Genomic DNA, 114973 nt, shown 5'->3' with positions numbered 1-114973 from the left:
TACTACGAGCAGCGCGTTGATCACGCGTCAAGAAATGACCTCAATCCATTGCGAAACAAGCTCGAACCGGCTATCCTTATACCTGTAGGAGTTCGCAATGCGGATCGTTAAGTTCGACCTCAATACCTACAATCTCACCAAGGATCTTCCTGGCGGTGCGACCTACGGCGTCGTCGAGGAGGAAGTCCCTGAAATCGAGATGATCACCGATGAAAACGGCAACCCGACGCGCGGCGGTCTCATCGGCTATGCCCTTGCCTATGCTTTGTTGGCAGGCTTCGTCGGAGCAATGTTCTACTTCCTCTGATCCTATTCCCGAAGCTTGGGATCCTGGAAGAAGCCGCGGCCATGATCGCGGTTCACTTCCTGCTCAAGATCGGCGGCCCCCTGAACCCGCTGACCCCGCATTGTCTGCGCCGCCGCACGATCCCCTCCCATTTCGGCTTTGCCGGCCTCGATGATAGCGGCAGCGCCCACATCCTCGCGACGACCAGGTCCGGCGGGCAAACGTCCGGGTCCATGTGGCCGGTAGGATGCCCTCACATCCGCCACATTCGAGACACCCGGTCGGCTCACATCGACAAGATCTGGGTCGTGCAGCCGACCGGCGATCTCCGCCCGGATGCCATCCTGCTTATCGTGTACCCAGCGCGTGATCATTTCCTGCCGGACAATCCGCTGCTGGTCGGTGAGGTCAGTCGCCCAAAGCTCGGGTGCATCGAGGCCGGGATTCTCGACCTGCTGGCGGCGATACCATTGGGCGAGGTCCTGGCTCAGATTCTCGCTGAGCTGCATGCCATGCGTCTCTGCATAGCTGGCATCGCGAGATAGCTGCTGGGAGAGCTCCTCGAGGCGACGGGCGGTTTCCGAATAGGACTTCGCCAGCGCCAGCGAGTCTTCCGTGCTCGACGACGCGGAGGACGTGGCAGACGCCCGGCTGAAACTTCCGCTGCGCGAATAGGTCCCGTCGGACATCGACGCACCCGTGCCGCTGGCGTGCTCATCCCGCACACCGCTCGACGACGTGTTGGCGCTGTCGCTTCCTCGAGTTTCGTCCGTCCCATGGCGAAGCGAGTCGATCTGACTGCCGGTCTTCGAGACGCTGCCGCCGATGGTCGGGAGCCGACCCAAAGGTCCGCTGCGACCACCCGTCCGAGCTGCACCCTGACGTCCACCCGTGCCTGCCGTGACAGATCCGGAAATCTGATCGTTGGTCTGCGCCTGACGGTCGTGACCCTGAGATATGCGCTGCCCTTGTGAAACCGTGTTTCGCTCTTCCAATCCCTGCGAGCTGCTCCCGGTCCGTCTGTCAAACTGCTCGACGGATGTGTTGGCCTGACTGCCACTGCTCGAATCCCAGCCCGACGACCGCTCGGTCGAAGTGCCGAAAGCGCTTCGGTTTGCGTGCGTCGCGGTCAGGATTTCATTGGCGGCATTCTCATAGGCCTGCGACTGCCGGTGCGCCTCACTCGCCATCTCGCGCCATTCCGCGACGGAGCCCGTCGTCATCGTCGGCGTGAATCCGAGCCGCGAAATCGCAGCCGATGTGTCAAAAACCTCCTGTCCGTTGCCGAAACCCGTCACCATCGCGCCGTTATCCTGGCGCCAGCCAAAGCTCGCCCCGCCGCCCATATAGGTCGGCGCCGTGGACCATTGGTCCGCCTGCCGCATGTTGCCGGTCGAATTCGCCCAGCTCACATTGCCGTAGGAATAGTTGCCCGTTGTCTGTTCCAGCGCGGCGGCTTCGGCGGCGTTCTGTGCCGGCGCCAACATCGACATGGAATGCCCTGCGATCGACATCGCGCCGCGCGCGAGGCCGGCAGCGAGAAACGGCACGCTCATCAGCATGAAGCCTGCGATCGTCGCGGTCTCCCCGTTGACGGCGCCGATCCCCGCATAGCTTGCGAGCGTAACACCACCACCGGCGACCCCAGTCGCCGCCGAGGTCGCGCGCGTCATGCAGATCATGTGGAGGATGACGTAGAGCGGACCCCATGCGGCAAGATAGAAGAACCCCATCGTATAGCCCTTGAGCGAGCTCAAACCCGTCTGCGGCATAAGGAAGAGCGGGAAGATGACCGGGAACATCGCGAAGAAGACCACGGTCAGGACGATGTTGAGGATCGGCACCCAGGCCATCGCCTGCTGCGCGATCGAATTGTAGGTGTTGCGCGCCTGCATGTCCGCGCGGGTCTGCGCGAAGGTATCGATCGCGGCCGCGCCGGTGCCGCCCGCCATGCTGTTCCTCGCCTGCATGAAAGCGTTGATCGCAGTATTCTGTCGCATCACTTCCGCATAGCTGCTGCTCGCACCCGTGAACGCCGCACTGATGATCGGCACGTCGTGCTTGAGCTTGTCGCCTGCGAGTGCGTTGCTCAGCTTGGGATAGGCCTCCTTCCCCCAGAGCGGCGTGCTGGCCTCGATCATCGGTCCCCATTGCGCATCAAGCGCCTGATAGGCCTGGCGGCAGGTAATGATGTAGCTGTTGACCGTCCCGTCGCCCTGGCGCTCGAGCCACTCCTGCGATCGAGCCTCCGCGCCCGGCCCGATCGCTGCCCACAGATCGGTCGCCTTGGCGAGGTTGGTGAGCGACTTTTGATAAAGCATGACGTCGCCGAACAGGCAGTTCTTGAAATGGTTTTCCAGGTTCGTCGAGAACTCGGCGTCACGAATGATGAAATTGCGTGTGGCATCGAACAGGCGCGCGCCATAAACCATGCCGTTGGTCGAATAGTTGAGTTCGCTCGGCATGACGAAAACGGTCTCGGCGGTCCGCGTCAGCCAGTCGCCGACCTGTGTCGTGAAGCTCGCGAGAATGCCGAGGCCCATCGGCACATTGTCAACCGTCGCGGGCGCGAGGTTCGGATTCAGCCGATCGGTGACCTTGATGTCGACCGTAGGTACCATCAGGCAAAGGTAGATCGCAGTCGCCTGCAGGAACCAGTTCATCCACGCCTTGTAGTTGAGCGTGAAGGCCACCACGAGCAGCGAGTAGATGAGGCCCATCACCATGACGACGCGGATGAGCGAACGATAGCCTCCGCCGCCGGACCAGGCCGCCACCGCGTTGAAGATGTTTACGAGATACTCGCCGCCGCCAACCGTAAAGACCTCAAGCATCGGTCTGCCCCCGTGCCTAGTTCAGCCCCTGAGCGTTGAGACCGCGCGAGAAATTAAGCGCGGCGGCCATGCCCGGCGTCATCGAGTTCTGCAGCGTCGATTCCAGCATCATGCTGCGATTGATGACCTGCATGATCGTCTGCAGCTTGTTCTTCAGCTGCACGTCGCGCTGGCCGAATTTCGCGCGGGTCGCGGTAATCTGCTGCCGCCACTGCGTCGCCGTTTCCTGGTCGAAGGTCTGGTAGTGGACCTTTGCCTGCTCGACCCGGTCCAGCATGTTCTCGATCATGGCAGCCAGCAGATCGACGGCGACGATCTCGGCCAGCGATTGGATTTCGCCCTGCGTCAGAGAATAGTGGGCAAAGGCATGGACGGCGAGGATCTTGTAGATCGGCACTGTCGCCAGATTGAGCAGTTGCTTCTCGGCCGCATTGAGCGGCGTATCCGAGCGGATCTTGTCGCTCATCGACTGAATCATAGTCTCGATCCGCGGCCGCAGCGCCGCCGAGGCCGGCACCGAGAGCGTCTGCTCGCCGATGTCGTAGCAGTTCTCGTCGTTGCAGCGCAGGATCCTCACTGGCGGCGCATCGGCCGTGCCGTCGAGCAGCGCGGTGACCACCGCATCCTCGGCCGGTCCGTACATGACGACCTTGCCGCCGACGGTGGGATCGGTCGAGGGCGTCGTCACGACGGTCCCTACGAGCGTCATGATATATTCCGAGAAGTTCTGGTCGAACGCGCCGAATTTCGCCGACTTCCTGAGCGCTTCCCAGGTGTAGTTGTGGGGCTCTCCGACGAGCTGGTCCTTCATCGACGCATCAGTATTCCCCGCGATCGTCGAATCCCGGCGGTTGCCGTTGTTGCAGCCCTGCCGCGCCGCCGCCCAATCCGAGAAGACGCCCTGGCTGTTGCCGACCGCTTCGCAGATGGTCGCACGCGTCGTTTCCATCTGCGGCCAGATTCCGCCGACGAGCGCCTGGGCGGTCTCACAGCTAGAGATGTTCATCTGGTTGAGCAACTGCGCCTTCTGGCTGAACTCGTCCATGACCTTGCCGATCTCCGGCGAGACGGAATCGATCGCGAGCTTGAACGCGAAGCCCAAGGCATTGTTGGCCGTCGCCTTCAGCATCGCGATGATCTCGGAGGCGTTGATGAACGAGAAGCTGCCGCTGAACAGATCGATGCCGCCACAACCGGCACGCGCGCTCGGTAGCTGAAGGTTGAACGGCTGCACGCTCTTCTGCGGAAAGCGCGTCCAGATATTGCCGAGCGAGTAGTAGCCCGCAGACTGACCCTGGAAGGCCGATGGACCCGTCACGTTGGCCGCGCCGCCGGCGTCCGAAAAGAAATTGTTCATCTCGGAGGCGACGTCGGCGTTCGCCGTGCTGGTGACGGCGAGGTTGGCGACGGCGAGCATAGCGACCCACCCTGCCGTGCCGCGGAGGAGCCGGCGCCATGCGCCCGTTCGACGAAGCTGTCCCATCAGTAGTCGCTCCCCACCTTGGTGTTGGTGAGCGCGAAGATCCGATCCATGATCTCATCCGCGCTCAGAATGCCGTAGCCGACCGGAATCGTGCGCTTCGTCGCGGTATCGAACAGCACGAGCGCCGGCGTCTCGTTGCCGGGAATTCCCATGCGCGCGCGCTGTCCCGCGTCGACCATATAGTTCGGGAAGTCACGGCTCGGTCCGCCATCCATCGACACGGCCATCACCGCCATGCGGTGGCTGTCCGCAACGGACCGCAGGATCGGCGAAAACAGCTCGCAGGCGCCGCAGCTCTGGGCGAAGAAGTAGAACAGGCCGTAGCGCTGGCCTAGATTGGTCAGGACCGCATCGCGGTCCGCTTTGCGGTTGTCGAGCCAGGCGCGCTTGCCAACCGTGGAGACCGGTCGCTGCAGCGTGTAATCGAGATCCGGGTTCTGCCACAAAGCCCGCTGCCATGTATCCGAGAAGGTCGAAGCGCGGTCGAGCTGTTCGCGCTGGAAGCGGACATAGGCGATCACGTTCTCTTCGCTCGGATCGAGGATCGCACGCGCCTTCAGCTCATCGAGCTGCCGGGTGATCACGCTCATGCGCTCGACGGCCGATTTCTGAGGCGGTGCTGGCTGCGCTCCGCTCTCCTTTGGTCTGGGCTTCGCGCAATAGAACCACTGCCCGAGCTTGCGTTCCCCGCAGTAGAAATCGTCGGTGCCGCCGGACCGTTCGACCCCATCATCAGCGGGGCCGACCGACTGCGCAGCGACGGGTGTTCCAACTCCAGCCAGGGTCAGGATCGCAGCGAACAGCAATGCAAAGCGAGCCATGATAGAACCACCTTTCCGCAGGTCTTTCCGCGGCTCGGAGGAGAAGCGCGGAAGGGAATGGGAGGGATGAGGCGGCGCGCTCGAGGCTGCGCCGAGCGTGCTGGGAAGGCCGCGAGGATTGACCGGCGAATTGTCGCTCTGGCGCCAGCTCGCGCGAGGATCATTTGCCGTGAAGGTCATAGTAGTCCTGAATCTTCTGTTGGATCTGGGCGATCGTTTCGACCTCGTCGGGCAGGCGCGCGGCGTCCACGAACTCCGCGTAGACCTCGGTGAAATCCATGAGCGACAGGTCGAGCCGGGCGAACTCGTCTATGGTGAAGCCTTGGCACTGCTCGCGCTTGGGCGCTCCCCAGGGCTTGCCGAGCTGGATGCGGCCCTGTTCCTGAAGGATGCGGCTGAGCTTACTCTCGAAGCAGCAATAGGCCGTGCGCTTGGTCTTGCAGATGCCGAGGAAGCTCGACGAGCAATAGGTCCCGACCTTGTGGCAGAATCCCATGCGGTCCCGGATGTCGAGCTTCATCTCGTTCTGCGAGCAGGCGAAGAGCGCGAGGAACGGCGTTGCGAGCGCCGCGATCGCGGCGGGACCACCCGCCAGGGCTGCCGCGCCGGCACCGACTGTCAGAACCCCCGAAACCTTGCCCGCGCAGCAGTTGATGAGGCCGAAGACGGGCTTGTGGCACGTCTCCCTGTCCCCGCTGAACACGGTGAAATTGGACTCGTCGAACTCCTTGCCCGCCTGGTCGATCGAATGGAGCGCGACGAGTGCATCCTTGAACTCGGTCGACGCCTCACGGACGATCGGCTCGCAGTCACCGTTGATACAGTAGACATCGTTGCCGCAGATATATTGAGAGGCTTCGGCCACCGTTCCGCCTGGCGTCCGGCAGCGATAGATGCGCTCTTCGACCAGGCAGGAACCACCGGGATCGTCGTCGAGGCATTCGGTCCGCGTGTAGGTGCAGCTGCCGTTGGCCTCGAGGGTCCCGCAGTCGTTGTGGCCGGTCGAGATCCGGTTGCACTCGTAGCTGCGCTCCCACGCCCAGCATGGCTGGGTGACGGGCACGCCGTCGACGATCCGCGTCACGGGATCGCTCGACGTGCAGACCTCACTCGTGAGCGTGCACATCGAATCCCCGGCGAGCGGCGCGCAAAGCCCTTCGTTGCGCGAAACGGTGGTGACCGTGGGCTCGTCGACCCGAGACAGCCAATATTGCCCGGTCGCGAGCACATAGCCCGGATGATAAGCGCCCGGCGTAATCCCCAGGGCTTCGGCCGTACATTTGACCTCGACGGCGGTGTGACCAAGGCTCTTGCAAGTATCCGCCGCCGTGTAGCCGTAGGCGCTCATGTTGTCGCAATAGTCGATCGGGCGGCTTTCCCAGCAAACGCCGGACGCGATCTCGTCGTCAAAAGCAGCACGGGCGGGATAAGGGCCGCCATCCTCCGGCATGATGCTGAGCCGGCCAGCGTAATAGGTGTAGATCGTTCGCGTCTCGGCACGCACATCGAGACTGACAGAACAGGTGCGGTTCTCGGTCGTGACCTTGCTACCGGTGTTGCAGCTGGTCTCGTAGTAGCCGTCGCTGCCGGCCGGCGGGGGCAACGGCGTACAGGTGCCGGACGTGCCGCTCATCTCCTCCCCCGCGAGGAAGGTCGATGGATCGTTCTCGACCGACGTCGCGCGCGATGTCGTTGCGAGGATCTCGGCGTTGCTGAAGGTCGGCCGGCTCCCGTCGGCGTCGGTGGTGATCCGATACTGCTCGTTCGCCGATTTGGCAGCCTGCCCGGCAGCCTCGAGCCGTTCCGGATCGCCAAAATAGGCGCCCTCGGGAAGCGAGGTTCCCGCATATCCGGGAACGGCTTCAGCGCGGGCATTGTCGGTGGGCACCAGGGTACTATCCTGCCGCTTTTCGTTGCCCATTGCCCTTCCCGCCTCGCGCGCTTCTTCGACGGTCATCTGAGCCGCCGCCGGCGCGGCCAGCGCGAACAGCGCAAGAACCGCAGCAAGGGCAGCCAGCAGCTTCACCGCGCTGGCTTCCGGAGATTGGCAAGACCGACGGCCGCGACCCGCGCGCCCGGCCCATTACCATCCGCGAAAGAGCTGAGCGCATATTCGACGGTGACGTTGCCGATCATTCGATCATGCGGCGGAACCTTGGTGCGGCACGAAAAGCCCGCGCACAGGTCGAAATCCGAGGAGACGGCAACGTAGGTGGGGACCACCTGGACGTCGAACGCGCGAAAAAGGCGCGGGTCGATACCGATGTTGGCGAAGTCGTCCTGGCGTTCGACGATCTTGCCCAGAGCTTGCGAAAACTCCTTCATCGAATTGTTCGGGAAGCCGCGAAAGACCACCACACCGCCCGCGCGTGCCGTATCCTGGATGAGCTGCCGCAGCGCCTTGGGTGGCATGGACAGGCTGGCGAAAGCGATGAGTTGTGGCGCCTCCCCGCCACCGGCGGTCGCGTTGGACGCAGCGCCCTGCACGATCTCATCGAAATCGATCGGGCCCGCCGGACCCTTGGGAAGGTCCGTGGTCGCGACCCGCTGCATGTTCTCCATGCCATGCTCGCGAACGGTGCTCGCATCTTCGCGCAAGGCGTCGCCGCGATCCTTCACCTGGTCGACAAATGCTTGGGCTTCCGCCTGCAGATCGGCGGAGCGCTGCTTGATCGCCTGCACATCCAGTCCGTCGATCGTCTGGGCGAGGAGAACCGATACGCTGGCGAGGGCGATGATGCCGGCCGAGCTCCAGGCGAGAAGTCGCATCCCAGCTCTCCTAAAGCACGCAGCAGTTGCGCTTGCGCCAGACGAGGTAGCCCATATCCTCGCCGCCGGCGGGATAGGCGCGGCCCGCGTCGGGCGGCATGGTCGAGGCCCCGATCGCCGAGCAGGCAAAGCGCCCGTTCACCGTCGGGATCGGGTTGGTCATCTGAAACCGATATTGCTGCTTGCGCATGATCGGCATCAGGTACTTCTTGCACAGACCGGCCGAGCCCATCGTGCCCCAGGCAAGCGCCTGGCGATGCATCTTGTAGGCGAAGCGCGACAGCGCGAGCCGCGAGGACTGGACATGCCCGATCGAGGACGGGATGTTGCCGTTAAGCGGATACATGCTGCCCTGGCAGCCCGCGCACCAGAACAGCGGATCGAGGGGAAGGTGGACCGTGCCGGCGATGCAGTCGCCGGCGCAGGCGACCTGCGCGATCGGATTGGCGAAGACGATCGCCTCGGGGTTGATCAGCGCCGCGAGGGAATCGTCCTGCCACAGCGGGTCGACCTCGGTCATATAGGCGATGTCGAACGAGGCCTGCTCGAAGCAGACGAAATCGGTGAGGATCTCCATCCAGTACAGGAGCGGATAAACGTACCAGTGCACGTGCCATTTCGCGGTGCTCTGGGACCGACCGCCCACCATCGATGGGCCTGCGAGGTAGCCCTGGCCGATGTCGAAGCCGGGAGCGATGCGCATGCCGCCGAGGTTAGGGAAACACCACGGCTTCATCGTCACGTCGGCCAGACGTGCGGGTTCCCAGAAACCGACCGAGATGCCGATGCGCGGCAGGGGATCCGCGCACGCACAGATCGGAGATGCCGGGTTATTGGTGTCGGGGCGCCCGCTCGGCCAGATCTTGAGGCCCCCCACCGATAGCGGGAAGAGACAAGACCAGCAGACGTCCGTGATCGGATTGACGAACTTGCCGTTGCAGGTCGGGCCTGCCGCCTGGGCGGCCTGCGGCACAACGAGAGTGCCGAGAGCCAGCAGCAAGGCAGCCACGATCGAGCGGAATAGAGGCATCACCGACCCTCCCCCAATGTCGCCAGATAGACCGTATCGGCATGGTGCTTTCGCCGAAGGTAGATGAGCGTCGCGAGCAGGGTCGTGACGAGCAGGATCGCAATGATGCAGGGCGCCGCGCGGCCGAGGATCACGCGCAAGGGGCCAAGGCCGGCAATGCTCGCCGCAAGCGTGAGACAGAGACCCTGCCAGATGAAGCGCAGGCGCCTCAGGCCTACGGTCTCCGGCGCCGCCATTGGTGTGCGCAGCATGTCGAGCCAGAGCGGCATCATCCCGGACTCCCCGGCTTGATCACCATCTCTGAGACCCGCATCACCTTGCCGGCCTGGCTGACGACAGCGGGCGTGTGCTCGATGCCGAAGGTCCCGGTAAGCTTGCCTTCCTGGTCGAAGTAGAAGCGGCGCTTCTTCGCGGTCATCTGCTCGATCGGCGATCCATTGACGAAGATGATCTTGGCCTTGAGATCGGTGTAGCGGGCGGTGGCCCAGGCGAGCTGCGCCGCGTTGTCGCCGTCGATGAAGACGAGGTCCTGCCTCACCGCCACGAAATCGAGCGGATTGATCTTCTGACCCGCCGCCGCGATCAGATTGCCCTTCTGGTCGCGGATATCGCGTTCGATCGCGACCGTCGGGTCGTAATCCCAACTCCTGGCCGTCCGTGCCGGCGTGATGCCTTCGACGGGCTGGGGCCGGCGTACCTTCGCCTCGACCCGCTTGGCGAACACGTCGTTCATGCGCGCGAGCTCACCGCTCGCCTCCGCACGGCGCAGGCGGGCCTCGATGGTCGAGAGAAGGTCGGGCTCGATGATCGGAAACGTTTGGCCTGACTGGCCGTAGTCCTTCGCCTCGCTGCGCATGGGGCCGACCAGCAGCACGGCCGCGGCGACCCCCAGGAGGGCGATGCCTCCGCCCAGGACGGCCCTCACAGCACCGGCTCCCCGGTGCCGACGATCTGCCGGGCGCAGACGAAGCCGATCTCGGCATAGCGGCTGTCGAAGCCATCCTTGTGCGGCGTGCCCGCGAAGAAGCAGCCCGGCGGTACCCGCCCCGTCGCGCCGGGCGTCAGGGGCTCGCCCGCCCTCGTGGAGGACTTCATTCGCGCCACCCGCGCGCCGTTGATCGTGACGTCCGGCCCCGAGTGACCGACGACGTCTCCGGGCAGGCCATAGACGATCTTGCCGAACATCTTCGGCTGCTCGCCGAAATGGCGGCGCAGCAGCGCGCTGGGCGGAGGGTCGAAGAAGACATAATCGCCCTTCGCCGGCATCTGACCACGGCGAATGAGGAACGCCCAGTTCGGAAGCGAGTCGGAGGTGTTGATCAGGAAGAGATGATCATTCCGCCAATCGCTGATCGCTCCCAGCGTCACGCAGCCCGCGACGAACGCGCCGAACAAAAGCCAGAGCCGTCCGTTGGGTCGCCACCCGCGCGCCAACGCGTCATTGACCGCCGCTGCCATCGCCGCCTCCGAATGTTGAGACCGACGCGGCCGGCGGAGCATATTGCGGGGCGGCGGCAGGTCCCATGGCGGGCTCCATCGGACCCGCCGCCATCGGATCGGCATAACCCATCGGAGCCGCGGGCTGTGCCGGCGGAGCGACTTGCGGCTGCGCCGCCATCATCGCCTGCTGTTCGAGTTGCTGCAGCTGGACGGCGGACGCCTGTTTGGGATGCGCCACGCCCGATGCGTAGACCGCTTGCCTGAGCTTGTCGGTGATGTCGGGCACGTTCTTCGTCAGCACAGCTTCGCCGACGAGGACGATCTGTCCACTGGCGCTGCGGCGCTGCAGCTCGGTGTCGAGCGACGCCATGAACCTGCGCATCTCGGCCTCGACTTGCGCCGGCGGGGACGCGGAGCGGGCCTGAGCTTGCACATATTCGCCGACGATCGACGAAAGGCGCGCCGAGACGATGCGATCCTGCCTGGGCGCAACGAGTGCCTTGGTCACCCACATGCCCCAGATGAGCGCGGCGAGCACGAGCATCCCGATGAGGATCTGCGGCCGCGTGAAGCCGGCGAAGATTGCGCGCCGTCGCCGGGGCGTCGGGGGCACGGCAGGCGCCGGCAGATCGAGTTCGGGCTGTTCAGCCATGGTCTTCACTCCTCCTCGAAAGTGCCGAAGGCACGATCCTGTGGCGGCGAAGGACGATCAGGCCCGCGACCAGGATGAGATGCGCGGCGACGAAGATGCGCTTGAACGAGGCGACCCGCTCGGGGCTCGCGGCGATATACCTGCTGGTTAGATTGCCCAGCTGGTGCATGAGCCCGTCGAACGAGAAACCACCGAGGGCCAGGAAGAAGAGCGCGAAAAGACCCCATGCCAGCAGTAGCGTCGTCGCGGTGAAGCCGGCGAGGTGCAGGTAGAAATGGAGGATCGCGCGCGCCTGCGGCAGCGGCGGGCGGGTGCTAGGCGGCCTATCGATCGATGAAGGGATGCTCACCATGGCTCACTCCGCCGCTTCGGCGAGGTCGGCATCGGGATGCGCCGTCCATTTTTCGGGATTGTCGGGAAAGGCGATCCGCTCGATCGCCTCGTCCATGCTGAGGCCCTGCGCCACCAGGCCTTCGATAGCGGCGTAGACCGCCGGGCTCGACGAATAGACCGCGGCGGAGAAGGGATCGAGCACGAGGCGGCCGACCGCCAGCGTTTCCGGACCCTTGATGAGAATGTCCGAATATTCCCGGCCGTTGATCTTCAGCGAGCGAAGCAAGGCGTCGGTGTGATCGTCCATCTCGAAGCGATCGTGCTTCTTGAAATCCGCGATGGTCTCGGGCTTCTGCTGGAGGATGACGAACCAGTCGGAGTTCTCGAGCGCGGCGATCGAGCCGGCCGACTTGTAATAGTCGTTGAGCGACTGGGTCGCGGTCACCAGCGAGGCGCCATATTTGCGGCAGGTCCGCGCATAGGTCTCGATGAAATCGGCCATCGCGCCGCCGCGCAGCATTTGCCAGGCTTCGTCCAGAAGCAGCGCCTTGGGGATCGCGCGGTCGACCTTGCGCATCATCTGTTGCGACATGAACATGATCGCGGTGAGGACGACGCTTCTGAGTTCCTCGCGCGATGACAGATCCGAAAGCTCGAACACGGTGAGCTGGGCCGAGAGCTCGAAAGACACTTCGCCCTGGAAGAAGCGGCCGTAGGTGCCGCCGGCCGAGAAGGGCCGCATGGCGATCCCGAGATCCATAGCCAGGTTGTTGCCCGTCGCGTCGAGCGCCGCGATCACGTCATCGATCGAGCCATGGCGGCCCTTTTCCGCCCAGACACTGTTGACCGCACCGTCGATGAGACCGCGCTCGGTGTCGTTGAGCCGGTCGATGTGGCGCGACATCTGGTTCACGATGGCCTTGAGCATCGCCATGCAGTCGAGCAGGTAATCCTCGTCCGTGGCCGCAAGCTCTTCGTCGATCATGCTGAACGGGTTCAGACAGAAGCCGGAAGACATCGTGAACTCGACGAACGCGCCACCCTGGAGCTTCGCGGAGTGCTCGAACGAACGGCCGTCGTCGATCACGACCACTCGCGCCCCGGCGCCGCACAGCGAAGCGCAAAGCTCCTGCAGCGTCACCGACTTGCCCGAGCCGGACTTGCCGAAGACCGCCACATTGTGGTTGCCGGCGGCATTTTCGAACGGCGACCAGAAGAACGGCTGTCCGCGCCGCCCGATCAGCATGAGATGCGGCACGTGGCCGCCCAGGAACTCGCCCTGGATCGGTGCGAGATTGGCGGCGGTCGTCGTCAGCAGCGTGCGCATGCGCTTCATGCGGTCGAGATCCCGCGACAGACCATTGGCCATCGTCATGGGCATCGCGCAGAGGAGACCCATGACCTGAAGATACCGGTCATCGAGAAGGTCCCAGCCCGCCGCGCGGTAAACCGATTTCAGGACCCGCTCATTGGCGTCGCCCTTTCCCTTGGGCGAGAACGAGGTCACGCTGAAGAATACGCGGACGAGCTTGCGTCCCTGACGAAGCTCATCGTTCACGTAGCGCCATTCCTGGCTCTGCTCGCGGAGCTGGGGCAGGAAGCGTGCCGACTTGGAATCGGCCAGGCTCGTCGTGCGCATGAACTTGAAGCCGGCCTTGTTCGTCGACGCCTGCAGATCGGGAAATTCGACACACAGGTTGGTCGCGACCGGACAAGGCATTCTCAGCTTGTCGGTGAACATGTCGCCGATCAGCCGCGCGACGTCCCACGGTGCCCATCGGGTCGGCAGGTTCCGGACCGAAAACGAGCGAACGTCGAAGACATCCGGCAGAATCTCGCCGATCTCCGGTGCATCATCCACGGTATGGCCGGTCGGCCGGAAGCGCTCGGTTCTGAGCAGCATCCGGTCGGGTTCGATGTGCAGCTCGACGTCGCGACGAATGGCCTGATCGGCGATCGGGTCGAGCGGGTTGTAGTTCACCACGTCTTCGCCGGCCGCCGTTGTCGGCGAGGTGATATCGTCGATCCAGGCGATGAGGTCGGTCGGGTCCATCTTGCGGGCCGAGACGTTGATCGAGGCCAGCGCCGAGATGAGCCCGTCCATCACCGCGGTGATCTCCTCGACAGAAACGCTCGAGGCTTCAGGGGTCGAATAGGAGATCGCCACGCGGTGGTTGCGCAGCGAGAAGGGTGCGTCTGCGGACAGCGACCGCCACACGCCATCGGTCAGAAAATCGACGCGGTGCTTCGCCATGCGTTCGTAAACGCCGCGAGCCGAGTAGCGCGGAAGGTACCATTTGGACAGGCGCTCGCCCACGCGTGGGCTCATCCATTGATGGAACTGCAGGCAGCCCGGAGCCGGGATCGCTTCCGAAAGGAACTGGGTGAGGATCTCGCCCGTGCGTTCGTCAGCGCCAATCATCGGCGCAGCCTCGACGACGAAGCCGCGCGACGCGCTGTTGTAGAATATCCCCGTCTTGGCGTCGTAGCTGCGATAGGGCAGCCAATGCGCAAGCATCGGCACGCCCAGCTCGGGCCGACCGGCATCGGGACGCTTGGCGTCGCCAAGAATGCCCGACATCAGGGTCTCGATGAAACCGCGCCCGCCCGCCACGTCAGTTGTCCTCGGAAACGGCGGCGGGGAAGCTCGCCGCTTTGACGGTGCCGCCCTTCGCGGGGGCGGGCTCTGCGCCGGTTTGGGCCGCGGCCTCGCGCGCGCCCTTGGCAACGCTGCCGGCGACACCTTGATAGGCCGGATCGGCCTTGACCCGGTCGACCGCCGTGGCGCCCGCTGCGGAGACCGGTCCCTGCATCTGCGCAGGCACTTCCTTGACCGGTGCGCCGCCGCTTGCGGGCACCGGCGGCGCCGCGCTCGATTCCGCAAGGGCAGAGCTGGGCGGCGGCACAGAAGCCGTGCTGCCCATCGCTGGCGCCGAGGCGGTCCGTTGCTTGGGTGCCAGGCGTGCCGCGACGTCGGCCTTGATTGCGCCGACCGGATCCGCACCGCGCGCGCGGGCCGCGGCGACGGCCGCAGGGTCGGGAAGACCGAGATCGATCGCGGCCAGACCGCCGGGAGGGTCGGCGCGATCGACGGCGTCGGCGAGGGATTCGCTACGATCGAACTGCGCCGCGCTCGACCGACCCGCCATCGGCACGGACTGGAGAATGGCCTGCTGCCATTCGCCGCTCGCGACGACGGCATGAACGGCGCTGGCCTCATGGAGCCGCCCCCGTTCGTCGATGTAGGGCTGGAAGACGATGCGAAGCACCTTCTCGCGCGTGCGGGCCGGATCGCTTGCGGCGAGGCGGGCGGGTTGTCCCGCCGAGGCGCGATGGCCCCGTCCCGATGACCTCTGGTCGAAGCCGCCGGCCGGCAGGGCATCGCCCTCGGATGCATCGCCGGAGATCATCGCCAGAGCGCGGTCGTCGATATTCGAGCTGGGGGCGCAGATTCCATCCGGTGCAGCACAGGAGAAGCTGCCCTTCACGTTCCCGCCGAAGCTTGCGCAGCCCGCGAGGCTCGCGAGGCTCGCCATGCCGACGGATGCCGTGAGCCAGCGGCGGCGAATGTCCCGCGCGCTCACGACTGGGTCTCCCGGAGCCACTGCTCGAGGAACGCGCGCGGTCGGTAGCCTTCGATGACGGCGCCGTCGCTGCGCACGATGACCGGCGTGCCGTTGAGGCCGTGGCGATGCGCGAACGCCTCATTGGCGTCGAGGCCGGACGTGTTGCAGGCGGGACCCGCTTTCAACGGTTCACCCGCATAGGCCGCATGAAGCGCCGCTTCACGGTTTTTCGCGCAATAGACGCGGTCGGCGACCTCGCGGCTGCCCAGCACGGAAATCGGCCGCTCGATGACCCGGAGGTTCATGTCCTTGAGGACGGCGGTGAGCGCCCGGCAATAGCCGCAGCGGAAGTCGGTGAAGACGGTTACCGTCTGTCCCGAGGGATTGCCCCAGACAATCGCTCCATCCTGGGGAAGGCCCGACAAGGACAGCTTGCGCGCCTTGGCGGGAGCCGTCGGCGTCTGCCGGGTGGGAGCCGCCGCGAGCCGCTGCGGCGCGTCCTCTTCGGCGCCTGCCGCGGCAGCATTCGCCTTGGCGGCGGAGCCGACGAGCATGTCGGGGTTCATTTCCAGGAGCCGCGCCGCGGTGATGTCCTGCCGTGTCTGCATATCGTAGACACGGCCGACCACGAGATAGCGGGCGCCGGTGTCGACATAGAAGAGATTGTCGCCCGCCGTGATCTCGCAGAGCCCGCCGATCTTGCCGCAATCGATCGCACTGATGGCGGTCTTGGGCAGCCGGGTCTTGAGCAGCGCGCGGACCCGGTCCTCGGGAGAACTGGTATCGGCCGCGAGCGCGATGCCAGCGACACTGAGACCAAGCACGGTCGCGGCCATGAGCCGCGATGGGCGCGCGAGGAGGCGCAAACGATCAATTGCGGACATATACACCCTCCAGGAAGACGATTTCGACATCCACGCCGGTCGGCATCTCGATGACCGGCTGATATTGCTCGGCGCGCTCGATCAGATATTTCGAGACCATGTCGCCGGTCTGGGCGACGCCCTCGCCGAACCCGCCCTCGAGGATCTCGCCGGTCGACAACTTGTCGCGCTGCCCGTTGGTCGTGATGTTGGTGCCCTGAAAGACGCTGTTCGCATTGGCCGAAAAGCCGCGCCCGAACCCGCCGGCGAGGCCCGCGAGGAACGCCTGGGTCACGAGCGATCCCTCGCGCGAGACCACCCTGCCCCTGACGCCGGTCTTGCCGCCAAACGCGATGAAGCCCTTGACCTCGGACACGGCATAGCGGCCGCCCGGCTGCGGGCAGGTCATCTTCTGCAGTTTCACGTAGACCTTCTCGCTCGAGAGGTCTCCGCGCGCCGCGCCGTTGACGAGACAACCCTCGATCTTGGTCGTGAGGAGCCTGCCGTTCTGATAGACCGAGCGCGCCGGGCCCGTTACGCGCAGCACGACCGGTAGCGGATCGGTCTGGCTGTTGACCCCGGCGCTGGCATCGACGCCGACGATGACCTTCGCGCGAGCGAAGCTGTTCGGCGGTAAGTAGTTGACGCTGTCGGTATAGACCGTGCTGCCCTTGGCCACCCGCGTCGCATTGCCGGTGTCGGCCGTCGAGAAATTGACGAGCTTGACCTCGCTTGCCGAGCGCATCGGTCCCGCGGCGGCTCCGCCGCCCGCACCATCGGGCCGCTGATAGGCCTGAGGTCCATTGGGGCCATAGAGGGCGGCCGGACCGGGCACGGGCGCGGCCGGCGCCCGCCGCTCGTTCACCTGGCGCCGCAGCTGCTCGTTCTCTGCCTGGTAGGCGGACAGCACGCGCTGGCCGTCGGCCTGCATCGCCTGGTTCTGCCCTTTCAGCGTTTCGACCTGCGCCGTCAGCATCTCGAGGCGGCGGTTCTGCCCGCCGATCGACTTGAGCTGGTTTTCGGTGGACTGGAAGCGGTTCTCCGAGAGCGCCATCCACTCCTGCTGGGATAGGTTGCGATTGACGAGATCCTTGGTCGAAACCGTGACCTCGGCCACGCCATCCTCGCCGGCCTTCTCGCTGGCCCCATCGCCGCCGAAGATCCAGAACGAGGACAGGATCAGCCCGGCACCCGCCACGCCGGCCAAGAGCAGCCGCTGCTTGCGGCGCACGGCCTCATTGCCGGCCAGGTCGCCGGCAAGCGGCGACACGCCTTCATCGGATCCTCCATCGAGAGGCGGTCGCTTGCGATTCAGGAAGTCGGAAAGGGCCATGTCCTCACCTTTGTGTCTGGGCCTATTGGCCGTTCTGGGAGACGAGGTAGGCCGTCGTGACCCTGCCCGGGGCGAGCTTGTTTTCCGCGACCGAAACCGCCAGCGCGCTCGCCGGCGCAACCATCGCCTCGGTGAGCTCGACGAGCTGGTCGCCCTTGTTCTCGATGCGCAGCACCTTGCCGGTGAGATCCTGACCTCGATATTCGGCGATCATCTGCACCTTGAGCGTGCCGACATAGACTGGCCGCAAGGCGCGCTGACGCATCTCGTAGCCGTCGGCGACGGCGTTCGAGTACATCGCCTGGACGAGCTCGACGGCCGCGTCCCGCGGGGCGAGCTTCTGCGCCGGCCCGTTCTCGGCCGCCTTCTCGTTGGCGATCGCCGGGTTCGAGACGAAGACCTGTGCGGCCTGCTCGCCGTTGATCCGACACACGAACTTGTAGACGTAGCCGCGCTTGCTCGTGGCGAAGAAGGACAGCGCCGGCCGCACGAAGCCGTCGGGGACGGACAGATAGATGTCGCCGCGTACCGGCTCGTTGACGACGGAGAAGTCGTCCATCGGATTTCCGGTCGAGATCTTCGAGACCGACGCAAACTCGTCTTCGACCAGGCTTATGCGGGTCAGATCCTTGGCCGAGGCCATGCAATCGACCTGGGCGCTGTCCGAAGCCATCACGGTCTGATCCGCCCAGGCGGGTCCCGCCACCAGCAACATCGCGACCGCCACGAGGCCGGCGCCGATGCCGCGGCTCACAGGGCAATCGCTGCGCGACAGGAAAGCTGTACCGGCAGCGATGCCGCCGATGGCGTAGACCGACATCATTTGTCCTTCCCTGCTTGCTCGCTGGAGGGAGCCGTCACCATTCCAAAGCCGATCAGCTTCAGCGACAGACCCGAATATTCCCAGTCGTACCGGAAGGTCCGGCGCTCGTTGGAAATCACCTTGTTTCCGACGATGGTGTGCAGACTGCCCGAGACTTCCGAACGGAGATTCCGGGTATCGAGCTCCATCCTTTCGATCGTGAAGAACTGGGAGATCGATGACCCCCGCTGTTCGTTGACGATCTTCAAGAGGTCAGCCTTGATCTTGCCCTGGGCCGATGGCGCCGTGATATCGAGCACCGAATTCATCCAGTATTCGAGATTCTGAGGGCTGCGATTGAGCGTGAGCACCACGGTGTCGCGCGTGATCATTTCGAGATATTCGCGGCTGACACCTGCTGAACTCACCGTGACGGGAGATCGCAGGATGGGCTGCAGCACAACTTCCCGGTCCCGCGACACCGTGAAGATCAAAAGCAGTATCGTCAGCGCGCAGAGCGCGGCCGCAACGATCGCCAGGATATTCCGCTGCCGCAGGACGCGCTGGCTGTGCGAATGGCTGTAGGAAAGTTCCATGTCACCCCGCCATCAATCGAAGGTACGAGGGTGGCGTGGCTCTGAGGCCGGTGAACCCGGCCGGTAGATACCAGTAGGCCAAATGGAGAAGCCACGATGTCGCCCGGCCTGCCTTAGCTTTTCTGAGACCCCACCAGCCCGCACTCGAAAGCGCTATGCCGATGAGGATGTGCTGAGACAGGATCCCCCATGCGAACGGTATGACCATCGCCAGGAACTCATCCAGGGTCCACAGCCCGATCAGCTCGGGATCGTCCAGATGCGTTGGGATGACGTACTTGTCCGTGGCCATTGCACCACCCTCTCCTTGGATCGGTCGAGGCTGCTACCTCGCCCGATCGCGGGACTCAGATCGTCGCTGTGACGGTCGACGTGACGATCGGGATACCGGTGCCGGCGCCAACGCCCACGCCGACGGGGATGGCGATCTGCCCCATCGAGAAGCGACCCGAAGCGAGGGCGACGATGCCGCCGGCGAGGCTGAGCACGGTGATGATCTTGCCGCCCGACCCCTCGAGGAAATCGGTGAACTTGGTGAGCGCGGTATCGAAGGTCGTGTCGGCGCCGGCGAACGCCGGACCCACGAACCAGAGACAAGCGAACAGGAGCACGGCAAGAGCGAAAATCGCCAGTTCCGCGCGTCCGCCCATTTTGACGACTGACTGCATGGTGGAGTTTCCTTCACATGGAGACGCGACGGGTCCGCGCCCAAGCAAAGGGTGGCCAGACGACACCCGCGCTCGCAACGGAGAGCCGGGCTAGACCCGTCGCGGCGATCGTCTTTTTTTGCGATTCTTCAATTCCGGTCGCGTGTTCGGGGCGCGATGCCCCGCTATCGGGGGCACGCTGCCCACGTTCGACGGGCAATGCGGCCGTGATGACAGGGCACACTGCCCCGCAATTGCGGACACACCCCAATCACGGTAGAGTCGCGCGTAAAAATGCCAAATGTTAACCATTATCGGTTCATAACCGCTGCGGTAAGGCCGACATTCAGATCGGGCCACTTATGGACTGCAAATTCAGGACGTGGGGACAATGGTCGCAGACTCACGAGATTTTACCCTCGATATCTCCGAGCCCCTTTTTCGGCTGACGACCGAGGGTATTCGTCTCCATTCAAACGAAACCCTGCATTATCAGACGCTTTCGAACCTAGTCGATCACCAGACATCTCGCGCAGATAGAATAGGTGATCACGACACGAGTACGCTCAAGGAGCACCTTGTTTCTATTCCGTCCGATGGAAGCATCAGATTAAATCTGAATATATCCAGGACGAGCGTCAAAAATCTGGATGAAGTGAAGAAATTGCTCAGTCGCCAGCTCGGTTCGGAGCTAACCGTGGCGGACACCTTGTCGATCCTCCTGTTTGACTATGTCGTCGAACAGAAGACGGCGTGCATCATGGAAAAGCTGGATCTCCACGGTCTCGAACGGTCCGAGCGGAGCGATTTCGCCAACGGCGGATCAAGTTAAGAAGCTTCCTCTACAACGAGTTAGCCAGGCGATCATCCTCGCTTGTGGTTCAAACCGGGGTTGCATTGCCGATTCGCCTATGATTGTCTCCCCTGATCCGATCGGCTTTGGGAGATTGAAATGTCGTCTCTTGCCTGGGTGGGGGCGTGAGCCGTGGAGGTCGTCGAGGGCGACGAGCCTCAGCGGGATTATATACCCCTGATCTTGCATACCATGGCTGCGCAGGACACCGCGCAGCGCCGACTAGCGATCCTGACCGGAATCAGCAAATCCCGCCTTGGCCTCCTCCTCCATAGCGACCCGGACAAGCGATCGGTCATGACCCAACCCGAACTCGAGAAGATTCTCCACGCGCTCGGAACCAACGTCCTGCAAGCCTATATCTGTATAGAGACCTTCAAGGGCTTCGAACCGCTCGACAAGGATCGTTACGCCACGGTCATTTCCATGCTTTGCGAAATGTTCGTCGGCCTGCCCCGCAAGATCATCGAGGCGCTCGACGATATCAACGGCATCGACGGCTCCGAAGTGAAACGGGATTGGGGCGGCCCGCTTCAGAAGGCGGTCGTGAAACGCGTGGCGGAGGAAGTCATCAAGATTCGCGAGCGGCGCGCGCGGCTAACAGATGGCGATGATTTCCAGATCTAACGGGCGTGCGGTCTTGCGCGCCCTGTCATTGAGCGGTCATGCAGGACTAGAACGCCGATATCGTCGCAGTGCGTCCCGCTGTCCGCGCAGGTGCCGGAGGATAGGCCGTGGTCGCAGGCACGACCATCGCCCGGCGTTGGTAGCCATTCAATCGCGACCAGTCGAACAGGACATTGTCCACATAATCGCGCGTCTCCCGGATCTGGGGCACATAACCGCTGCGAACGCGCCCGGGACCCGCGTTATAGGCCGCCAACGCAAGGTGATACTGACCGAAGCGATCGAGCTGCCGGCGCAGATACTTGGCCCCGCCGCGCAGATTTCCTTCGACATGATAGCGGTTCACACCGAGCTCGGCTGCGGTGCCCGGCATCAACTGGGTCAGCCCGTACGCGTTCTTCGCAGAATAGATGTTCGGCCGATAGCGGCTTTCGCGAATGATCATCGCGTCGAACAGACCGACCGGAATGCCGTGTTCGCACGCGATACTGCTCATCAGGTCATAGAAACCGGCCCGGCGAAATTCCGCATCGGGCCTGAGAAACCCCGTCGGTCGATAAGGTATAGCCGAGCACTGCGGCACATAGCGCGATGCCGCGAACCCGACGGCAGGTCCTGTGCGCATCCACAAGGGTACGGTGATCGCTGCTGCCGGAGGCACCACGACACCGATCGGCGCAGGCAATGGTTGCGCGACGCCGACTTTGGCGAACGGATCGCTGTCATCGAAGACATCGGCCCCGTCCGGCGTATTGAAGCTGTCGGCCATCTGATGCTCCACCCAGCGCCGGCTGAGATCATGGACGCGGAAGGCCTGGGAAGGAGGTGGCTCCGTCGTCTCGGGCGTTGGCATCGGGCCTTGCTCCGCCGTCCCTCCCATCGAGATCAGCTGAGCGCTTCGTACCGAGCGGGACGACGCGGCGGCCGCCTCGCCAATGTTGTTCCAAAGGCTCGCCATCGCCGCGGCGCCGATCAAACATGTCCTCATGAGAACCTCGCTAATCCGCAATGGTGCAAGTGGAGGACATGGGATGAAGTTCTGTCAATCCGGTCCCCCGGCCGCGGGTATGGCGCGGCGCCCATTCCGGAACTCGATAAATGTGGCTGATCGCTCGCCACACCAATGGCCAGGGACCCGGCCGCATCGCACTGCCCGCCCCGGTTCGGGAGGCGCTGATCCGTTGGTACGCCGGTACTGGATCACGCTGGGACGAAGAGGCGGGCATCACGCTCGTCCAGCAGGCGCGTATCGGCGAGAAGTGGATCGCCTGCGATTGTCTTTCGCCCGAACACCCCCCGCCCATCCTCACCCCGGCTTTCCTCTCCGAGGCAGAAACCTATTATCTGCGGCGCCTCACGAGCCTGGGTCGCCCCGAGCACCATCCCGACTGCCCCTTCTTTCGCGAGCAGGCCACCAACCGTCTGAGCGAGGTTCGGACACACGAAAATCCCGCCGAACCACCAACGGGCTACTTCGAGGTCTTGCGCCCGGCACCGGAAAAACTCGCGCAAAAGCCCGACGAGACTGCCAGCGACGACCGAACCCGCCAGGGCTCGGTTCCGCGGCTCGCTCGCCTGCTGTGGCGCCTCCTTCACATTTCCGGTCTCAACCGCTGCCCGCCGGCTTGCGAGGACCACATCGACCGCTCGATCAGCGATGAGTTCCGGACTCTCGCAGCCGCAGCGGCAAAGATCGAGATCGCGCCGGGCATCGAGCTCGGACGGGCCTTCTGGACCCATGCTCAGGCCCTGCACAGCAAGCGCGTCTATGCCAGTCTCCGCGAGATCGCCCGCCGCTGGCCAAACGGCCATGCGCCTCAGGCCTTCCTCGCTCTGTTCGCACAGACATTCCGCGGATCAACGATCCAGGTATCGGGATCGGATCCAGTGGTGATCGCCAACCGCGTGCAATCTCCTTCGGTACGCGGCAATCCGATCAAGGGTCCTTATCTGGTCCTCATCGTGGCGGGACAATATCCCGAGGCTCATGGCTACGCACCGCTCAGAGCATATGCCCAACCCATTCTGTCAGGCCGGCGGTTCATTCCTGTCGACTCCGAGTTCGAGCGCTCGGCGCTCCGCGAACTGATCAAGCTGCGCTCGACGTTCGAGCGCTACGGTATCGAGCTGATGATCGAAAAGCCCGTCTTCGATACGCTGACCCCGATTGGACCTTGCCGGCCGGATTTCCTCCTCGAGGCGCGTTCGCGCACCACCGGAGAAATTCGGCAGATCGTCGTCGAAGCCATGGGATCGACTGACGAGGCCTATCTCGCTGCGAAAGCGATCACGCATGCACGCACGAAACAAATCGCACCCCTCTTGTGCATCTCGCCGACCGATGTCGAGCAGAACAGGGTTGGGAGTCTCGTTGGGAGGGCCCTGGGTCTATGACGAAGCCGAAGCTCAACTCCAATGCGGGGAAGCTGCGAACATGGCAACGACCCCTAGCGTCACGGGCATGGAGGTCAGCTGGAGTCTCTGCCAACGCCACCAAGTTCGCGGAAGGGAAAAGGATCGCTGATTTGACACGCCGGATAGCATCCCATCGCCATTTTTCGATGGATAAGTTTGTCTGCGATGCGGAATCAGCGTGGTCCGCTGCGCCAGGTCATTTGTGGCCGACGCTGAGCTTGAATTCCTGGCCAGCCGTGCCACAGATCACGCTTTTCTGTTCATCCGACGAGCATCGCGATGAACCTTCAGCGGAATAGACAGACTGAGCTTGACGCCGAACAGGCCTCGATCCTTCCTGCCCCGATCCCATCCGCCGACCACCTTCGCCTTGCATGTCACCGGCAGGTTCTCGGTATTGAGCGCATGCAGCGCCGCCCGAAACTCAGCTGCTCGCTCCCAGGGGATCCAGCCGACCGCGCGCGCATCGATCATCACGCCAATGGCATTCGGATCGCGCGAATTAGTGTCGTCGAACACCAACTGGGCAGGCATCTGACAGTTGTGGCCTTCCTCGCAGCGGCCTCCGACGAGCGCCGATATCGTGTCTTGCCACTGCAGCTCGCCGACGACAGGAAGATTGAAGCCTCTGCCAGCAGCAAGCGGCAATACGCCATCCTCAGCCCACCAGCAGCCAGAGCCGTCATAGTTGGTCGGGAAATGCGGCTCTCCCGGCCGCCTGTGCGGCTTCCCGAAAAATCGTTGAAAGCGCTTCATGTGCGTCTCCACCGCTTAACACTGACCCCCTATCGCGCAGTGCTCGGAAGACGACACTACGCATTTGCCGCATTGCCAAGAGTGAGCATACCAAGAACAAGATATGGCGATGCGGACTTCAGCGTGGAATTCTGGAAGGGCAACACGATCACAAGGGACCTTCGATCAAGAGACCAGCCGCATACCCCCAACGGCTTCAAGGGGCCATTCATACGCATAGGTTTCCATCGCGGATGCCTTGGCGCCATCCTCCGGCGCAATCGGTCTTCTGATATTTTCGGAGATCGGATGCACTGCCTGCAAGAATACGGATGCACTGGGCGGATTAGGCCTCTAGCTCCAGCGCATCGACGCTGCGAACATGATGACGATCACCAGAGTGACAGGCATGGACGTCAGATAGAGCTTCTGCCAGCGCCACCAGGTCCGAGGCACGAACAACAGCGCGGACCGCAAGGAGGTGATAGCGGTCCAACTGTGCTCGCGGTATACCGCGCACATCACCATCCCGCACGACAGTGCGAATGCCATGGCGCAACAAATGCCCGTTGCGACGTATAACGCCATCCAGTTAGCCGCTTCGATTTCGGTAAGCTGTCCCATCATGCTCCGCAGTCCAGGGGTCGTGCTTCAAGGAAAGGCTAACGCAGGCCATCGCGACAGGCAATTCACGCGCTTCATGGGCCGTGGCAGAGTCTGGCCGAAACAGCGCACCAGTCAGATTGAGCGGCCATAGAGATATAATGGAAGAAATATAATACATGTATTAGTAATGATCTCACATTGCCGACAAGCTAGTCATTGTTAATGACTTAAGATTTTTATCGCCATTTTGGATGTATTTATCGACTGAGCATTTCGCTAATTCGAAAACTACCGAATTCAAGATTGGGAATAATACTTATTGAGTGCAAATATGCGCAGAATCTACCAGATGAGATGATCTGCTCACACCATATCAATGCTGCCGACGGGACGCTCACATGCACGCAACAGTTCTCGTCATCCTCTCGCAGGGGCAAGAGGTTGTTGCGGTCTATGACACTGCTTCCGCTGCCTGGGATGCCTTGCTCCAGTTTGTAGACCAGCACTGGCAGACTCGCTTTGGCCACACCCCTCGCCCAGAAGACAATGACACGCGTGTCCAGGACTTCTTCGAAGGCGAGGATGCCTACCTGCTCGCTTCGACCGACGTTACCGATCTCGAACTCGTTCCGGACCATCTGCACCAAACCGTTCCGCCGCCGATGCGATGACAGCTGAGATTGGTCGCTCGCGAACCGTCATACCCCTCCCCGGCGGGCCAAAGGTTCCACATCGCTCGGCGCGAAAGGAGAAGGCGCGCCGTGCATCAAGACTTCAGCGCCAAGCCCGGAGCGAGCGCCTCGAACGGATCCATCGCACGACTTCGGATATCTCCACAATGGAACTATTGAAACGCTTCCTGCGCGGCTGCCCGAAGGCCCGGGTGCAAGGCATCGGATACCCAGACTGCTTGTAAGCGACCCGCCTGCTGCGGCAGACTTGCTGAGCAGCCCACGCACCAATGGGAAGTCAGTCGATGTTCGAATGCCTCATTTTCGGCGACAGCATCGGGCTCGGGACGGCTCGAGCCGTCAACGAACGTTATCCATCGCAATGCGAGGTACGCGCCGCCGAACGCGCCACCGCGCATCAGATGGTCTCCTGGATCATCCCACCAAGGATCTTCGGCACGAGCGTTCTGGCGATCGGATCCAACGACGCGCCAACGCCTGGCCTATCGGTAAAGCTTACCCGGATTCGCGCGCGCATCCCCTCGCGCCGCGTCATCTGGCTTCTACCTTATGACCGGCAGCGCGCCGCACTCGTCAGCCTCGTGGCCGCCCGCTACAATGACGAAACCCTGGACCTCGACCGCTTCCCGACCCGCGACCGGATTCATCCGGCCAGCTATCGCCAGGTCGCAAACGTCCTCCTCAAGCCGCGACCCTGATCTTCAGCGCTATGCATCGGCCCAAACGCACCAGGTCCGGAACGAACCCCGCGCAATGGCGGCCACTCGGTAACGTCTTGGTGCCCGTCGCATAGCCAAGGCTTGCCCCCCAGTCTGCATGTGACCATCATGATCCGATGCGAATTCTCCCCATATCCGTCGGCACCCTCGCGGCTGCCCTGCTCGGTTCACCACTCGTCGCCCAGACACGGTCGCCGATCCCGGCAGTCGTCCTCACCCACATGCACTCCCTCGACACTCGCTGTAAGGCCGCTGGAGGCAGGGAAGGTACCAGACGCTATGTCATCGCCCAGGATTTTAATGGCGACGGCCTGCTCGACTATCTTCTATCCGAGGGCGACTATGAGTGCATCGGCCGCCCCGTGCTGTTTCGCCAGAATGGTCAGGCCCGGGTCGATATCTTCGTCACCGACCGCGCGAACAATGCTCGCCGGGTCTATTCCGATACGCTGGTCGGCTATCGCGTTCTCGCTGGAGCGCCGCCCAAGGTCCAGATCGCCCGAAAGGGCGGGCTGTGCGGCGCAGGCTCATCCCCGACCACGCAATGTGCGGCGCAACTCGCCTGGAACGGTCAGGGGTTCGGCGAGGCTGTCTCGGTAAACAATGCCAAGCCTGGCGCGATGGTCCCGCCGGGAACCCCAGGTCCCTCGTCTCTCCCGAATCCATCCCCCTCCCAAGGCAGCGAAGTCGTCTGGAAAGTCAAGTGCCGCAGCGATCTCGTCCGCCGCGACGCCAGCGCCGCTCGCTGGGCCGACGATGAGTGCAAGACCCGATGGGAGCATGTCGTCGCCAGCAGTCCGGCGGCAGATTTCCTCATGAGCACTCTTCCAGCCGCCTCCGGCGCGCGGGTCACGCTCGACGAACTCAAGCGGCATGCCCCATCCGTGCGGTGGGCAGCCCGCCCCACCGCCCCGACAATCGCCAACGGCCGACTGGGCAATCTGGATGTCGCGGTCGCAGGACCCGGCCAGCCGGGATCGGTCTCCCTTGGCTGGAGCGAGGTCGGCGCCGAGATCCCCCATGACATCGTCGAAGCCATGCGCCTCAAAGGCGCGTCCCTCACGCAGCGCTCCTGCGAGAAGACAGGTGCGGGCGCCGGCACCCGCACTTTCGCGGGAAATGCGCCGGGTCGAGCCCCGTTCACCATGGTCGTCGAACAGCAGACCGCCCCTCTGGGACACATGCAAAGTTACTACACCGTCGAAGTCAGACTCGATGGCCGCACACCCCCTCAAGGTCCTACGTCCGGATGTGATTTCTAGTACGCTTGTCCACCCACATCATCGCTTCAACTTTCGATGTTTGTGGTCGCATCGACGTCAGCGATTGATCCATAAGCCTTGATGACGCAACATGCCGGCGCAACGGCAAGAGGACGCTCCGGATGGCGCAACCCCACGCACGATCAGGCGAGGTTATCGATCTGAGACCGCTCGGCAAGAACCTGCCGAACACGCCATCAACCGCAATCGTGAAGGGGAAGGGCTTTGAAGCGATCCGCCTCGTCATCCCTTCGGGCAAGGCAATACCGGCACACGAAGTGGCCGGCGACATCATGCTCCATTGCCTGGAAGGGCGCGTAGCGCTGGGGCTTTCCGGCGTGGAGCGCGAACTGGCTGCTGGCGACTGGATCTTTCTTGAAGGGGGCGCAAGGCACCGCCTGATGGGCATCGAGGACTCCTCCTTGCTCCTGACGATCCTGTTCGATCATTGATCCCAATCGGACGGGATCGGGAGAAGGAGCGCGATGTTGATGGGCACGGAAGCCAAAGCGGTCGAGAATCTGTCGCCGCGCTGGCGCTGGGCGGTGATCCTCACCATGGTGCTGGGCTTCAGCGTGCTCGGGCTGCTGATGGTGAAGACCTATACCAACGCGCCGCCAGTTCCCGAGCAGGTGATCGACACGGCAGGCAGGCCCCTGTTCAGCGGGAACGATATCCGCGCAGGCCAACAGATATTCCTGAAATACGGCCTCATGAACAACGGCTCCATTTGGGGCCATGGCGGGTATCTCGGACCTGACTTCAGCGCATCCTATCTGCATGCCTGGGCGGTCACCACCGCGCAGGAGCGGGCACGCGCCCGGTTCGGCATGGCCCATGATGCGCTGGCCCCGGCGGACCGTGCCGCCGTCGATGGCGAGGTGCCTCCCCTGCTGCGTTACAACCGCTACGACCCGGCGGCGGCCACCCTGACCCTGCCGTCCGCTGGCGCCGAGACGTTTCACGCGCAGCAAAAGCGCTGGGCCGATTATTTCGCGCACCCCGAAGGCAATGGCGGCCTCGCGCCGGGCCTGATAACCGACAAGGGCGAACTACGACAGCTCACCGCCTTCTTTGCCTGGGCGGCCTGGGCATCGGTCGCCGAACGACCCGGGACCAGCCACTCCTACACCAACAACTTTCCCCATGACCCTCTCGCGGGCAACCGGCCGACCAGCGCAGCGCTCATCTGGAGCGCGATCAGTTTCATCGCCTTGCTTGGCGGCACGGCCCTGGCGCTGCTCGCCTTCGGCCGCTTCAACTATCTGGGATGGCATGGGGCCCCGGAGCCGATGGGAAAATGGGCCATCAGCGACGCTCAGCGCGCCACGCTCAAATATATGGGCGTGGCCGTCCTCCTACTTCTCGGCCAGGTCTTCTTCGGCGCGGCGATTGCCCATTACCGGGCCGATCCAGGCGATTTCTATGGTTTTGATCTCGCGTCCTGGTTTCCCAGCAATCTGATGCGAACCTGGCATTTGCAAGCGGCGATCTTCTGGATCGCCACGAGCTTCGTCGCAGGCGCGCTATTTGTCAGCGAATTACTGGGTGGGGAAACGCCGCCCCGGCAGCGCCTAGCCATCCACCTGCTGTTCGGCGCCTTCGCGATCGTCATCGTGGGCAGCATGCTGGGGGAATGGGCGGGGATCCTGCAGTGGCTGCCGCGCTCATGGTTCTGGTTCGGCAACCAGGGCTGGGAATATCTCGAGCTCGGCCGTTTCTGGCAAATCCTGCTAGTCGTCGGCCTGTGCCTCTGGTTCGCTCTCCTGTGGCGGGCGGTGGCGCCCGCCCTGCGCCACCCCGGGCACAGGGCCTTCGCCCGCTTCTTCCTGCTGGCCGGCGTGGCGATTCCGATGTTCTATCTGCCGGCGCTCTTCTTCGGGTCCGACACCAATTTCACGATCGTCGATGCCTGGCGCTTCTGGATCATTCACCTGTGGGTGGAAGGGTTTTTCGAGTTCTTCGTCACCGTCATCGTCTCAATCCTGTTCTACAAGATGGCGCTCGTCCACCGTCTGACCGCGCTACGGACCATCTATCTGGACGCCATCCTCTATTTCGGAGGCGGGCTGATCGGAACCGGCCATCATTGGTACTGGACTGGCCAGACCGAAGCCAACATGGCGCTTTCAGCGGTCTTCTCGGCGCTCGAGGTGGTCCCGCTGACGATGATCACGCTCGATGCCTGGTCGTTCGTGCGAACGACGCGAGGCAATGACTCCATCGTCGAGCGCCACCGCTGGACCTTCTATTTCATCATGGCCGTGGGCTTCTGGAATTTTCTCGGCGCCGGCGTGTTCGGTTTTCTCATCAATACGCCGATCGTCAGCTATTATGAGGTCGGCACGATCCTGACGCCCAATCATGGCCACGCCGCGCTGATGGGCGTGTTCGGCATGCTGGGCATCGGGCTCATGGTGTTCGTATTGCGCGAGTCGGTACAGAACACCGTCTGGCGCAGGATATCACCGCTGATCGCCATTGCCTTCTGGGGGCTGAATACCGGTCTCGCGCTGATGATCCTGCTCAGCCTTCTCCCCGGAGGGCTGCTGCAGTTGCACGCCGTGATCGAGAACGGCTATTGGTATGCGCGCGAATTGTCCTTCACCGGCGCGCGATTGCCGCGTCTCCTGGAATGGCTGCGGATGCCGGGCGACCTCGTCTTCATGTTCGCAGGCGTTCTGCCCCTGGCGGTTGCGATAGCCTGGGGCTATGTCAGCCTCTGGCGCCGGCCCGTGCCCCAAAGGGCAGCATCGCCCGCGTGAATCAAGACGCACTTATGCTTGCATCCCGCTTCGCTTTACGGGAACCTCGCAGTCGATCGGCCGTCTCCCCCCATCCCTGACGGCCGATCAACCGACCGGGTCGGCGTCCTCGAGCCGGGCGCCCGGCCTTGCTCGGGACATCGCCGGTCCCTTACCGGACATCTGTCTTCCCCGGAACGTCCGGCCCGGCGGACCAACCTCCGCCAAGCGCCAGAAACAGGGCAATCTGATCCTCGTTGATCATGGCCTGGCCCTCCATCGCCGCCTGCTCGGCAAGCAAGAGATCACGCTCCGCGTCGAGCGCCGGCAGTTCGGCGATCTTTCCGCCGCGTCGCAGCTGTCTGGTATGCCGCGCGACCCGCGCCGCCTCGTCCCGGGCCCGATCGAGGCTCTCCTGCTGCTCGAGCCCCCCAGCGTAGGAATTGAGCGCCGTTTCCGCTTCCCGCAGCGCCTTCAGGACCATGCCGTCAAAAGACGCGAGTTCCGCCCGTCCTTGCGCCTCGGCAGCGGCGATCTGCGCCCGCGCGGCATGCCTGTTCAATGACCAGCTGATAAGCGGGCCCAGTCCGAACCGGTTCGTCAACGGCGACAGGAAATCGGCCGCAGCACCGGTCGAACCCAAGGTCGCGCCAAAATGGATGTCCGGATAGAGCGCCGCGGTTGCGACGCCGATCCGCGCGGTGGCGGCGGCCAGCCGGCGCTCCGCCATCCGGATGTCCGGTCGGCGCTTCAGCAAGGCCTGGCCATCTCCTACCGGCACCGGATCGCCAAGAATCAACGGATGCCGACAGGCGAGAAGCGAAAAGTCGGCCTGCCGGGGCGTGCGCCCCAGCAAGGCGGCAAGGCGAAACAAGGCACCTCGCTGCCTTGCCGCGACACGCGGCAGACGTGCCTTGGTCGCATCGAGCACGGCCTGTCGGCGATCCCGCTCGTAGGGCACCGCGCGGCCGTTGCGCACAAGCACATCTGTGAGCGATGCCCCCTTCTCCTGCAACGAAACCTGCCTGCCAAGGATGTCGAGTTGATAGCCGGCATTGCAGATGTCCGCATAGGCACGCGCGGTTTCCGCCGCCACGTTGACCCGGACGAGGTCGCGCGCCGCGACCGCCGCTTCCATGTCGGCGCTCGCAGCCTCGATACCCCGGCGCAGTCCGCCGAACAGGTCGAGATCATAGCTTGCCGACACGCCGCCATTATAGATCTGGCGGACCGGCGGCTTCACATGCTGCAGTTCCGCCTCCGCCGAGCGCTGCGCATAGCTCGTCTCGGCATTGAAGCTCGCCTGCGGCTCCCTGCTCGCGCCCCGCGCATCGAGAAGCGCGAGACTGCGCTCGAGATTGGCCTCGGCGACACGAAGGTCCGTGTTGGCGGCAAGCGCCTCCTCGACCAGACCATCAAGCACGGGGTCGTTGTAGAGCCGCCACCAATGGTCCGGCAGCGGGTCGTTCCTGACGTGGGAGCCGGCCGACAGGAACGACCCCTGCGCGTCGGGGGCCGCGACGGCCGCGTCCTTCGGCAGCCGATAATCCGGACCGACGACCGCACACCCCCCCAGGGCCAGGAGCATGATAGGCAGGACGATGCGCCTCACCAGGGCAGGCTCCTGTGCACGCTTCGACCATCCGCCCTGGGATGAACGATCACGGTAGCGGTCTGTCCCGGAATCATCCGGACATTGGCGGGCACCTTGTCGACCGCGATGCGAACCGGAATGCGCTGCGCCAGACGAACCCAGGTGAAGGACGGGTTCACATTGGCAAGCTGCCCGTCACCCCCGCCCCGTTCGCGATCCTCGACGCCGCCTGCGATGCTCTGGACATGTCCTTCGATCTCATCGGCCACGCCCATCAGATAGACGCTTGCGCGGTCGCCAACGCGAATGGCCGGCAGTTTGGTCTCCTCGAAATATCCCTCCACGCGCAGCGAACGATCGTAGACCAGGGCCAATGCCGCCTTGCCCGCGGTCAGATAGACCCCGGGCTGCAGCGACATGTTCGACACCGTCCCGTCGATGGGCGCCCGCACAACCGTACGCTCGAGATTGAAGCGCGCCAGATCGCGTGCCGCGACGGCCTGGCCGATCGACGCGCGAAGTCCATCCACCCGCGCCCGGCCCTGCTCGATCGCCTCCGCCGCAATCACGTCCGGCATCGCGCGGTTGCGCCGATCCTCGCGGATCGCCTGCGCCAGCGACGTCTGCTGGCCGACGAGACTGGCCTCGGCCTGCGCAAGGGCGAGCCGATAGCGCGGCCTGTCGATGATGAACAGAACGTCTCCGCGTTTCACGACCTGGTTGTCGCTGACCCGGACCTCGGTGACGAGACCGCTCACGTCCGCGGCGATCGGCACGAGATCGGCCCGAACCTTACCGTCGCGGGTGACAGGTTCCACCTGGTAGCGCAGCCACAAGGCATAAACGCCGCCGAGGATCACCAGAATGACGAGCAGTGTCACGCCCGAACGCAGCAGATTTTGTCGATGCAACATGATCAGGAAACGAACCATCGATAGAGAAATGCGTCGGCGAGAGCGCTGAGCCCCCACCACAGCAGGACGAACAGCGCGAGTTCGAGCAGGCTCGGGTGCCAGAGCAGACGATAAGCAGGCAGACGCTGGATCGGTGCGCGCAGCAGATAGACGAAGATCGCTGCGAGCACGCCCCACGCAAGTGCCGCCGGCACGTAGACGCCAAGGACATGGATCTCCTCGATCATGCCGCGCCCTCCCAGGCCGGTGCCCCGGCCTGTGGAAACAGGTTGCAACGCATGCCGATGAGCGCCCGCAGCGCCCCGCGGCGCGGTTCGTCCAGCGCCAACTTCAGCAATCCTTCGAGAGCCTGATCGATCTGAGCCAGAAGCGCGGCCGGGGGAGCCAAAGCACGACCCTCGCTCCAGCGCGCGGAATAGAAGGCGGAGAGGGAGGATAGGACCACGCCCAGATGACGGCGCTCGTCATGGGGGACGTGGGGCAGCGAACGGCGAAGGGGGATGATATTGCGGCCGATGCGCAGGTCCGCCAGCCCGTCAGCCGCATGCAGGTCGTCTCCGGGCGTCGCGACCGCCATGCGCGCCGCCACCTGCCCCAGCCGGTCGACGGCCATCGCCGTCCACCGCTGCGGGAGAAACGGACGCCGGATGTCGGCAAGCTGGGTCAGTTCGCCCCAGTTGGATCGCAATATCCGTCTCGCTGTCCAGAGCACATTGGCCGATCGGAACAGCTTGGTGACCGCAAGCGTCGCTACGATGCCCCCGAGCTGCGCCAGCCCCGTGTTGAGAAACAGCGCGAAATCCGCCTGAAAGCGCGCGAGGAAGCCCATCGCAACGATAAAGCAGGAAAACATCGGCAGAGCCTCGGGCGACCGCTTCGGATCGGCCTGAATGTACCCCATCCACAGCAGCGCCGGCGCGAGGGTGATGATCAGCATTTCGAAGCCGTCGACACGCGGCAGGATGACGAACAGGTAAAGCGCGGCGAGCGGGAAGGTCTTGAGCGTCGCAAGCAAATACCGCCCGATCACCGGCGCAGGATCGTCCTGGGTCGCAAAGGAGCAGGTGATCAATGCCGCAAAGGCCGCAGTCGCCGAACCATTGGGCCAGGCGAGCAGGATCCAGACCGCGCAATAGAGCATGATCGCGGTCATCGTCGCCAGACCCGCCAGCGCCGCGACCCCATGATCGCGGGCCAGTGCGAACCGCTCCGCCGGCACGGCCTTGAAGTTGGGCCGGCCGGGAGAACCGATCCTGTCGGCCAGCCTGCGGCTCGCCGCCAGCGCCGAGAGAAACTCGGCCATGCGCACACAGGCGCTTGCCGCCAATAGCGAGCCCCAGTCACGCTGTGCCTCGCATGCGGTCGCCAGGCGCTCGCACCGCCGGACCAGCGGCCCCACCTCGTCAAGCCGGCTGTCCTCCCCGACCAGCCAGGCCACGATGTCATCGAGCAGGAGCTCCAGATCGGGCGGCATGCCCGCGTCGCGCAGCAGGTCCAGACGATTGGCGGCCGCCGACGCGAGCGGCAGGATGCCCGCCAACTGTTGCTGCAGCGCCATCACCCGCCGCTGGGTCGCCAGGGCCCAGCGCTGATCGAACGGCAGATGGATGGCAAGCATCCCAAGTTCCGTCACGTCGGCGGCGAGCATCCGGCGATGGTCGTTCTCGAGCCGGGTATGCTGGCTGCCAAGCGCCTCAGCGGCCCAGCGCCGGGCATGACCGAGAAAGGATTGCGCCCGCGCGCGGATCACCGGTGTGGCGCTCCACGGCTGCAACAGGGCATGGGTGGCCGTCACGCACAGGATCGCCAGCGTCATTTCCTGCACGCGGGCGACCGTCGTCTCGAAAATATTCGCCGGATCATCGAGATAGGGAAAGCTGATGACCGCGCTACTGAATGCCGCCATCTGGAACAGGAAAGCCCGCGGCGTGCGGTCAAGGACCGCGAGATAGATGCAAAAACCCGTCCAGGCGGCGAGACACAGGACGAGGAGCTCGGGCGAATTCTGAAGGTTGGGTACGAGCAGGATCGTCACCAGCGCGCCGGTGGCTATTCCTCCCAGACGGTAGAGCACCTTGGGCCGGAAGGCGCCGGCCATTGGCTGCGCGGTGACATAGACGGTCAACAAGGCCCACCAGGGCCGCGGCAGGCTAGCCGAAAAAGCGATGGCCAGCGTCGCGATCGCCGCGATCAGCGTGCTGAGCGAGAACAGCAGCTTCTGCGGATCGACATGCAAGGAAGGCAAAGGCCGCCGCGCGCGGCCTGTCAGCGTGACGATCATCTCTGGCAACCGTGACAAATGAATGTGGGAATTTGTCACGACCCACAGCGATCGTGGTCATCACCTCCCTTGGACTTGGCAGGTGATAGACGAACCGAAGGCGCGAACCGTAAATCAAAATATTGATGGATAAGCGCAAAAATATTGCGCTATGCGGCACTGTGTCCGTCTTCACATCGGGAAGCGGACCCGTCCCACCGGTGCAGTTCGTCGGCAAGCGCCGGAGCGCCCTACCCGTCTCGCTTGTCCTTCCCGGCCCTGCCCTCCTCGCCGCGATCGGCGCGAACCTGGCCAGCCCCCGACAAGGCGAAAGCCGCAATGGGCACCGCTAGAAAGATGAGCAGCATGATCTGCTCTTCACTGAGAATATGATAGTCCTGAAGGCAATAGAGGCCATACATGAGGACCGCCATAATGACCGTCCACATAGCGCGCGGCCACGTGAAAGAGGCATCGGGCGGAGAACGTTCTGGCGCCTGCCCCTTCATGAGGCATCCTCTCCTCGTTGGGCCAGACCTTGAACCAGGTGTCACTATGACGGCCTAATGCCGGGACCGTGCGAGATTTAATGCAATACGGCAAATGAATGTTTTTGCTGGATAGCGACAAATTCTTGCACACAAGGCCGCTTGCATTGCGATCAGCGCCGATAGCGCCCAGGCCGAACGGCGCTTAGTTGGGCACCGGCTTTTCCGCCGATTTCCTGGTCCCGCGCCCGGGCTTGGCCGGCACGACCGGGGACGGCGCCGACTTCGGCTTGCGCCCCAGCCCGATCTGCTTTGCAAGTGTGCGGCGCTGCTCGGCATAGTTTGGCGCCACCATCGGATAGTCGAGCGGCAGGTTCCATTTCGTGCGGTACTGCTCGGGCGTCATCTGATAGTGCGTCATCAGGTGGCGCTTGAGCATCTTGAGCTTTTTGCCGTCCTCGAGACATATGATGAAGTCGGGTTTGATCGACGAGCGGATCGAGACGGCGGGCTCCGGCTTGACCGCCTCGGGCGCGCGCGGCTTCCCGCAGTCCTGCAGCGCCGCATGAACATTTTCGATCAGCGTGGGCAGATCGGCGACGGAGACAGCGTTGTTCGCGACATGCGCCGAGACGATGTCCGCGGTCAGCTCGATGAGCATGTCTTCCTGGCCAGAATTCTCCGTCATGTCTCCATATTCTCCGGTGCATGCTGGGGTTATGCTCTCGCTATAGGCCGAATGCCATCTTGTGAAGTCTCGGCATGCTTTCCGGTACTGTCCGCCATCAGGATGCGGCGCCCAGCCATTTGGCGACGACATCACCAAATCCCCAGGCGAGCGTTCCGACAACACTCGAGACCGTCAGGTACACCTTCTCCTTCCGGCTCCAATCCAGCATCGCCGCGACCGCCCCGCGGACACGGGCAAGATCCTGCTCGAGATCGGCGAGGGGATCGCCAGCCGGCGGCAGCGATGCCTCGAGTGCGGTCTCAGCCGTTCCGCGCCCCATGAAGAGAATGAAAAATGTGAGGCCCACCGCGATAGCACCGCCCCTGCCGCCATCGGCCGCCACGCCGAACCAGATGGCATAGGCAATGCCGGCGACCGACAGAATGATCGCCGCGGCCATCGCCATGCCAAGCTTCGCAGTGCCTTGGGGCAATCTCTCGGTGCTGCCGTCATTCACTGGCTGGATCCTTGCGATAGGCCGCAGCGATCTCCGCCAACCGCCCTTCCAAGGCATGCGGAGCCCGCGAGAACACGATGCCGGCGACATGCGCTCCATCCCGGCTGACCAGAAAAACGCCCCGCCAAGGACCGACAGTCAGGGCATGAAAGCCCTCGAACCGCTCCCGTCCGCGCCTGAAACCGGGAAGGTCCTGAAACCCGCGAGAGGCGATCAACTTCCCGACGCTGGCGGCAAAGACGTCGAGAGCCTGCAAATCGGCCAGCACGGCACTGAGCCGTGCTTCCGCGCCCTTGACCTTGCGCGAGGCATCCTTGAACGCCGCGACGCTATCCACGACTGCCTGCACGCGCGGCCCCGTGAAGGACAGTTCGTCCTCGACATAATAGGCCTCACCCCCGGTCATGCCCGCCCCCTGTTCAGCGATGCAGCGTGCGTCGCCTATTTCGCACCGTGCGAGGCGATCAGCCGCCGCGCCTCGGCCAGCTCCTGGTCGGTTTTCGACTTCCAGTCGCTCGCGCTCATCGGCGCCGAAAGCTTGAGCTGGCCCTTCTCGAACTGATCCTTCTTGAGCCGGAGAAAACTTGCGGTCACTTCGTCGATCTCGTCGGCACCATCCTCGTCGAGTTCGATCTCGAACCGATTGCGACCCGTCTGGCGCACCCTGACCTCGCCCGCCGCAGGGGCGTCGGTGGCTGCGCCGGCGAGAAGCACGATAGCCTGGCCATTGGCGAACTGAAGGGCCGCGCCCGACAAATGATTGCCCATTCGCCCGAGCCGGTCGCGCAACACCTTCTTCAAGGTCGCCGTCGCCGACCCGCCCTTGCTGTTGACGGTCACATCGGCCGCCGCGGCAATGTCACCCGTGATCACGGGTAGCGCTGCTGTATCCGCCATGTCTTTCGCGTCCTTGAAGCTGCTCCAACGACGCGATAACATAATATTCCAGAAAGTTCCAGATGTATGCCGCGCGCCAAGCAACGCCCATGGCAGACCCCGGCACCGTTACTCGCGATCGCCGAGGAAGCTCAGCAGGAACTGGAACATGTTGATGAAGTCCAGGTACAGCGTCAGAGCGCCCAGCACGACGGCCTTGCCGGCGAATTCGGTGCCGGCGAGCATGTCGTATTCGTCCCTCAGCCGCTGCGTGTCCCAGGCCGTGAGGCCAGCGAAGATCAGCACACCGAGAACCGAGATGGCAAACTGCAAACCGGTGGACTGCAGAAACAGGTTCACCACCATCGCGATGAGGATACCGATCAGGCCCATCACCATGAACGAACCCATCGCCGACAGGTTCTTCTTCGTCGTGTAGCCGAAAAGACTCAGACCCGCGAAGGCACCGGCCGTGGCGAAGAAGGTCGTCGCGATCGAAGCACCGGTGAAGACGAGGAAGATCGTCGACATCGACAGCCCCATGACCAAACAGAAGCCCCAGAACAGGGCCTGGAGGGTCGCGGTCTTCATTTTGTGCGCGCCCAGGCTCATGCCGAACACGAAGCCGAGCGGCGCCAGGACGATCAGCCACTTGAGCGGCGTCGCCATGATCTGCGCGGCCATGCCCGAGCGGGCAAAGAGCAACGCGACCACGCCCGAGAGCAGCACGCCGGAAGCCATGTAGTTGTAGATGGAGAGCATGTGGCGGCGCAGCCCCTGATTATAGGCGCCTGCCCTGCCGATCAGGTCTCCGTTCAGGCTCGGAGACGCGCCGAAGCCACCCTGTCGGGTCGACTGGGGATCGTTCCAATCTGCCATGCTACTCAAACTCCTTTCACCAGCCCACAAGAGGCGGCCACTTTGCCGACACTATCGGATTTGCGCCAGATAGCCACCTTGGTATTTGTCCGCATTGACCGAACCCAAGCCATCCCAGCTCGACCAATGCAAGCAGGCCGCAGGCGGTATAGAGTGTGACTACGACGAGCCACGCTTCGACGAGCGGCTTGGGAGGCTGGTCAAGCACATGCCCACGGAGAAACCGGAGTGACCAACCTTGCGCGCAATAAGGCCAACGTGATTGCCTTCTACGAACTGATGTTCAACGACTGTCGCCCACGGCAGGCCGTCGAGCGCTTCGTCGGCGAGGATTACATCCAGCACAACCCGCATGTTGCGAGCGGCAAACAGGGCTTCATAGACTATTTCGAGCGGATGGCTTTGGAGTGGCCCGGGAAGCGGGTCGTCGTGAAGCGCGCTCTTGCAGAGGGCAACTATGTTGTCCTTCACTGCCATCAGCACTGGCCGGGCGATCAGGATTACGCGGGCATTGATATCTTCCGGCTGGACGATGCGGGGAAGATCTTGGAACACTGGGACGCCCTGCAAACCATTCCCGAGCAATCGGCCAATTCAAACGGCATGTTTTGACCGATAACCCGCAGGACTTGTAAACGCTGCAATCGCCAACGCCCCTGCGCCTGCGCGGCTCACGGCCCTGAAGCGAGCCCGAAGAGCGCGGTCCGAGGCAATGATACCGCCCGCTTCGAGAGGGCAATCTGGCGAACTTCGGCGGTGAACGTGAGCCTGACGCCGACGCCTGGCGCAAGAGAGTAGGGAGAAGGAACCGGAGAAGGCTGACGACATGATCGAGCCGAACGCGATTGCCACAACCGCATCGAAAGCCGTGGCCTTGGTAAGGAACCGCTTGCTGCCCAACCGGACGGGCATTACCACCGCCGGGTAGGCGATGAAGGCGCGAAGGACCATCTAACCAGGGTTGATTTTGTCCGCCGCGAATGATTGTTCAAACACGTCGGATAATCAGGAAGGTGACCAGTCCTGCATGTCGGCATCTCCTCTGGCGTCCGCATTCTCGCTTTTGCGCTCACGCCGCATCATGAAAAACAGTCGAGGCATCGACCGTGCGGCCCTGTCTGACGACCGAGCGGCTCCTGCGTTGTGCGCAGGCCGCACGTGCAGGCAGGGATGAAGGGCTTTGATCCATGAAAACAGATAGTCTCGCCCGTCTTGCCGGGATCGGCACGATCGTGCTGGCCGGTGCCGCATTTCTACTGCCGCTTGTTCCATTCTGGCCGGGCGAAAAGGTCGTGGGCTGGCTTTTGATATCAGCCGGCATTCTGGAAGTTGCCGCTGCTCTGGCGCGATCTTCCGGTGACCGCACCCCAGCACTGCTTATAGGCCTAGCGACGATGCTTTCGGGCTTGCTTTTCATTCTCAATGTTGCGGTAGGATTTCTTGCGGCCGTCCACATCGTCATGGGCTGGTTGTTCGCGCGTGTGGCGCTCATTTTGTACCGCGGGTACCGAGCGGCCGGCTCCGCGCGTGTCGTGCTGTGGGCTGGGGCGTCGGCCGATCTGTTGCTCGCTTTGGTCCTCCTGCTCGGCCTGCACATATCGACGCTCGTGGTCGTCATATTCGGGCCAACATCGGAACTGGTCGCGAGTTTCGCGCTGGTATTTGCCGCTAGCTTCTTCGTCTCCGGCGTCATGATCCTGATGTTGGCCCGGGACCGGGACGACCGATCGGTTCAGGTCGCAAACAGCTGAAGGACCAGCGAGTTCTCCCATTTTGGGAAGCTGAGGATCATGCGCGCCCACCTGCCTGGTGCACATATAGGGCGACAGGACGATAAGCGCTGGCGCTTACGACCAACTCGCCGCCATCTCGCAGGTCCGTTCCTTATCCCGCTCCGTCAGTTCGATTGCCGCCAGATCGTGGGGAACACGAGCTTTGTCGGCGCTTTCACCATGCCGATTTGGATATCGCACTCATGGCGCGCACGCCAACTGGACGCACTATCTCGAGCGGGGTCATCCGCAGAACATTCTGGCGGCAGCGCTCACCCGACGGCCCGAAACGGTAGGGCTGGCTCGAATGCGATATCCCGGTTGGAACTCAATGCCTCCCGATCTCTTCCTTGGCACGGAGCTTTTGCTTCTTGAGTTGCTGGATCACCATATCGTCAGGCATGGGACGGCTCATTTCCTCCCGGATCCGACGTTCGAGGCCCGCATGCTTCTCCTGCAGTGCGCTCGCATGTGATGTATCCATGTCTACTTTCTCCTCTTGCTGGCGCGGATGGAGATCGCGCTTCTGAATATGAAATGCTCGCAGCAAGCCTGCCGCCGCGACATTGGGAAGACTACGTACACACATATCCCACCTCGCCGACGTGGCCAGTGTCGCCCTTGGTCGTGAAGCGCGGGAACCGGCCGTCACTTCATCGGTTGCTCCACGCAGGCTCAATGCCGCCCGGACGCAGCTTCACGCATCTGGACAAAAAGAGGGGAACTCAAGGATGAATGGGCTCGCATTCCTTTCGCTCGCGGCGGCAACTCTGCTCGGCGGGTGCGCGACTACCGGCAGCTATGGCGACGACGGCTGGGGATATTATGACCGCGGCTATTCGCAGCGCTACGGCAATTATGACTGGGATCGCCCAGATCCCCGAGCGGGCGGGTATTACGCGGATAACTATTACCGCAACGACCAGCGCTATCGCGAGCGGCGTCTATCGGACAACGAGCGCATCTATCGCGGGCGGGACGGACGGTACTATTGCCGCCGTTCTGACGGGACGACCGGACTGATCGTCGGCGGCGTCGCGGGCGGCGTGCTCGGCAACGTTATCGCGCCGGGCGGTTCGAAAACCATCGGTACCGTCCTGGGCGCGATCGGCGGAGCAGCCGCCGGCGCGGCCATCGACAGCGGCGGCCGTAACGACGTCCGCTGCCGCTGACGGGAGACCCTCTCGCCAGGATCGCGAAGTTGGGCTGCAGTGATCGAAAGGTATCTCCTGCCAGCCGAGCCTGGAGCCTGCTGGCAATCCCATATGCGACACAAAAGCTATCGTGCTCCAGATGCGGTCGACGTATTGGGCGAAGACACGCTATGTCCGGCGCGCGTGCAGTCCATTGCGACGGGCATGCATATACGGCTTGCCGCCGAAATGGCATGCTACGTCTGACCAATTCTATCCGGAGGGCTCCATGTACAAGCATATACTCATTGCCACCGATGGTTCCGATGTCGGCGAGAAGGGGGTCGAGCACGGCCTCGCGCTCGCAAAGTCTCTCGGCGCGCGCGCGACGCTCGTCACCGTGACCGAGCCATTTCCGATCACGGGAGGGGAATTTGCCTATGTCCCCAGCCAGGAGACGGTGGAAAGCTTCGAAACCGGTCAAAGGGAACGGGCAAATGCGCGACTGGCGGCCGTCAAGGCGGCAGCCGACCAAGCCGGCGTGCAAATCGAAACATTGCACGTGGCGGACGCCCAACCGGCCGAAGCCATACTTGCCGCGGCGAAATCGCATGATTGCGATCTCATCGTCATGGGTTCGCACGGACGGCGCGGCATCGGACGGTTGATGCTGGGCAGCAAGACATACGAAGTCGTATCGCACGGCCACATTCCGGTGCTCGTCGTGCGATAGGCCGCGGGCTCCAGGGGGTCACTGCGCCCTCGCGCTTTGGCTTCACGGCAAACGATCATCCCCGCCGCCATCGAACTTCACCGGCACGCTCACCGGAGGCGACGAATTTCGATAGAGACGGGACGTAATTGCCGCCGCCGCCGACGCGGGGATGAGACTCCAGCACGCCGCAGCAGGACTGCGATATCTCCCTTTCATTTCCGCTCTACAGCGGCATCGGCGTGCAGATTGCCTCACGCTGCCGGCCGATTATTTGATTTGCTGGCCCGATCCCCCATATACTCTTTATGTTCGTGTCTTCTCATCCTTCCTTGCGGGAGCCGCAGCGCCTGATGTTCGGCAACTAGCCGGACGCTCGCCTCGCCCGCGTCAGCGTCCGGCGACACGGCATCTGGAGCGCCGGCTGTCTGACGGCAGCACCTCTCCTTCTCGATGCCAGGCGCACTCCCATCATCAAAGGCGAACGCCCGCCCAGCGCGAGCGATCCGCCGGTTGGAAAGGATGCACTACCATGGCAACGGCCTATCATCGGTTGAGACCGCGCTCGGATATCGCATTGCAGGTTGAGGCTCTGCTCGACCGATATCCGCGCCTGAACGAACAGGAGCTTGCCAGGCTCATCGACCTGATGCCTTATCTGCCCCTCCTGGACCAGGCCCTGATCACGGCGGACGATCGGCTGGCGGCAAAGCTAGGCGATTTCCTGCGCGATCATCGCACCAGGCTCCGGGCTCCGCCGGGAAAGCGTCTTGCGCTTCTCCTGATCGGCGCGGTTCTGGCCGCACTCGGGCTCTCGTTGATCCTGACATGATGGCGTTCGGTTCGCCCATCGGTGTGCGAGGTCGTCGCCCGCCGATGGGCGACGTTCAACCGCCCGCCCCTCCTCGGGTCGCTCAGCACTCGGCTGGCTTTGCCCGTGCAGGACGATTAACCTCCCATATGGACGCAATAGAGGAGCACGCCCTTGACTGAGCCTACATTCATCCAACCGCGCAAGATCCTCGTTGCGACCGATCTGACACCGCGCTGCGACCGCGCGGTGGATCGCGCCGTCCAGTTGGCCGAAGAATTCGGCGCCGAACTTATTGCGGCCCATATCATGGATCCCACGGAAACGCCGCAATACTACATCGATCGAAGCCGCCGGTCATGGCGCCGGTTGCCCGATCCGGTGGAACGCATGCGCTGGCGGTTGAAACGCGATCTCGCAGGTGCGTCCGAGAAAATCCGCGTGATCGTCGAGGAGGGCAATCCTGCCGAGAAACTCGTCGACCTCGCAATCCGCGAGCAATGCGATCTCATCGTGACCGGCGATGCCGGTCCGGAATCCCTGAGCCGCATGATCTTCGGCAGCACGGTCAACCGGATCGTCCGAGGCTCGACCGCCCCCGTTCTCATGGTGCATGACAGGCCCACACGGCGCTACCGTGACATTGTGATCGCCACCGATTTCTCCGAGGCCTCGCTCCAGGCGCTACGGTCGGTCGCGGCCTTCTTCCCCAAAAGCGACCTTACCTTGTTCCACGGCTACGATATTCCCTACGCCGGCTTCATCGTCGACCGCGACATCGAGAGCGAGTTGCGCTCGATCGAGAAGGAAATCACGGCGAAGTTCATGAGCGACCCCCGCATCGAGCCCAAAATGAAGAGCCGGACCGCGGTCGTCATCCAACACGGCTCGCCCGAGGCCCTGCTGGGTGATTTCATCGACGATCGCAGCATCGATCTCACCGTGATCGGCAGCCACGGACGCGGCGCGATTTTCGATGCTCTGATCGGAAGCAATGCCAAACGGCTGGTAGAGAGGCTCGAAGGAGACTTGCTCATCGTCCGGTATGTCGAGGATGCATAGCGTCAGATCCGCTACCGGCGCGCACCGGGCTAGACTATCGCGTCGGTAGGGATCAGACCGAATTCAACATGGCGCTGGAAACCACGGCGACGTCGCCGAGTTGGAGGTTTACCGTCGCCGACACCGTAGTGATCGATCCGACCAAGGAGACAATCAATGGCTATCAATATCGGGCTCTCGCAGGAGGAACGCGAGCAGATCACCTCCGGCCTCTCACGGCTGCTGGCGGACAGCTATACCCTCTATCTGATGACCCACAACTTCCACTGGAACGTCACGGGTCCCATGTTCAACACCCTGCATACGATGTTCATGCAGCAATACACCGAGCAGTGGACGGCGCTCGACCTGATCGCCGAGCGCATCCGCGCACTCGGCTTCCCAGCGCCCGGCACCTACAAGGAATTTGCAGCGCTGGCTTCGGTCAAGGAAGTCGACGGCGTGCCCAAGGCGATGGACATGGTCCGCCACCTGGTCAACGCGCAGGAAGCCACCGCCCGCACGGCGCGCCAACTCTTTCCGACCGTGAACGCCGCGAACGATCAACCGACCGCGGATTTGCTGACCCAGAGGCTCGACGTTCATGAGAAAACGGCCTGGATGCTGCGCAGCCTGCTGGAAGAATAAAAGGCCAAAATCGGGCCTCGCGATCACGAGCGAGGTCCGCTCCGCTTCTTTACAGGCTGTCTCACATGTCCACAGAACCCTTCGATTTTCCAGGTGAGAGCGGACAGACGCTGTCCGGCCGCCTCGATCTGCCCGAGGAGCCCGCCTCCGCATTCGTCCTTTTCGCCCATTGCTTCACCTGCACCAAAAGCTCCCTGGCCGCGGCGCATCTAGCGCGCTCGCTCACTCGCCTGGGCTTTGGCGTGCTCCGCTTCGATTTCACTGGCCTGGGGCAAAGCGGCGGTGATTTTGCCGACAGCACCTTCAGCGGCAGCGTTCGCGACATCGTGGCCGCCGCCGCCGCCATGCGCGCTGCCGGCAGGGCGCCCTCCCTCCTCATCGGCCATAGTCTCGGCGGCGCGGCGGTGTTGGCCGCGGCCGGCGATGTGCTCGAAGCACGGGCGGTGGCGACGATCGCCGCTCCGTTCGATGTCGCGCACGCCGAAAGGCTCTTTTCCAATCTCGACGAACTGATGACGCAGGGCGAAGCCGAGGTCCAAATCGGCGGCCGGCCCTTCCGGATACGCCGCAGCTTCATCGAGGACCTTCGCGCGCACGATCAGGCGGAACGGATCCGCCAACTCAGGAAACCGCTGCTCATCATGCATGCCCCGGAGGATTCGACGGTCGGGATCGAGAATGCCGGCGCGATATTCCAGGCGGCCCGTCACCCGAAGAGTTTCGTCTCGCTGGCGGGCGCCGACCATCTCCTGACACGCAAGGAAGACGCCGATTTCGTCGCAGCGATCGTGTCGGCCTGGGCGCGGCGTTATCTCCCCGGCACACCGCCGCGCACCGCCGCACAATCCGGGCTGGTGACGGTCACGGAGACCGGCGAGGGCGACTTCCAGATGGAGGTGTCGGCCGGCGGCGTGAGCTTCCTTGCGGACGAACCGCCCGAGGTTGGCGGCCTTGGTTCCGGTCCCACCCCCTACGATCTGCTTGCGGCCGGATTGGGGGCCTGCACCGCCATGACGGTTCGCCTCTATGCGCGCCACAAGAAGCTGCCTCTCGAACGCGTATCAGTGGAAGTCGGCCACAGCCGGCGCGCTGACACCCAACCTGCGGACCTGTTCGTGCGCCGCCTTCATCTGCAGGGTTCGCTGAGCGACGACGACCGACAGAAACTGACCGAAATCGCGGAAAAATGCCCCGTCCACCGGACACTCCACGCGGGCGCCGCGATCGAGACCGTCGAGGGCGACAGCGCGGCCGAGGTTCGGGTCGAGCGGCCAGGCACCGACGCGCAGGGCCGAGCAAAAATCGTGGGAACCTCCTAGCCGGAGCCTGGCCAAGCCGAGACGGGTGTCATGACCGGTTGGCGTCCTGCGCGGACGCCCTCGGCTGGCTCGATTGACCCGCTATTCGATCGCCCTGCCCAGTTCGCGGTTCAGCCAGAGCGCGACAACGGTGCAAATGGCTCCCGACAGCAGATAGGCACCGGCCGACAGCAATCCGAACCGGCTCGACAGCAGCAGTGCGGCGAGCGGCGCGAAGCCGGCGCCGAACAGCCAGGCAAAGTCCGAGGTCAATGCCGAACCGGTGTAGCGGTGACGCGGCGAAAAGCGCGAGGACAAGGCTCCCGACGATTGGCCGAAGGACAGGCCGAGAAGCACGAAGCCCGTGAGCATGAATATCGCTTCTCCGATTTCCCCGGCACCGAGCAGTTGCGGCGCGAAACCGCTGAACGCGGCGATCGCGGCCGCCGAGACGACCAGCAGTGTGCGCCGGCCGAAACGGTCGGCCAGGTAGCCCGAGGCGACGATCGCGAGGATGCCGAAGCCAGCGGCCACCGCCTCGATCATGAGGAACCGCGTGGGGCTGTCCTCGGTGAAGAGGAACACCCACGATAGCGGGAAGACGGTGACCATGTGGAACATGGCGAAACTCGCAAGCGGGGCGAACGCGCCCATGATGATCGTGCGCCATTCGGTCCGCACCGTCTCGCCTAGCCTGGCGGGCTCGAGTTCACGGCTCTCGAACAATGCGGCATATTCAGGCGTCACGACGATACGTAGACGGGCGAAGAGCGCGACGACGTTGATCGCGAAAGCGACGAAGAAAGGATAACGCCAGCCCCAGTCAAGGAAATCCTCAGCCGGCAGCGTGTGGATGAGGAACGTGAACAACAAGCTGGCGACGACAAGACCGAGCGGCGCACCGATCTGGGGCAGCATCGCGTACCATCCGCGCTTGTTCTCGGGCGCATTGAGCGCCAGCAGCGAGGCGAGGCCATCCCACGAGCCACCCAGCGCGACACCTTGTCCCATGCGGAACAGCGCGAGGAGCAGGACCGAGAATAGGCCAACCGTCTCGTAACCGGGCAGGAAGGCGATCGCCGCTGTCGAACCGCCGAGCAGGAACAGCGCGATCGTGAGCTTGGCACCGCGGCCATAGAGCCGGTCGACCGCAGTGAAGATCAGCGTGCCGAAAGGCCGCGCAACGAAAGCCAGCGCGAAGACCGCGAAAGAATAGAGCGTGCCGGTGAGCGGATCTGCGAAGGAAAAGACCAGCCTGGGGAACACCAGCACCGAAGCGATGGCATAGACGAAGAAGTCGAAGAATTCCGACGTCCGCCCGATGATCACGCCGACGGCGATTTCGCCAGGCGCCACCTTGTGGCCTCCCGCCTGAAGGGAGCGGGCATCGTATTCGGCTGAAGTCTGTGCAGTCATCTCACTCGGCTTTCGGCACGCGTCGCTCCGGAGCACTGCACTCCAGTGCGGATCGGCCCCCGGGAACGCAAAAAGCGCGGGGCTTGCCAGCCGCTAATGACCTTTGCGGCGGCGCTGCGGGATTGGACAAAATGTCCGATGTGCAGTGCAGCATGCCCGGCCTAGGCGCACGCCATGCCTGAGATCACCATGCTTGCGCTTGCACGCCGATTCCGGCCTGCCCTGCGGCTTCTTCCCGCTCTCGTCACCCTTCCACTGCTGTCCGGCTGCGGAATGGTCGTGCTCGAGCCGGCTGGCGACGTGGCTCGGCAGCAGGGCAATCTGGTCATCGTCTCAACCATCTTGATGCTGCTCATCATCGTGCCGGTGATGGCGCTGACGATATTTTTCGCCTGGCGTTATCGCGCGGCGAACAAGGAAGCGACCTATAAGCCCGACTGGGACCACTCGACCCAGCTCGAACTGGTGATCTGGGCGGCGCCGCTGCTCATCATCATCTGTCTGGGGGCGCTGACCTGGGTCGGTACGCATCTCCTCGACCCGTACCGCCCGCTGGCGCGCACCGCACCGGGAAATCCGGTCGCCACCGAAGTCCAACCGCTCGACGTCCAGGTGGTCGCGCTCGATTGGAAATGGGTGTTCATCTACCCTGAGCAGGGCATTGCAACGGTCAACGAACTGGCACTGCCGGTCGACCGGCCGATCCGCTTCCGCATTTCCGCCTCTTCGGTGATGAACAGCTTCTACATCCCCGCGCTGGCCGGCCAGATCTACGCCATGCCCGGCATGGAGACCAAGCTCCACGCGGTGCTCAACCGGCCGGGCAACTACGAAGGCTTCTCCGCCAATTACAGCGGCGCAGGCTTCTCGAAGATGCGTTTCAAAGTAAGGGGTATGGACGGGGCGGGCTTCACTACATGGGCCAGCCAGACCAAGGGCGCCGGCGGCACGCTCGACCGCGCGGCCTATCTTCGGCTCGAGCGCCCCAGCGAGAACGAACCCGTGCGCCGCTTCGCCGGTGTCGAGGCCGGGCTGTTCGACGCCGTCGTCAACATGTGCGTCGAGCCGGGAAAAATGTGCATGCGCGACATGATGGCGCTCGACGCCAAGGGCGGCCTCGGCCTTGCCGGCATCCACAACGTACGCCCGCTGGAATACGACAAGACCGCTGGCCGGGGTTCGGGACCCGCCCCCGACCGCAAGATGGTGGCGGCGCTGTGTCTCCCCCTCCCCGGTGACGAGGGCAAGCCGGTGATGGAACGCCGCGTTGACCTGTCGCCGCTGACCGGCGCGGGCCTGTCGCGCCCCGGCTCTCTGCCCCGCGCCACCTTCATCGCCGCCGCCGACGAGACCTCCATTCCCACCCCCATTCCCTTTGCCAAGAGCAACCGCTGATGTCCGCTGACCCGACTCCCATCCCGATCAGTCCAATCTTCGGTCGGCTTTCGCTCGAATCGTTCCCGTTGCACGAACCGATCATCGTCGCCACCTTCGCCGCGGTGGTGATCGGCGGACTGGCGGTGCTGGGGCTGATCACGCGCTACCGCTTGTGGGGCTGGCTCTGGCGCGACTGGTTCACCAGCGTCGACCACAAGAAGATCGGCATCATGTACATGGTGCTGGGCCTGATCATGTTCCTGCGCGGTTTCGCCGACGCGATCATGATGCGCATCCAGCAGGCAATGGCGTTCGGTGGCTCCGAGGGCTACCTCAACTCGCACCACTACGATCAGATCTTCACCGCGCACGGCGTGATCATGATCTTCTTCGTGGCAATGCCCTTCGTTACCGGCCTGATGAACTACATCGTGCCGCTACAGATCGGCGCGCGCGACGTCTCGTTCCCGTTCCTCAACAACTTCAGCTTCTGGATGACCACCGCCGGCGCGGTGCTGGTCATGATGTCGCTGTTCGTCGGCGAATTCGCGCAGACCGGCTGGCTGGCCTATCCGCCGCTGTCAGGCATCGCCTATAGCCCCGCCACCGGCGTCGATTACTACATCTGGGCGCTGCAGATCGCGGGCGTGGGTACGACGCTATCGGGCATCAACCTGATCGCGACGATCCTCAAGATGCGCGCGCCGGGCATGGGCATGATGAAGATGCCGGTGTTCACCTGGACCTCGCTGTGCACCAACGTGCTGATCGTCGCCTCTTTCCCGGTGCTGACGGCCGTGCTGACGCTGCTCAGCCTCGATCGCTACGTCGGCACCAACTTCTTCACCAACGACTTCGGCGGTTCGCCGATGATGTATGTGAACCTGATCTGGATCTGGGGCCACCCGGAAGTCTACATCCTGATCCTGCCGCTGTTCGGCGTGTTCAGCGAGGTCACATCCACCTTCTCGGGCAAGAAGCTCTTCGGCTATACCTCGATGGTCTATGCGACGATCGTCATCACGATCCTGTCGTACCTCGTCTGGCTGCACCACTTCTTCACGATGGGGTCGGGCCCCAGCGTCAACTCGTTCTTCGGCATCACGACGATGGTGATCTCGATCCCGACCGGCGCCAAGCTGTTCAACTGGCTGTTCACCATGTACCGCGGCCGCATCCGCTTCGAGCTGCCGATGATGTGGACGGTCGCCTTCATGCTGACCTTCGTCGTCGGCGGCATGACCGGGGTGCTGCTGGCGGTCCCGCCCGCCGACTTCGTGCTGCACAACTCGCTGTTCCTGATCGCGCACTTCCACAACGTGATCATCGGCGGCGTGCTGTTCGGCCTGTTCGCGGCGATCAACTTCTGGTGGCCCAAGGCCTTCGGCTTCAAACTGGACGTCTTCTGGGGCAAGATCAGCTTCTGGTGCTGGGTCGTCGGCTTCTGGCTCGCCTTCATGCCGCTCTACGTGCTCGGCCTGATGGGCGTGACCCGGCGCATGCGCGTGTTCGACGATCCGTCGCTGCAGATCTGGTTCATCATCGCCGGCATCGGCGCGGCGGTGATCGCCGTCGGTATCGGTGCCATGCTGGTGCAGTTCGCCGTCTCCATCTGGAAGCGCGACCAACTGCGCGACACCACGGGCGATCCGTGGGGCGGCCGCACGCTCGAATGGTCGACCTCCTCGCCGCCGCCCGAGTACAACTTCGCCTTCACGCCAGTCATCCACTCGCTCGACGCGTGGCACGACATGAAGTCGCGCGGAGCGGAGCGGCCGACGCAGGGCTTCCGTCCGATCCACATGCCGAAAAATACCGGGACGGGCGTGATCCTTTCGGCGTTCGCCACGATCATGGGCTTCGCGCTGATCTGGTACATCTGGTGGCTCGCTGCGCTGAGCTTCGCCGGCATCCTGACAGTCGCGATCGGCCATACCTTCAACTACCGACGCGACTTCCACATTCCGGCCGCCACGGTGGAGACCACCGAGGGCGCGAGGACGCGCCTGCTGGCGACGGGAACCTGACGCGATGACCATCCAATCCCCTCTTGTCGCCGCCGCCGAGGTCCGCTTCTACGACCTCGACGAGCATGACCACGCCGAAGGCCACAGCACCATGCTGGGCTTCTGGATCTACCTGATGAGCGACTGCCTCATCTTCGCGATCCTGTTCGCCTGCTATGCCGTGCTCGGCGGCAACCTCGCTGCGGGGCCGGGTCCCAAGGACCTGTTCGACCTGCCGCTGGTCGCGCTCAACACCGCGATGCTGCTGTTCTCGTCGATCACCTATGGCTTCGCCATGCTGGCGATGCGGCAGGACCGGCTGCGCCAGACGCAAGCCTGGCTGGCCGTCACCGGCCTGTTTGGCGCGGCATTCCTGGCCATCGAGCTGTACGAGTTCCAGCACCTGATCCACCTGGGCGCAACGCCGCAGCGCAGCGCGTTCCTGTCGGCGTTTTTCACGCTGGTGGGCACGCACGGGCTACATGTCACTTTCGGCACTATCTGGCTCGTAACGCTGATGGTCCAGCTTGGCCGAAACGGCTTGATCCAGGCCAATAGACGCCGGCTGATGTGCCTCAGCCTGTTCTGGCACTTCCTGGACGTCATCTGGATCGGTGTCTTCACCTTCGTCTATCTGATGGGAATGCTGCGATGAGCCATGAAATCCATGCCGACGAGCCGCATGGCTCGATGCGCGACTATACGATCGGCTTCCTGTTGTCGGTCGTGCTCACCGCCATCCCCTTCTGGCTGGTGATGGAACGCCCGCTGGCCGACGGTGTGACCGCAGCCGTCATCCTCGCCTTCGCGGCGATGCAGATGGTCGTCCACATGATCTACTTCCTGCACATGAACGGTAGAGTCGAAGGTGGCTGGACGATGATGGCCCTGCTCTTCACGATCATCATCGTGGTCATCATGCTCGCCGGATCGCTGTGGGTCATGTACCATCTCAACCACAATATGATGCCGATGCCCCACGACATGAGCCAGATGCCGTGATCGCCGCCGCCCGCCCGGCCCCACGCGGCGGCAAGGCGCGGACGGCGGTGCTGGGCCTCATGCTCCTCCTTACCGCCGCCTTCTCCGCACTGAGCGTCTGGCAGGTCGAACGGCGAGAATGGAAGCACGCGCTGATCGCCGCGGTCGAAAGCCGCGTCCACGCCGCACCGGTCGCAGCACCAGGACCCGAGCACTGGGCAAGCCTCTCGGCCGAGCACGACGCCTATCGCCATGTGCGCGTCACCGGGCGCTTCCTGCACGATCGCGAAACGCTGGTGCGCGCGGTCAGCGACCTCGGCTCGGGCTATTGGGTGATCACCCCGCTGGACACCGGCCATTTCACCGTGCTGGTCAATCGCGGCTTCGTCGCACCGGGCGAGCGTAACAAAGTCCGCCGCGATCCCGTCGGCACAATCGCTCTCTCGGGCCTTCTCCGCGTCACCGAGCCCGGTGGCGGCTTCCTGCGCAGCAATGACCCCAAGACAGGCAACTGGTATTCGCGCGATGTCGCTGCGATCGCCGCGGCACGCGGGATCCTGCGCCCCGCCCCCTACTTCATCGACGCCGATGCCATGACCGGCACATCCACCGGGCCGGTAGCCGGGTTGACCGTGGTGCGCTTTGCCGACAACCATGCCGTCTACGCGCTGACATGGTTCGCGATGGCATTGCTGTGCGCCTATGCGGCGCGCTCTATAGTGCCCGGCAATCGCCGTAGCAGGAAAGCCTTCGCCTGATGGCGTAGCGCCGCAGTCAATCTTTCACGCGGAACTGACCGTCCGATCGCGCAAGCGAACGGGACGGCGCCGGGAAGAAAAGGTCGAATATGCTTCCCGCCCCGACCGCACTATCAATTCTCATGAAGCCACCCGTCTGCCGCATGAATGCGTCGACCTGCGGTATCCCCAGCCCGGTTCCCGTACCGACCTTGGTCGTAAAGAACGGATCGATGATCCTGCTCATGACGCTTGCTGGCATGCCTTCGCCCTCGTCCCGCACGCGGACACGGACATGGGATTGGGGAGCCTCGCCGGCGCCGGCCGCCTGCGTAACCGCCGTACTGATCTGGATGACCCCACCGTTGGGCATCGCATCTCGAGCGTTGACGACAAGATTCATGACCGCCGCATTGAACTGCGGAAGATCGAAAGCGAAATCCGGAACGTCCGCGCCAAGTTGCAGGACAACCCGGACACCGATGCCGGCAGCATATCGTAGGAGCGCTTCCGATTGTCGCAGGGCGTCGTTCACGTTTGCAGCGTGGATCTCAAAGTCATGGCCGCTCGCGAAATCCAGCAGGCGCGTCGTCATCCTCAACCCGCGGTCCACTCCCTCTTGAGCGCCCATGAGGAAGCTATTCGACACGGCCGGGTCGGATCCGTGACGCTTCGCCAAATTCAACCCTGCGGAAATCACAGCCAGGACATTCCGGAAATCATGCACGAAGGCCCTGCTCATGTGCCCCAGAGCAACCGACCGCTGAAGGGCCGAAGCGCTCAGTTCCCCAGCGAGGGCCTCCTCTTTGCCGACCGCCGCGTTGTCGAGCGCGCGGCCTGAGGTCTCACGTTCACACAAGGGACTCAAAGATGTCTCAACCGGCATACCAGGGTTCCTCCCTGCCGCCTGATGTCCAGTATCGTCTGGGCAACTGCTTCGCAGGATGAAACGTGGACACAAATTCAAGTGGAGTCGAAGGAATATTATTTCCTTCTGGCAGCAATTTTCTTGGTCTCTCCGGCCGAAAAACCCGGCCGGAGATCGCCGATCCGCGGTCTTCTTCCTGCCAGTCTCGTTCTTCCTGAATGTCAGCTCCGCCGCGACGAGGTCAATCGCGGTCGGCGACCGGCTCCGATCATCATCCACGCGGGAACCTTTCGCGATGAAACTTATCCGATGCACGAAACGGAGACAGCGGTCATGGACCGACCCAAAGTTGGCCTCGACGAGTTGCCGGCTGCAACCTTGGCCGCTCGGATCACGGTTGGCGCGCGCCCTGATCCGGGAACGACAGCGCGAAGACATCGCTGCCGCCAGACAACGCGGCGCCTGTCGAGGACGGAAACGCGCCCTCTTCGATGCAAGGATCGCTGAACTACACCGCCACGTCCGCGTCGCAGCCGGCGAATGAAAGGCCGCCATCGCCCGCGACCTACGGCAGCAGCCGCGAAACCCCATACCAGTTCCTGCGAACGGCCGCCTGATGTTGGCGGCGTGTTTCCCGCCGCCAACGCGTAGTCATTTGTTGGGTCAACCTTTCTGTCTGGCATCGTATCGGAAGACGATAATCAAACCGACGACAACCAGACCGAGCCCGCCCATCATCAGCGGCGACATTGGATTACCAATGATTGCCCAATCCATCGCGGCTGTGACGCCGGGAACAAGATAGAAGAGACTGACGACGTTCACGAGGTTCCCGCGCGCGATCAGGCGGTAAAGCAGGAACGTGGTGCCGACGGAGATCACGAGGGCGAGCCACAGAACCGGGAGCACGAAACCGACGTCCCACGAGGCGCGGAATTGGCCGAGCGGAGAGACTGCAGCGGCAAGCGCGAGTCCCGCACAATACTGCATCGGCAACACCGCCCAAGGCGCCTGATGCTCGCGCTTTTGAAGGATCGAACCCGCCGTGATCCCAAGCAATGACAGGCCGGCGAACGCAAGCCCCAGCAGGTCGAATCGCATCGATGCCAAGCCGTCCGAAACGACCAATGCGAGGCCCGCAAGGGCGCAAAGCAGCCCGAGGAGCCGCTGCGCCGTCACCCGTCGTTCGGTCAGGAAGATGGTAAGGATCGGCTGCACCCCCAGTAAGGTGGCGAGTGCTCCAGGCGTGATCCCGTTATCGAGAGCGAGGAGGTAGAAGGCAGAGTAAAACCCTGCGATCAGAAGACCTATCAGCGCATTGCGAAGCCGGGTGCCCCGCGCGGGTAAGAGTGAGCCGTTCCAGGTCGCGAAAGCGACCAGGACCGCCAAAGCGATGGCATAGCGCAGAATGAGGATCGCAAGCGGCGAACCGTGCCGCAGTGCGATCTCGGATACGATGGCGCCGCTGCTCCACAGCAGGACGAACGCAGTCGTCGGCAGGAGCGCCGACACATGACGGTTGAACATGAAATTTCACCTGATGAGACGTCGTATGGCCCGCGCGCTGAGCGCGGACAGTGCCCCGGCCGTCAGCCGGCGTGGATCGACACTGGCGGAGGCGGTGCCCCGACGCGGCCGAACCGATCGGTCCATTCAGGCGGTGGAGGTGTGCAAGACGCACGCACCAACAGGCGAGTGACACCATGTTGATTGAGGCGGACGCTTGCGAACATATGTCGCTGATAAATACAACCGCGGCCATGAGCAAGCCGCGACAAGGCCAGTCGCGGTCTGCAGCCGGCTCCGATCATGATCATCATCCTTGCGGGAACCTTTTGCAATGGGATTCATCCAATGCGCGAAAGGGAGCCACCGATCATGGGCCGACCCAAAGTTGATCTCGACAAGTTGCCGGATACAGCCATGGCCGCCCGGATCGCGGTTGGCGATGGCGAGGCGGCCGCGATCGTCATCCAACGCAACAACCAACATCTCTTCCGAACTGCATTCAGCATTCTGGCCAATCGTGCCGAGGCCGAAGATGCGCTGCAAAGCGCCTATCTGCGTGCCTTCGCCGGAATGGCCGGGTTCGCCGGACAATCGTCCCTTTCCACGTGGCTGACCCGGATTGTCATCAACGAAGCGCTCGGCCGGGTTCGGACGGCGCGCCGCCGAACGGCCTGTTTTGACAGCAACTCGGTACTGGTGCTCGATGAATATAGGGACAAACTCATGCGCGGCTCCACTAGCGGAGCATCGCCCGACCACGACCTGGCCCGACGGCAGCTGCGTCAGATGCTCGAATCGGCGATCGCCGCCCTCCCACGCGATTTCCGCCTGGTTTTCATCCTGCGGGACATCGATGGCCTGAGCGTCGAAGAAGCCGCAACGGCGCTCGAGATCCCGCAGGGGACTGTAAAAACCCGGCATCTGCGCGCGAGACGACGGCTGCGCAAATTGCTCGATCCGGAAATCAGCACCGCATTGCAGGGAACCTTCCCCTTTGCCGGCGGCGATTGCGCCGCCCTCACCGCGCGCGTGCTGCAGCAGTTCGGACAGAAGCCACGCTTGATCACAATGGAGAAATGGCAAGATGATCGAAATCCCTCATAGCAGTCGCCGCTCGGTCCTGACCGGAGGTGTCACCACGCTGTCTGCCGCCGGACTGGTCGCCCTGTTGGGCGGCAGCCTTCCGGCAGAAGCCAGGCAGTCCAACCGCCCCGGGCAGGACGTACAGCTTCTCAACGCTGCGCTGGCGCTCGAACATGAAGGCATCGCCGCCTACCAGATAGCAGCGGAGAGCGGACTGCTCTCGGCGGACATCCTCAAGGTGGGCATCGCATTCCAGAGCCACCATAAGACCCACCGCGACGATCTGGCGACGGCGATCCGCCGCCTGGGCGGACAAGCTGCGGCCAGCAAGTCGACGGCCGAATACGCCGCCGCGCTCGGCGTCTCCGCTTTGAAGACTCAGAACGACGTCCTCAAGCTTGCACTGGGACTCGAGCGCGGCGCCGCGAACGCCTATCTGGGCCTCATTCCGTCGCTCGAAGCGACCGAGTTCCATCTGCTCTCCGCGCGAATTGCCGGCGACGAGGCATTCCACGCCGCGATACTCGGAAATGTCCTGAACGAGCCAATTCCGCAAACGGCACCGATTTTCGGATAAGCCGCGTGGTTCCGTTTCCCTTTCGGCCGACGATGCGCGTGCTCGTCCTCGGGATGGGGATGGTGATCGGCGGCGCGCTGCTCGCAGGCTCCGCCGCTCCGCGTGGCAATGCCGCCCGGGGCGGCGATCTCTACCGGACGAAATGCGGAGCCTGCCATTCGCTCGACAACAATCGCGTCGGCCCGGCACATCGTGGCGTCGTCGGACGGCGATCCGGCACGGCTCCCGGCTTTCGCTATTCCAGGGCGCTGAGCTCTTCGAACATTGTCTGGACCCCCGCCAATCTCGATCGTTGGCTGACGGCGCCGACCCTGATGGTGCCCGGCACCGCAATGGGATTTCGTCTCGCATCACCGCAGGATCGCGCCGATGTCATTGCCTATCTCCAACAGAACGGTTCCGCCCGATGAGCGCCAGGCCATGTGCGATCGGATTTGTCGTCTATTATCGGGAACCGATTGGACTAGGCGCAATCAATAGCAAGGAGAGCAATCGGCGCCTGCCGGCATGATCGAGCGATCAGGCGAGCACCAATGGCGCCCAGGAGCATCGCATGAGCACCGAAACCTCTGCAGTGTCCGGACCCGATCTCAGCCTCGGCGTCCCACGCGCATCGCTGCCGGAAGGGACCATGCTGCCGGGACATGCGGACGGTGAAGCCGTCTTGCTTATCCGGCGCGCTGATCAACTGTTCACTGTCCGTGCCCAAGGCACCACGATCTGGAAGGAGCAACCATGGAAATTGATCAGGCGGCCGATGTGTCGCGAGAAGCAGTCGGCATCTTCCACAGCCCGTTGGGGCTGGTGGATGCGATAGACGAGCTGCTGAGTTCGGGCTTCCACCGTGCCGAGCTCAGCCTGCTGGCCAGCGAACACACCGTGGAGAAGAAGCTGGGTCATCGGTATTCCCGGGTAGACATACTGGCCGACGATCCCGAGGTGCCGCGCACCGCCTTTGTTTCCACCGAGGCGATAGGAGACGCGGAGGGCGGAATCATCGGCGGCCTCGTCTATGTGGGGGCGATCGCCGCGGTCGGCGCGATCGTGGCCACTGGCGGCACCCTGCTCGCCGTTATCGTCGGCGCGGCGCTCGCTGGAGGCGCCGGCGGCCTCGTTGGTTCGGTGCTCGCCAAACGGCTCGGCCAGCATCATGCGCAATATCTTGAGGAACAGATCGTGCGAGGGGGCCTGTTGTTATGGGTGCGCGTTCGGGACCACGCCAGCGAAGAACGCGCCGTCGCAATTCTCAGGAAACATTCTGCGGACAAGGCCCATACCCACATGTTGCCGCTCGAGGCGGAGGACAAGTGACAGAGCTGGAAGCGTTGTTGATGGAAGTCCGGGCATGCCGCGCGTGCGGTGATCTCCTGCCGCTCGGTCCGAGACCCGTTGTGCAAATGTCCGCGACCGCACGGATCCTGATCGCAAGCCAGGCCCCCGGCACCAAGGTCCATGCCAGCGGCATTCCCTTTTCCGATGCGTCGGGCGACCGGCTGCGGCAATGGATGGGAATAACGCCCGATCAGTTCTACGACGCGGCCAATATCGCCATCGTTCCCATGGGCCTTTGCTATCCGGGGCGCTCGGGCAGCGGCGATGCACCGCCGCGCCCGGAATGCGCGCGGCTCTGGCGAGAACGCCTGCTCGCACAGATGCCCGATCTGCGCCTCACTCTCCTGGTCGGAAGCTACGCGCAAAATCATGTGCTGGGAGCCAGCGCGCTGACCGAACGGGTGCGCGATTTCGCGGCCTATCTTCCGCGATGGTTTCCCCTCCCGCACCCGTCGTGGCGCTCGGCAATCTGGGCGCGAAATCATCCGTGGTTCGAAAAGCAGGTACTTCCCGCGTTGCGATCCGAGCTCCGGCAGATCTGGCCGGAGCTGAACGAGGCCGGACAGCATAGCGATGACGCACAAAACACGCGGGTCTGACCGCTCGGCGGCTAACGGCAATCCCACCTTCACGATCGGGCATTCGACGAAATCGATCGCGGACTTCGTCGAATTGCTAAGGGTCGGCCAGATCGCAGCCGTCGTCGATGTCCGCAGCCTATCGCGCTCGCGGGCCAACCCGCAGTATAACCGCGATAGCCTGCCCGCCGCCCTCGCCGCCTGCCAGATCGGATACGACCAAATCCCGGAACTCGGCGGGCTGCGCAAGAAATCCCGCACCATTCCACCCGAAGTCAACGGTTTCTGGATCAACCAGAGCTTCCACAATTATGCCGATTACGCCTTGTCCGGCGAGTTTCGTGCGGGGCTGGATCGGCTGCTCGAACTCGCCGCCAGTCGTCGCTGCGCGATCATGTGCGCCGAGGCGGTCTGGTGGCGGTGTCACCGCAGGATCATCGCCGACTATCTGCTGCATCTGGACAGGGCAGTCTTCCACCTCATGGGGACATCCAAAGCAGAGCCGGCGACGATGACCGCTGCCGCCCGGGCCGGCGCCTCCGGTCTCGTCTACCCGGCGGTCCAGAAGGGCTGAGTTCTGGTCATACAAGTCGCAAAGCCCACAAGAACAAATCGCCCTGGGCCGGTCAAAATGGCCGATCAGCTTTCGCCGATCCGCCGCTCTGCGACGAAAGCGCCATGGAATACCCCTCGCCCATCGATGCCTATGTTGCGACGCCTCACGGCCGCCTTTTCACGCGTTCATGGCCACCGGCAGACGCTATCCAAGCACCTCCAATCATTCTTTTTCACGACAGCCTCGGCTCAGTCGATCAGTGGCGTGATTTCCCTGCACGCCTTGTCGCCGCGACGGGCCGCCCCGCGATAGCCTACGACCGCCTTGGTTTCGGCAGGTCGGACCCAAACCCCAGAAGACTGCAACCCGATTTCGTGCAAGACGAGGCGCGCACCGGCCTGCCCTACATTCGCGAGGCGCTCGCGGCCGATCGCATGCTTCTCTTCGGCCATAGCGTCGGCGGCGCCATGGCCATTGCCGCCGGCGCCGCGTTCCCGGCGCAAACGGAGGCGGTTATCACCCTCGCGGCCCAAACATTTGCCGAAGACCGAACGCTCGCGGGGATCGAGCAAGCCCGACAGACTTTCCAGGACGAAACGCAGCTTGAGCGCCTGGCCAAATATCATGGCGCCAAGACGCGCTGGGTGCTCGACGCGTGGATCGGAACGTGGCTCGCGCCTTCGTTCGCGGATTGGTCGCTCGACGACGACCTGCGACGCCTTCGCTGCCCTGTGCTCGCGGTGCATGGCGATCACGACGAATATGGCTCACGGGCACACCCTGATCGCATCGCCGCATTGGCGGCAGGCGCCGTGCAGGAAGTGCTGCTCGCGAATTGCCACCATATGCCGCACCGCGAGGCGCCGGAGGACGTATTGCGACTGGTCGGCGACTTCACGCGCGGCTTGTAACCGCCCGCCGTTCCGCAATCGCCAACTGTCGCACCGTGAGCCCGTGCCCCGCGGCGAGACCTCCGGCACCGCCGCGCCTCGCTCGCGGCATGCGACAATCGTTTGATCCGAAAGCGGAAGACAGGTGTCTGGGGACGATCCGGGAGACGACTAGCCGGCGGGCTTGCCGGGCGGATAGTCCTCGCCGAACAGCTCCTGGACGATCACCGCGGCATCTTGCTGAATAGCGCGCAGATGGTCGGCGCTGCGAAAGCTCTCCGCATAGAGCTTGTAAATCGGTTCGGTCCCGGATGGACGGGCGGCGAACCAGCCCGTTTCGGTCGAGATCTTGATGCCGCCAAACGCGCCGCCGCCACGCGCAGCGGTGAGCTTTGTCGCGATCGGCTCGCCGGCGAGTTCGGTCGCGCGGACCTGATCGGTCGCGACGCGCCGCAGCCGGTCCATTTGCTGCGGCGTCGCCGGCGCATCGATGCGTTCGTACCAGGACTCGCCGAATTCAAGAGCCAGCCCCCGATAGACCTCATCGGGATTGCGTCCCGTTCGCGCCTTGATCTCGACCGCCAGCAGGCAGAGCGCCAAACCGTCCTTGTCGGTCGTCCAGACCGCGCCATCGCGCCGCAGCAACGAGGCGCCGGCACTTTCCTCGCCAGCAAAGCCGAGCGCGCCCGAGTGCAAGCCGTCGACGAACCATTTGAAACCGACGGGGACTTCGACGAGTTGGCGGCCGAGACGAGCCGCGACACGATCGATCATGGTGCTGCTCACCATCGTCTTACCGATTCCGCTGCGCGCACTCCACTCCGGGCGATGCTCGAACACATAGGCAATCGCGGCGGCAAGATAGTGGTTGGGCGGCATCAGGCCGCCGATCGGCGTGACGATGCCGTGGCGGTCGGCGTCGGTGTCGTTGCCGACGGCCAGATCGAACCGATCGCGCATGCCGATCAGCCGCGACATCGCGTAAGGCGATGAGCAATCCATCCGGATCTTTCCGTCCCAGTCCGCCGTCATGAAGCCGAATGTGGGATCGATCCTGGTCTCGACGACCGTGCCGTTGAGGCCATAGGTGGCGATGATCTCAGCCCAGTAGGCGGTGCTGGCCCCGCCGAGAGGGTCGATACCAAGCGTCATTCCCGACGTCCTGATCGCCTCGATGTCGATTACATGGGCAAGATCGTCGACATAGCGACGCATATAGTCCCAGCGGCGCAGGCATGGCGAACGCCGCGCGCGCTCGTGGGGAACGCGTCCGACGGCGCGAACCCCACCGTCAAGCAGCCGGTTCGCGCGCTCCTCGATCCAGCCCGTGATTGTCGCATCGGCCGGTCCTCCGGTCGGGGGATTATATTTGAAACCGCCATCTTCCGGAGGATTGTGCGAAGGCGTAAGCACGACGCCGTCGGCGAGCCCTTCCGTTCGGCCGCGATTGTAGGCGAGGATGGCGTGGGAAATGACGGGCGTCGGGGTGTAGCCTTCGTCCACGTCGATCATCGTCACGATGTCATTGGCGACAAACACCTCCAGCGCGGTAGCCAGCGCCGGTCGCGAAAGCGCGTGGGTGTCGATACCGAGGAACAGCGGCCCGTCGATCCCGTGTCGTTTGCGATAGAGGCAGATCGACTGGGCGATCGCGATGATGTGCGGCTCGTTGAACGAGTTGCGCAATGCAGAGCCGCGATGGCCCGAAGTACCGAAATGGACGCGCTGCGAAGGCTGCGACAGGTCCGGCGTCCCGGCATAATAAGCCTCGACCAGGGCCGCGGGACTGATCAGTTGGCCCGCGTCCAGCACTTTCCCTGCTGTGGGGGCGACGCGTGTATTGATATCAGAATTTTTCATTTCAAATACCAATAATATTCACTTGCCTCATAAGAATAGCAAGAAGATGGTGATGATGGCAACAAAGTTTTGGAGACGTTGCCTCAAGCAATCACCGCGTCGTTCTCAGAAAACCGAGTGATCGGAACAATGTTGAAGCGCAATGATTTCCCAACTGTTCGGCGTCTTGGAATTCATCCAGGCAGCAGCACAGCACGCTTCGCAGCTCTGAACCGTCTCGTCCTCCAACGGCGAACGGCCTCGGAGCCATAACCACTGCGGCGGCAGATAGCCCGATCTGACCCGGAACCATGCCCTCGCAACTTTCTTCACTGAGTGCGCAGTCTTCTTCGATGTCGCGCGCGCTCAGTCGCGACGCTCGACGCATCCCGCCAGCCGATGCGCGTTCGAAAGGAGGTCATCGTGTTCGAAGGTCCTGCCGCGCTCTTTGGGAACATGGCATGATCGCCGCGGGCGAACCTCGCCGCCAAGCGCTTTGCGACCATGGACCGAGCGCAGCCGCCGGACACCATGATGCTGCGGCGCTCCAACTCGTCATGCAAGGCAACGATCGGCGTCTTTTACGGGCCGCATGGCGGATATTGGGCAATCGCGAAGATGCCGAAGATGCGGTGCAAAGTGCCTATCTGAGCGCGATCACAGCCATTGGCGGCTTCGCGGGCAGGTCGACGCTTGCGACCTGGCTGACCCGCATCGTCATCAACGCGGCGCTTGCGCAAGCCCGCCGTCGCCGCCGTCGGCGAGCATGGCTCGAAGAAGATCCCACCGCCCTGCTCGAAGATTACAGCGCATGCCTGATGCGCGGATCGATGTCGGGCTCTCCCGAACGCGCGTTTGCATGCCGCCAGCTCAAGCATTTCATCGACGATGCGATCGATCAGTTGCCAACCCAGTTCCGCACGGTCTTCATCTTGCGGCAGATCGAGGAACGCGATGTGGGAGAGGTCGCCCAAACCCTCGGCATCAACGCGGCAACCGTCAAGACCCGGCACTTGCGTGCCCGGCGCCGACTACAACGCGCCCTGGCGCCCAAGGTCGGAAATACGTTGGCGGACATGTTCCTGTTCGCTGACGAGGCTCGTGAGCCGGTAGGCCGCAGGTCGTCACCCGCCCCGATCCACGGAGAATGGCGGAAAGCGCGAGGGAGCACGGCATGAGCCAGAAGCGCGGCGACATTCATGGAGCGCAACCTCCCGCCTCGATCTTTGGCCTCGGGGATCTCTTCAAGGGTTTCGGACGCACGAACTCCAAACCGCCGTGGAACGACACCGCCGCCATCCGCGAGGTCATCTTCAGCGTCGAGCGAATGGAGGAGCACGCGCGCAGCCTGGCGCAGGCCCAGCTCGTCAAACCGCATCGGCAACTGGGTCATCCCCTGCTCGACCGCCTGGCGGCCAATGAAGCGAGCCTCATCCAATCCTATCGATCGATTCTCGCGGCCGTCGTCGACAAGGCGGCCATCACCCCGGCGGCGGAATGGCTCATCGACAATTTCCATCTGGTCGAACGGCAGATCCGGGAAATCCGGCTCGATCTTCCGCCAGGCTATTACCGGCAATTGCCCAAGCTCGCCGATGGTCCTTTTCAAGGTTTGCCAAGGGTTTTCGGGCTGGTCTGGGCATTCGTCGCGCACACCGATAGCCGGTTCGACAGCAACACCTGGTGCGCCTACATCCATGCCTATCAGGAGGTGCAGCCCCTGACGATCGGCGAGTTGTGGGCCTCGGCCATCACCTTGCGCATCATCCTGATAGAGAACCTGCGGCGGATCGCCGAGCGCATCGTCTACAGCCGCGACGAACGCCGCATCGCCGACGAGATCGCCGACCGGCTGCTAAGCGCCCCGGCCGCCGACCAGACGGAAGACGACCTCATCGACGAGCTCGGCCCGGCCGCGCCCTCCGATGCGCTGGCGCTGCAGCTAATCCATCGTCTGCGAGACCAGAGCCCAGCCCTTACCGCCATGCTCGGCCGGCTCGACGATCGGCTCGCGGCGGACGGCCGGACGACGGACAGCGCCATCCATGACGAGCAGCAAAGGCAAATCGCGGCCAATGTCACGGTGCGCAACATCATAACCAGCATGAGGCACATTTCGGACGTGGATTGGGCGGTCCTCTTCGAACGCATTTCGCTGGTCGATCTCGTCCTCGCCAAGAACTGCGATTTCGCCCAGATGGATTTCGCCACACGCAACCTCTATCGCACTTCCATCGAAAAGCTCGCCCGCGGCTCGGGCCGCGAGGAGCTGGACGTCGCGCACCGGGCGATCGATGCCTCGGCGGGCGCGGTCGAGCGGCGGCGCCAGGATCCTGGTTACTACCTGACCGCCGAAGGCCGCCCGGACTTCGAAGCGGCTCTTGGCTATCGTCCGTCCTTGTGGGCGTTGGTGAGCCGCGCCTATCGCGCGCTTGGCGTCGGCGGCTACGCCGGCGCGGGCGCGCTTGTCGCTCTCCTACTGCTGGGCTTCCCCGTCATCTTCCATGTCGAGGCGAACATGGGCTGGCTATTGCTCGGCGTGCTGGGGTTGCTGGGCTCTGTGCCGGCGATCGATTCGGCAGTATCGCTCGTGAACCAGATCGTGACCCGCCAATTCGGCGTCACCCAGATCCCCGGCCTCGAGCTGCGGGAAGGAATTCCCGCATCCTTGCGCACCCTGGTCGTCGTGCCCACGCTGCTCACCCGTCCCGAAGCGGTCCTCGCGCAGGTCGAGCAGTTGGAGATCCATCATCTCGCGAGCGTGAGCGGCGACATCCAGTTCGCGCTTCTCTCCGACTGGACCGACGCGGAAAGCGAGTCGGTCGAGGGCGACGAGCTGTTGTTGCAAGCGGCCATCGATGCCATCGCCGGCCTCAACCGGAAACACCCACCCGCGCCCGGCGGCAACAGGTTCCTGCTGCTCCATCGCCGCCGCGTCTGGAACGAGAGCCAACGCCGGTGGATTGGCTGGGAACGCAAGCGCGGCAAGCTGCACGAACTCAACCGCCTGCTCCGCGGCGAACAGGACACGACTTTCGTGACGCTCGACGGCCGCCCGCCAGCAGCGCCCGAGGGCGTCCGCTATGTCATCACGCTCGACGCCGACACGCGCCTTCCCCCCGATACGGTCCGCCGGCTGATCGGCAAGATGGCGCATCCCCTGAACCAACCGGTCGTCGATCCCGCCAGGCGCCGCGTCATCGAGGGCTATGCCATCCTCCAGCCACGCGTGACCCCCAACCTTCCAGTCGGCGACGAAGGCTCGGCCTATCAGCGCGTCTTTTCCAGTCCGAGCGGCATCGATCCCTATTCTGCGGCGGTCTCCGACGTCTATCAGGATCTGTTCGGCGAAGGCTCATATGCCGGCAAGGGCATCTATGCGCTCGACGCCTTCGAAACCGTGCTCGCTGACCGCGTGCCGGATTCTACCCTCCTCAGCCATGATCTGTTCGAGGGTGTATTTGCCCGCACCGGTCTCGCCTCCGACGTCGAAGTCGTCGAGTCTTTCCCGACCCGCTATGACGTCGCATCGCTGCGCTACCATCGCTGGACTCGCGGCGATTGGCAGTTGCTGCCCTGGATCCTCGGCTGGAGCCCGCTCCTGGGCCAATCCCGACGCATGCCCGCCCAGATGCCGGCCAGCGGTCGCTGGAAAATGGTCGACAATCTGCGCCGATCCGTCACGCCTTTGACCTGCGTCCTTGCGCTCTTCGCGGGCTGGGCTTTGCCGTTCAACGCCGCGCTGGTCTGGACGCTGTTCTTCCTGGCAACGCTCGCCTTGCCAAGCCTGTCCCCGGTCCTGGCCTCGGTCTGGAGCCGGCATCCCGGGATTCCGACCCGCGTGCATTTTGCGAGAATCCTCTCCGACTTCGGCAGCGCGCTCGCGCAGATCCTCCTGATCGTCATACTCCTCGCCCATCAGGCCTGGCTGATGGGCGATGCGGTCGTTCGAACCCTGCTGCGATTGTTCGTCACCCGGCGCAATCTCCTGCAATGGACCCCGGCAGCGCAGGCGACGATCGGCCGCGATCCCACCATTGGCGCTTACTGCGGGTGGATGGCAGGCGCCGTCGTGATCGGCACGGTCGCGATCGCTGGAACCGCCTATTTCGGGGACGGAACCGTATATCTGGCAGCGCCCTTCGGGGTCCTGTGGGTCCTTTCCCCATTGATCGCGCGATGGGTGAGCCGGCCCTCGCGCGCGGTCGCGGAACGTCCATTGGCCGACGCTGATCGACAGGCCCTCCGTCTGACCGCACGGCAGACCTGGCGCTATTTCGAGACCTTCGTGACACCGAGCGACCACATGCTCCCGCCCGACAATTTCCAGGAGGTGCCGTCACCGGTCCTCGCGAGGCGCACGTCCCCGACCAACATCGGCCTTTATCTGCTGTCCGCCGCGAGCGCACACGATTTTGGCTGGCTGGGAACGCTCGATACGATCGAGCGGCTCGAGGCCACGATGGCAACCATAGCCAGGCTCGACCGGTACCGCGGCCATTTTTACAATTGGTACGATACCGAAAGCCTGCGCGTACTCGACCCCCAATATGTGTCGTCTGTCGATAGCGGCAATCTTGCAGGCCAACTCATCGCGCTCGCCGGAGCCTGCGAGGATTGGTGCAGGCAGCCCCATGAAGATGCCAGACGGATCGCCGGTATCGCCGACACGCTTGCGCTCGTGCGCGAAGAGGTCGAAACCCTGCGCGATCGCCGCCGGACCGAAACCGTCACCTGGCGCCAGCTCGATGAGGCGCTCGCCCTCCTTCTCGTGCAAATGGACCGGCCGGCGGCCGAGGGCGAAGCACTCGCCGCCCGCCTCGAGCGGCTCGCCGGCCCGGCCGAACTCCTCGTCGACCTTGCCAAGGCATTCGCGGTCGAGCGGGGGGAGGATGCCGCGGACATCCTCTTCTGGGCGCGAGCGGTATGCCATTCGATCGCCAGCCACCAGCGGGATATCGGAGCCAGCGACGAGCTTGCCGCGCGCCTGACGGCTATCGCCCGCACGGCGCGGGAAATGGCATTGGCGATGGAGTTCGATTTCCTCCTGAACGAAGAGCGCCAGCTGCTTTCCATCGGCTTCGCGGTGCGCGACGGCGCACTCGATGAAAGCTGTTATGACCTGCTCGCGTCGGAAGCCCGCCTCGCAAGCTTCTTCGCCATCGCCAAGGGCGACCTGCCCGCACGGCACTGGTTCCGCCTGGGACATAGTGTGACGCCAGTCGCCGGCGATGCGGCGCTATTGTCCTGGTCCGGCTCGATGTTCGAGTATCTCATGCCCGCCTTGATCATGCGCGCGCCCAGTGAAAGCATCATCGGGCGCACCAATCGCGCCGTGATCCGCAAGCAGATCGACTATGCCAGAAGCCTGGCGACACCCTGGGGAATCTCCGAATCCGCTTATAATGCGCGCGACCTCGAGCATACCTACCAATATTCCAATTTCGGCATTCCGGACCTCGGCCTCAAGCGCGGCCTGGGCGAAGAGGCCGTCATCGCCCCATACGCGACAGCGCTCGCGGCCATCATCGACCCGGTCGCAGCCGCACGGAATTTTTCACGGCTGGCGACTTACGGCGCCCGCGGTCGGTTCGGGTTCTTCGAGGCGCTCGACTTCACGCCGCGGCGCCTGCTGGACGGACAGACAGTCGCCGTCGTTCACGCCTTCATGGCCCATCACCAGGGTATGACGATCGTCGCCATCGCCGATGCCCTGCTCGGCGACCTGATGCGCGAACGCTTCCATGCCGAGCCCATCGTGCACGCGACCGAACTGCTGCTCCACGAGCGAATGCCGCGCGAGATCGCCGCCGCCCCAGCATGGGCGAGCGACGTCAAGCCCGATACCCGCATCCGCGAGTTCGAAGCGTTGCCCGCATGGCGCGAGGCGGACCCGCATGCTGCCTTCCCCGCCACGCACCTCCTCTCCAACGGCCGCTATTCCGTCATGCTCACGGCCGCCGGGTCGGGTTACAGCCGCTGGCGGGACCTTGCTGTAACCCGTTGGCGCGAGGACGCCACCTGCGACGACTGGGGATCATTCATCTATTTGCGCGATGTCGAAAGCGACCAGCTATGGTCCGCAACCCACCAGCCGACGAGCACCGAACCCGACGAATATTCGGTGGCATTCAGCGAAGAACGCGCAACATTCTCGCGCCAGGATGGCGATTTCCACACGACACTCGAGGTGGTGGTCTCGACGGAAGACGACGCCGAAGTGCGCCGCCTGACCCTTGCCAACAATGGCAGGCGACCAAGAGAAATCGAAGTGACGTCCTATGCCGAGATCGCCATCGCTCCTCAGGCCGCAGATATTGCCCATCCGGTTTTCTCGAAACTCTTTGTGGAGACCGAATATGTGGCCCGCCTGGGTGCGATCCTCGCCACGCGCCGCCGCCGATCACCCGACGAGCCCGAAATCTGGGCGGCGCATCATTCGGTCGCGTCGAGCGAGGGGGTCGGGAAAGCGGAGTTCGAGACGGACCGCGCCCGTTTCCTCGGCCGCGGGCTCGGTGTTCGAACTCCGGCGGCAGCGCTTGACGGCCGCCTCCTCTCACGGTCGACAGGTGCGGTGCTCGATCCCGTCTTCGTCCTGCGCCGGCGCGTGCGCCTGGCCCCGGGCGCGGCCGTGCGCATCGACTTCTGGACATTGGTGGCCGAATCCCGGGAAGACCTGATCGACGCCGTAGACAAGACCAACGACATCAGCGCGTTCGGCCGGGCGGTGACGCTCGCCTGGACCCAGTCGCAGGTGGAACTCCATCATCTCGGCATCGACCGGGATGAGGCAAGCGCGTTCCAGCGCCTTGCAGGACATCTCATCTATGCCGGTCCGGCGCTGCGGCCGTCCTCGGAGGTGATCGTCCGCGGCGCCGGACCGCAATCGGGTCTCTGGCCGCAGAGCATCTCGGGCGACCTGCCGATCATCCTGCTGCGCATCGCGAACGTCGAGGACATCAGGATCGTTCACCAACTGCTGCAAGCCATGGAATATTGGCGCGCCCGCAGGCTCGAGGTGGACCTCGTCATCCTGAACGAACGCGCCTCCTCCTACGTCCAGGATTTGCAGATCACGATAGAGAACACCTTGCGCACGAGCCAAGCGCGCCGGCCGGTATCGGTGGAGGGAGCGACAGGCCAGGTGTTCGTGCTGCGCGCCGATCTGATCCCGTCGGAGACATCCGCGCTGCTGGCATCGACCGCGCGGGTTCGTCTTACAGGCGACGGGGGCGGACTGGCCGAACAGCTAGGCCGCATCAGGGAGCCGGCCGCGCCTACGCCGGCGGCCAACAAGACATCTCGCCATGCACCGCAACCGCGCATGGCGACCGCCCCCAAACTGGAGCTGTTCAATGGCGTCGGCGGGTTTGCCGATGAGGGACATGAATATGTCATCACGCTCGGCCCCGGCCAGGCCACGCCCGCGCCCTGGATCAACGTCATCGCCAATCAGGGGTTCGGCTTTCAGGTTTCGGCGGAAGGCTGCGGCTTCAGCTGGTCGGTCAACAGTCGTGAGCATCAGTTGACCCCATGGTCGAACGATCCCGTGACCGACCGTCCGGGCGAAGCCGTCTACCTGCGCGACGAGGACAGCGGCGAGCTCTGGAGCCCGACAGCGCTGCCCATTCGCGACGATGCCGGCATCTATGTCGCCCGGCACGGCTGGGGCTACAGCCGGTTCGAGCACGAGGCCCACGGAATTGCGTCGGAGCTGCTCGTCTACGTGCCCGTGGCGGATCCGATCAAGATCACGCGGCTCAAGCTGCGCAACACGACGAATAGTGCTCGGCGTCTGTCGGTAACCGCCTATGTGGAATGGGTGCTCGGCACGTCCCGCGCGGCTGCCGCGCCATTTGTCTGCACCAAGATCGACCCGGAACTCAACGCGATGTTCGCACGCAATCCATGGAACGCGGCCTTCGCGCGCCGCGTCGCTTTTCTCGACCTTGGAGGCCGCCAAACGAGCTGGACGGCAGATCGACGCGAGTTCATCGGTCGCAACGGCTGCCTGTCCGACCCGATCGCCCTGTCGGGCGCAGCCCGGCTTTCGGGCGCGGTCGGAGCCGGGTTCGATCCCTGCGGCGCGATGAGCACTACCGTCGATCTCGCGCCCGGCGCCGAAACCGAGATCGTGATCCTGTTCGGCGACGCCGACGGCCCGGAACTCGCCTCCGCGCTCATCGCCCGCTACCGCGATGCCGACCTCGACGCGGTGCTGGCCGAGGTTCACGGGCAATGGGAAGATCTGCTCGGCACGGTGCGGGTCAAGACGCCGGATCGCTCGATGGACATCATGCTCAACGGCTGGCTGCTCTATCAGACGATCGCCTGCCGGCTCTGGGCGCGTTCAGGCTTCTATCAGGCTAGCGGCGCCTACGGCTTTCGCGATCAGCTCCAGGATGGCATGGCGCTCGCGGCCATCCGTCCGTCCTTGACCCGCGAGCATTTGATCCGCGCCGCAGGCCGGCAATTCCCCGAAGGCGACGTCCAGCACTGGTGGCTGCCGCACTCCGGCCAAGGCGTGCGCACCCGGATCTCCGACGACAGGATCTGGCTCGCCTATTGCGTCGCCCATTATCTCGAGACGACCGGCGATACCTCGCTGCTCGACGAGACAATGCCCTTCCTCGAAGGCCCGAAACTCAATGAAGACCAGCATGACAGCTTCTTTGCACCCACCGTTTCCGAGCGCATCGCGAGCGTCTACGAGCATTGCGCGCTCGCGCTCGACGCAAGCCTCGCACGCGGCGCTCACGGCCTTCCCCTGATCGGCGGCGGCGACTGGAACGACGGCATGAATCGCGTGGGCGAACAGGGCAAGGGAGAAAGCGTGTGGCTGGCCTGGCTGTCGCACATGGCCCTGACCCGCTTTGCGGCGATAGCGCAGGCGCGGAACCAAGCCGCGCGCGCCTCCCAATGGCGCGCCGAAGCCTCGAAGCTGCAAGAGGCGATCGAGCGCGAGGCTTGGGACGGCAGTTGGTATCGGCGAGCATGGTTCGATGATGGCACCGCGATCGGCTCGGCGGCAAACGACGAATGCCGGATCGATTCGATCGCCCAATCCTGGGCCGTCATATCGAACGCGGCGAACGCGGAGCGGGCGAGCCGCGCCATGGCGGCCGTCGAGCGTGAACTGATCCGCAGCGATGACGGCCTGGCCCTGCTGTTTACCCCGCCCTTCGACCGGACCGCGCACGATCCCGGCTACATCAAGGGATATCCACCTGGCATCCGCGAGAATGGCGGCCAATATACCCACGGCGCCATCTGGTCGATCATCGCGCTCGCCCGGCTCGGTGAAGGCGAGAAAGCGGCCGGGCTCTTTTCGCTGCTCAATCCCATCAACCACGCCCGCAACCGCTCGGACCTGCGCCGCTACAAGGTGGAGCCTTATGTCGTCTCAGCCGACGTCTATGCGGCGGCAGATCACGTGGGCCGTGGCGGCTGGACCTGGTATACAGGCTCGGCTGCGTGGCTGTATCGCGCCGGAATGGAAGAGATATTGGGCCTGCGCCTGCAAGGATCGTCGCTCCATCTCGATCCCTGCATTCCGAACGGCTGGCCGGGCTTCGAGATTGCCCTACGCCGCGATTCGACGCGCTTCGACATTCGCGTCGGCAATCCCGGCGGTATCGCGCGCGGGGTCGCCTCCGCGACGATGGATGGCACCGGCATCACCGAGCGGCCGCTCCGCTTCGACCTGCCGGATGACGGCAAGAGGCACGAGATCTTGGTCACGATGGGTTGAACGATGTCGCGCGACAATCCTCCAAACGCGCGCGCATGGAGGACGAAGTCACGCGGAACATCTCATGCCCGGACGAAGCTTCATCGACGCCATAAGGCAACCCGCGGTTGAAAATACGGACCGTCCGCCCCAAGTCATGGGTTCGCAAGAAGGAGCGGGGCGGGCGTGCCGAGCAAGGCACAGTTTGAGGATCACGGCAGGCCGTTCGCGGCGTTCCTGATCCTGTTCAGCCTGTTTGTCGGCCTGGTTCCGGCCGCTGGCTCGGCCCAGAACATTCGCCAGACGATATCCCGTTTGGGGCCGGCCCGCTCGAGTGCTGCCGTACCCATCGTCCGATCCGCCCAGTACCCGCTTCCTGAGAGAATAGCCGACGGCGGATCGGCCCCCTTTGTCTCACCGCCGCCACTGGCGATCGTCGTCGAGGCCGGCTCAACGAGGCCACTGCCGCGGTTCACTCGCGTGCCTGCTCTCGAACTACCCGCCAGCCGAACGGCTTCATATAAAGCACGCGCACCTCCAGCGCCCGGATCGATCGCACTGCGACCTCGCGACAATCCGGGCCCGTCACGGCCGTCAATATGCTGGAGAACATCGTGTCATCCACAGAGTACAGACTGACCCAAATTCATCGCAATTTGGACGACGCCATCACCAAGGAGATGGGGACTCATCTACCCGACAGCCTGAAGCTTCTTCGGCTGAAGAAGATGCGTCTGGCAGTCAAGGACCGCCTAGCCGCGTTGATGATGAGAAAGAAAGCGCGGTAACCCTCTCGGCCGGCGCCCGAACCAGGTCGCCGGCCGCTTTCCCTCGTCAGGCCATCGCATATCCTAAGCTCCCATCCAGAACGCCCCCATTGTACCCATACACCGGTCGTCGATCCCAGTCCGCCGCGCGCCGTAGTCCGGTCGTTCTGGCGCTACCTCTACGATCCTGAAAGCTGATACAATCGCTTGCCGAACCGCTCCAGCGGGCGCGCCGCTTACTCCCACCTTATCTGACTTCCTGGCTATCTGGCTATCTGGCTATCGTTTTTTCGGTCTTGCCAGAAATGCTGAAATCATTACCATACCTCCGCTAATATCGACGCATGCGTCCGCGAATAAGGGGATTTCGGATGGCTGGCATCCCGAAAGGTGGCGATGCGCTCGATAGCGCCGTCGACGGCGACAACAGAACGCTTAACTTCAAGGTGAGCCTGGACTTCAAGAAGGAGTTCAAGGGCTTTGCGGGATCGCAGGGCATCACGATGACCGAACTTCTCAAGGAAGGGTTCGCGCTCTCGAAGAAGAAGCGGCAGAAATGACCGCCCGCGCCGGACAGTCCGCGGCCGCCCCTCGGGACGCGCCGCGGCGATGACGATTCACAACCCCGACGACGCTTTTGCGGCGGGACAGTGGCTGTTTGCCATTGGCAATGGCGACCTCCCGCTCACCGAAGGGTTGGTCGCGGTCGACGGCTTCAATCCGGAAGGGCAATTGCCCGACGTCGTCTCAGTCATCGAGCGAGCGCAGAGCTATGGCGCTCGTGCCGTATTGTTCGAAGCGGAGCGCCATGGCCGCGCGCCGATCGCGCAGGCGTTCGTGTTCAATCAGCAGGACCATAGCGACGACACCGAATTTGCCGAACTCCACAAGCGCCTGTGGAGCTGGGGCGGCGTCCCGCTCGTCTATCGCGCTGGTCCCGGCGTCATCCAACTCTTCCGCTGCGTCCACAAGCCCGACTTCGTGGGCGATAACGATATACCGATCATCAATCCGATCCGGACGCTGAAGATCGGCGCGGACATCGCCGCACGGGAGATTTGGTGGGATCTCGACCGTATCCATAACGGCGCGATCTGGGACGATCCTGACGCCTGCGACCTCATGCTGTCCGCATCGAAGTCGGCGCATCGCAAGCTCGTTGCTGGCGTGCGAGCACTCGCCATCCAGCTGTCGAACAGCGAGCTCCTCGATGCACGGCTGCGCCGGCGGCTCCTCATTCTCTCACTGCTGATCGCCTATCTAGAAGAGCGGCTTGTCCTGCTGCCCGAGGATTTTGCGGCGGCGCTACCCGGCGCCGAGCGCTTTTTCCAAGTGCTGGCCAACGGGCCAGCTCTCGTTAAATTGCTCGAGGCGCTGGAGGAGCGCTTCAACGGCCACGTCTTCCGATTGTCCGATGCGGACCGCACCGTGCTGAGCTCAAGCACCGAACTTGGCCGTTATGCTCGCCTGGTCCAGGGCTATGAGGACGAGAACGGCCAGATCAGTTTCTGGCGCCTCTACTCGTTCCGCGACCTCCCCGTCGAGCTCATCAGCAACATCTACCAGCTGTTTGTAAAGGACGCATCCAGCTCGATCTACACGCCACCCGCGCTCGTCCGGCTGATGCTCGAGGAAGTGTTGGATTGGGACCGGATCGACAAGCTAATGGCCGGCAACGGCGTCATATTGGACCCGGCATGCGGGTCGGGCGTGTTCCTGGTCGAAGCCTATAAGCGGCTCGTTCTTCATTGGCGGTCGCGCAACGGGTGGGGCCGACCGGGCGTGGACGTGCTGCGCAACCTCCTCGTCCGCGTTCATGGCATCGATCTTGAAGATGGCGCGGTCGAGCTCGCCGCGTTCAGCCTGTGCCTTAGCCTTTGCGACGCGCTGGAGCCGATGGATATTCGCGCGAGCATCAAGCTGTTCCCACGGCTCGCCGGCGAAACATTGCACCACAGCTGCTTCTTCGACGCAAAGCAGCAGGCTCTTGTCAGCTCCCCCGTCTCGATCGTGATCGGCAATCCTCCGTTCGAATCCGCGCTCACGACGGACGGCGCGAAGCGAAGCGCGGCGGCCTATGCCAAGGAGCACGACCAACTGGCCGATAATCAGCTCGCCTATCTGTTCCTGCACGACGCGATGGGCATGCTGGCCGACAACGGCGTACTCGCGATGGTCGAGCCGGCGGGCTTCCTCTACAACCAGAATGCGCTGGGCTTTCGGCAGGCCTTTTTGAAGCAGTGGCGCGTGCGCGAGCTGCTCGACTTCGTGTCGGTCCGAGGCATGTTCAAAAAGGGCAATGCCGATCCCAAGGTCGTGGTCGTCATCGCCGAGGCGACCACGCCCAAGGCCGATGGCCGCATCCTGCATGCGGTCTTCCGCCGCAACGGACGGGCGACCGCCGAGCAGGGCTTCGACATCGACTATTACGACTTGCACTGGATACGCAACGCGGATGCGGAGAGGTCGCGCGACGTCTGGCGGGCAAACCTGCTCGGCGGCAATCGAGCGCGCGACCTGATCGAGCGCCTCCGCACCTTTCCGACACTGGAAGCCCACGCCAAGAAGCAGGGCTGGGATGCCGGCGAAGGCTATCTCGGCGGGGAGAAAAACGCCTCGAGCAATGTCGCGCACCTGATCGGGCGCCCGCTGCTTCCAACCAGCGCGCTCAACGCGAACGGGATCGATCGCAACGCGATCACCGTCGTGCCGAAGAAGGGGATCAAGGATCCCAAGTTTGAAAGCCGCTTCAAGTCGCCGCTCCTCTTGGTGAAGGAGCATCAGGATCTTTACCTCGACGTCTGGGCAGACGGTTATCTCGTGTTCAAGAACGAGATCGTGGGCTTCTCGGCTCCCGGCCAAGGCAAAGCCCTACGCGCGGCCGCGGACTGGTTGGCCGGCGAACGGACCATCCTGCAGGCCTATGTCGCGGGGATCAGCTCGCGCCTCTATACCCAGCGCGCAACCGCGATCTTCAGCGCGGACATCCTCGCCCTGCCTTTCCCCCCCGATGGCAACCTCGACATCAGCACCAATGAACGCATCATCGCCGAGGATATCGTCGACTTTCAGCGCGACTTCATCCGGCTCGGTACCGACGCCAGGGTCATGCAGAAGGTACCGGAGGCAGCGCTCGCGACCTTCGACGAGGTGCTCATCACCCAACTCGGTCAGGCCTATGGCAGCAAGCCGCTGCGAGCCCTCTCCGCCTATCATTGGGCCGGCGCGGTCTGCAAAGCCTATGCTTTCGGCAATGGCGGCGTGGATTGGTCGGGGGCAGAGGAACTGCGCGAGAGGCTCGATGCCCTGCTGCGCGAGCGCCGGAAGTCCGGTCTGACGATCACCCGCATCGTCCGCCTCTACGACAAGGAATACCTGTTCCTGCTGAAGCCCGATCGGCACCGCTTCTGGACCCGCTCGATTGCCCTGCGCGACGCCGACGACGTCCTCGCCGATCTGCGAGCACAGGGCTTCTGATATGCTGGCAGACGAAGGCGATTCTACGGCCCATTCCGGCGCCCTCAGTGATGATCTGCTACTGTCCATGGAGTGGATCTCGTCTCTCATCACGTTCATCGCCAGTGCCCTTCCGGCGTGGCGCGACGACCCCCGCCGCACGGGGGAGGCGGGCGAGAACAAGCTCTCGACACAGCTATGTGGTCGCCTCAACAGCCTGTGCCGCCATACGCCCGGGTGGGACTTCTTGCAGTTCCGCCGCGAAGAGCCTGGCGAGACCGATGGCCGTCGCGCAATCGACTTGGTGGCGAGCCCGGCCGGCAACATCATCTGGATCAACGGCCGCAGCTATGACGATTACCAGTACCTGCTCCCGATAGAGTGCAAACGTCTGCCTACTCCCGAGGGCAAGAACCGTGACCTACGCGAATATGTGATCACCGGCAGCGGTTCCACCGGTGGGATTCAGCGCTTCAAGGCGGGCCATCACGGCGACCAGCATGAACGTGCCGCCATGATCGGGTATGTCCAGGAGAACGACGTTACCCACTGGCACAAGACGGTGGGAACGTGGATTGACGACCTCGTCAACAACTCGATCCCTGGATGGTCGGTGGCCGACAAGCTCACGCTTGCGAGCCACGACAAGACGACGCGCGTCGCCACGCTCGCGTCGACCCACGATCGGACAAAAGGGATCACGTCTAGCATCCAGATCGACCATCTCTGGATCGAAATGTAGCCCGACCAGGCGACCAGTATATTTGAGGAACGGTCTGCAGCCCACGGTTACGATTCGGACGAAAATCGGGCTCAAGCAATAGCCGGCCGCCGATCCATCGATGGCAATCTCGCCGAATTCAGGGGCACCGTCCGCCCGGATCATTTATGTTGATCCGCGGCCGGATGAAGCGCTCAATCGCATCGGCGACCCCGTCCTGCTCGTTGGCGGCGGCCACCGCATTGGCCGCCGCCTGCACGTCCGCCGGCGCCTGGCCCATCGCCACCGAGAAGCCCGCGCGCGCAAACATCGGCAGATCATTGGTCATGTCGCCCAGCGCCGCCACCTGGGCCAGATCGAGTCCGCCCGCCGTTGCCAGCGCGGTGATCCCGTCACCTTTGTTCGCCAGGCGGTGGGTGATATCGACGCAATAGGGGTGGGACCGGGCGATCGCCGCGCGGGGACCGATCAGATTCCCGACCTCCGTTTCAAATCGTGCGAGCGCATCGCTATCGTCGCTCACACCCACGATCTTGTCGACCCGCGCGTCGAGTTCCGCGAAATCGGTCCGCAGTACCGGGTCAAGGCATGACGCGCGTCGTTCGCGCTCACTATGCCAGTTGCCGGGATCGGGCGTGAACCATGCTCCGTCGGCAAACACCCAAGGGGTAACTCCATACCGGCCGGTCAGCGACAACGCCGCGGCGGCATCGTCGGCAACCAGGCGATAGGCGAAGCGGATCGTGCCATCGGCATCGAACACCGTACCGCCATTGAAGGCCGCCATCGGCCCGGCGATTCCCAGCGTCTCGGCCAACCATCGCATGCCGCCTGGCGGCCGCGAGCTGATCAGCGTGACAGCGACGCCGTCCGCTTCGAGAGCCTGGATCGCGGCCCGGTTGACGTCGGACAGCGTCTTGTCACCGCGCACCAGCGTGCCGTCGATATCCGACACGAGGAGACGAATTGCCGTACTCATCCCCGAAGCCCATGCCAGGCCCTGCCGTCGCGCTCGAGGAGCGCGTCCGCCTCCACCGGTCCGTCGCTACCCGCCCTGTATTCCTGCGGCCGAACGCGCTCCCGGCTCCAGGCATCGAGCACCGGCTGCACCGCCGCCCAAGCCGCCTCGACGGCCTCCGCGCTCTGGAACAGCGTCTGGTCGCCAATCATCATGTCATAAAGCAGCGTCTCGTATCCGGTGAGCCTGCGCAGCGCGAAATGATCGGCGTAACGGAAATTCATGCTGACCGGCGCGGTCTCGATCACCGGCCCCGGGAGCTTGGCCAGAAAATCGAAATTGACGCCCTCGTCGGGCTGGATGTGGATGACCAGCCGGTTGGGCGGCAGGCGCGTCACGCTCGCGTGCCGAAACAGCGCGCGCGGCACGGGCTTGAACTGCAGCACGATTTCGGTTTCGCGCGCCGCCATGGCCTTGCCGGTCCGCAGGTAGAACGGGACCCCGGACCACCGCCAGGTGTCGATCCACAGCTTCATCGCAACATAGGTCTCGGTGCGGGTCCCGGGATCGACGTCCGCCTCGTCCGAATAGGCGGCCCGCGGCTCACCGCCGATGCGGCCCGCGACATACTGCCCGCGAACTATGTCGGTGCGCACCTGCGCGGATGTGAGCGTGCGGATGGCGGACACCACCTTCGTCTTTTCAGTTCCGATCGCATCGGCGGCAAAGCTGTTGGGCGGCTCCATGCCGACCATGGCGAGAAGCTGGAACAGGTGATTGGGCACCATGTCGCGCATCGCGCCGGTCGCATCGTAGAACCTGCCGCGCCGGCCAACCCCGACGGTTTCCGCAGCGGTGATCTGGACGTGATCGACATAGCGGTTGTTCCACACCGCCTCGATCATCGGATTGGCGAAGCGGGCGACGAGGATGTTCTGGACCGTTTCCTTGCCCAGGAAATGATCGATCCGATAAATTTGCCGCTCGCTGACAAGGTTCACGATCCGCTCGTTCAGCGTGAGCGCTGAAGCAAGATCGTGACCAAACGGTTTTTCGACGAGCACGCGGCGGAAGCCAGCACCCTCATCGAGCAGACGGGCCGCGGCGAGCTTCTCGGCAATGGTGCCGAAATAGTCCGGCGGGGTGGCGAGATAGAAGGCGGCGTTGTCCGCCCCGCCGAGCCGCTCGCCGATCGCCCGGTAGGTCGCGTCGTCCTCAAAGCCACCCTTCAGATAGGCGATACGCCGGCGCAGGTCCGCCCAGCCCGCCGCCGCGGGATCGACGAACTCGTCCAGCAGGCTCCGCAGCCTTTCGTCATCCATATCCTCGCGGGCGACACCGAGGATGTTCAGTCCGTCGCCAACAAGACCTTCGCGCAGAAGGTTGACGAGAGCCGGTACGAGGAGCCGGCGAGTCAGGTCGCCGGTCGCCCCGAATATCACGAGCGTCGCGGCGGGCGCCTGGTCCGGTTTTCCCGTCATCATTGCGGAATCTCGACATGACCGCCGAAACCGAACCGCATCGCCGAGAGCAGCTTGTCACCAAAGGTCGTCTCGACCCGGCTCCGATAGCGCGCAAAGAGCGCCGCCGACAACACATAGGCGGGCACCGCCTCTTCCATCGCCGCATCGACCGTCCAGCGCCCCTCGCCGCTATCCGCGACATGACCGCTATAATGTTCGAGCGTATGGTCCCGGGCGAGCGCGGCGGCGGACAGGTCGAGCAGCCAGGACGAAATCACGCTCCCGCGCCGCCATACCTCGGCCACTTCGGGCAAATCGATGGTAAAGCGCTCATCCTCGGGCAGCTTGTCGGAGGCCTTGCCCTTCAGGATGTCGAACCCCTCCGCATAAGCCTGCATCAGACCATATTCGATGCCGTTGTGGACCATCTTGACGAAGTGCCCCGAGCCCGCAGACCCGACGTGGACATAGCCGCGCTCCGCGCGATCATCGGAATTCTCACGGCCTTGCGTGCGCGGGATCGCTCCCAAGCCGGGCGCCAGCGTCGCAAAGATCGGGTCCAGCCAGCGCACCGTCTCCTCGCGTCCGCCAATCATCATGCAATAGCCGCGCTCGAGCCCCCAGACGCCGCCCGAGGTACCGACGTCGACATAATCGATGCCGCGCGTCGCCAACGTCCTGGCGCGGCGGATGTCGTCCTTGTAGAAGCTGTTGCCGCCATCGATGACGATATCGCCAGATGCGGCGACCATCCCGAGCATCGCCACGGTCTGCTCGGTCGGCTCGCCGGCCGGCAACATCACCCAGAAAATCCTGGGGCTTGCCAGCATTCCGGCCATGTCCTCGATCGAAGCGGCAGCCATAGCGCCATCGGCAGCCACCGCTTCAACCGCCGCCGGACCGCGGTCCCACGCGACGACTTCATGACCGCCCCGCATCAATCGCCGTGCAAGGTTTCCCCCCATCCGGCCCAATCCGATGATTCCGATCTGCATGTCGTCAGCTCCCGCTGTTGTCAGGCGAGCGCCGCGGCGACGAGCCGCTCGAGCGCCACAAGCCCCGCCTGCGTATCGCCGTCGATATGGACGCGAAGCCATCGCCGCCCGCGCTCCGCCAACACCTCGAGATCGCCAAGGGCCTGCGACATCTGCACCGTGCCGAAGCTGGCACGGCGGCCCGGTATGGCAAGGTCGGGATCGGCATCGCGCGTGATCTCGAGGAACACGCCGCCCGGCGGACCACCCTTGTAGGCTTGCCCGGTCGAATGAAGAAAGCGCGGGCCAAAGCCCGCAACCGTCGCGACCCTCCGCGCGTCACGTATCAGGACACGCATCCTGGCGAGCGCCGCCTCATGCACGTCGCTGCGTTCGATATAGGCCAAGAAGCCCGCATAGCCGCCGGGCCTTAGTGCCTCGAAATGCGTCCTGAGCAGCGCCGCGCCATCTCCTGCACTCCGCTCGGCGAAGAAACTGAGCGCCCCCTCGCGCAGGACCGGCGCCCCCGGCTCGAGGAGGCCCGTCCGTTCGTAGGCATCAACAAGCGTGCGGGTCTTCAACTTGGCGGCTTCGACATCGGGCTGGTCGAACGGATCGATACCGATGATCGCACCGGCAACCGCCGTCGCCAGCTCCCAGCGAAAAAACTCCTGTCCGATCCGGTCGCGCCCGGCGAGCGTAATCCGCACGACCGGCTGGCCTGCTTTCTCCAGGGCCGCGAGCCGCGCGCCCGGTTCACCAACCTGGTCGCCCGCGAGATGGAGGTGGACGAAGAGACGATCGTCGTCATAGGCGGCCGGATCGCCGACAGGCTCCAGGTCGACGGGCACGACACCCCGGCCCTGCTTGCCGGTGGATTCCGCCAGCAGCTGCTCCAGCCACGCGCCGATGGGCTTGAGGCTCGCACTCGGCAAGATCGTCAACTTGTTGCGGCCGGCCTTGACCGCCTCGCCGATAATCGCTCCGAGCCGGAAGCCCGGGTTGGCCTTGGGCGGCACGTCGGGGGCGCACGACTGGACCATCAGGCGCGTGGCAGCCAGCAGCGATCCCACATCGATACCCATTGCCGCGGCCGGCACCATGCCGAACACCGACAGCACGGAGTAACGCCCGCCGATCGACGGATCTCCCGCGAAGACCCGCGCAAAGCCATCCGTCCTTGCCGTTCTCTCCAGTGCCGAACCGGGATCGGTTATGGCAACGAACTGGCGACCCGCCCTGCCTGTGCCGGCGGCCCGTTCGACCAGGTCGAAGAAATAGGACCGCAGCAGGTCCGGCTCCATCGTCGAACCGGACTTGCTCGACACGAAGAACAAAGTCCGCCCCGGATCGATCGCAGCCGTAACCGTCGCGATCTGACCGGGATCGCTGCTGTCGAGCACATGCAGCCGCGGGTAGCCTTCGGCACGGCCCAAGACACCCGCGATCACTTCGGCGCCCAGACTCGAACCGCCCATCCCGAGCAGTACGGCATCCTTGAAGCTTCTCGCCTCGGCCGCAAACGCGGCAAGGTCCTCCAGATCGATCCGATCGACCGCGCCCGCCTGAAGCCAGCCCAGCCATGCGCCCTCGTCGCCGCCTGTCCACAGCGACGCGTCGCCATGCCACAAACGACGTGACCAGCCTTCGGCGCGCGCCGCTTCGAGGCGCGTGTCGACCGCATCTTGCAGCGGCCCGGGCAGGCTCGCGCGCAGTCCGTTGATCCGTTCGCCGAGCAAGGCTGCCCGCTTTTCCGCGATCGCGCCAAGCAAGGCATCACTGGCCGCGGCGAACTGGCCGACGCCGTCCACGACCAGCGCGGCGGTGATGCCGGCCAGATCGAGACCCAGACGATCGGCTTCGGCCAGCACACGGCATGCGCCATCGACATCCTCGACCAGGGTCTCAGCGAGCGTGCCATGATCGCGAAAGGCGTCCATCGTCTTGGGCGGGATGGTATTGATGGTATCCCGCCCGACAAGCGCGTCGATATAGAGGACATCCGGCAGACTGGCGTCCTTCGTACTAGTGGATGCCCACAACAGCCGCTGCGGCCGCGCTCCCCTGGCGGCGAGCGACTGCCAGCGGTCGCTCGTGATCAGCTCGAGATAATATTGGTAGGCCAGCTTGGCATTGGCGATCGCAACCTTACCGCGCAGAGCTCGCAATGCCTCGGCTTCGGCGTCGCCCGCCTTCACGCGCGCATCGATGACCGTGTCGATGCGGGTATCGATGCGGCTGACGAAGAAACTCGCGACCGACGCGATACGCGACACATCCTCGCCCCCGGCCGCCCGCGCCTCCAGTCCGGCGAGATAGGCCTCGGCGACGGCCTTATAGGTGTCCAGCGCGAAGAGCAGCGTGATGTTGACGTTGAGGCCTGCTGCGGTGAGTCTGCGGACCGCCGGAACCCCTGCCTTGGTCCCGGGAACCTTGATCATCAGGTTGGGGCGGTCGATCTCCGTCCACAGCCGGCGTGCCTCGGCGATGGTGTCGGCGGTCGAATCGGCGAGATAGGGCGACACCTCGATGCTGACATAGCCGTCTGCGCCGCCTAACTGGTCGTAGACCGGTCGAAGCGTATCGGCGGCAGTGCGGATATCGGTGACCGCGAGCTCTTCATAGACATCGCCGACGCCGCGTGCACCGCCTTCAACCAGCTGGATGATGTCGGGATCATAGGCGTCGCCATGTCCGATCGCCTTTTCGAAGATCGACGGATTGGAGGTGACCCCTGTGACGCCGTCCTGCGCGATGAGCCGTGCCAGCCCGCCTTCGGTCAGGAAGCTCCGCTCGAGAAAATCCAGCCATACGGCCTGCCCCAGCGTTCCAAGGTCTCGCACCCGGCTGGTCATGACATCTTCTCCATCACCCCGCGCGCGACACGGACGACATTGTCCACCGTGAACCCGAATTCGCGTTGCAGATCGGCTAGCGGCGCGGAGGCGCCAAAGCCCTTCATCGTCACCATCGCGCCCTCAGGGCCAACATAGCGGTCCCAGCCCAGCGGCCCCGCCTGCTCCACTGCAACGCGCGCCGGAACCAAGGGCGGCAACACCGCCTCGCGGTAACCGACCGGCTGTCTTTCGAATATCGACCAGGACGGCATCGACACCACGCGCGACCGGACGCCTTCCTGTGTCAGTCGTTCGTGCGCGGCAAGGGCGAGCGACACCTCGCTGCCGGTTGCCAGCAAGATCAGTTCGGGCGCGCCCTCCGCCGCATCGGCCAGCACATAGGCGCCGCGCGCGAGACCCGAAGCCGCGGCGTAGTGACTGCGATCGATCGTCGGCAAGGCCTGCCGCGACAGGATGATGCAGCATGGCCGGTCGGCCTCGGCCATCGCCGCACGCCACGCTTCGGCGGTTTCGTTGGCGTCGGCCGGTCGAATGAGGTCGAGGCCGGGAATGGCGCGCAGGCCCGCCAGTTGTTCGATGGGCTGGTGGGTCGGACCGTCCTCGCCGACGCCGATCGAATCATGGCTGAACACGAATATGGTCGGCAGCGCCATGATCGCCGCCAATCGGATCGGTGGGCGCATATAGTCGCTGAACACCAGGAAGGTCGCCGCGAACGGGCGCAGACCGGACAGAGCCATCCCGTTGGCGACCGCGCCCATCGCATGTTCGCGCACGCCGAAATGCATGTTGCGTCCCGCGTAGCTGCCCTGCTCGAACGCCCCCGCGCCGTCGAAGGTCAGTCTGGTCTTCGTCGAAGGCGCCAGGTCCGCGGCCCCGCCGAGCAACATCGGCACGTTTCGCGCAATCGCATTGAGCACCTGGCCGCCGGCGTCGCGCGATGCCATGCCCTTGGGGTCCGCCGGAAAGATCGGCATGTCCTTGTCCCATCCGTCGGGCAGCTTGTGCTCGAGCAAGGCATCGAGCTCGCGCGCCAAGTCCGGGAATTCGCTGCCGTAGCGCGCCCGCGTCTCCTGCCACGCCTCACGCAGTGGTTTCGAGCGCTGGGAAAGCGCTGCTCGAAAATGCTCCGCGACCCCCTCGGGCACCAAAAATTGCGCATCCTGCGGCCAGCCATAGCTGCGCTTGGTCGCGCGGATCACCTCGTCCCCCATCGGATCGCTGTGCGCCTTGGCGGTCCCGGCGATCGGCGAGCCCCAGCCGATGACGCTGTCGACCACGACCAGGGTCGGCGCATCGGTGGTTTCCTGGAAGGCGGCGATGGCGCGCGCGATCGTGGCGGTATCGTTGGCGTCCTCGACATGGAGGACATTCCAGCCATAGCCGCGAAACCGATCGGCCACGGTCTCGCTGAACGCGAGCGCTGTGGCGCCTTCGATCGTGATATGGTTGTTGTCGTAGAACCAGCAGAGGTTCGCGAGCTTGAGATGGCCGGCCAGCGACGCCGCTTCGCTCGACACGCCTTCCATCATGTCGCCATCGCTGCACAGCACATAGACGTCATGGTCGAACAGGACTGCACCGTCGCGATTGAAATGGGCCGCGAGCCATCGTTCGGCGATCGCCATCCCAACCGAATTGGCGCAACCTTGTCCAAGTGGCCCCGTGGTGACCTCCACACCCGTGGTAACCCCATATTCCGGATGGCCGGGCGTCCTGGAGAAAAGCCGCCGAAACTGCTTGAGGTCATCAAGGCTGACCGCCGGTTCTCCGGTCGGCCTGCCCTGCCGATCGAGTTCGGATATCCCGGCGAGGTGGATCAACGCGTAGAGCAGCATGGACGCATGGCCATCCGAGAGCACGAAGCGGTCGCGGTTCGGCCAGTCCGGCCGATCGGGATCGCAGCGCAGGAAACGGCTCCACAGCGTGTAGCCGAGCGGCGCCATCGCCATCGGGGTTCCCGGATGGCCCGAGGACGCCTTCTCGACGGCATCCATCGCGAGCGTCCTGATAGTATTGATGGCAAGCTCGTTTGTGCACCTGGATGCGGGATCCGGAAGATCAGTGGGCATTTCGAAGCTCCCAGGGATTGGCGCGCGCATCGCAAGAGGGTCTACCCAGAATGCGTGTATTGGCGGTCCAGTCCTTGCGAGCGCGGCGCCGTGTCACGAGGCGGCTCCCGGGGCGCTGCGGGTCAGGCGAGCGATCCCGTCCTTTCGCCCGACATAGGCAGCATCGATCTCATCGAGGAACAGTCCATGCCCCAGCATGCCGGGAATCGCCGACAGCGCCTGCGCCAGCCCCTCGCAATCGCCGATCACCCCGAACCGGCAATCGAGCACGATATTGCGCTGGTCGGTCAGAAAAGGCGCGCTGCCAGCCATACGCAGGCTAACGGCCGCGCCCAGCCGCTCGATGCGACGAGAAACGAAGCCAGCCGCGAACGGCAGCGTCTCGATGGGGAGCAGCCCGCGGCCCAGAGCGGTCACCTCCTTGCTCGCATCGACGATCACAACCATGCGCGCAGCGGCTGCAGCGACGATCTTCTCGCGCAGCATCGCGCCTCCGCGGCCCTTGATGGCACGCAGATCGGGATCGAGTTCGTCGGCGCCATCGATTGCAAGATCGACACCTGCGCGCGTGTCGAACGCAAGCACTGACAAGCCTGCTGCGCGGGCCTGGAGCGCCGTGATGCGCGAGGTCGCGACGATGTCTATCCGAAGACCGGCCAAGACACGCTCACCCAAGGCGGCGATAGCGAGAGAAACGGTCGTTCCGGTGCCGAGACCAACGAGCATGCCGCTCTCGATCTCGGCAACGGCGGCGTGGGCGGCCGCACGCTTCAGCGCTACGACATCATCACTATCCTGCAAGCAATTCGCCATGTCGACTGCCTTGCCATGAAGCCAGTGCGCCAAATCCCGGCTCGCGAATTCACTCAGGAATGCCCTCGCAAGGATCAGATCCGATCTCGCGCCCTGCCGGGTTTCCCCGTCAGCTCGAATGAAGATCGGTTGATCATCAAGGTAGGAGTTGCGCGGCCTTGCACAACTTCATAATTTGGGACTTATCCAGCAGGAATATTGTGCTCAACGGCCAAGGCCTTCCGGGAAAGATCTCGCGGCCGCGGGCTCTTGATCCATGAAGGAAAGGCGGCGCGGAATGCATGAGGGAACCAAGATCACTGGACGCTTGGTCGCAGCCGCGCGGGCCTTGGCCGGCGTCAGCCGGCCAGACTTCGCGTCTGCCGCCGGGATACCGGTGGAGGCACTGGAGGCGATGGAGCGAGGCGGCAGCGCCCGGATCGAAGCCGGACCGGATATCGAGGCCGTAGGCCGGGGCCTCGAATTTTTCGGCGTGATCATCATCGCAGAGGCGGACGGCATGGGGGCTGGCGTCAGACTGAAATTCACCCGCCAGGATGTGCGGCAGATTGCGCGCCTGGAAAGCGAAGGCGGGATCATCGGCTCCGACGACGCCCCTTGATCTCCTCTCCGCCCTCGTCGCCGCCATGTTCTCGGCAGCGGAGCCGGCCGGGCGACCGGCTTACCTGGTGGCATGCATCAATCGGCCCTGCCCCTATCCGCCCGTCACCTGCGCGCTGACACGGTTCGCATTAGTGCCGTTTTGTCCCTATATCCGCCGGCATGGACTGCGCGGCAGTCGCGTAGCAAGGAAGCCTTCGCCTGATGGCGGAACCCTATTCGAGAGATAGTACAGCGCCGATGGCCGATGCCGGCCGGCGCAACATGCATCTGCTGATCCAGCTCCGCTGGATCGCGGTGGGCGGACAATTGATCACGATCGCGGTCGTCGACCGGCTCATGGAGATCAAGCTGCCGCTGGCGCCGCTACTGGTCGTCCCCGCCCTGCTCGCGGCAATCAATCTGGTCAGCCTGCCCTACCTGCGCCGCCGCGACACGGTGCGCAATATCGAGCTGACGAGCGCGCTGCTGGTCGATGTCATCGCGCTCGCCTGGCAACTCTATCACAGCGGCGGCCTTGGCAACCCCTTCGCCTCGCTATTCCTGCTGCAGGTAGTGATCGGCGCGATCCTGCTCGAGCCGCGCTCCTCCTGGGGCATCGTCGCAGCGACGCTGGTCGCGCTGGGAACGCTCACGCTCCAGCCCGAGCCGCTCGTGCTGCCGCCGCGCTATGCCACCGATCCGATGGCGCTCTACCTGGCCGGCAGCCTGGTCTGTTTCGTCCTGATCGCAGTGCTGCTGGTCGCCTTTGTCACGCGTATCAACCGCAATTTCCGGGAAGCGGATGCAGCCCTCGCCGCGGCGCGCCAACGCGCGGCCGAAGAAGACCATATCGTGCGCATGGGCCTGCTCGCCTCGGGTGCCGCGCACGAACTCGGGACGCCGATGTCCTCCATGTCGGTGATCCTGGGCGACCTGGTGCGTCATCCTGCCGTCATCGAGCATGACGACCTGCTGGCGGATATCACCGACATGCAGGCCGAATTGCAGCGCTGCAAGAAGATCGTCAGCGGCATCCTGCACTCAGCCGGCGAGGTCCGGGGCGAGAACCCGTCGATCACCACGGTGAAGGCCCTTCTGGCCGATATCGTCGAGGACTGGCGCGACCGGACGGCGGGCGAGATTCGCCTGCACGACCAGTTGGACGACGATGTAGTCATCGTCTCGGACGCGGCGCTGCGCCAGGTCATCGGCAACATCGTCGAGAATGCAGTGGACATGGCGGCCCAAGACATCGTCATCCAGGCCCGGCGCACGGCGGCAGCGCTGGAGCTGGAAGTGCTGGACGACGGGCCTGGCTTCTCGGCCGAGATGCTCGAGGACTTCGGCCGTCCCTATGCCAGCACCAAAGCCACGCCGGGCGGCGGCCTCGGACTTTTCCTGGTCGTCAACGTCCTTCGCAAACTGGGCGGCAGGGTGGACGTGGCCAATCGCGAACATCAAGGCGCCCGCGTCCGCTTGACGGTGCCGCTCGATGCTTTCGTCTATGAAGGGAAGACTGCCGCATGAGTGGCGATGATCGGCGTCTCCTGATCGTCGAAGACGACGCGTCCCTTGCGCGCACGCTGCTCAGGTCGTTCGAACGGCGAGGCTATGCCATCACCCATGCGGCCAATCCGAACGAACTGTCGGCGCTGGTCGAGGCGGGCCGCCAATTCGACTATGCGGTCATCGACCTCAAGCTCGGAACCGCATCAGGCCTGACCTGCGTACAGTCGCTGCATCGGGCGGCTCCGGCCACGCTCATCGTCGTGCTCACGGGCTTCGCCAGTATCGCGACAGCTGTCGAGGCCATCAAGCTCGGCGCTTCCTACTACCTCGCCAAGCCCGCCAATACCGACGACATCGAGGACGCTTTCGGGAAGTCCCAGGGCGATCCCGATGTGCCGGTCGAAGGCCGCAAGTCATCGATCAAGACCGTCGAGTGGGAATATATCCAGACCACGCTGGCCGAGTGCGACTTCAACATTTCCGAAGCCGCGCGCCGCCTCGGCATGCACCGCCGAACCCTGGCCCGAAAGCTCGACAAAAGACAGATCCGATAATGTGCTTCGCTGACCGGCGAGGACAGGCGCAAGCGGAACCTTCCTCAAGGATCGCTCCGGCCGCGCGCGCAAACAGACAGATCAACGCCGCAGCCCTCCTGCCAACCCGGACAGCTTGGCACGGCCCCTCCATCAACAGCATGAGCAGAGACTCCGATGTAGGATGCCTTATGCGACATCGATACGATCCTATTCATCATCATGCCGGGATTTGGACCGCATCTTCTTTTGAAGATCGCGCATATATTGAATTACGCAGAAGTATTAATCACTCGCCTTCAGAGAATAAATCAGATCTCTGCAAGCGCAATCTCATTCACCTCCCAGCAAGGACGAATAGTCCATGCTTTATAGCTTGCGCGATCCACCTTGAAAAACGAGCACGGCCGGCAACCCTTGATTTCCCGCACCAAAAACCTATAATATTTATATTATGTCGAAACTGGTTTTTCCTCCTGAAATCCATGCCGGCAGCAGCACCGCACGGCTGCACGCCCTAGGCGGCTGACGCTCGAACCGTCCCGTCTAGGGCTTTCTCCAAGTGGTGGCGGGGCGCCTTCGTGCGCTCGGTCAAACCGTCATACCTGCGCATGCCCGGTCTGCAATGGCCCGAACCGCAGGATGCAAGAGGAGGTATCCGTGTCGGAGCATTTCATCGTGGAGGCCAACAAGATCACCGCGGGCGTTGCCGTGCGCGTTCCCGGGGGCTTCCGCTTCTTCCATTCCGATCCCCGCTTCCAGAGGCTCGACGGCGAGGTCTTCCGCAAGGCGCGCACCCTGGCGCGCAAGGTGCGTGAACTCGCCCAGGCATTTGGACGCGGCAGCCAGCCCGAGGGCGCCCGCACCGCCCTCGTCTAGCCGGCAGGCACAGGTTGGATCGCGATCGACCGGCGCTTTTCGCCGGCCGATCCGGAGAAGAATTGGCGGTGCCGACGGTGCCCACCGAGCTCCCCAACCGCGCCTGCCGGGTTCGTTAGCGACCTTGCGTCGTCGGTTCTGCAACGATCAGATCAATGGTGTGAAATGAGACACAGAGACCCCAACCTGAGCGAGAATATCCAGCGAAGACGGGAAGTCGAGCAAACCCTTTCCCAGTATCCGAACCTGGAACCCGAAAAGATCCGGGACGTCATTCACTGGTTCAAGCGGGAAGCGTCGGCCATGGATGTCGCGATGGTTGCCAACAATCTCGACAATCGGGACAGCTACCGGGAGTTTCGCCGGACGCACATCGACAAACTGACGCCCGTCGAAATCATAGTGGCGACTGTCCTCATGATGATCCTGATCGTGTTGTTGGCGGCCGGCGCGGCTGCCGCGTAGCGAGCCTGCTTCAACCCTCGATCCGTCCGGCACGCCCCTCGATCCCGGGGGGGCGAAAATATAGGTGTCTCATGCTTCTCGTTCATTCCCCCCTCCTGGAACGTCTCCTGGAGACTGCCAGCCATCATGCGGAAAATCTGCTCAACGAGCACGACACGTCTTCGCCGGCATTCGGCCGCTTGAAGTCCGATCTCGAACTGTCGCCGCTGCTCGACAAGCAACTCACCGCAGCAGCCCTGCAGGTCGCGATCGATCGCTGTCTGGCCGGCGGAATCCGGACGAGCCTCATGAACCGTTTTCGTGCTCCCGTACCGGGCATCGCGATCGAGGCGCAGCGCCGAACCGTTGAAGCCGAGGTTCTGCAGCGCGGGCTGCCGATGGAACTGGCAGGCGACTATACGGCCAAGCTAGAAAGCCAGCTTGCCGCGCCGCGCCACGAGCTACCCGATCTGCTCTGGCACTATGCATCGCTCTACGGCGAACTCTGGAGCGATCCGCGCCTGGGCGCCCATGCCCCAACCAGGCGGATCATGTTGGCGATGGCCACCACTTTGCGCGCGCGCAGCGCGCAACTCGTAGCCGAGGGAGCGAGAAACGCCGACGTCCGGCATCCGGTCGCCAGCGACCGCCCGGCGGTTCGGGAGCAGAGTGCCGCATCATGACGACACAGGAGCCCGGATCGGCGAGCTGGCCTTCCGGAAAACCCGAACTGATCGACGAACTGATCACGCAGGCAGGACAGCGCGCCAAGGAGTTGCTGTCCGCCCCCGACGCTGCGGCTGCGCTTCGCCAGATAGGCCCGGATCGACTGAGCGACATTCAGCGTCTCGAACTGTCGCCCTCGGCCGTCGATCAATTCGTCGCCGTGGCGCTCCGCCTGGCGGGTTCGAGAACCGCGCGAGGCGATGCCTGCGATCACTTGGTCGCCTATTTCAGGACACCCGCCTCCTCGCTCGAGATCGAGGCGGAAAGACGGACGATCTGGCAAGCCAATCGAGACGGAGCCGCGCTCGCCCAGGACGCCGGTATCGCCGCCGCGAAAATCGAACGGGCCCTGTCGGGCCACGCCGACGCGGATCTGGCCATGGAGTTATCGCGCTGGGCCGCGCTCTATGCGGATCTATGGTGTGATCCGCGCCTGGGCGCGAGCGGCGAAGCGCGGCGGGTCATGCTGGAAATGGTCTCGCTCCTCCACGAGCGCAGCCGGGCCCTCGCCGCGGTGCTCCCCGAAAGGGATGGAATCGCTTCATGAGCCATGCACCGCGCAAGGAGCAAACCGCGCCCGTCCAGCTGGGCTGCTGGGGACAGGCCGCAATTGTCGCCCTGTTCCTGCTGTTCTTCTTTCTCGCAGTCCCTTGATCACCGCGGCCGCGTCCCGCTGGCCTTGGTCGTCGAGGGTCGCTAGAGACTGTCGGCGGGTCGCGGACGCGGCGCACCGCAAATGCGAATGCCCGCGCGAGAAGGCCAGGCGCGCTGGTGGACCGCTCCATCGCGAAGGCACAATCACGGGAATTTCATGGACGATACGCTCCGCCGCGCCGCGCTTGAATATCACCGGTCTCCTCGGGCCGGCAAAATGCGCATCGAACCGACCAAACGCATGGTCAACCAGCGCGACCTCGCGCTCGCCTATTCGCCGGGCGTCGCCGCGCCTTGCGAAGAAATCGCGGCGGACCCGGACAAGGCGTTCGACTATACCGCGCGCGGCAACCTCGTCGCGGTGGTGTCGAACGGGACCGCCGTGCTCGGCCTCGGCGCGATCGGGCCGCTCGCCGCCAAGCCGGTGATGGAAGGCAAGGCCGTCCTGTTCAAGAAGTTCGCCGATATCGACGTGTTCGACCTGGAAGTCGACACGACCGATCCCGACAAGTTCGTCGAGGCCGTGGCCCTGCTCGAACCGACTTTCGGCGGCATCAACCTGGAAGACATCAAGGCGCCAGAATGCTTCGCGATCGAGGCCGCGCTCAAGGCGCGGATGAACATTCCGGTCTTCCACGACGACCAGCACGGCACGGCGATCGTCGTCGCGGCCGCGGTCCGCAACGCGCTGGTCCTCCAGGGCAAGGCGCTGGCCGAAGCCCGGCTGGTGACCTCGGGTGCGGGCGCGGCCGCGCTCGCCTGCGTCGACCTGCTCGTCTCGATGGGGCTTCGGCAAGAGAACGTGACCCTGACCGACAAGGACGGCGTCGTTCACGCGGGCCGCGCCGGCATGGCGCCGAACATGGCGCGCTATGCCCGCCAGACCGACGCGCGCAGCCTGCCCGAGGTCCTGCCGGGCGCCAACGTGTTCCTGGGCCTGTCGGCGCCCGGCGTGCTGAGGCCCGAATGGCTGCCGCTGCTGGCCGAGCGTCCGCTGATCTTCGCCCTGGCCAATCCCGAGCCCGAAATCCGCCCAGACGTCGCCCGCGCTGAGCGCCCCGATGCGATCGTCGCCACCGGCCGTTCGGACTTTCCCAATCAGGTCAACAACGTCCTGTGCTTCCCCTACATCTTCCGCGGCGCGCTCGACGTGGGCGCGACGACGATCAACGAGGCGATGAAGGTCGCCGCAGCCGAAGCCATCGCCTCGCTGGCGCGCCTGCCCGCGCCCGAGAGCGTGGCCCAGGCCTATGGCGGGCGGAAACTGACCTTCGGGCCTGACTACATCATCCCGACGCCGTTCGATCCGCGGCTGATTGCCGAGATCGCCCCCGCCGTCGCCCAGGCGGCGATGGACAGCGGGGTGGCGCGGCGCAGCCTCGACATCGATACCTATCGCCAGTCGCTCCGCCGCCAGAATACCCGCTCGGCCCAGCTGATGATGCCGGTGTTCGAAGCCGCGCGGCACAGCCTGACGCGCGTCGCCTATGGTGAGGGCGAGGACGAACGCGTGCTGCGCGCGGTGCAGGACGCGCTCGACGAGGGCATCGTGCGCCCAGTCATCGTCGCGCGCCGGCGGGTTCTCAAGGACCGCCTGCCCACGCTGGGCCTGCGCTTCGAACTGGACCGCGACGTCGAGGTGGTAGATCCCGAGACCGATCACGAGCTGCTGCGCCCGCTGGTCGAGGCCTACCAGGCGGTAGCTGGGCGACGGGGCGTGCCCTCGGCAGAGATCATCCGCCACGTCTATCGCCGACCGACCGTGACCGCGGCGATGCTGCTACGCACCGGTCACGTCGACGCCGCGCTTGTTGGCGGCAATTCGGAATATTGGGGGCAGATCGAATATGTCCTACGCATCATCGACCGTGCGCCCGATGCCGCCCGCGTCTATGCGCTGTCGGGGCTGATCCTCGACGCCGGCGCGCTGTTCATTACCGACACGCACATGGTGCCCGACCCCACGGCCGAGCAGATTTCGGAAATGGCGATCCTGGCCGCGGCCGAAGTGCGCAGGTTCGGCCTGACGCCGCGTGTCGCGCTCCTGTCGCATTCGAACTTCGGCGCCTCGCACAGCCCCAGCGCGCGCAAGATGCGCACCGCACTGGGGCTGCTGCGCAAGGCCGCGCCCGACCTGCTCGTCGAGGGCGAGATGCACGCCGATGCCGCGCTCTCACAGCAGGTGCGCGAGCGTCTGGTGCCCGACAGCCGCTTCGACGGTCCGGCCAACCTGCTGGTCATGCCCAATCTCGATGCCGCGAACATCGCGCTCACCGCGCTTTCCGCATCGTCCAGTTCACCCACCATCGGACCGTTGCTCATGGGCCTGGCCAAGCCCATCCACGTCCTGGCGCCCAATATCACCGCGAGGGGCCTCCTCAATCTGACAACGATCCTGGCGGCGGAAGTCGCGCAACGCGGTTAGGATCCGTCCGCGCTCCAAGGCGATCACACCAGGTTCATTCAACGGCGCAGCGGTGGAATCGAGCGCGCACTGACGGTATTGCCGAACAATGGCTGAGCCTCGTTCCGCCGACAATTCGGGCCAGGCCGCCGCCCGCGCGCGAGGGCCGCTCAGCAGCATCGGTCTCCGCCTTTGCCGCCATAGCGCGTCTGTTCGCGGTCCCGAAAGAACGCGATATGCCGCCGGCCGATCGGAAGGAATGCAATGGTTCGGGGTCTGTGCAAAATCAGGAATGGCTGGCTTACGAGGACAGCGTCTGCGTCCGCTATCCGGCCGGCAACGAGCTCGAAATTCCCGCCAGCCAATATAAAGGGTTGGCTACCAGCCGCCCTTCGGCGAACTCGACTGGTGCGAGGACAATTCTCGAACATCCGAGGCGTCCGAAAACACGGATCAGACCGGGTCGCAAAGACGAAGCATCTGTTCAGAATTTCATCGGCGCTGATGGCGGCAGTCGGTCTGCGCCGGACCATCTTCCACAAATCGCCTGGAAAGGCGGTCGCGGCCCGGCCTCTCCATTTATGGGAACCAATGGCCTTGTCGGCGCTTGTCCCCGCGACCCCGACACCGCACCACCGGGGTCGGAACGAAATGAAGGTTCAAAGTAATGGATCGCAGCCGCACTGGCAAAGGGGCCTATTCCGTCGGAGCAATGGTTAAGAACATCCCCCAGTGGATACGCGTTGATCTCGCATCCGACGATGCGGCCCGCAGGGAGAGGGCCGAAGATGCCTTGTCAGCCATGATCCTGGCGATACGCACCGATGTCACACCCGCAGCCCTCTCGCTCGGCTCTCACCAACTGCCTGGATCCACACCGGCGACGATCGGCGTGAAACGCAAGAGAGACGTTGACTTCCGCCCGGAAGTCGCGGGACTGAAATTGTCCGACGCCGTTTCCAGGCTCGCCGCGATGGACACCAAAAATGGCGACGAATTCTGCATCTGGGCAAGCGTGGATGGTTCGGAACACATGATATCCGGTCCGCGGCTTGCCAAAATCATCGACGCCGCGCACGAGCAAAGCCCCCGCTAATCGGCCGTGTTGGCACGCAAGACTGGCCGCGCTATCCAGGGGCGTTGGCATTGCGTTGTTTCTTTGGCCGCCACAAGCCGTTCCTGGCCTCCATCATGCGCGGCAAGCGCGGAGGCTACGCGGCCTTGTGCGAACGGTGCGGGTGCCCGCTGGAGCGGTCCGAGACAAGGACGGCCTGGCGGCCATGCGAACCCTTATATTCCAAGCGCCGCGACGCGCAGGAAGTCCCGTGACGCTCTCCGTTCGCCGTGCGTGACAAATGGCGGCGATCGCGTCATGTCCGCATAACCGAAGCGACAATCGGGAGGGGATCATGACAATACGCAAACTCGTCGCCGAATTCATCGGAACGTTCTGGCTGGTGCTCGGCGGATGCGGCAGCGCGGTTCTTGCAGCCAAGTTCGGCGGCGCCGGCAATCCGCTCGGCATCGGACTGCTCGGTGTCGCGCTTGCCTTCGGGCTCACCGTGCTGACCGGGGCCTATGCCTTCGGCCATGTCTCCGGCGGGCACTTCAATCCCGCCGTGTCGCTCGGGCTCTGGGTGGGTGGGCGCTTCCCGCTTGCCGATCTGCCCGGCTATGTCGTCGCCCAGGTCGCGGGGGCGAGCGCGGCCGGCGCGACGCTGTTTTCCATCGCAAGCGGCGCTGCGGGTTTCGCCATCGATCCTTCCGCCGCCGGCACCTTCGCGACGAACGGCTACGGTGCGATGTCGCCAGGCGGCTATTCGCTTCAGGCAGCGCTAATCTGCGAGATCGTGATGACCGCGATGTTCCTGATCGTCATCCTGGGCAGTACGCATCAAAGGGCGCCAGCCGGCTTCGCGCCGATCGCGATCGGCCTTGCGCTCACGCTCATTCATCTGATCTCGATCCCGGTGACGAACACCTCGGTCAATCCGGCACGTTCGACCGGGGTCGCACTTTTTGGCGGAGCGCAGGCGGTAAGCCAGCTCTGGCTGTTCTGGGTTGCCCCGCTCATCGGCGCGAGCATTGGCGGAGCGATCTATCGCTGGCTCGGAACCGACGGACGGCCCGATATCACCGGCGAAACCCGCGCCTGACCGGCGCCGGAGCTAACCCCAGCGATGCCGGATCATCCCACCTGCCCGTAATGACGGCGCGACCATCATCGTGTGTCGTCGCCGTCCACGGGGGAGGCCGGCGCACCGCGCGCACCGGCGACGGGTAGCCGCCATCCGCACCGGATCGCCATCATTCTGAGGCCGAAGCAAACGAAGCCTCCGCCGCAGGCGGTGACGATGATCGGCAAGTGGAGTATGTGACCGCCCGCCACGATCGCCGCGCCGGCAAGGGCCGCGACCGCGTAGAGATCCGCACGGAGCACGGCCGGAACCTCGGCCAGCAGCACATCGCGGGCGACGCCGCCGCCAATCCCGGTCAGCATGCCCAGCAGCGCCGCCATGAGCGGGCTCAGCCCAAAGGCCAGTGCCTTCTCCGTCCCTGCGACAGCGAAGAGCGCAAGCCCCATCGCATCGAGCATTCGCACCGGATTGCGCAGCTTCTCGATCAACGCCGACCAGAAGAAACAGATAAGCCCCGCCGCCACCGACACCCCAAGATAGCGCCAATCCTTGAGCGCGGCAGGCGGTACCGCGCCGATCAGCAGGTCGCGGGTGATCCCGCCGAACGTAGAGGCCGCGAAGGCGAGAACGAGCACCCCGAAGATGTCGAGCCGCCGCCTGACCCCCGCCATCCCGCCGCTGAGCGCAAAGGCAAAGGTCCCGCTCAGATCGAGGATGAGCACGAGCGAGCGCAGCAGCTCGTCCGGCGCCTGCAATTCGATCATCGCCGCACTATCCCCCAATAGCCCTTCATGATGCGCTCCCCTCGCGCCGAACGCCACGCCCAGCCGGACGCAACCTGTGACCTACCAAGGCTGCGCCGCTATCCAAGGAATGCTGTGACCGCATCCGCAAACGCCTCCGCACACTCGACATTCGAGAGATGGGCAGCCGGCAGGGTCACCAGTTCAGCCTGACGAGCATTGTCGGCGAGGAAGGCACCATCGCCGACCGAGGTGGACGGATCCTCGCTACCGGCAATGACGAGCGTCGGCGTGCGGTTGAGCCGTGCCGTCGGCCGCTGATCCATGTCGCGGATCGCCGCGCAGCATCCCGCATAGCCGACAGGGTCGTTCGCGAGCAGCATCGCGCGGATCGGCTCGACGGCCCCGGGCACGCGAGACGGAAAGTCGGGCGTGAACCAGCGGGCGATCGATGCGTCGGCAAGCGGCACCATGCCGTTCTTCCGCACGCCTTCGATCCGGTCCTGCCAGCCCGACGGCGGCCCCATATAGGCCGAGGTGTTGGCGAGAACGAGGCGCTCGAGCCGCTCGGGCGCATGAACGGCCAGCCATTGGCCGACCATGCCGCCCATCGACAGGCCGCAGAAATGAACCCTGCCCAGACCGAGCGCATCGAGCAATTCGACCACATCGCGCCCCAGCCGGTCCATCGCATAGGCGCCGGGCGGCGAGTCCGAGCCTCCATGACCGCGGCTGTCATAGCGCAGGACACGGAACTCCCGCGCCCAGACGTCCATCTGCGGCGCCCACATACCCATGTCGGTGCCCAGCGAGTTGGAGAGCATCAGCACCGGCGCATTTTTGCGCCCGTCGAGGCTCCAGGCGATACGGCAGCCGTCGATCATGGCGACATGCTGTTTGTCCATCACACCCGCTCCACCGCCAGCGACAGGCCCTGGCCGACCCCAACGCACAGTGTCGCCAGACCGAGCTTGCCGCCTGCCCTTTCAAGCTGATGCACCAGCGCCTGCGCCAATCGGGCGCCCGACATGCCGAGCGGGTGACCAAGCGCGATGGCTCCGCCATTGGGATTCACGCGCGGATCGTCCGCCTGAAGCCCGAGCCCGCGCAGCACGGCGATGCCTTGCGAGGCGAAAGCCTCGTTGAGTTCGATGGCATCGAAGGCGTCGATCTTCAGGCCGAGCCGGGCCAGGAGCTTTTCGGTCGCCGGAACCGGCCCGATCCCCATGACGCGCGGCGCGACGCCGGCGCTTGCCATGCCGAGGATGCGCGCGCGCGGCGTGAGGCCGTGACGCTTCACCGCCGCCTCGCTGGCGACGATCATCGCCGCGGCGCCGTCATTGACGCCCGAGGCATTGCCGGCCGTGACGGTCCCGTCCGGCCGGACGATCGGCTTCAGTTTCACCAGCCCTTCCGCGGTGGTGTCGGAGCGCGGATGTTCGTCGGTGTCGAACACGGTCTCGTGACCCTTGCGGTCCTTGATGGTGACGGGCGTGATCTCGTCCCGGAACCAGCCGCGCGCCTGCGCCGCAGCGGTGCGCTGCTGGCTGCGGAGGGCGAACGCATCCTGGTCCTCTCGCGAGACGCCATAATCCTGCGCGACATTCTCGCCCGTCTCCGGCATGGAATCGACGCCGTAAGCCGCCTTCATCCTGGCATTGACGAAGCGCCAGCCGATCGTCGTGTCATAAATGGCATTGGCGCGCGAAAAGGCGCCTTCCGCCTTGGGCATCACGAAGGGCGCACGGCTCATGCTCTCGACCCCGCCGGCGATGACAAGGTCGGCATCGCCGGCCCGGATCGCGCGCGCGGCGCTGCCGACCGCATCGAGGCCCGAGGCGCAGAGGCGGTTGATCGTGCTGCCGCCCACCGTCTCGGGAAGCCCGGCGAGCAGCGCGGCCATGCGCGCGACGTTGCGATTGTCCTCGCCCGCCTGGTTGGCGCAGCCCAGGATCACATCGTCGATCGCCGCGGGATCGAAGCCCGAGCGCGCGATGAGCGCCGCGATGGGGAGCGCGGCAAGATCGTCGGCGCGGACCGGCGCCAGTGCGCCGCCATAGCGGCCGATGGGCGTGCGCAGCGCGTCGCAGATGAATGCCTCGCTCATGCTCTATATCCTCTCGGCGATCGGCGCGGCCGTGCTCGCGCGGACCTCCTCCTCGGTCACGCCCGGCGCGAGCTCGACCAGTTTGAGGATCGCGTTCGCCTTGTCGACTTCCAGCACGCACAGGTCCGTGATGATGAGATCGACACAGGCCTTGCCGGTCAGCGGCAGGGCGCAGGCCTTGAGGATCTTCGGTTCGCCCGCCTTGTTGACATGCTCCATGACGACGACGACGCGCTTGACCCCGGCGACGAGATCCATCGCGCCGCCCATGCCCTTCACCATCTTGCCGGGGATGGTCCAGTTGGCGAGATCGCCATTGGCGGCGACTTCCATCGCACCCAACACCGCCATGTCGATATGCCCGCCGCGGATCATGGCGAAGCTGTCCGCGCTCGAGAAATAGCTGGAGGTCGGCAGCGCGGTGATCGTCTGCTTGCCCGCGTTGATAAGGTCGGGATCAGCCTCGCCCTCGAAGGGAAAGGGGCCGATGCCGAGCATGCCGTTTTCCGACTGGAGCGTCACCTCGATACCGTCGGGCACATGGTTCGCCACCAGCGTCGGGTTACCGATGCCGAGATTGACGTAGAAGCCGTCGCACAGTTCCTTCGCGGCACGCGCGGCCATCTCGTCGCGGGTCCAGCCCTTGGCGGATTGGTCGGTCATCATGCATCCTCCCTTGCGCGCGTCGTGAGCTTCTCGATCCGCTTCTCGTTGATCGTCGCCTTGACGATGCGGTCGACGAAGATGCCGGGCGTGTGAATGCAGTCGGGGTCGAACGTGCCGGCGGGCACGATTTCCTCGACCTCCGCCACCGTCACCTTGCCGGCGGTCGCCATGTTGGGGTTGAAGTTGCGGGCGGTCTTGCGGAACATGAGATTGCCGGCCGGGTCCGCCCGCCAGGCCTTGACGATGGACAGATCCGCGCGCAGCCAGGTCTCGCGCACATATTCCGCGCCTTCGAAGACTTCCACCGGCTTGCCTTCGGCGACCACGGTGCCGACCCCGGTCCGGGTGTAGAAGGCAGGGATGCCCGCACCGCCGGCGCGGATGCGCTCGGCGAGCGTGCCCTGCGGGTTCAGTTCCAGCTCCAGCTCGCCCGACAGATATTGCTGCTCGAACAGCTTGTTCTCACCGACATAGCTGGAAATCATCTTCTTCACCTGCCGGCTTTCCAGCAGCATCCACAGGCCAAAGCCGTCAGCCCCGGCATTGTTCGAGATGACGGTCAGCTCCCTGACCCCGCTCCTGCGGATTTCCGGGATCAGGCTTTCCGGATTGCCGGACAGGCCGAAGCCCCCCGACATGATGGTCATCCCGTCGAACAGCAGTCCGTCCAGCGCGGCGGAGGGACTGTCGTAGATCTTGTCAGGCATCGAAGCTCACTCCTTCAACCATATCGGCAATGCGTTTCAGCGCGCGCTCAGGCCGCGGCGCGCTGCCGGGTGGACGCATCCTCCTCGGCCGCGTCGGTCGCGGCCTGCAGCACGAAATCGAATTCAATCTCGGCGAACGGGTCGGACACGCCGTATTTCGCACCCAGGTCGCCATTGCCGGCATGATTGACGGGCGGGATCAGGTCATCGCGGGTCGCATAGGCGAAATCGTCGTGCAGATAAGGGTCGCCTTCGATGTTGATCTGCGTCGTCAGATGCCGATGGCCATGGGCCGAGATGAAGAAATGGATATGGGCCGGACGGTTACCGTGGCGGCCGATCGCCTTGAGGATACCTTCGGTCGAACCCCCAGGCGGACAGGCATAGCCCACCGGCACGATCGAGCGGAACGCATAGCGCCCTTCGCTGTCGGCATAGATCGTGCGGCGCAGGTTGAACGCGCTCTGCGTCTGGTCGAAATAGGAATAGTTGCCAAGCGTATTGGCGTGCCACACCTCGACCTTGGCGTTGGCAAGCGGCTTGCCCGCCACGTCGCGGACCTGGCCGTGCATGATGAGCACCTCGCCCTTGCCGTCATCGGCGCCGTCGTCGAGCCGGGCGAAGCCCTGGGTCTCCGGCGCGCCAGCCACATAGAGCGGGCCTTCGATGGTGCGCGGCGTGCCGCCCGTGACGCCATGTCCGGCATCGATCGCATCGGCGCGGATATCGAGATAGCGCTCGAGCCCGAGGCCTGCCGCCCACAGGCCGAACTCGCCCGATCCGGCCGCGGCATAGTTGAGCGCGCCCCAGACTTCGTTGTCGGTGAGATCGAATTCGTCGATCGTGGCGAACAGGTCGCCCATGATGCGGCGGATGACCGCCTTCAGGCGCGCGTCGCCGGCGGCCTGATCCTGACCGCTCAGCTTGTCGAGCAGCCCCTGGACTTCGGGGGTGTTTACGAGATTTTCGGCCATATCACTCTCCTTGGATCAGATTGTTTCAGCGTTCGTCCTCGTGGATCGACGAAGGATGCCGACAGAGCGGCGTCACCTCGATCGCCATGAAGGGAAATAACGGCAGCGTGCTGACAAGATCATGCAATTCCTGCGGGTCGGCGACGTCGAAGACACTGATGTTCGAATATTGACCGGCAATCCGCCACAAGTGACGCCATTTGCCCTGTCTTTGCAGCTCCTGGGCGCGTTCGCGCTCGACGCGCTTCAACTCGTCGGCCCGGATCGGATCGAGGTCGTGGGGAATGTTCACATCCATGCGAACGTGGAACAACATGGCTCAGTCTCCTGCAGGCTGGGCGGACGCGCCGCCATGGAAGGACTTGCGGTCGGCATCGCGCCGGAAGAAGGCGACGCGCTCCATGTCGAGCGTCACGCCAAGGCCGGGGCCATCGGGCACCTTCAGCGCGAAGTCGGCATATTGGAGCGGTTCGGCCAGGACTTCCTCGGTGACGAGCAAGGGCCCGAACAGCTCCGTCTGGAAGGCGAGCTTGGGAAAGGTCGCAAAGACATGCGCCGAGGCCGCGGTCGCGATGCCGACTTCCAGCATCGTGCCTCCGTAGAGGCCGATCCCTGCCGCGTCGGCGATCGCGCCGACCTTGCAGGCGGCATGGAGACCACCCGATTGCTGGATCTTGACCGCGAACACATCGGCCGCCGCCGCTGCGGCATAGTCGAAGGCGCTGTCGGGCCCGGTCAGGGCCTCGTCAGCCATGATCGGCACGATGGCAGCCTGGGCGAGACGGGCCATCGCGCCTCGAGCGTGCGCGGCCACCGGCTGTTCGACAAGATCGCAACCGGCGTCCTGAAGCATGGCGATGCCTCTCGCGGCGCTCGCCTCGTCCCATGCCTGGTTGACGTCGACCCGCACACTGGCCCGCTCGCCCAGCGCCCGCTTGATCGCCGCGACATGGGCGACATCGTCGGCGACGCCGCGCTTGCCGATCTTGAGCTTGAAGATGTTGTGACGGCGAATGTCGAGCATATGCTCGGCCTCGGCGATATCCTTGGCGGTATCGCCGCTCGCCAGCGTCCAGGCGACGAGCAGGCGATCGCGCCGGCGGCCGCCGAGCAGTTCGGAGATCGGCACGCCGAGGCGCTGCCCCATCGCATCGAGCAGGGCGGTCTCGACCGCGCATTTGGCGAAATGATTGCCGACGATCGACCGGCCCAGCATGGCCATCGCCGAAGTCGGCCGATCGGCATCGGCCTTGAGCAGCAGCGGCGTGAAATAGGTATCGATGGCGAGCTTGATACCCTCCGGGCTTTCCGGGCCATAGCTCAGGCCACCGATCGTGGTGGCCTCGCCGGTACCAGTGATCCCGTCGGCGCAGCGGATGCGCACGAAGACGGCGGTCTGCCGCATCATCGTCGCCATCGACAGGACATGGGGCCGGATGGTCGGCAAATCTACCAGGAAGGTATCAACGGATTCGATCGCGAGCATCTCTCACCTGACGATTGCCATGGGTTGTAACCACTTTTGGCAGCGTATGCCTTGTCGCAGAGTCGGGCAAAGACTAAGTCGGTCCCCGGCTATACCCTTGGAGTATGGATATGGACATCCGGCAACTACGCTATTTTCTAGCCGTGGCCGCCGAGCGCAACTTCAGCCGGGCGGCGGAACGCCTCCACATGGCCCAGCCGCCGCTCAGCCGGCAGATCCAGCAGCTCGAGCAGGAAGTCGGCGCGCCGCTGTTCGACCGGGAAAGCCGTCCCATGGCGCTGACCGAGGCGGGACGTCTGTTCTATGAGCATGCGCTCCAGGTCACACGCCGCCTCGATGAACTGAAGGCCGCGATGCGCAGCTTCGTCACCTCCAACCGGCCGCGGTTCGTCGTCGGTTTCGTCCCCTCGCTGCTCTACGCGCGCCTCCCCGACGTCATCCGCGAGGCCCGCCGCGCCATGCCCGACGTCGATCTCAGCCTCGTGGAGATGATGAGCATCGAGCAGATCAATGCGCTCAAGGAAGGGCGCATCGACGTCGGCTTCGGCCGGGTGCGGTTCGACGATCCGGCGATCCAGCGCGAGGTCCTGCGCGAGGAGCGCCTGGTGGCGGCGCTCCCGCAGGGACATCGCCTGCTCAAGGGCGAGAAACCGATCGATCTTGCCGCCCTCGCCGACGAAGCCGTGATCATCTATCCGCGCGAGCCGCGCCCCAGCTACGCCGACCAGGTGCTGTCGCTGCTGGGCGACCAGGGCATCACGCCCCGCGTCATTCATGAGGTACGCGAGCTTCAGACCGCGTTGGGTCTGGTCGCCGCCGAAGACGGCATCTGCATCGTCCCGGCCTCGGTGCATGTCATGGGCCGGCGCGACATCGTCTTTCGCGAGCTCGTCCAGAACGCCACCTCACCGATCATCATCAGCCATCGCAACACCGACACCTCGCCGCATCTTGCCGCCATGATCGGCGTGATCGCGAAACTGTACCGGCAATGGGGCTGGCCCATGCCGGCCCGTCTGCGCCATGCGTTCGGCTAAGAGCAGAGTGTCGCGGAGCCGTGGCGGGTGGGAGCCGGGCATGGGCACACTGTCCGGTCAGGATGGGGGCGAGGCTATTGCCCCTGAACCGCTGCGCTCCCGGTTCCAATCGCGAAACGAACGGTTTCCGGATCGACACCATCGGTCCAGCCACACGCGGCCGTGCGCATGACCAGACCGCCGATGACGTCAACGTTGGGTTGCCGGCAAAAGGGGGAAGATTAGCTGTTGTCTTCGGTGGGCGCGTCGGGACCGTTCTTCTTGATCGAGTCGATGGCATTCTGCGCTGAAGACTTCGATTTATAGCCTTCCGTCGAGAAGATGGTCTCGGCATTGTATTTGAAGCGAACGCGGAACTCTCCCGCCTTGTCCTTGTAGATCTCGAACTTGTGCGCCATCGCGAACCTCCTCCTTCACGCCGCTGATCCGGCGCTCCAAGGTTTATCGCCTTTTCGAGCGTTGCAAAGTCCTTATCGGCCTCGGCGAAACCTCGCCGCGGCCGTGGCAGATCGCGTCGGGACGGGTTGGGTTTGCGAGTGTCGATTTCCAGAGGTCGATCTCAAATCGAACATCGCCCGAGCTCCAGCGGGGTCCGGAACACGTCGAGCCGCGTCGAAGTCGCGACGGGCTGCCATAGCTGCCCGCCCACGCGGTTGGTGGACGACCCGCCCCTTGCTAAGGGCCTGACCTGTCACGACAAACCCTCTTGGCGTGACTCCTCACTCCCGGCGGCAGCACAGTTGCCGTCGGGAGACCAGGCCCGAGGCTATGCCGCGGACGCCAAAGCCTCGATCCTTCGGATAACGTCGTCTGATCGGTAGGGCTTGCCGCCGAAATCCGCGCCGACCGGCATCATGTCGCCACTCGGCCTAAGCCGCCCCGAAGTTATGAGGACGGCAATCTGCGGCCATCGGCCTCGGACTTCGCTCGCCAGCAGAAGGCCGTTCATTGGTCCGGGCATCTCGATATCGGTGAACACCGCCTCAATGTCGCCGCGCGCTTCGAGAACGCAAAGGGCATCCGCCGCATTGGACGCTTCAAGGATATGATAGCCGTATGCCATGAACATATCGGCCGCCATGTTTCGCACCATATGCTCGTCTTCGACGATGAGCACGATGCGCCCGTCCCTAGCGGACTCCGGTGGCGTCTCCATGTCGTCCCTCCCCTGCCGCGTCCCCGAGCCGCTTCCCCTCACTTGGGTTCAACGCTTCGGCGGCCAGGTGCGGAATAACCACCTCCTGACCGGTGTCGTTATACAAGGGCGCAATAAAATTACCAAAACAATCAAGCCACTAAAAAGGATCGATTGTCGCCATCGCGTGCGTAACAACACATCGCGCCAACCCATAACCACGACCCCTTTGCCCCGATCCGGATCCGCAATCTGGGGATCGACGCGCAGATTTATGGTAAGTCTGCCACGGGAGGTGGTCGATGATGCATTTCACCGAGCGTGCGCTGAGCGAGGAATTATTACAAGCAAAGGCGTTGCTCGATCGCGCGCTGGCAATTCTCGATCTTCAGGCCGAAGATGAAGCGGCTTATTGGGTATGTACTGCCATCGAGCGGCTGATCGGCGCGCCAAGAACCCTGGAACAGTGGTATATGATGACCGGCAGAAATCCCGACGGCTCATCGTCTCGTTGAGCCAGGCAACCCGGAAGCCGAACCGCGAACTGTGAGATCGGTAGGAAATGCGAATGCCTGCCGCCATCGAACTACGTCGATCGCGCGGGCGCGGATGACAACATCCATGGCTTGCGCGATCTGATCATCCGCGGTGACAAATCTCCCGGCGGTTATCGCGACGAGCGCGCATGACGCCGCATTTGGGCCACTGTGCTCTCTTCCCGCCTTTTCGCCGTCGCCCGGTCCAACCGTGCGAGCAAATCATCGAAAACATGATCCTCCGGCACATTGTGCAAATGCCGAAGAGAGGCGCGAATATTTCGTAATTCCTGCTCGCTCTCCGAACTGTTCCTGCCCACAGCGCACCCTCCTTTCCCTCGTTCTACCAGGATACTATCATCCATGCGTAAACAGCGGGTTTCTGGCGGATCTGCCCGAAATCCAGGCCGCGCCGCGGCCGGTTCGGTTCGGTTCGATGCCGCCGTGCAATTATGATACGCGAGAAGTGCCGCATTCGATTGTCTTGCCCGTGCAACATGCCCGCCCTACCATGGGCGGCAAGCATCGGGGAACGGGGGGTTTATGAGAGGAGATCATCTTGTCCGCCGCCACCCCCTTCGCTCTCATCGATCCATTCGCGCCAGAAGCGATCATCGTTGATGCAGCGCGCTGTTGGCGAGATGCGATCGACCGCCGTCGCCCTGTCCTGCCAACCCTCGTTGCCGCCTTGAGTCGCGCGGCGCGGAATTTCTGGCGCCAGCGATCGCGGCGCTCCTCGCGGTCCATGAAGCCTGGTCCGGACGACGTTTCCATGCCGGCGATCCTTCTACCCCGGCGCTGACGATCGACGAACGGGCCTTGCTCGGATTGCTGCAAACAGAAACGCCCGCGGCGACCACCCGCCCTTCCCGGCCCGGCCTGGCAGCCCCGCTTCGGATCGCCCTGCGCTCCACGCGCATCCTGGTGCGGCGCGTACTCGGCCGAGATCTGGGTAAAATGGTCGCTTCCGCCGCGGACACGCCGATGTTCTTCGCCCTCGCCGACGATGCTGCGCAGCAACCGCACCATTCGCAGGCGGCCGCGGCAACGCATGACGCCGCCTGACGCGCTATTCGAGCAGTACGAGGCGACGGCGGCTCGTTGCGAACGATTGCGCTAGCACGCGCCTTTCAGCGATCCAGACCGCCGCAAGGAGCCCCGTGCCGGCCGATACACGTCCGAATTCCCAAGGGCACAGCATCGCAAGCAATGCGATAACGCGCACCTCATCGAGCGCCTTGTGAACGATTTGGATACGGAAACCTCGAGAATATGGAGGCGCGGCCCAACTTCGCCGGGACCTCCGCGACGAGCGGCTCCTGCGAAATTGATCCGCCGCCGACGGTTTCCGTTGATCGAAACTGCCCATCCATTAGAAGCTAAAACATTGGGGAAAGGGGGGAAGATTGTCGTCACATTCATCTGCGACGGCTTGGGTTCGGTTCCTGCGCAACTACGGGCCGATTCCAACCAACGACAACATGTACGATGAGTCGATCCAACGTGCTCTGAAACGCCACAGGATCGCCCCCATCACGTTGCCCGCGCCCCTAGTCGATCGACTGGTCCAGAATTTCCGCAGCGATACGCCGGTTTCGCATATTATCACCGGTACGGCAGGCGATGGTAAGACCTATCACTGCCGTGAGGTGTGGACTGCCCTCGGCGGAGACCCGGCCGTCTGGAATGGCGGTGACAAGGTACAAACCCTATCGCTCGGCACACGGTCGCTCGTGATCGTGAAGGATTTGAGCGAACTTCGCGACGAAGAGAGCGCGACCCTCATCGCGACCTTCGCACGCGACGTCGCGGACCCCCAGGCGTGCACGAGCTATCTGTTGGCCGCCAACCACGGGCAATTGCTCGAGAAGCTCAAATCCGCCCCCCATATTCCCGAGATCGAACGCGTCACGGCGGCCGTGGAGGAACTCCTCGTCACCGGCAACAACCCGGACAGCGGCATTGCTGTAGACCTTGACGACCTCAGCCGTTCGCCGGCCGCCGACATGGCGATGCGCATCATCAGCGAGATCACTGGGCACGAAGGCTGGGAAGGATGCGGTTCTTGCGCTGCGAACACCGGCGAGAACATCTGCCCGATCTTCGAGAACCGGCGCCGGCTGATCGGCGAAGGCGACGACGACCCATTCAAGAAGCGCATCACGGCGCTGATTGAGCTCAGCGAGCGCAACGGTAGCCATTTCCCCGTGCGCCAGTTGCTCGCGCTCGTCGCCAATAGCATACTGGGCCATCCCGACGCCCGCGACGGCTTGATGAGTTGCGCGGAGGTGCCCTCGATCGTCCAGAGCGGACGTGCCGACCTCGCCAGCATCTATCGGAACATCTTCGGAGAGAATCTGAGGCCCAGCAAAGCTGAGAAGACCGAGCTCTTCCGAAAGCTCAATGCGTTCGGAATCGGCGCAGAAACCAGCAATCGCGTCGACAACCTCCTCGTCTATGGTGCCGACGACCCCGCCTATGCCGATGACTATTCGGGGCTCGTTCTTTCCGATCCTATTTATGGCGCGACACCATCCTATGTGACAGCGCAGCGGGTTTATCTGGAAGGTGCTGAGGGCAGCGACCGAGCGGGCTTTCTCACCGCCCTCCGGTCCCAGCGGCAGCGACTCTTTTTCACGATGCCGGAGGCCCTCGCGGCAGAGTATGATCTCTGGGATCTAACAGTCTTTCGCTATGCTGGTCTCTATCTCGACGTCGCGGCGAAGGTCGCAGCCAAGCAGGCGGTCCCGCGCCAAGCGGTGACGATGGTCGTTCGCGGTCTGAACCGAATCTTCACGGGCATGCTAGCGCAGAACCAGGACGAACTCGTCCTCGCTACCTCCGGCAGCTATTCACAATCGAAGCGCAGCCCGCTGCTCGATGAGCTGATTTCCGTTCCGCGGCAAGGCGGGGAGGAGGTCTCGATCCTGCCCGATGGCGCTGGTGGTTTCTGTGTTTCCGTGAAGCTCGTCCGCGGAAATGAGATCCCCCCGGTCACGCTCTCGCTTTCACCGACCCGCTTCGAGTTTCTCGGGCGCGTCGCCGAGGGAGCCCTTCCAAGCAGCTTCTCGCTCGAATGCCATGAAGATCTCCTAGCCTTCAAAGCGAGGCTCCTCCGCGAGACGGAAAATCGCCGCAAGCTCGATGGGGACGACGAAATCAATGACGGAGAACTGATGCTCCGATTTATCGACCTTGGCAGCGACGGCCGTGCCGTCGCCCGCCGTGTAATCGTTCGGGTGTGATCATGGAAATTCTGGCACGTCCCACCAGCTTCGACGATCGCACGGGTCCCGACTTCTGGATCGACGAGGCGATATGGGGCCACCGGCTCTATGACGAGCAAACCCCCTGGCTCACATTCCTAGAGTTCATGACCGTATTGCTCGCCGAGCACCGCGCCGGACGCCCGCTGCGCGAGGAAGCGCCGAATAGCCTCTCCTATCGCCCACAGCTTCAACTGAGGCTGCGCAACCTCGTCTTCAACAATCCCCATATCATGACGGTCCTGGCCGAAGACCGCGCAGACGAAGCGGCCTGGGCCATGTGGCTCGGCAAGATGGCGGAGACAGCCGGCGGCCTTGACAATACGGATTTCTCATACCTCCGCGACAGGTTCGAGAGCTTCCAGGACTTTGCGGCGGTGATCGGCTTTTTGCAGGGTTCCGCCATCGAAGGCTCCAGCAACAAACGTTGGTCGTCCAAGTTCGTCTTCCCTTTCGGCCCGAATGCTCTTTACGAGGACGCCAACGTCAATCCGCGCGGCGGCGTATCCAACGATCGTCGCTTCTTCGCACGCACGGGCGAGCTGCTCTACCTCATGCTCTGTCGCAGCAATGTGGCCGAGCAGCTTCGTGGCCTGCTCGTCTCGCGTTTCCTGGAAAACCCAGCGCCATACGACAGCATGGCCCGGGCGCTTCAGAACGAGCCGCAGTTCTCGAAGGCCGAACGCGCCGGCGCCTACCTCCCTTGCGCCTCGCATCCGGTATTCGATCGCCTCGCTGAGGACTGGCTGGCAATCCTCAGCCTGCCCATCCCCGCATATGACGCAATCCCTCATCTGGTGACGATGACCGGATTCAACCTCGCGCTCTATCAACTCGAGCGCGCCCGCGAGGTGCTTGATGGAGACCCGATCCAGCTCGTTTGCGAGATCGTGTCGCCCCGCAAATCGGTAGTTCGCGACCTCTCCGCCGACTCCTACCAGCGTAACAATGGCCTCCCCCAGCAAGCGGTGGAGCGCTTCGTGAGACAGATCACCGAAACCGGAGAATGGGGCGCTGCCATCGTGTCAGATGACCCAATCCTCAACGCCGCCGATATCCTGAAAAAGGCTTATGGATGGCCAGATACGGACGATGACGACATCGCCCCCGATCCTGCCGCGCTGGTCGAACAGCTCGTCGATCGCGCTATCAGCCGCCACAAGCAGCACATCGGGAAAATCCATATGACATGGGCGCGTGCCATTGGCCTTTCGTCCAGGCGGTCCAGCCGACGTGTCCGCTATGCGCCTACTGACAGGTTACTGAAAACCCTTGTCGTCTGTTGCGTTGGCAAGCGCCTCGAGTTTCGCGATTTCCTTGCCCTTCTGCATGACCGATATGGCATCGTAATCGGCGACGCCCAGGCTCGCGCGTTCATAGCCAGCGGCGACGCGGACCAGGAAGACTTCTCCGATAATGCAAGACGACTGGAAGAGCGGCTCGCAAGCCTCGGCCTGCTCAAGCGCCTCTCCGACTCCTGCGCCTACGTTGAAAACCCCTTTGAGCGAGCCCAAGCCGCGTGACCCCATCAGACCTGATCGGCGCAGCCGGCGCCGCTTCGATCCGCCAGCGCCTCTCTTCGCTCTCCGACTCTGACGGAGTCGCACGGTATCTGCTCGATCGCCTCACCGGCGAGCAGGTCGCCGCGATTACGAGCGCCCTATTGCAGGATCCCGCAACCGAATCGCTTCTCAAAATCGCACTACCGCGCACCCTGATCGGTGAATTTGATCTGCCCGGCCATGTCGTCACCGACGAACGAACTGTCGCGGTCCGTCATGCTGATTGCGATCGTCCGGCGTTGCTCTTGGCAAATACCGATGATGATCAGGGCGCCTCGCTCGGCGACGTCACGCTGATTGGGGCAAAACAGCTTACCGAAGACGCCGACCCTTGGGTGGAAGCAGCTGCATCAGCTCTGGGACTCCCGGACAGCCAGATCGGGGCATGGAAGGCTGCACTGCGGGGACTCAACGCTGCCGACGATTGGACGCTGCATCAGATCTCGAACTATGTCGCTCTCACCCGCGAGCGTATCGCCACGGAATCAACCACCGTTCCCGATGCGCTCGGCTGGGCGCTTCCCGCCCTCCATCTTCCACGCGACAGCGGCTTCTTCCTGAGCATCCGGGAAAAGGAACTAGAGCAGTCCCGACGTTGGAAGCGCCAGTACGAGAAGCTCGTCTCCGACCGGAAGCCGTTGCTCGCCAAGCAGCGTCCGAACCGCCAGATCATCGAAGGCGATGATCTGCGCTCACAGTTCGAAGCGGTGCAGGAGGACATCCCTGTCGAGGTCCATCCTGCGATCGAAGCGTTCATTGCCGCCACGCCGGGTTGGAACGAAGCAGCTGACGCACTCTCCCTGTTCGAGTGGGAGGGCCAAAGCGTCTTGCAGCTCTTCTCGGGCATCAAGCTCAAGAAGACAACGCTTCCGCAGGAAACACTCACCTATTTCGAGTTCACGCTGCCGGACCGGCTAAGTCCCGCTGACATTGACTATCTTGAAGCGCTGAAGGGACGGTCGCTCAAGGAAACCCGGGACGACGATCGAGAGTTCTTCGAGGCTCATCGTGACGACATCGGCCAGGACAAAGCGCTCCGCGTCAAATGGGAGCGGTTCATCTTCGGCCGCCCCATCGAGTGCCACGACTTCCTCGAAGGGCTTCTGCGTGCACTCGAACGCCTTTTTGGCCAGGTCAATCTGGCCGGTGGCAAGCGTTCTTTGACTATCCGGTCGGCCCGCCGCAATCGGTCTCAGCTACTCGACATCAACGCTGACGTCGGACTCGCTTTTGGGCTGCGTTATCGGGGTCTGCGTGCCCTGATGGGAGGGCGTGTAATATGGGATACGCCCTATCTCTTCGACTATGAGGAGGTCCTCGATCGCGCCAAGAAGCGGAAGAAGTATCGGCGCAACGAGTCCACGTCGCGCGCTGCGCTACAGATCAAGTTTGACGTCGTCCTCGAGTCAGGCTCGGAGCGCGCGACCGTTCAGCTCATCTGGATTGCTCAGCCGAATTCCATTGGACTCGAGCTCCCCAAGGATCTCGGCAGACTCCTGAAGCGGCCGCTCACTCGCAGTAGCGTCGCCCGGTTGCCGGTCAGCCGGAAAGGCACTCTCCAATCAGTATCGCTGACCGATGTTGGCACGCTCCAACCTGCGTTCGGGCAGGACGCCGGTACGCTTGTCCCGCGAACCACCGCGGGCGAAGACGTCGGCAAGACCTTTCCGAAAGCCCTCAAAGCCGCCGGGCAGAATGGCCGTGTCGATGCGGCGGGACTTGCCGCAATCGAGGGAGCCTGGTCGTCGTTCCAGACAGAATATGTCGAGGCGCTCAGCGCGCTGCAGTCGTCGGGCTATGCTTCGCCGGGGCTGCTTTCTCAGGCCAACGCCTACGGCACTCTACTCCGCGCGCTCTCGCTCCATGCGCCGGGAGATCTCAACCGACGTGACCTTTGGGAGCCCGTGCTCAGCCTCGGCGTAATCCCCGTAACGGGAAGTGCGCCTTCGGCCATCGTTGCCCCCTGGCATCCCCTCCGGCTTGCGGCCGGCGCGATCCAGATGCGCTCGATCGCCGGGCTTGCCGACTACCTACTCTCCGATGTCGACGTGAACTTCGGCGATTCTCGCCTCTTCTTCTCCGACCTGCGCGACGAGTTGGCTCATCCACTCTACCCGGAAATCGCCGTGGGCTATCACGGTAGTGAGGCCGTTCTCCTCACCGCGACGGGCACGGTAAACGACTATAGCCTGCTCGAGCGCCCTATTCGCGATCCGTCCGAGGCGACCACCGATGTCGACCCTGCCGAAGCATCGCGCCAGATCCGAGGCCTCTTGGAGCGCTATCTCGAGCTGCAGCCGCACGAGCGGTCGAATCTCAGCATCATGCTCTTCAACTGCGATGCTGCCGGCCTGCCGATAGCCACTGTCAACGCCCTGAGCTCGGTTCAGGACCAGGACGAGGTTCACTGCAACGTCCTCGTCCGTCATCGCGATCGTTCCCGCCTCTCCCATGTCTATGGTGAGCTGCTCGACCGCTCGGAAGGCGATCCCGATGCAGTCGTGGTCAGCGAGACATCGCGGAACTTCATGTCGAAGCTGCGCATCGGCGTGATGCTCGACAGTGGTGCGATCCGGCCGGGCAACGCCGCTCGCGAAATCGATGTCGCCTTCCTTCACGATGTGGTTTCACGCCAAGCCCGCGAACAGTGGTTTCCAGTTCCTGCCGCCGCTTCCAATCCGTCACTGCTGGAACATGTTCCGGCGCGATGGTCCTATAGGCGCGTCACGTCCGAGGATGAGCTGAAGGCGACAGTCTACCTTACTTGTCCGCGACAGCCGGATGCCGGATGGGCTTATATCGATGCAGTGGCGAACGTGATCCGCCGGCAATCGCACGCACCCGATGAGCACTACCTCCCGGCGCGCCAGATTTCTTTCCAGGATTCTGGCCTGAAAGCCATGTTCGATGAGGTCCATGAGCTTGCTGAGTGGGTTGCGACCTATGACGATCTACTCGACAAGCGCCAGCTCGCTGCGCAGGGTATCAACGTCATCCGCTACCGCCGGCAACGGACCCACGGCCGTAACATGGTCGTCTCATCCACTTCCGAATTGCGAATCCTCAATGTCCTCGTTCGCCGCCGACTGGCCGAGCTCTCTCTTGGGCTCGATGATGAGCGTCTCTCAAAACTGGCCAAGCGCCTCATTGACGACGCCAACGCCATTTCTGGCGATATCGTCCTGCGTGCCGCCAAGCGCGGTGTATCCGCCGGCGAGCTAATCGGGCTCGTGCTTAGCCGGGCGCTAGTCGCTGAGGAGTTGGGCGGACACGCTGCCGTCGCGTGGTTCTTGCTTGACGATTACGCAGAGTGGCTCGGCCAGCGTGAGGAGGGTATCGCAGACATCCTCGCACTGTGCCTGGTGGTGGGCGAAGGTGGGACACCGCATTTGCGGGCGATCGTTACCGAGGCGAAATATGTCGACCAGAGCGGGTCGGCTGAAGCGAGCAGGAAATCACGCCAGCAACTACGACAGACCGTAGCCCGCATCGACGATGCTCTGTTTGGCGACCCCGGGCGCCTCGATCGCGACCTCTGGCTTTCACGTATCGCCGACCTCCTTCTCGACGGTACGGCTGCGCTTGGTCAGGCCAGTCTCCTCGAGCAGGTCCGCGATGGCATCCGACGCGGCGAGGTTCCGATCGATTTACGCGGCTATTCGCATATCTTTGTCTCTGGCCCGGCGACCGATGGGAGTTCGATTGGCGAACAGGATGTGATCCCCGATGTGAACGGCGGCCTCCAGGAAACCTTCACTCGCGAGGGTCTGCGACAGTTGCTCAAAGCCTATGAGGCCGGCCAGCCGCTGAAGTCGTTGCGCGCAAGTCTGGGCGGCACCGATAGCTGGGACCATGCCGAGTATCGCAACCCAGCGCCGCGGGTCGATTGGACAAAGGAACTCGCCGCCGAGCCAAAGGCGGCGGTCTCGTCCAAGCCGATCCAGCACGATTATGACGACGATGAAGACGATGACGAGGACGTTGGTGAGATATCGCCGGCACCCGCGTCTCCGCCGGCCACCCCTCCTCAAGCGGCCGCACAGCAAGACATCGTATCTGGTCCATCCGAAACGCCGGTTTCGCCCGCAGAGATCGTGGAGGCGGAACCCATTTCGACGCCCGCCGCCGAAGCTCTCGACCAGCCCCCCGCCACCGGGGGGGCAACACTCGCCGGCGGGTCGACGACGATCGACGTCCTGATCGCCGCGCGCGCGCAAAGGGCCCACGAAGACTCTGCTGAAGAGCAGGCCTGGCTTGATTCCACGGCGCAGAAGCTCCGCTCTGCTTTGATGGGGTATAATCTGCAGGCCAAGGTTCTCGGAACGCGATTAACGCCGAACGCGGCTCTGATCCGTTTCATGGGAAGCGACCGCCTCCGCGTTGAAGATATCGAGGCGAAGCAGTCGGCATTGCTCACCACTCACGGCCTCCGGCTGATCTCGGTCTCGCCGCTTCCCGGTGAAATCGTGGTCGGTGTCGCCCGACCCCAGCGTCAGGTGGTCTCGCTCTGGGATGTATGGGGACGTCGTGAGCTAAACCGCAATGCAGCCGGCGTGAATACGTCTTTCGTCCTCGGGCTGAAGGAGCTCGACGGAGATATTCTCTATCTCAATCTCGGTGGGGCGTTCGCCGGCGGCCAGCCGCACGAACCGCATACCCTCGTCGCGGGCGCGACAGGATCGGGTAAGTCTGTTCTCATCCAGGCGCTGCTGCTCGACATTGCTGCGACGAACTCAAGCGATCTCGCCCATATCTACCTGATCGATCCGAAAATGGGGGTCGACTATGCGGCTATCGAACGGCTTCCCCACCTTCAGGGTGGCGTGATCGTCGACCAAACGCGGGCTGTGGAAGTCATGGAAGCGCTCGTCACCGAAATGGAGCGACGCTACGAGCTTTTTCGCGCAAATGGAGCCCGAGACATCCGGGCCTACAACACCAAGGTTTCAGCCGCCGAAAGATTGCCATATGTCTTTCTGGTCCACGACGAATTCGCGGAATGGATGCTCACCGAAGACTATAAGGCGGCCGTAACCGCGAATGTTTCGCGGCTGGGCGTGAAGGCGCGTGCGGCAGGCATGCACCTCATTTTTGCGGCGCAACGTCCCGACGCAAATGTCATGCCGATGCAGCTCCGTGATAATCTAGGCAATCGCCTCATCCTAAAGGTCGCGAGCGTCGGCACGTCCGAGATCGCTCTTGGGGTGAAGGGCGCGGAGCAACTGCTCGGCCTAGGGCATCTGGCGGCGCGGCTAAGCGGCGAGCCGACGATCATCTACGCCCAGGCGCCTTTCCTGTCGGATGACGACATCGACGAGGTCGTTGAAGCGATACGGGCGAGCGACGCCGTGCAGGTATGAACAGCAGGGCAGATGGGGGACGTCGCGCGCCATGCCGATGAATATTTCGCAAATTTTCTCAGCTGAGTCGCAGAGCATCTATGAGTTCCTGACGATCGATGGTCAGGGCTGCCTGATCCCGTCCTACCAGCGCGCTTACGCGTGGAACGCGGAGAATGTTGAGCGTTTGCTGGAAGACGGTAAGCGGAGCTTGAGCCCCACCTTGCGGCGGTGATCCGCAGCGCCGAGTCTTGCCGCCCTTGG

The 114973-nt window shown here is 63.8% G+C and carries 106 protein-coding genes; 53 read left to right on the top strand and 53 right to left on the bottom strand.

Features of this window, described 5'->3' with window-relative positions; translation table 11 throughout:
- The first annotated feature begins 97 nt into the window (after positions 1–97).
- Positions 98–307, top strand: a complete 210-nt coding sequence (locus PYV00_RS14285; RefSeq protein WP_275228947.1) for a hypothetical protein — start codon at positions 98–100, stop codon at positions 305–307.
- A 2-nt stretch (positions 308–309) separates the two neighbouring features.
- Here PYV00_RS14285 and PYV00_RS14280 read toward each other — a convergent pair whose 3' ends face one another.
- The 19 genes from PYV00_RS14280 to PYV00_RS14190 form a co-directional block, all read right to left on the bottom strand.
- Positions 310–3120, bottom strand: coding sequence for a conjugal transfer protein TraG N-terminal domain-containing protein (locus PYV00_RS14280; RefSeq protein ID WP_275228946.1), 2811 nt, complete (start codon positions 3118–3120; stop codon positions 310–312).
- A 16-nt stretch (positions 3121–3136) separates the two neighbouring features.
- On the bottom strand, positions 3137–4537 hold the full coding sequence (locus PYV00_RS14275) for a conjugal transfer protein TraH (protein ID WP_275228945.1): 1401 nt from the start codon (positions 4535–4537) through the stop codon (positions 3137–3139).
- A 65-nt stretch (positions 4538–4602) separates the two neighbouring features.
- Entirely contained in the window at positions 4603–5424 is an 822-nt protein-coding gene (locus tag PYV00_RS14270; protein WP_275228944.1) for a conjugal transfer protein TraF, read from the bottom strand.
- 160 nt (positions 5425–5584) lie between these two features.
- Positions 5585–7381, bottom strand: coding sequence for a conjugal transfer protein TraN (locus tag PYV00_RS14265; protein WP_428981644.1), 1797 nt, complete (start codon positions 7379–7381; stop codon positions 5585–5587).
- Between the two features lie 65 nt (positions 7382–7446).
- Positions 7447–8193, bottom strand: a complete 747-nt coding sequence (trbC, locus tag PYV00_RS14260) for a type-F conjugative transfer system pilin assembly protein TrbC (RefSeq protein ID WP_275228943.1) — start codon at positions 8191–8193, stop codon at positions 7447–7449.
- Between the two features lie 10 nt (positions 8194–8203).
- Positions 8204–9223 carry a conjugal transfer pilus assembly protein TraU gene (gene traU, locus PYV00_RS14255; RefSeq protein WP_275228942.1) on the bottom strand — a complete coding sequence of 340 codons (1020 nt, stop codon included), beginning with the start codon at positions 9221–9223 and terminating at the stop codon, positions 8204–8206.
- The gene (locus PYV00_RS14250) at positions 9223–9492 is read right to left on the bottom strand and encodes a hypothetical protein (protein WP_275228966.1); all 270 of its coding nucleotides are present in this window, start codon (positions 9490–9492) and stop codon (positions 9223–9225) included. Before PYV00_RS14250 ends, traU begins: the two co-directional genes overlap by 1 nt.
- Positions 9492–10148 carry a type-F conjugative transfer system protein TraW gene (traW, locus tag PYV00_RS14245; RefSeq protein ID WP_275228941.1) on the bottom strand — a complete coding sequence of 219 codons (657 nt, stop codon included), beginning with the start codon at positions 10146–10148 and terminating at the stop codon, positions 9492–9494. The genes PYV00_RS14250 and traW overlap by 1 nt, the downstream gene beginning before the upstream one ends.
- Positions 10145–10681: a S26 family signal peptidase gene (locus PYV00_RS14240; protein WP_275228940.1), complete on the bottom strand. Its 537-nt coding sequence runs from the start codon at positions 10679–10681 to the stop codon at positions 10145–10147. Before PYV00_RS14240 ends, traW begins: the two co-directional genes overlap by 4 nt.
- Complete coding sequence (locus tag PYV00_RS14235) at positions 10662–11315, bottom strand: type-F conjugative transfer system protein TrbI (RefSeq protein WP_275228939.1); 654 nt, start codon at positions 11313–11315, stop codon at positions 10662–10664. Before PYV00_RS14235 ends, PYV00_RS14240 begins: the two co-directional genes overlap by 20 nt.
- A complete protein-coding gene (locus PYV00_RS14230; protein WP_428981641.1) occupies positions 11308–11667 on the bottom strand; it encodes a hypothetical protein in 360 nt (119 codons plus the stop codon). The genes PYV00_RS14235 and PYV00_RS14230 overlap by 8 nt, the downstream gene beginning before the upstream one ends.
- Before the next feature lie 3 nt (positions 11668–11670).
- The gene (gene traC, locus PYV00_RS14225; protein ID WP_275228938.1) at positions 11671–14262 is read right to left on the bottom strand and encodes a type IV secretion system protein TraC; all 2592 of its coding nucleotides are present in this window, start codon (positions 14260–14262) and stop codon (positions 11671–11673) included.
- Position 14263: 1 nt separating this feature from the next.
- Positions 14264–15232, bottom strand: a complete 969-nt coding sequence (locus PYV00_RS14220) for a TraV family lipoprotein (protein WP_275228937.1) — start codon at positions 15230–15232, stop codon at positions 14264–14266.
- On the bottom strand, positions 15229–16098 hold the full coding sequence (locus tag PYV00_RS14215) for a DsbC family protein (RefSeq protein WP_275228936.1): 870 nt from the start codon (positions 16096–16098) through the stop codon (positions 15229–15231). Before PYV00_RS14215 ends, PYV00_RS14220 begins: the two co-directional genes overlap by 4 nt.
- Positions 16085–17410: a TraB/VirB10 family protein gene (locus tag PYV00_RS14210; RefSeq protein ID WP_275228935.1), complete on the bottom strand. Its 1326-nt coding sequence runs from the start codon at positions 17408–17410 to the stop codon at positions 16085–16087. The genes PYV00_RS14215 and PYV00_RS14210 overlap by 14 nt, the downstream gene beginning before the upstream one ends.
- A 22-nt stretch (positions 17411–17432) precedes the next feature.
- On the bottom strand, positions 17433–18233 hold the full coding sequence (locus PYV00_RS14205) for a type-F conjugative transfer system secretin TraK (RefSeq protein ID WP_275228934.1): 801 nt from the start codon (positions 18231–18233) through the stop codon (positions 17433–17435).
- Positions 18230–18808 carry a type IV conjugative transfer system protein TraE gene (locus PYV00_RS14200; protein WP_275228933.1) on the bottom strand — a complete coding sequence of 193 codons (579 nt, stop codon included), beginning with the start codon at positions 18806–18808 and terminating at the stop codon, positions 18230–18232. The genes PYV00_RS14205 and PYV00_RS14200 overlap by 4 nt, the downstream gene beginning before the upstream one ends.
- 1 nt (position 18809) lies before the next feature.
- The gene (traL, locus tag PYV00_RS14195) at positions 18810–19100 is read right to left on the bottom strand and encodes a type IV conjugative transfer system protein TraL (RefSeq protein ID WP_275228932.1); all 291 of its coding nucleotides are present in this window, start codon (positions 19098–19100) and stop codon (positions 18810–18812) included.
- A gap of 55 nt (positions 19101–19155) precedes the next feature.
- Positions 19156–19476 (bottom strand): hypothetical protein, encoded by a 321-nt coding sequence (locus tag PYV00_RS14190; RefSeq protein WP_275228931.1) that lies wholly within the window; start codon positions 19474–19476, stop codon positions 19156–19158.
- 370 nt (positions 19477–19846) lie between these two features.
- Here PYV00_RS14190 and PYV00_RS14185 point away from each other — a divergent pair, with 370 nt between their 5' ends.
- Both PYV00_RS14185 and PYV00_RS14180 read left to right on the top strand, forming a co-directional pair.
- Positions 19847–20287 (top strand): hypothetical protein, encoded by a 441-nt coding sequence (locus PYV00_RS14185; protein ID WP_275228930.1) that lies wholly within the window; start codon positions 19847–19849, stop codon positions 20285–20287.
- A gap of 153 nt (positions 20288–20440) precedes the next feature.
- Entirely contained in the window at positions 20441–20935 is a 495-nt protein-coding gene (locus PYV00_RS14180; RefSeq protein ID WP_275228929.1) for an XRE family transcriptional regulator, read from the top strand.
- A 46-nt stretch (positions 20936–20981) separates the two neighbouring features.
- Here the strand turns inward: PYV00_RS14180 and PYV00_RS14175 are convergent, their stop codons facing one another.
- Positions 20982–21911: a lytic transglycosylase domain-containing protein gene (locus PYV00_RS14175; protein WP_275228928.1), complete on the bottom strand. Its 930-nt coding sequence runs from the start codon at positions 21909–21911 to the stop codon at positions 20982–20984.
- A 122-nt stretch (positions 21912–22033) separates the two neighbouring features.
- Between PYV00_RS14175 and PYV00_RS14170 the strand changes: the two genes are divergently transcribed.
- Entirely contained in the window at positions 22034–23329 is a 1296-nt protein-coding gene (locus tag PYV00_RS14170; RefSeq protein WP_275228927.1) for a hypothetical protein, read from the top strand.
- A 267-nt stretch (positions 23330–23596) separates the two neighbouring features.
- Here the strand turns inward: PYV00_RS14170 and PYV00_RS14165 are convergent, their stop codons facing one another.
- Together PYV00_RS14165 and PYV00_RS14160 are read right to left on the bottom strand one after the other, a co-directional pair.
- Positions 23597–24106, bottom strand: a complete 510-nt coding sequence (locus tag PYV00_RS14165) for a hypothetical protein (protein WP_275228926.1) — start codon at positions 24104–24106, stop codon at positions 23597–23599.
- Between the two features lie 333 nt (positions 24107–24439).
- Entirely contained in the window at positions 24440–24709 is a 270-nt protein-coding gene (locus PYV00_RS14160; protein WP_275228925.1) for a hypothetical protein, read from the bottom strand.
- A 380-nt stretch (positions 24710–25089) separates the two neighbouring features.
- On the opposite strand from PYV00_RS14160, the gene PYV00_RS14155 reads away from it, so the two are divergent.
- The 5 genes from PYV00_RS14155 (at position 25090) to PYV00_RS14135 (ending at position 30129) form a co-directional block, all read left to right on the top strand.
- Positions 25090–25362: a hypothetical protein gene (locus tag PYV00_RS14155; protein ID WP_275228924.1), complete on the top strand. Its 273-nt coding sequence runs from the start codon at positions 25090–25092 to the stop codon at positions 25360–25362.
- A gap of 305 nt (positions 25363–25667) precedes the next feature.
- Positions 25668–26081, top strand: a complete 414-nt coding sequence (locus PYV00_RS14150) for a hypothetical protein (protein ID WP_275228923.1) — start codon at positions 25668–25670, stop codon at positions 26079–26081.
- A gap of 137 nt (positions 26082–26218) precedes the next feature.
- Complete coding sequence (locus PYV00_RS14145; protein ID WP_275228922.1) at positions 26219–27364, top strand: hypothetical protein; 1146 nt, start codon at positions 26219–26221, stop codon at positions 27362–27364.
- A gap of 122 nt (positions 27365–27486) precedes the next feature.
- On the top strand, positions 27487–27816 hold the full coding sequence (locus tag PYV00_RS14140; protein WP_275228920.1) for a cupin domain-containing protein: 330 nt from the start codon (positions 27487–27489) through the stop codon (positions 27814–27816).
- 39 nt (positions 27817–27855) lie between these two features.
- Entirely contained in the window at positions 27856–30129 is a 2274-nt protein-coding gene (locus PYV00_RS14135) for a nitric-oxide reductase large subunit (protein WP_275228919.1), read from the top strand.
- A gap of 151 nt (positions 30130–30280) precedes the next feature.
- Here PYV00_RS14135 and PYV00_RS14130 read toward each other — a convergent pair whose 3' ends face one another.
- The 10 genes from PYV00_RS14130 to PYV00_RS14085 form a co-directional block, all read right to left on the bottom strand.
- Entirely contained in the window at positions 30281–31723 is a 1443-nt protein-coding gene (locus tag PYV00_RS14130; RefSeq protein WP_275228963.1) for an efflux transporter outer membrane subunit, read from the bottom strand.
- Positions 31717–32616, bottom strand: a complete 900-nt coding sequence (locus PYV00_RS14125; protein ID WP_275228962.1) for an efflux RND transporter periplasmic adaptor subunit — start codon at positions 32614–32616, stop codon at positions 31717–31719. The genes PYV00_RS14130 and PYV00_RS14125 overlap by 7 nt, the downstream gene beginning before the upstream one ends.
- A 2-nt stretch (positions 32617–32618) precedes the next feature.
- Positions 32619–32843, bottom strand: a complete 225-nt coding sequence (locus PYV00_RS14120; RefSeq protein ID WP_275228918.1) for a DUF1656 domain-containing protein — start codon at positions 32841–32843, stop codon at positions 32619–32621.
- Positions 32840–34897, bottom strand: coding sequence for an FUSC family protein (locus PYV00_RS14115; protein WP_275228917.1), 2058 nt, complete (start codon positions 34895–34897; stop codon positions 32840–32842). The genes PYV00_RS14120 and PYV00_RS14115 overlap by 4 nt, the downstream gene beginning before the upstream one ends.
- A gap of 230 nt (positions 34898–35127) precedes the next feature.
- On the bottom strand, positions 35128–35385 hold the full coding sequence (locus PYV00_RS14110) for a hypothetical protein (RefSeq protein WP_275228916.1): 258 nt from the start codon (positions 35383–35385) through the stop codon (positions 35128–35130).
- Positions 35386–35569: 184 nt separating this feature from the next.
- Complete coding sequence (locus tag PYV00_RS14105; RefSeq protein WP_275228961.1) at positions 35570–36052, bottom strand: MucR family transcriptional regulator; 483 nt, start codon at positions 36050–36052, stop codon at positions 35570–35572.
- Positions 36053–36149: 97 nt separating this feature from the next.
- Positions 36150–36551, bottom strand: a complete 402-nt coding sequence (locus PYV00_RS14100) for a hypothetical protein (protein ID WP_275228915.1) — start codon at positions 36549–36551, stop codon at positions 36150–36152.
- Entirely contained in the window at positions 36544–36957 is a 414-nt protein-coding gene (locus PYV00_RS14095; RefSeq protein WP_275228914.1) for a hypothetical protein, read from the bottom strand. Before PYV00_RS14095 ends, PYV00_RS14100 begins: the two co-directional genes overlap by 8 nt.
- A 35-nt stretch (positions 36958–36992) precedes the next feature.
- Complete coding sequence (locus tag PYV00_RS14090) at positions 36993–37424, bottom strand: hypothetical protein (protein ID WP_275228913.1); 432 nt, start codon at positions 37422–37424, stop codon at positions 36993–36995.
- A 132-nt stretch (positions 37425–37556) separates the two neighbouring features.
- Positions 37557–38306 carry a Bax inhibitor-1/YccA family protein gene (locus tag PYV00_RS14085; RefSeq protein ID WP_275228912.1) on the bottom strand — a complete coding sequence of 250 codons (750 nt, stop codon included), beginning with the start codon at positions 38304–38306 and terminating at the stop codon, positions 37557–37559.
- Between the two features lie 228 nt (positions 38307–38534).
- On the opposite strand from PYV00_RS14085, the gene PYV00_RS14080 reads away from it, so the two are divergent.
- Together PYV00_RS14080 and PYV00_RS14075 are read left to right on the top strand one after the other, a co-directional pair.
- A complete protein-coding gene (locus PYV00_RS14080; protein ID WP_275228911.1) occupies positions 38535–38918 on the top strand; it encodes a nuclear transport factor 2 family protein in 384 nt (127 codons plus the stop codon).
- 575 nt (positions 38919–39493) lie between these two features.
- Positions 39494–40057: a hypothetical protein gene (locus tag PYV00_RS14075; protein WP_275228910.1), complete on the top strand. Its 564-nt coding sequence runs from the start codon at positions 39494–39496 to the stop codon at positions 40055–40057.
- A 349-nt stretch (positions 40058–40406) separates the two neighbouring features.
- Here PYV00_RS14075 and PYV00_RS24440 read toward each other — a convergent pair whose 3' ends face one another.
- The gene (locus tag PYV00_RS24440) at positions 40407–40757 is read right to left on the bottom strand and encodes a YdcH family protein (RefSeq protein ID WP_428981640.1); all 351 of its coding nucleotides are present in this window, start codon (positions 40755–40757) and stop codon (positions 40407–40409) included.
- Between the two features lie 52 nt (positions 40758–40809).
- Between PYV00_RS24440 and PYV00_RS14065 the strand changes: the two genes are divergently transcribed.
- The 6 genes from PYV00_RS14065 (at position 40810) to PYV00_RS14040 (ending at position 45742) form a co-directional block, all read left to right on the top strand.
- The gene (locus tag PYV00_RS14065; RefSeq protein WP_275228909.1) at positions 40810–41250 is read left to right on the top strand and encodes a glycine zipper 2TM domain-containing protein; all 441 of its coding nucleotides are present in this window, start codon (positions 40810–40812) and stop codon (positions 41248–41250) included.
- Between the two features lie 250 nt (positions 41251–41500).
- On the top strand, positions 41501–41944 hold the full coding sequence (locus PYV00_RS14060) for a universal stress protein (protein ID WP_275228908.1): 444 nt from the start codon (positions 41501–41503) through the stop codon (positions 41942–41944).
- A 511-nt stretch (positions 41945–42455) separates the two neighbouring features.
- Positions 42456–42755: a hypothetical protein gene (locus tag PYV00_RS14055; protein WP_275228907.1), complete on the top strand. Its 300-nt coding sequence runs from the start codon at positions 42456–42458 to the stop codon at positions 42753–42755.
- A gap of 153 nt (positions 42756–42908) precedes the next feature.
- A complete protein-coding gene (locus PYV00_RS14050; RefSeq protein WP_275228906.1) occupies positions 42909–43796 on the top strand; it encodes a universal stress protein in 888 nt (295 codons plus the stop codon).
- Positions 43797–43952: 156 nt separating this feature from the next.
- Positions 43953–44423, top strand: a complete 471-nt coding sequence (locus tag PYV00_RS14045) for a Dps family protein (RefSeq protein ID WP_275228905.1) — start codon at positions 43953–43955, stop codon at positions 44421–44423.
- A 65-nt stretch (positions 44424–44488) separates the two neighbouring features.
- On the top strand, positions 44489–45742 hold the full coding sequence (locus PYV00_RS14040; RefSeq protein ID WP_275228904.1) for a bifunctional alpha/beta hydrolase/OsmC family protein: 1254 nt from the start codon (positions 44489–44491) through the stop codon (positions 45740–45742).
- Positions 45743–45823: 81 nt separating this feature from the next.
- Here the strand turns inward: PYV00_RS14040 and PYV00_RS14035 are convergent, their stop codons facing one another.
- A complete protein-coding gene (locus PYV00_RS14035) occupies positions 45824–47137 on the bottom strand; it encodes an MFS transporter (protein WP_275228903.1) in 1314 nt (437 codons plus the stop codon).
- Between the two features lie 174 nt (positions 47138–47311).
- On the opposite strand from PYV00_RS14035, the gene cyoA reads away from it, so the two are divergent.
- The 5 genes from cyoA to PYV00_RS14010 are packed head-to-tail and all read left to right on the top strand — an operon-like array spanning position 47312 to position 52259.
- On the top strand, positions 47312–48532 hold the full coding sequence (gene cyoA, locus PYV00_RS14030; protein ID WP_428981639.1) for a ubiquinol oxidase subunit II: 1221 nt from the start codon (positions 47312–47314) through the stop codon (positions 48530–48532).
- Positions 48532–50541 (top strand): cytochrome o ubiquinol oxidase subunit I, encoded by a 2010-nt coding sequence (cyoB, locus tag PYV00_RS14025; protein ID WP_275228902.1) that lies wholly within the window; start codon positions 48532–48534, stop codon positions 50539–50541. The genes cyoA and cyoB overlap by 1 nt, the downstream gene beginning before the upstream one ends.
- 4 nt (positions 50542–50545) lie before the next feature.
- Positions 50546–51175, top strand: coding sequence for a cytochrome o ubiquinol oxidase subunit III (gene cyoC / locus PYV00_RS14020; protein ID WP_275228901.1), 630 nt, complete (start codon positions 50546–50548; stop codon positions 51173–51175).
- The gene (gene cyoD, locus PYV00_RS14015; protein WP_275228900.1) at positions 51172–51522 is read left to right on the top strand and encodes a cytochrome o ubiquinol oxidase subunit IV; all 351 of its coding nucleotides are present in this window, start codon (positions 51172–51174) and stop codon (positions 51520–51522) included. The genes cyoC and cyoD overlap by 4 nt, the downstream gene beginning before the upstream one ends.
- Positions 51522–52259 carry an SURF1 family protein gene (locus PYV00_RS14010; protein WP_428981643.1) on the top strand — a complete coding sequence of 246 codons (738 nt, stop codon included), beginning with the start codon at positions 51522–51524 and terminating at the stop codon, positions 52257–52259. Before cyoD ends, PYV00_RS14010 begins: the two co-directional genes overlap by 1 nt.
- Positions 52260–52275: 16 nt before the next feature.
- Here the strand turns inward: PYV00_RS14010 and PYV00_RS14005 are convergent, their stop codons facing one another.
- Positions 52276–53124: a two-component system sensor histidine kinase NtrB gene (locus PYV00_RS14005; RefSeq protein ID WP_275228898.1), complete on the bottom strand. Its 849-nt coding sequence runs from the start codon at positions 53122–53124 to the stop codon at positions 52276–52278.
- Between the two features lie 24 nt (positions 53125–53148).
- Here PYV00_RS14005 and PYV00_RS14000 point away from each other — a divergent pair, with 24 nt between their 5' ends.
- On the top strand, positions 53149–53613 hold the full coding sequence (locus PYV00_RS14000; RefSeq protein ID WP_275228968.1) for a hypothetical protein: 465 nt from the start codon (positions 53149–53151) through the stop codon (positions 53611–53613).
- A 156-nt stretch (positions 53614–53769) separates the two neighbouring features.
- On the opposite strand, the gene PYV00_RS13990 is transcribed toward PYV00_RS14000, so the two are convergent.
- Entirely contained in the window at positions 53770–54633 is an 864-nt protein-coding gene (locus PYV00_RS13990) for a DMT family transporter (RefSeq protein ID WP_275228897.1), read from the bottom strand.
- Between the two features lie 282 nt (positions 54634–54915).
- On the opposite strand from PYV00_RS13990, the gene PYV00_RS13985 reads away from it, so the two are divergent.
- The 7 genes from PYV00_RS13985 (at position 54916) to PYV00_RS13955 (ending at position 59652) form a co-directional block, all read left to right on the top strand.
- Entirely contained in the window at positions 54916–55719 is an 804-nt protein-coding gene (locus PYV00_RS13985; RefSeq protein ID WP_275228896.1) for an RNA polymerase sigma factor, read from the top strand.
- The gene (locus PYV00_RS13980; protein WP_275228895.1) at positions 55700–56275 is read left to right on the top strand and encodes a ferritin-like domain-containing protein; all 576 of its coding nucleotides are present in this window, start codon (positions 55700–55702) and stop codon (positions 56273–56275) included. Before PYV00_RS13985 ends, PYV00_RS13980 begins: the two co-directional genes overlap by 20 nt.
- A gap of 32 nt (positions 56276–56307) precedes the next feature.
- Positions 56308–56685 carry a c-type cytochrome gene (locus PYV00_RS13975; RefSeq protein WP_275228893.1) on the top strand — a complete coding sequence of 126 codons (378 nt, stop codon included), beginning with the start codon at positions 56308–56310 and terminating at the stop codon, positions 56683–56685.
- 325 nt (positions 56686–57010) lie between these two features.
- Positions 57011–57586, top strand: a complete 576-nt coding sequence (locus PYV00_RS13970; RefSeq protein WP_275228892.1) for a hypothetical protein — start codon at positions 57011–57013, stop codon at positions 57584–57586.
- Between the two features lie 20 nt (positions 57587–57606).
- Entirely contained in the window at positions 57607–58206 is a 600-nt protein-coding gene (locus tag PYV00_RS13965) for a uracil-DNA glycosylase family protein (RefSeq protein ID WP_428981642.1), read from the top strand.
- Positions 58181–58759, top strand: a complete 579-nt coding sequence (locus PYV00_RS13960; RefSeq protein WP_275228890.1) for a DUF488 family protein — start codon at positions 58181–58183, stop codon at positions 58757–58759. Before PYV00_RS13965 ends, PYV00_RS13960 begins: the two co-directional genes overlap by 26 nt.
- Before the next feature lie 104 nt (positions 58760–58863).
- Positions 58864–59652 carry an alpha/beta fold hydrolase gene (locus PYV00_RS13955; protein ID WP_275228889.1) on the top strand — a complete coding sequence of 263 codons (789 nt, stop codon included), beginning with the start codon at positions 58864–58866 and terminating at the stop codon, positions 59650–59652.
- A gap of 150 nt (positions 59653–59802) precedes the next feature.
- On the opposite strand, the gene pgm is transcribed toward PYV00_RS13955, so the two are convergent.
- Positions 59803–61503 carry a phosphoglucomutase (alpha-D-glucose-1,6-bisphosphate-dependent) gene (pgm, locus tag PYV00_RS13950; RefSeq protein ID WP_275228888.1) on the bottom strand — a complete coding sequence of 567 codons (1701 nt, stop codon included), beginning with the start codon at positions 61501–61503 and terminating at the stop codon, positions 59803–59805.
- 428 nt (positions 61504–61931) lie between these two features.
- On the opposite strand from pgm, the gene PYV00_RS13945 reads away from it, so the two are divergent.
- The 6 genes from PYV00_RS13945 (at position 61932) to PYV00_RS13920 (ending at position 76165) form a co-directional block, all read left to right on the top strand.
- Positions 61932–62648: a sigma-70 family RNA polymerase sigma factor gene (locus PYV00_RS13945; protein WP_275228887.1), complete on the top strand. Its 717-nt coding sequence runs from the start codon at positions 61932–61934 to the stop codon at positions 62646–62648.
- Entirely contained in the window at positions 62645–71221 is an 8577-nt protein-coding gene (locus PYV00_RS13940) for a GH36-type glycosyl hydrolase domain-containing protein (protein ID WP_275228886.1), read from the top strand. Before PYV00_RS13945 ends, PYV00_RS13940 begins: the two co-directional genes overlap by 4 nt.
- 578 nt (positions 71222–71799) lie before the next feature.
- The gene (locus PYV00_RS13935) at positions 71800–71988 is read left to right on the top strand and encodes a YdcH family protein (protein WP_275228885.1); all 189 of its coding nucleotides are present in this window, start codon (positions 71800–71802) and stop codon (positions 71986–71988) included.
- A 350-nt stretch (positions 71989–72338) separates the two neighbouring features.
- A complete protein-coding gene (locus PYV00_RS13930) occupies positions 72339–72527 on the top strand; it encodes a hypothetical protein (protein WP_275228884.1) in 189 nt (62 codons plus the stop codon).
- Positions 72528–72576: 49 nt separating this feature from the next.
- Positions 72577–75444 (top strand): HsdM family class I SAM-dependent methyltransferase, encoded by a 2868-nt coding sequence (locus tag PYV00_RS13925; RefSeq protein ID WP_275228883.1) that lies wholly within the window; start codon positions 72577–72579, stop codon positions 75442–75444.
- 1 nt (position 75445) lies between these two features.
- Positions 75446–76165, top strand: a complete 720-nt coding sequence (locus tag PYV00_RS13920) for a hypothetical protein (RefSeq protein WP_275228882.1) — start codon at positions 75446–75448, stop codon at positions 76163–76165.
- A 118-nt stretch (positions 76166–76283) separates the two neighbouring features.
- Here the strand turns inward: PYV00_RS13920 and PYV00_RS13915 are convergent, their stop codons facing one another.
- The 6 genes from PYV00_RS13915 to rpiA form a co-directional block, all read right to left on the bottom strand.
- A complete protein-coding gene (locus tag PYV00_RS13915) occupies positions 76284–77123 on the bottom strand; it encodes a Cof-type HAD-IIB family hydrolase (protein ID WP_275228881.1) in 840 nt (279 codons plus the stop codon).
- Positions 77120–78586: a glucose-6-phosphate dehydrogenase gene (gene zwf, locus PYV00_RS13910; protein ID WP_275228880.1), complete on the bottom strand. Its 1467-nt coding sequence runs from the start codon at positions 78584–78586 to the stop codon at positions 77120–77122. The genes PYV00_RS13915 and zwf overlap by 4 nt, the downstream gene beginning before the upstream one ends.
- On the bottom strand, positions 78583–79560 hold the full coding sequence (gene gnd / locus PYV00_RS13905) for a phosphogluconate dehydrogenase (NAD(+)-dependent, decarboxylating) (protein ID WP_275228958.1): 978 nt from the start codon (positions 79558–79560) through the stop codon (positions 78583–78585). The genes zwf and gnd overlap by 4 nt, the downstream gene beginning before the upstream one ends.
- 20 nt (positions 79561–79580) lie before the next feature.
- Positions 79581–82394 (bottom strand): bifunctional transaldolase/phosoglucose isomerase, encoded by a 2814-nt coding sequence (locus PYV00_RS13900; RefSeq protein ID WP_275228879.1) that lies wholly within the window; start codon positions 82392–82394, stop codon positions 79581–79583.
- A complete protein-coding gene (gene tkt, locus PYV00_RS13895) occupies positions 82391–84469 on the bottom strand; it encodes a transketolase (protein ID WP_275228957.1) in 2079 nt (692 codons plus the stop codon). Before tkt ends, PYV00_RS13900 begins: the two co-directional genes overlap by 4 nt.
- A 93-nt stretch (positions 84470–84562) precedes the next feature.
- Entirely contained in the window at positions 84563–85282 is a 720-nt protein-coding gene (gene rpiA / locus PYV00_RS13890) for a ribose-5-phosphate isomerase RpiA (protein WP_275228956.1), read from the bottom strand.
- 277 nt (positions 85283–85559) lie between these two features.
- Here rpiA and PYV00_RS13885 point away from each other — a divergent pair, with 277 nt between their 5' ends.
- The 10 genes from PYV00_RS13885 to aqpZ all read left to right on the top strand — a co-directional run bounded on the left by PYV00_RS13885 (position 85560) and on the right by aqpZ (position 95169).
- A complete protein-coding gene (locus tag PYV00_RS13885; protein WP_275228878.1) occupies positions 85560–85883 on the top strand; it encodes an XRE family transcriptional regulator in 324 nt (107 codons plus the stop codon).
- Positions 85884–86122: 239 nt separating this feature from the next.
- Positions 86123–87391: an ATP-binding protein gene (locus PYV00_RS13880; RefSeq protein ID WP_275228877.1), complete on the top strand. Its 1269-nt coding sequence runs from the start codon at positions 86123–86125 to the stop codon at positions 87389–87391.
- Positions 87388–87927, top strand: a complete 540-nt coding sequence (locus PYV00_RS13875) for a response regulator transcription factor (protein WP_275228876.1) — start codon at positions 87388–87390, stop codon at positions 87925–87927. Before PYV00_RS13880 ends, PYV00_RS13875 begins: the two co-directional genes overlap by 4 nt.
- Positions 87928–88566: 639 nt before the next feature.
- Entirely contained in the window at positions 88567–88785 is a 219-nt protein-coding gene (locus tag PYV00_RS13870) for a hypothetical protein (RefSeq protein ID WP_275228875.1), read from the top strand.
- A gap of 165 nt (positions 88786–88950) precedes the next feature.
- Positions 88951–89250: a hypothetical protein gene (locus PYV00_RS13865; protein WP_275228874.1), complete on the top strand. Its 300-nt coding sequence runs from the start codon at positions 88951–88953 to the stop codon at positions 89248–89250.
- A 71-nt stretch (positions 89251–89321) separates the two neighbouring features.
- Positions 89322–89912, top strand: coding sequence for a hypothetical protein (locus tag PYV00_RS13860; protein WP_275228873.1), 591 nt, complete (start codon positions 89322–89324; stop codon positions 89910–89912).
- Positions 89909–90502 (top strand): hypothetical protein, encoded by a 594-nt coding sequence (locus PYV00_RS13855; RefSeq protein WP_275228872.1) that lies wholly within the window; start codon positions 89909–89911, stop codon positions 90500–90502. Before PYV00_RS13860 ends, PYV00_RS13855 begins: the two co-directional genes overlap by 4 nt.
- A gap of 264 nt (positions 90503–90766) precedes the next feature.
- Complete coding sequence (locus tag PYV00_RS13850; protein WP_275228871.1) at positions 90767–93034, top strand: NADP-dependent malic enzyme; 2268 nt, start codon at positions 90767–90769, stop codon at positions 93032–93034.
- 646 nt (positions 93035–93680) lie between these two features.
- Positions 93681–94109 (top strand): hypothetical protein, encoded by a 429-nt coding sequence (locus tag PYV00_RS13845; RefSeq protein WP_275228870.1) that lies wholly within the window; start codon positions 93681–93683, stop codon positions 94107–94109.
- Between the two features lie 313 nt (positions 94110–94422).
- Positions 94423–95169 (top strand): aquaporin Z, encoded by a 747-nt coding sequence (gene aqpZ / locus PYV00_RS13840; RefSeq protein ID WP_275228955.1) that lies wholly within the window; start codon positions 94423–94425, stop codon positions 95167–95169.
- Positions 95170–95234: 65 nt separating this feature from the next.
- Here aqpZ and PYV00_RS13835 read toward each other — a convergent pair whose 3' ends face one another.
- The 8 genes from PYV00_RS13835 to PYV00_RS13800 all read right to left on the bottom strand — a co-directional run bounded on the left by PYV00_RS13835 (position 95235) and on the right by PYV00_RS13800 (position 101834).
- A complete protein-coding gene (locus PYV00_RS13835) occupies positions 95235–95915 on the bottom strand; it encodes a trimeric intracellular cation channel family protein (protein ID WP_275228869.1) in 681 nt (226 codons plus the stop codon).
- Positions 95916–96013: 98 nt separating this feature from the next.
- The gene (pcaD, locus tag PYV00_RS13830; RefSeq protein WP_275228868.1) at positions 96014–96799 is read right to left on the bottom strand and encodes a 3-oxoadipate enol-lactonase; all 786 of its coding nucleotides are present in this window, start codon (positions 96797–96799) and stop codon (positions 96014–96016) included.
- Positions 96799–98001 carry a 3-oxoadipyl-CoA thiolase gene (pcaF, locus tag PYV00_RS13825; RefSeq protein ID WP_275228867.1) on the bottom strand — a complete coding sequence of 401 codons (1203 nt, stop codon included), beginning with the start codon at positions 97999–98001 and terminating at the stop codon, positions 96799–96801. Before pcaF ends, pcaD begins: the two co-directional genes overlap by 1 nt.
- Positions 98002–98004: 3 nt before the next feature.
- Positions 98005–98664: a 3-oxoacid CoA-transferase subunit B gene (locus tag PYV00_RS13820; protein ID WP_275228866.1), complete on the bottom strand. Its 660-nt coding sequence runs from the start codon at positions 98662–98664 to the stop codon at positions 98005–98007.
- Positions 98664–99374 (bottom strand): CoA transferase subunit A, encoded by a 711-nt coding sequence (locus PYV00_RS13815; protein WP_275228865.1) that lies wholly within the window; start codon positions 99372–99374, stop codon positions 98664–98666. Before PYV00_RS13815 ends, PYV00_RS13820 begins: the two co-directional genes overlap by 1 nt.
- A gap of 47 nt (positions 99375–99421) precedes the next feature.
- The gene (catA, locus tag PYV00_RS13810) at positions 99422–100348 is read right to left on the bottom strand and encodes a catechol 1,2-dioxygenase (RefSeq protein WP_275228864.1); all 927 of its coding nucleotides are present in this window, start codon (positions 100346–100348) and stop codon (positions 99422–99424) included.
- 25 nt (positions 100349–100373) lie between these two features.
- Positions 100374–100664 (bottom strand): muconolactone Delta-isomerase, encoded by a 291-nt coding sequence (gene catC / locus PYV00_RS13805; RefSeq protein ID WP_275228863.1) that lies wholly within the window; start codon positions 100662–100664, stop codon positions 100374–100376.
- A gap of 3 nt (positions 100665–100667) precedes the next feature.
- Positions 100668–101834 (bottom strand): muconate/chloromuconate family cycloisomerase, encoded by a 1167-nt coding sequence (locus tag PYV00_RS13800; RefSeq protein ID WP_275228862.1) that lies wholly within the window; start codon positions 101832–101834, stop codon positions 100668–100670.
- A gap of 110 nt (positions 101835–101944) precedes the next feature.
- Between PYV00_RS13800 and PYV00_RS13795 the strand changes: the two genes are divergently transcribed.
- The gene (locus tag PYV00_RS13795; RefSeq protein WP_275228861.1) at positions 101945–102871 is read left to right on the top strand and encodes a LysR family transcriptional regulator; all 927 of its coding nucleotides are present in this window, start codon (positions 101945–101947) and stop codon (positions 102869–102871) included.
- Positions 102872–103092: 221 nt separating this feature from the next.
- Here PYV00_RS13795 and PYV00_RS13790 read toward each other — a convergent pair whose 3' ends face one another.
- A complete protein-coding gene (locus PYV00_RS13790; RefSeq protein WP_275228860.1) occupies positions 103093–103269 on the bottom strand; it encodes a YegP family protein in 177 nt (58 codons plus the stop codon).
- Positions 103270–103637: 368 nt separating this feature from the next.
- Positions 103638–104027 (bottom strand): response regulator, encoded by a 390-nt coding sequence (locus tag PYV00_RS13785; RefSeq protein ID WP_275228859.1) that lies wholly within the window; start codon positions 104025–104027, stop codon positions 103638–103640.
- Between the two features lie 281 nt (positions 104028–104308).
- On the opposite strand from PYV00_RS13785, the gene PYV00_RS13780 reads away from it, so the two are divergent.
- The 6 genes from PYV00_RS13780 to PYV00_RS13755 all read left to right on the top strand — a co-directional run bounded on the left by PYV00_RS13780 (position 104309) and on the right by PYV00_RS13755 (position 114944).
- Entirely contained in the window at positions 104309–104521 is a 213-nt protein-coding gene (locus tag PYV00_RS13780; protein ID WP_275228858.1) for a hypothetical protein, read from the top strand.
- An 840-nt stretch (positions 104522–105361) separates the two neighbouring features.
- Positions 105362–105607, top strand: a complete 246-nt coding sequence (locus PYV00_RS13775; RefSeq protein WP_275228857.1) for a hypothetical protein — start codon at positions 105362–105364, stop codon at positions 105605–105607.
- A gap of 416 nt (positions 105608–106023) precedes the next feature.
- Entirely contained in the window at positions 106024–107787 is a 1764-nt protein-coding gene (locus PYV00_RS13770; protein WP_275228856.1) for a hypothetical protein, read from the top strand.
- A 2-nt stretch (positions 107788–107789) separates the two neighbouring features.
- Positions 107790–109331, top strand: coding sequence for a hypothetical protein (locus PYV00_RS13765; protein WP_275228855.1), 1542 nt, complete (start codon positions 107790–107792; stop codon positions 109329–109331).
- Positions 109328–114730 (top strand): FtsK/SpoIIIE domain-containing protein, encoded by a 5403-nt coding sequence (locus PYV00_RS13760; protein ID WP_275228853.1) that lies wholly within the window; start codon positions 109328–109330, stop codon positions 114728–114730. Before PYV00_RS13765 ends, PYV00_RS13760 begins: the two co-directional genes overlap by 4 nt.
- A 31-nt stretch (positions 114731–114761) precedes the next feature.
- Positions 114762–114944 carry a DUF262 domain-containing protein gene (locus PYV00_RS13755; RefSeq protein ID WP_275228852.1) on the top strand — a complete coding sequence of 61 codons (183 nt, stop codon included), beginning with the start codon at positions 114762–114764 and terminating at the stop codon, positions 114942–114944.
- Positions 114945–114973 lie beyond the last annotated feature (29 nt).

This window comes from Novosphingobium album (ex Liu et al. 2023) (genome assembly GCF_029076845.1).
In the GTDB taxonomy this organism is placed as follows: domain Bacteria; phylum Pseudomonadota; class Alphaproteobacteria; order Sphingomonadales; family Sphingomonadaceae; genus Novosphingobium.
The sequence above is the reverse complement of the archived record's forward strand: the minus strand, read 5'-3'. Positions and strand labels throughout refer to the sequence as shown.

Excerpts from the sequence above, each read along its gene's own strand:
- PYV00_RS14285 (WP_275228947.1), top strand. The coding sequence starts at position 98 with ATGCGGATCGTTAAGTTCGACCTCAATACCTACAATCTCACCAAGGAT.
- PYV00_RS14280 (WP_275228946.1), bottom strand. The coding sequence starts at position 3,120 with ATGCTTGAGGTCTTTACGGTTGGCGGCGGCGAGTATCTCGTAAACATC.
- PYV00_RS14275 (WP_275228945.1), bottom strand. The coding sequence starts at position 4,537 with ATGCTCGCCGTCGCCAACCTCGCCGTCACCAGCACGGCGAACGCCGAC.
- PYV00_RS14270 (WP_275228944.1), bottom strand. The coding sequence starts at position 5,424 with ATGGCTCGCTTTGCATTGCTGTTCGCTGCGATCCTGACCCTGGCTGGA.
- PYV00_RS14265 (WP_428981644.1), bottom strand. The coding sequence starts at position 7,381 with ATGACCGTCGAAGAAGCGCGCGAGGCGGGAAGGGCAATGGGCAACGAA.
- trbC (WP_275228943.1), bottom strand. The coding sequence starts at position 8,193 with ATGCGACTTCTCGCCTGGAGCTCGGCCGGCATCATCGCCCTCGCCAGC.
- traU (WP_275228942.1), bottom strand. The coding sequence starts at position 9,223 with ATGCCTCTATTCCGCTCGATCGTGGCTGCCTTGCTGCTGGCTCTCGGC.
- PYV00_RS14250 (WP_275228966.1), bottom strand. The coding sequence starts at position 9,492 with ATGCCGCTCTGGCTCGACATGCTGCGCACACCAATGGCGGCGCCGGAG.
- PYV00_RS14240 (WP_275228940.1), bottom strand. The coding sequence starts at position 10,681 with ATGGCAGCGGCGGTCAATGACGCGTTGGCGCGCGGGTGGCGACCCAAC.
- PYV00_RS14235 (WP_275228939.1), bottom strand. The coding sequence starts at position 11,315 with ATGGCTGAACAGCCCGAACTCGATCTGCCGGCGCCTGCCGTGCCCCCG.
- PYV00_RS14230 (WP_428981641.1), bottom strand. The coding sequence starts at position 11,667 with ATGGTGAGCATCCCTTCATCGATCGATAGGCCGCCTAGCACCCGCCCG.
- PYV00_RS14215 (WP_275228936.1), bottom strand. The coding sequence starts at position 16,098 with ATGTCCGCAATTGATCGTTTGCGCCTCCTCGCGCGCCCATCGCGGCTC.
- PYV00_RS14210 (WP_275228935.1), bottom strand. The coding sequence starts at position 17,410 with ATGGCCCTTTCCGACTTCCTGAATCGCAAGCGACCGCCTCTCGATGGA.
- PYV00_RS14205 (WP_275228934.1), bottom strand. The coding sequence starts at position 18,233 with ATGATGTCGGTCTACGCCATCGGCGGCATCGCTGCCGGTACAGCTTTC.
- PYV00_RS14200 (WP_275228933.1), bottom strand. The coding sequence starts at position 18,808 with ATGGAACTTTCCTACAGCCATTCGCACAGCCAGCGCGTCCTGCGGCAG.
- traL (WP_275228932.1), bottom strand. The coding sequence starts at position 19,100 with ATGGCCACGGACAAGTACGTCATCCCAACGCATCTGGACGATCCCGAG.
- PYV00_RS14190 (WP_275228931.1), bottom strand. The coding sequence starts at position 19,476 with ATGCAGTCAGTCGTCAAAATGGGCGGACGCGCGGAACTGGCGATTTTC.
- PYV00_RS14185 (WP_275228930.1), top strand. The coding sequence starts at position 19,847 with ATGGTCGCAGACTCACGAGATTTTACCCTCGATATCTCCGAGCCCCTT.
- PYV00_RS14170 (WP_275228927.1), top strand. The coding sequence starts at position 22,034 with ATGTGGCTGATCGCTCGCCACACCAATGGCCAGGGACCCGGCCGCATC.
- PYV00_RS14165 (WP_275228926.1), bottom strand. The coding sequence starts at position 24,106 with ATGAAGCGCTTTCAACGATTTTTCGGGAAGCCGCACAGGCGGCCGGGA.
- PYV00_RS14160 (WP_275228925.1), bottom strand. The coding sequence starts at position 24,709 with ATGGGACAGCTTACCGAAATCGAAGCGGCTAACTGGATGGCGTTATAC.
- PYV00_RS14155 (WP_275228924.1), top strand. The coding sequence starts at position 25,090 with ATGCACGCAACAGTTCTCGTCATCCTCTCGCAGGGGCAAGAGGTTGTT.
- PYV00_RS14150 (WP_275228923.1), top strand. The coding sequence starts at position 25,668 with ATGTTCGAATGCCTCATTTTCGGCGACAGCATCGGGCTCGGGACGGCT.
- PYV00_RS14145 (WP_275228922.1), top strand. The coding sequence starts at position 26,219 with ATGCGAATTCTCCCCATATCCGTCGGCACCCTCGCGGCTGCCCTGCTC.
- PYV00_RS14140 (WP_275228920.1), top strand. The coding sequence starts at position 27,487 with ATGGCGCAACCCCACGCACGATCAGGCGAGGTTATCGATCTGAGACCG.
- PYV00_RS14135 (WP_275228919.1), top strand. The coding sequence starts at position 27,856 with ATGGGCACGGAAGCCAAAGCGGTCGAGAATCTGTCGCCGCGCTGGCGC.
- PYV00_RS14125 (WP_275228962.1), bottom strand. The coding sequence starts at position 32,616 with ATGTTGCATCGACAAAATCTGCTGCGTTCGGGCGTGACACTGCTCGTC.
- PYV00_RS14120 (WP_275228918.1), bottom strand. The coding sequence starts at position 32,843 with ATGATCGAGGAGATCCATGTCCTTGGCGTCTACGTGCCGGCGGCACTT.
- PYV00_RS14115 (WP_275228917.1), bottom strand. The coding sequence starts at position 34,897 with ATGATCGTCACGCTGACAGGCCGCGCGCGGCGGCCTTTGCCTTCCTTG.
- PYV00_RS14110 (WP_275228916.1), bottom strand. The coding sequence starts at position 35,385 with ATGAAGGGGCAGGCGCCAGAACGTTCTCCGCCCGATGCCTCTTTCACG.
- PYV00_RS14105 (WP_275228961.1), bottom strand. The coding sequence starts at position 36,052 with ATGACGGAGAATTCTGGCCAGGAAGACATGCTCATCGAGCTGACCGCG.
- PYV00_RS14095 (WP_275228914.1), bottom strand. The coding sequence starts at position 36,957 with ATGACCGGGGGTGAGGCCTATTATGTCGAGGACGAACTGTCCTTCACG.
- PYV00_RS14085 (WP_275228912.1), bottom strand. The coding sequence starts at position 38,306 with ATGGCAGATTGGAACGATCCCCAGTCGACCCGACAGGGTGGCTTCGGC.
- PYV00_RS14075 (WP_275228910.1), top strand. The coding sequence starts at position 39,494 with ATGAAAACAGATAGTCTCGCCCGTCTTGCCGGGATCGGCACGATCGTG.
- PYV00_RS14065 (WP_275228909.1), top strand. The coding sequence starts at position 40,810 with ATGAATGGGCTCGCATTCCTTTCGCTCGCGGCGGCAACTCTGCTCGGC.
- PYV00_RS14060 (WP_275228908.1), top strand. The coding sequence starts at position 41,501 with ATGTACAAGCATATACTCATTGCCACCGATGGTTCCGATGTCGGCGAG.
- PYV00_RS14055 (WP_275228907.1), top strand. The coding sequence starts at position 42,456 with ATGGCAACGGCCTATCATCGGTTGAGACCGCGCTCGGATATCGCATTG.
- PYV00_RS14045 (WP_275228905.1), top strand. The coding sequence starts at position 43,953 with ATGGCTATCAATATCGGGCTCTCGCAGGAGGAACGCGAGCAGATCACC.
- PYV00_RS14040 (WP_275228904.1), top strand. The coding sequence starts at position 44,489 with ATGTCCACAGAACCCTTCGATTTTCCAGGTGAGAGCGGACAGACGCTG.
- PYV00_RS14035 (WP_275228903.1), bottom strand. The coding sequence starts at position 47,137 with ATGACTGCACAGACTTCAGCCGAATACGATGCCCGCTCCCTTCAGGCG.
- cyoA (WP_428981639.1), top strand. The coding sequence starts at position 47,312 with ATGCCTGAGATCACCATGCTTGCGCTTGCACGCCGATTCCGGCCTGCC.
- cyoB (WP_275228902.1), top strand. The coding sequence starts at position 48,532 with ATGTCCGCTGACCCGACTCCCATCCCGATCAGTCCAATCTTCGGTCGG.
- cyoC (WP_275228901.1), top strand. The coding sequence starts at position 50,546 with ATGACCATCCAATCCCCTCTTGTCGCCGCCGCCGAGGTCCGCTTCTAC.
- cyoD (WP_275228900.1), top strand. The coding sequence starts at position 51,172 with ATGAGCCATGAAATCCATGCCGACGAGCCGCATGGCTCGATGCGCGAC.
- PYV00_RS14005 (WP_275228898.1), bottom strand. The coding sequence starts at position 53,124 with ATGCCGGTTGAGACATCTTTGAGTCCCTTGTGTGAACGTGAGACCTCA.
- PYV00_RS14000 (WP_275228968.1), top strand. The coding sequence starts at position 53,149 with ATGTCCAGTATCGTCTGGGCAACTGCTTCGCAGGATGAAACGTGGACA.
- PYV00_RS13990 (WP_275228897.1), bottom strand. The coding sequence starts at position 54,633 with ATGTTCAACCGTCATGTGTCGGCGCTCCTGCCGACGACTGCGTTCGTC.
- PYV00_RS13985 (WP_275228896.1), top strand. The coding sequence starts at position 54,916 with ATGATCATCATCCTTGCGGGAACCTTTTGCAATGGGATTCATCCAATG.
- PYV00_RS13980 (WP_275228895.1), top strand. The coding sequence starts at position 55,700 with ATGATCGAAATCCCTCATAGCAGTCGCCGCTCGGTCCTGACCGGAGGT.
- PYV00_RS13975 (WP_275228893.1), top strand. The coding sequence starts at position 56,308 with ATGCGCGTGCTCGTCCTCGGGATGGGGATGGTGATCGGCGGCGCGCTG.
- PYV00_RS13970 (WP_275228892.1), top strand. The coding sequence starts at position 57,011 with ATGGAAATTGATCAGGCGGCCGATGTGTCGCGAGAAGCAGTCGGCATC.
- PYV00_RS13965 (WP_428981642.1), top strand. The coding sequence starts at position 57,607 with ATGGAAGTCCGGGCATGCCGCGCGTGCGGTGATCTCCTGCCGCTCGGT.
- PYV00_RS13960 (WP_275228890.1), top strand. The coding sequence starts at position 58,181 with ATGACGCACAAAACACGCGGGTCTGACCGCTCGGCGGCTAACGGCAAT.
- PYV00_RS13955 (WP_275228889.1), top strand. The coding sequence starts at position 58,864 with ATGGAATACCCCTCGCCCATCGATGCCTATGTTGCGACGCCTCACGGC.
- PYV00_RS13945 (WP_275228887.1), top strand. The coding sequence starts at position 61,932 with ATGATCGCCGCGGGCGAACCTCGCCGCCAAGCGCTTTGCGACCATGGA.
- PYV00_RS13940 (WP_275228886.1), top strand. The coding sequence starts at position 62,645 with ATGAGCCAGAAGCGCGGCGACATTCATGGAGCGCAACCTCCCGCCTCG.
- PYV00_RS13935 (WP_275228885.1), top strand. The coding sequence starts at position 71,800 with ATGCTGGAGAACATCGTGTCATCCACAGAGTACAGACTGACCCAAATT.
- PYV00_RS13930 (WP_275228884.1), top strand. The coding sequence starts at position 72,339 with ATGGCTGGCATCCCGAAAGGTGGCGATGCGCTCGATAGCGCCGTCGAC.
- PYV00_RS13925 (WP_275228883.1), top strand. The coding sequence starts at position 72,577 with ATGACGATTCACAACCCCGACGACGCTTTTGCGGCGGGACAGTGGCTG.
- PYV00_RS13920 (WP_275228882.1), top strand. The coding sequence starts at position 75,446 with ATGCTGGCAGACGAAGGCGATTCTACGGCCCATTCCGGCGCCCTCAGT.
- PYV00_RS13915 (WP_275228881.1), bottom strand. The coding sequence starts at position 77,123 with ATGAGTACGGCAATTCGTCTCCTCGTGTCGGATATCGACGGCACGCTG.
- zwf (WP_275228880.1), bottom strand. The coding sequence starts at position 78,586 with ATGATGACGGGAAAACCGGACCAGGCGCCCGCCGCGACGCTCGTGATA.
- gnd (WP_275228958.1), bottom strand. The coding sequence starts at position 79,560 with ATGCAGATCGGAATCATCGGATTGGGCCGGATGGGGGGAAACCTTGCA.
- PYV00_RS13900 (WP_275228879.1), bottom strand. The coding sequence starts at position 82,394 with ATGACCAGCCGGGTGCGAGACCTTGGAACGCTGGGGCAGGCCGTATGG.
- tkt (WP_275228957.1), bottom strand. The coding sequence starts at position 84,469 with ATGCCCACTGATCTTCCGGATCCCGCATCCAGGTGCACAAACGAGCTT.
- rpiA (WP_275228956.1), bottom strand. The coding sequence starts at position 85,282 with ATGGCGAATTGCTTGCAGGATAGTGATGATGTCGTAGCGCTGAAGCGT.
- PYV00_RS13885 (WP_275228878.1), top strand. The coding sequence starts at position 85,560 with ATGCATGAGGGAACCAAGATCACTGGACGCTTGGTCGCAGCCGCGCGG.
- PYV00_RS13880 (WP_275228877.1), top strand. The coding sequence starts at position 86,123 with ATGGCCGATGCCGGCCGGCGCAACATGCATCTGCTGATCCAGCTCCGC.
- PYV00_RS13875 (WP_275228876.1), top strand. The coding sequence starts at position 87,388 with ATGAGTGGCGATGATCGGCGTCTCCTGATCGTCGAAGACGACGCGTCC.
- PYV00_RS13865 (WP_275228874.1), top strand. The coding sequence starts at position 88,951 with ATGAGACACAGAGACCCCAACCTGAGCGAGAATATCCAGCGAAGACGG.
- PYV00_RS13860 (WP_275228873.1), top strand. The coding sequence starts at position 89,322 with ATGCTTCTCGTTCATTCCCCCCTCCTGGAACGTCTCCTGGAGACTGCC.
- PYV00_RS13855 (WP_275228872.1), top strand. The coding sequence starts at position 89,909 with ATGACGACACAGGAGCCCGGATCGGCGAGCTGGCCTTCCGGAAAACCC.
- PYV00_RS13850 (WP_275228871.1), top strand. The coding sequence starts at position 90,767 with ATGGACGATACGCTCCGCCGCGCCGCGCTTGAATATCACCGGTCTCCT.
- PYV00_RS13845 (WP_275228870.1), top strand. The coding sequence starts at position 93,681 with ATGGATCGCAGCCGCACTGGCAAAGGGGCCTATTCCGTCGGAGCAATG.
- aqpZ (WP_275228955.1), top strand. The coding sequence starts at position 94,423 with ATGACAATACGCAAACTCGTCGCCGAATTCATCGGAACGTTCTGGCTG.
- PYV00_RS13835 (WP_275228869.1), bottom strand. The coding sequence starts at position 95,915 with ATGATCGAATTGCAGGCGCCGGACGAGCTGCTGCGCTCGCTCGTGCTC.
- pcaD (WP_275228868.1), bottom strand. The coding sequence starts at position 96,799 with ATGGACAAACAGCATGTCGCCATGATCGACGGCTGCCGTATCGCCTGG.
- pcaF (WP_275228867.1), bottom strand. The coding sequence starts at position 98,001 with ATGAGCGAGGCATTCATCTGCGACGCGCTGCGCACGCCCATCGGCCGC.
- PYV00_RS13820 (WP_275228866.1), bottom strand. The coding sequence starts at position 98,664 with ATGACCGACCAATCCGCCAAGGGCTGGACCCGCGACGAGATGGCCGCG.
- PYV00_RS13815 (WP_275228865.1), bottom strand. The coding sequence starts at position 99,374 with ATGCCTGACAAGATCTACGACAGTCCCTCCGCCGCGCTGGACGGACTG.
- catA (WP_275228864.1), bottom strand. The coding sequence starts at position 100,348 with ATGGCCGAAAATCTCGTAAACACCCCCGAAGTCCAGGGGCTGCTCGAC.
- catC (WP_275228863.1), bottom strand. The coding sequence starts at position 100,664 with ATGTTGTTCCACGTTCGCATGGATGTGAACATTCCCCACGACCTCGAT.
- PYV00_RS13800 (WP_275228862.1), bottom strand. The coding sequence starts at position 101,834 with ATGCTCGCGATCGAATCCGTTGATACCTTCCTGGTAGATTTGCCGACC.
- PYV00_RS13795 (WP_275228861.1), top strand. The coding sequence starts at position 101,945 with ATGGACATCCGGCAACTACGCTATTTTCTAGCCGTGGCCGCCGAGCGC.
- PYV00_RS13790 (WP_275228860.1), bottom strand. The coding sequence starts at position 103,269 with ATGGCGCACAAGTTCGAGATCTACAAGGACAAGGCGGGAGAGTTCCGC.
- PYV00_RS13785 (WP_275228859.1), bottom strand. The coding sequence starts at position 104,027 with ATGGAGACGCCACCGGAGTCCGCTAGGGACGGGCGCATCGTGCTCATC.
- PYV00_RS13780 (WP_275228858.1), top strand. The coding sequence starts at position 104,309 with ATGATGCATTTCACCGAGCGTGCGCTGAGCGAGGAATTATTACAAGCA.
- PYV00_RS13770 (WP_275228856.1), top strand. The coding sequence starts at position 106,024 with ATGTACGATGAGTCGATCCAACGTGCTCTGAAACGCCACAGGATCGCC.
- PYV00_RS13765 (WP_275228855.1), top strand. The coding sequence starts at position 107,790 with ATGGAAATTCTGGCACGTCCCACCAGCTTCGACGATCGCACGGGTCCC.
- PYV00_RS13755 (WP_275228852.1), top strand. The coding sequence starts at position 114,762 with ATGCCGATGAATATTTCGCAAATTTTCTCAGCTGAGTCGCAGAGCATC.